This window comes from Flavobacterium sp. CAU 1735 (assembly GCF_039888695.1).
GTDB lineage: Bacteria > Bacteroidota > Bacteroidia > Flavobacteriales > Flavobacteriaceae > Flavobacterium.
On sequence record NZ_JBDQQQ010000001.1, the window covers coordinates 628668 to 744010 of the forward strand.

General features: G+C 40.8%; 82 protein-coding genes and 4 tRNA genes (2 of these 86 cut by a window edge). 61 read left to right on the top strand and 25 right to left on the bottom strand.

All coding sequences use genetic code 11. The annotated features are described in order from the left end of the window. A protein-coding gene (locus tag AAFN64_RS03050; protein ID WP_347759244.1) for a urocanate hydratase crosses the window boundary here: on the bottom strand, positions 1 to 1079 show its 5' portion. The gene continues 907 nt to the left of window position 1, outside the view; 1079 of the gene's 1986 nt are visible here — the first part of the coding sequence; it begins with the start codon at positions 1077 to 1079; its stop codon lies beyond the left edge, outside the window. Positions 1080 to 1215: 136 nt separating this feature from the next. Beyond that, complete coding sequence (locus AAFN64_RS03055; protein ID WP_300486042.1) at positions 1216 to 1392, bottom strand: DUF5522 domain-containing protein; 177 nt, start codon at positions 1390 to 1392, stop codon at positions 1216 to 1218. Between the two features lie 103 nt (positions 1393 to 1495). On the opposite strand from AAFN64_RS03055, the gene AAFN64_RS03060 reads away from it, so the two are divergent. Then, positions 1496 to 1756, top strand: a complete 261-nt coding sequence (locus tag AAFN64_RS03060) for a hypothetical protein (RefSeq protein WP_347759245.1) — start codon at positions 1496 to 1498, stop codon at positions 1754 to 1756. A 46-nt stretch (positions 1757 to 1802) separates the two neighbouring features. On the opposite strand, the gene AAFN64_RS03065 is transcribed toward AAFN64_RS03060, so the two are convergent. Both AAFN64_RS03065 and AAFN64_RS03070 read right to left on the bottom strand, forming a co-directional pair. After that, positions 1803 to 6185 carry a GEVED domain-containing protein gene (locus tag AAFN64_RS03065; RefSeq protein ID WP_347759246.1) on the bottom strand — a complete coding sequence of 1461 codons (4383 nt, stop codon included), beginning with the start codon at positions 6183 to 6185 and terminating at the stop codon, positions 1803 to 1805. A gap of 400 nt (positions 6186 to 6585) precedes the next feature. Next, entirely contained in the window at positions 6586 to 10677 is a 4092-nt protein-coding gene (locus tag AAFN64_RS03070; RefSeq protein WP_347759247.1) for a GEVED domain-containing protein, read from the bottom strand. Between the two features lie 721 nt (positions 10678 to 11398). On the opposite strand from AAFN64_RS03070, the gene AAFN64_RS03075 reads away from it, so the two are divergent. The 4 genes from AAFN64_RS03075 to hemL all read left to right on the top strand — a co-directional run bounded on the left by AAFN64_RS03075 (position 11399) and on the right by hemL (position 16444). Then, on the top strand, positions 11399 to 13294 hold the full coding sequence (locus AAFN64_RS03075; RefSeq protein ID WP_347759248.1) for a T9SS type A sorting domain-containing protein: 1896 nt from the start codon (positions 11399 to 11401) through the stop codon (positions 13292 to 13294). A gap of 72 nt (positions 13295 to 13366) precedes the next feature. After that, positions 13367 to 14299, top strand: a complete 933-nt coding sequence (locus AAFN64_RS03080; RefSeq protein ID WP_347759249.1) for a pyridoxal-phosphate dependent enzyme — start codon at positions 13367 to 13369, stop codon at positions 14297 to 14299. Continuing rightward, positions 14292 to 15158: a glucosaminidase domain-containing protein gene (locus AAFN64_RS03085; protein ID WP_300491798.1), complete on the top strand. Its 867-nt coding sequence runs from the start codon at positions 14292 to 14294 to the stop codon at positions 15156 to 15158. Before AAFN64_RS03080 ends, AAFN64_RS03085 begins: the two co-directional genes overlap by 8 nt. After that, complete coding sequence (hemL, locus tag AAFN64_RS03090; RefSeq protein ID WP_347759250.1) at positions 15158 to 16444, top strand: glutamate-1-semialdehyde 2,1-aminomutase; 1287 nt, start codon at positions 15158 to 15160, stop codon at positions 16442 to 16444. The genes AAFN64_RS03085 and hemL overlap by 1 nt, the downstream gene beginning before the upstream one ends. 48 nt (positions 16445 to 16492) lie before the next feature. On the opposite strand, the gene AAFN64_RS03095 is transcribed toward hemL, so the two are convergent. Then, the gene (locus AAFN64_RS03095; RefSeq protein WP_300491802.1) at positions 16493 to 16819 is read right to left on the bottom strand and encodes a hypothetical protein; all 327 of its coding nucleotides are present in this window, start codon (positions 16817 to 16819) and stop codon (positions 16493 to 16495) included. 75 nt (positions 16820 to 16894) lie between these two features. Further along, positions 16895 to 17329: a hypothetical protein gene (locus AAFN64_RS03100; protein ID WP_300491804.1), complete on the bottom strand. Its 435-nt coding sequence runs from the start codon at positions 17327 to 17329 to the stop codon at positions 16895 to 16897. A 168-nt stretch (positions 17330 to 17497) separates the two neighbouring features. Here AAFN64_RS03100 and AAFN64_RS03105 point away from each other — a divergent pair, with 168 nt between their 5' ends. From AAFN64_RS03105 to AAFN64_RS03120, 4 genes are all read left to right on the top strand, one after another. Beyond that, complete coding sequence (locus tag AAFN64_RS03105; protein WP_300491806.1) at positions 17498 to 17872, top strand: hypothetical protein; 375 nt, start codon at positions 17498 to 17500, stop codon at positions 17870 to 17872. A gap of 78 nt (positions 17873 to 17950) precedes the next feature. Beyond that, entirely contained in the window at positions 17951 to 18736 is a 786-nt protein-coding gene (locus AAFN64_RS03110) for an MbnP family protein (protein WP_347759251.1), read from the top strand. Between the two features lie 59 nt (positions 18737 to 18795). After that, positions 18796 to 19842: a cytochrome c peroxidase gene (locus tag AAFN64_RS03115; protein ID WP_347759252.1), complete on the top strand. Its 1047-nt coding sequence runs from the start codon at positions 18796 to 18798 to the stop codon at positions 19840 to 19842. 59 nt (positions 19843 to 19901) lie between these two features. Then, positions 19902 to 20861 (top strand): transporter, encoded by a 960-nt coding sequence (locus tag AAFN64_RS03120; protein WP_347759253.1) that lies wholly within the window; start codon positions 19902 to 19904, stop codon positions 20859 to 20861. Between the two features lie 237 nt (positions 20862 to 21098). Here AAFN64_RS03120 and AAFN64_RS03125 read toward each other — a convergent pair whose 3' ends face one another. Beyond that, on the bottom strand, positions 21099 to 21497 hold the full coding sequence (locus AAFN64_RS03125; RefSeq protein ID WP_347759254.1) for a hypothetical protein: 399 nt from the start codon (positions 21495 to 21497) through the stop codon (positions 21099 to 21101). A gap of 176 nt (positions 21498 to 21673) precedes the next feature. After that, positions 21674 to 23374 carry a lysine--tRNA ligase gene (lysS, locus tag AAFN64_RS03130; protein WP_300491816.1) on the bottom strand — a complete coding sequence of 567 codons (1701 nt, stop codon included), beginning with the start codon at positions 23372 to 23374 and terminating at the stop codon, positions 21674 to 21676. A 132-nt stretch (positions 23375 to 23506) separates the two neighbouring features. Between lysS and AAFN64_RS03135 the strand changes: the two genes are divergently transcribed. Beyond that, a complete protein-coding gene (locus tag AAFN64_RS03135; RefSeq protein ID WP_347759255.1) occupies positions 23507 to 24241 on the top strand; it encodes a hypothetical protein in 735 nt (244 codons plus the stop codon). 5 nt (positions 24242 to 24246) lie between these two features. Beyond that, complete coding sequence (gene lipB / locus AAFN64_RS03140; protein ID WP_347759256.1) at positions 24247 to 24948, top strand: lipoyl(octanoyl) transferase LipB; 702 nt, start codon at positions 24247 to 24249, stop codon at positions 24946 to 24948. Positions 24949 to 25009: 61 nt separating this feature from the next. Here the strand turns inward: lipB and AAFN64_RS03145 are convergent, their stop codons facing one another. Then, on the bottom strand, positions 25010 to 25609 hold the full coding sequence (locus tag AAFN64_RS03145) for a ribonuclease HII (RefSeq protein ID WP_300491822.1): 600 nt from the start codon (positions 25607 to 25609) through the stop codon (positions 25010 to 25012). Positions 25610 to 25807: 198 nt separating this feature from the next. Between AAFN64_RS03145 and AAFN64_RS03150 the strand changes: the two genes are divergently transcribed. From AAFN64_RS03150 to AAFN64_RS03175, 6 genes are all read left to right on the top strand, one after another. After that, complete coding sequence (locus AAFN64_RS03150) at positions 25808 to 28933, top strand: SusC/RagA family TonB-linked outer membrane protein (protein WP_347759257.1); 3126 nt, start codon at positions 25808 to 25810, stop codon at positions 28931 to 28933. 11 nt (positions 28934 to 28944) lie between these two features. Next, positions 28945 to 30549, top strand: coding sequence for a SusD/RagB family nutrient-binding outer membrane lipoprotein (locus AAFN64_RS03155; protein WP_347759258.1), 1605 nt, complete (start codon positions 28945 to 28947; stop codon positions 30547 to 30549). Positions 30550 to 30578: 29 nt separating this feature from the next. Next, positions 30579 to 31358, top strand: coding sequence for a hypothetical protein (locus AAFN64_RS03160; protein WP_347759259.1), 780 nt, complete (start codon positions 30579 to 30581; stop codon positions 31356 to 31358). A 17-nt stretch (positions 31359 to 31375) separates the two neighbouring features. Beyond that, positions 31376 to 32404 carry a hypothetical protein gene (locus tag AAFN64_RS03165; protein ID WP_347759260.1) on the top strand — a complete coding sequence of 343 codons (1029 nt, stop codon included), beginning with the start codon at positions 31376 to 31378 and terminating at the stop codon, positions 32402 to 32404. Positions 32405 to 32540: 136 nt separating this feature from the next. Beyond that, positions 32541 to 34451 carry a putative porin gene (locus AAFN64_RS03170; RefSeq protein WP_347759261.1) on the top strand — a complete coding sequence of 637 codons (1911 nt, stop codon included), beginning with the start codon at positions 32541 to 32543 and terminating at the stop codon, positions 34449 to 34451. A gap of 83 nt (positions 34452 to 34534) precedes the next feature. Further along, positions 34535 to 35896: a pyridoxal-phosphate dependent enzyme gene (locus tag AAFN64_RS03175; RefSeq protein ID WP_300491434.1), complete on the top strand. Its 1362-nt coding sequence runs from the start codon at positions 34535 to 34537 to the stop codon at positions 35894 to 35896. A 132-nt stretch (positions 35897 to 36028) separates the two neighbouring features. Here the strand turns inward: AAFN64_RS03175 and AAFN64_RS03180 are convergent, their stop codons facing one another. Beyond that, a complete protein-coding gene (locus tag AAFN64_RS03180) occupies positions 36029 to 37717 on the bottom strand; it encodes a PNGase F N-terminal domain-containing protein (protein WP_347759262.1) in 1689 nt (562 codons plus the stop codon). Between the two features lie 61 nt (positions 37718 to 37778). Here AAFN64_RS03180 and AAFN64_RS03185 point away from each other — a divergent pair, with 61 nt between their 5' ends. The 29 genes from AAFN64_RS03185 (at position 37779) to AAFN64_RS03325 (ending at position 80262) form a co-directional block, all read left to right on the top strand. Then, positions 37779 to 39050 carry a DUF2851 family protein gene (locus tag AAFN64_RS03185; RefSeq protein WP_347759263.1) on the top strand — a complete coding sequence of 424 codons (1272 nt, stop codon included), beginning with the start codon at positions 37779 to 37781 and terminating at the stop codon, positions 39048 to 39050. A 40-nt stretch (positions 39051 to 39090) separates the two neighbouring features. Beyond that, positions 39091 to 39318, top strand: coding sequence for a PspC domain-containing protein (locus tag AAFN64_RS03190; RefSeq protein WP_211089520.1), 228 nt, complete (start codon positions 39091 to 39093; stop codon positions 39316 to 39318). Positions 39319 to 39324: 6 nt separating this feature from the next. Beyond that, positions 39325 to 40206, top strand: a complete 882-nt coding sequence (locus AAFN64_RS03195; RefSeq protein WP_347759264.1) for a helix-hairpin-helix domain-containing protein — start codon at positions 39325 to 39327, stop codon at positions 40204 to 40206. Between the two features lie 16 nt (positions 40207 to 40222). Further along, on the top strand, positions 40223 to 41365 hold the full coding sequence (locus tag AAFN64_RS03200; RefSeq protein ID WP_136402303.1) for an acyl-CoA dehydrogenase family protein: 1143 nt from the start codon (positions 40223 to 40225) through the stop codon (positions 41363 to 41365). A 216-nt stretch (positions 41366 to 41581) separates the two neighbouring features. Continuing rightward, positions 41582 to 41776 (top strand): 30S ribosomal protein S21, encoded by a 195-nt coding sequence (gene rpsU / locus AAFN64_RS03205; RefSeq protein ID WP_136402304.1) that lies wholly within the window; start codon positions 41582 to 41584, stop codon positions 41774 to 41776. Positions 41777 to 41849: 73 nt separating this feature from the next. Next, positions 41850 to 42758, top strand: a complete 909-nt coding sequence (locus AAFN64_RS03210) for a tyrosine-type recombinase/integrase (RefSeq protein ID WP_347759265.1) — start codon at positions 41850 to 41852, stop codon at positions 42756 to 42758. 19 nt (positions 42759 to 42777) lie between these two features. Then, the gene (gene raiA / locus AAFN64_RS03215; RefSeq protein ID WP_136402306.1) at positions 42778 to 43080 is read left to right on the top strand and encodes a ribosome-associated translation inhibitor RaiA; all 303 of its coding nucleotides are present in this window, start codon (positions 42778 to 42780) and stop codon (positions 43078 to 43080) included. A gap of 148 nt (positions 43081 to 43228) precedes the next feature. After that, positions 43229 to 43302 (top strand) — tRNA-Thr (locus tag AAFN64_RS03220). A 29-nt stretch (positions 43303 to 43331) separates the two neighbouring features. After that, positions 43332 to 43416 (top strand) — tRNA-Tyr (locus tag AAFN64_RS03225). Between the two features lie 24 nt (positions 43417 to 43440). Beyond that, a tRNA-Thr gene (locus tag AAFN64_RS03230) sits at positions 43441 to 43512 on the top strand. A gap of 56 nt (positions 43513 to 43568) precedes the next feature. Further along, positions 43569 to 44756: an elongation factor Tu gene (tuf, locus tag AAFN64_RS03235; RefSeq protein WP_136402307.1), complete on the top strand. Its 1188-nt coding sequence runs from the start codon at positions 43569 to 43571 to the stop codon at positions 44754 to 44756. A gap of 53 nt (positions 44757 to 44809) precedes the next feature. After that, positions 44810 to 44880 (top strand) — tRNA-Trp (locus AAFN64_RS03240). 15 nt (positions 44881 to 44895) lie between these two features. Continuing rightward, positions 44896 to 45096 carry a preprotein translocase subunit SecE gene (gene secE / locus AAFN64_RS03245; RefSeq protein ID WP_136402308.1) on the top strand — a complete coding sequence of 67 codons (201 nt, stop codon included), beginning with the start codon at positions 44896 to 44898 and terminating at the stop codon, positions 45094 to 45096. A 10-nt stretch (positions 45097 to 45106) separates the two neighbouring features. Next, on the top strand, positions 45107 to 45658 hold the full coding sequence (nusG, locus tag AAFN64_RS03250; protein WP_136402309.1) for a transcription termination/antitermination protein NusG: 552 nt from the start codon (positions 45107 to 45109) through the stop codon (positions 45656 to 45658). A 64-nt stretch (positions 45659 to 45722) separates the two neighbouring features. Next, a complete protein-coding gene (gene rplK, locus AAFN64_RS03255) occupies positions 45723 to 46160 on the top strand; it encodes a 50S ribosomal protein L11 (protein WP_136402310.1) in 438 nt (145 codons plus the stop codon). Between the two features lie 18 nt (positions 46161 to 46178). Beyond that, positions 46179 to 46868, top strand: a complete 690-nt coding sequence (rplA, locus tag AAFN64_RS03260) for a 50S ribosomal protein L1 (RefSeq protein WP_347759266.1) — start codon at positions 46179 to 46181, stop codon at positions 46866 to 46868. Positions 46869 to 46890: 22 nt separating this feature from the next. After that, positions 46891 to 47391, top strand: coding sequence for a 50S ribosomal protein L10 (gene rplJ, locus AAFN64_RS03265; protein ID WP_347759267.1), 501 nt, complete (start codon positions 46891 to 46893; stop codon positions 47389 to 47391). Between the two features lie 61 nt (positions 47392 to 47452). Then, positions 47453 to 47821 carry a 50S ribosomal protein L7/L12 gene (gene rplL, locus AAFN64_RS03270; protein WP_347759268.1) on the top strand — a complete coding sequence of 123 codons (369 nt, stop codon included), beginning with the start codon at positions 47453 to 47455 and terminating at the stop codon, positions 47819 to 47821. Positions 47822 to 48080: 259 nt separating this feature from the next. Next, a complete protein-coding gene (gene rpoB, locus AAFN64_RS03275) occupies positions 48081 to 51893 on the top strand; it encodes a DNA-directed RNA polymerase subunit beta (protein WP_300492146.1) in 3813 nt (1270 codons plus the stop codon). 70 nt (positions 51894 to 51963) lie between these two features. Then, complete coding sequence (gene rpoC, locus AAFN64_RS03280; protein ID WP_300492147.1) at positions 51964 to 56262, top strand: DNA-directed RNA polymerase subunit beta'; 4299 nt, start codon at positions 51964 to 51966, stop codon at positions 56260 to 56262. A 5-nt stretch (positions 56263 to 56267) separates the two neighbouring features. Next, positions 56268 to 56576: a DUF3467 domain-containing protein gene (locus AAFN64_RS03285; RefSeq protein ID WP_136402316.1), complete on the top strand. Its 309-nt coding sequence runs from the start codon at positions 56268 to 56270 to the stop codon at positions 56574 to 56576. 332 nt (positions 56577 to 56908) lie between these two features. Next, positions 56909 to 62638 carry a T9SS type A sorting domain-containing protein gene (locus AAFN64_RS03290; protein ID WP_347759269.1) on the top strand — a complete coding sequence of 1910 codons (5730 nt, stop codon included), beginning with the start codon at positions 56909 to 56911 and terminating at the stop codon, positions 62636 to 62638. Between the two features lie 253 nt (positions 62639 to 62891). After that, entirely contained in the window at positions 62892 to 68336 is a 5445-nt protein-coding gene (locus AAFN64_RS03295) for a GEVED domain-containing protein (protein ID WP_347759270.1), read from the top strand. Between the two features lie 271 nt (positions 68337 to 68607). Beyond that, on the top strand, positions 68608 to 71844 hold the full coding sequence (locus AAFN64_RS03300) for a T9SS type A sorting domain-containing protein (protein WP_347759271.1): 3237 nt from the start codon (positions 68608 to 68610) through the stop codon (positions 71842 to 71844). Between the two features lie 196 nt (positions 71845 to 72040). Then, positions 72041 to 73684, top strand: a complete 1644-nt coding sequence (locus AAFN64_RS03305; protein ID WP_347759272.1) for a lamin tail domain-containing protein — start codon at positions 72041 to 72043, stop codon at positions 73682 to 73684. 30 nt (positions 73685 to 73714) lie between these two features. Beyond that, positions 73715 to 74788 (top strand): hypothetical protein, encoded by a 1074-nt coding sequence (locus tag AAFN64_RS03310; protein WP_347759273.1) that lies wholly within the window; start codon positions 73715 to 73717, stop codon positions 74786 to 74788. A 40-nt stretch (positions 74789 to 74828) separates the two neighbouring features. After that, on the top strand, positions 74829 to 75947 hold the full coding sequence (locus AAFN64_RS03315) for a T9SS type B sorting domain-containing protein (protein WP_347759274.1): 1119 nt from the start codon (positions 74829 to 74831) through the stop codon (positions 75945 to 75947). 239 nt (positions 75948 to 76186) lie between these two features. Beyond that, the gene (locus AAFN64_RS03320; RefSeq protein WP_347759275.1) at positions 76187 to 79978 is read left to right on the top strand and encodes a YDG domain-containing protein; all 3792 of its coding nucleotides are present in this window, start codon (positions 76187 to 76189) and stop codon (positions 79976 to 79978) included. Positions 79979 to 80037: 59 nt separating this feature from the next. Further along, positions 80038 to 80262, top strand: coding sequence for a hypothetical protein (locus AAFN64_RS03325; protein WP_300485894.1), 225 nt, complete (start codon positions 80038 to 80040; stop codon positions 80260 to 80262). Between the two features lie 31 nt (positions 80263 to 80293). On the opposite strand, the gene AAFN64_RS03330 is transcribed toward AAFN64_RS03325, so the two are convergent. Together AAFN64_RS03330 and AAFN64_RS03335 are read right to left on the bottom strand one after the other, a co-directional pair. Then, positions 80294 to 80515 carry a hypothetical protein gene (locus AAFN64_RS03330; protein WP_300485892.1) on the bottom strand — a complete coding sequence of 74 codons (222 nt, stop codon included), beginning with the start codon at positions 80513 to 80515 and terminating at the stop codon, positions 80294 to 80296. Between the two features lie 136 nt (positions 80516 to 80651). Then, positions 80652 to 82241, bottom strand: coding sequence for a peptide chain release factor 3 (locus AAFN64_RS03335; RefSeq protein WP_347759276.1), 1590 nt, complete (start codon positions 82239 to 82241; stop codon positions 80652 to 80654). A 245-nt stretch (positions 82242 to 82486) separates the two neighbouring features. On the opposite strand from AAFN64_RS03335, the gene AAFN64_RS03340 reads away from it, so the two are divergent. The 5 genes from AAFN64_RS03340 to AAFN64_RS03360 all read left to right on the top strand — a co-directional run bounded on the left by AAFN64_RS03340 (position 82487) and on the right by AAFN64_RS03360 (position 88115). After that, positions 82487 to 84454: a peptidylprolyl isomerase gene (locus AAFN64_RS03340; RefSeq protein WP_347759277.1), complete on the top strand. Its 1968-nt coding sequence runs from the start codon at positions 82487 to 82489 to the stop codon at positions 84452 to 84454. Positions 84455 to 84458: 4 nt separating this feature from the next. Further along, a complete protein-coding gene (locus tag AAFN64_RS03345) occupies positions 84459 to 85310 on the top strand; it encodes a hypothetical protein (RefSeq protein ID WP_300485888.1) in 852 nt (283 codons plus the stop codon). Then, positions 85294 to 86661: a peptidylprolyl isomerase gene (locus tag AAFN64_RS03350; protein ID WP_300485886.1), complete on the top strand. Its 1368-nt coding sequence runs from the start codon at positions 85294 to 85296 to the stop codon at positions 86659 to 86661. The genes AAFN64_RS03345 and AAFN64_RS03350 overlap by 17 nt, the downstream gene beginning before the upstream one ends. A gap of 82 nt (positions 86662 to 86743) precedes the next feature. Further along, on the top strand, positions 86744 to 87697 hold the full coding sequence (locus tag AAFN64_RS03355; RefSeq protein WP_300485884.1) for a MoxR family ATPase: 954 nt from the start codon (positions 86744 to 86746) through the stop codon (positions 87695 to 87697). Between the two features lie 52 nt (positions 87698 to 87749). Beyond that, positions 87750 to 88115 (top strand): hypothetical protein, encoded by a 366-nt coding sequence (locus AAFN64_RS03360; RefSeq protein WP_347759278.1) that lies wholly within the window; start codon positions 87750 to 87752, stop codon positions 88113 to 88115. A 74-nt stretch (positions 88116 to 88189) separates the two neighbouring features. Here AAFN64_RS03360 and AAFN64_RS03365 read toward each other — a convergent pair whose 3' ends face one another. Beyond that, positions 88190 to 89326, bottom strand: a complete 1137-nt coding sequence (locus AAFN64_RS03365; RefSeq protein ID WP_347759279.1) for a hypothetical protein — start codon at positions 89324 to 89326, stop codon at positions 88190 to 88192. A 37-nt stretch (positions 89327 to 89363) separates the two neighbouring features. Between AAFN64_RS03365 and AAFN64_RS03370 the strand changes: the two genes are divergently transcribed. Then, complete coding sequence (locus AAFN64_RS03370) at positions 89364 to 90479, top strand: acyltransferase (RefSeq protein WP_347759280.1); 1116 nt, start codon at positions 89364 to 89366, stop codon at positions 90477 to 90479. Between the two features lie 342 nt (positions 90480 to 90821). After that, entirely contained in the window at positions 90822 to 93086 is a 2265-nt protein-coding gene (locus AAFN64_RS03375; RefSeq protein ID WP_300485876.1) for an aconitate hydratase, read from the top strand. A 176-nt stretch (positions 93087 to 93262) separates the two neighbouring features. Here AAFN64_RS03375 and AAFN64_RS03380 read toward each other — a convergent pair whose 3' ends face one another. Together AAFN64_RS03380 and AAFN64_RS03385 are read right to left on the bottom strand one after the other, a co-directional pair. After that, positions 93263 to 94714: a glyceraldehyde-3-phosphate dehydrogenase gene (locus AAFN64_RS03380; protein ID WP_300485874.1), complete on the bottom strand. Its 1452-nt coding sequence runs from the start codon at positions 94712 to 94714 to the stop codon at positions 93263 to 93265. A gap of 140 nt (positions 94715 to 94854) precedes the next feature. After that, complete coding sequence (locus tag AAFN64_RS03385; protein ID WP_300485872.1) at positions 94855 to 96249, bottom strand: trypsin-like peptidase domain-containing protein; 1395 nt, start codon at positions 96247 to 96249, stop codon at positions 94855 to 94857. 202 nt (positions 96250 to 96451) lie between these two features. Here AAFN64_RS03385 and dapF point away from each other — a divergent pair, with 202 nt between their 5' ends. The 4 genes from dapF (at position 96452) to AAFN64_RS03405 (ending at position 99808) form a co-directional block, all read left to right on the top strand. After that, positions 96452 to 97234 (top strand): diaminopimelate epimerase, encoded by a 783-nt coding sequence (gene dapF / locus AAFN64_RS03390; protein ID WP_347759281.1) that lies wholly within the window; start codon positions 96452 to 96454, stop codon positions 97232 to 97234. Positions 97235 to 97237: 3 nt separating this feature from the next. After that, positions 97238 to 97768: a GNAT family N-acetyltransferase gene (locus tag AAFN64_RS03395; protein ID WP_347759282.1), complete on the top strand. Its 531-nt coding sequence runs from the start codon at positions 97238 to 97240 to the stop codon at positions 97766 to 97768. Positions 97769 to 97781: 13 nt separating this feature from the next. Beyond that, positions 97782 to 98822 carry an endolytic transglycosylase MltG gene (gene mltG, locus AAFN64_RS03400; RefSeq protein WP_347759283.1) on the top strand — a complete coding sequence of 347 codons (1041 nt, stop codon included), beginning with the start codon at positions 97782 to 97784 and terminating at the stop codon, positions 98820 to 98822. A 344-nt stretch (positions 98823 to 99166) separates the two neighbouring features. Continuing rightward, the gene (locus AAFN64_RS03405; RefSeq protein WP_211089522.1) at positions 99167 to 99808 is read left to right on the top strand and encodes a peptidoglycan-binding protein LysM; all 642 of its coding nucleotides are present in this window, start codon (positions 99167 to 99169) and stop codon (positions 99806 to 99808) included. Here the strand turns inward: AAFN64_RS03405 and AAFN64_RS03410 are convergent. From AAFN64_RS03410 to dnaA, 3 genes are read right to left on the bottom strand one after another with little or no spacing between them, the layout of a single operon-like run. Next, positions 99805 to 100530 (bottom strand): SAM-dependent methyltransferase, encoded by a 726-nt coding sequence (locus AAFN64_RS03410; protein ID WP_347759284.1) that lies wholly within the window; start codon positions 100528 to 100530, stop codon positions 99805 to 99807. The two genes, AAFN64_RS03405 and AAFN64_RS03410, sit on opposite strands and share 4 nt — an antisense overlap. Beyond that, on the bottom strand, positions 100527 to 100994 hold the full coding sequence (locus AAFN64_RS03415; RefSeq protein ID WP_300485857.1) for a low molecular weight protein-tyrosine-phosphatase: 468 nt from the start codon (positions 100992 to 100994) through the stop codon (positions 100527 to 100529). The genes AAFN64_RS03410 and AAFN64_RS03415 overlap by 4 nt, the downstream gene beginning before the upstream one ends. A gap of 3 nt (positions 100995 to 100997) precedes the next feature. After that, positions 100998 to 102425 (bottom strand): chromosomal replication initiator protein DnaA, encoded by a 1428-nt coding sequence (gene dnaA / locus AAFN64_RS03420; RefSeq protein ID WP_300485900.1) that lies wholly within the window; start codon positions 102423 to 102425, stop codon positions 100998 to 101000. 192 nt (positions 102426 to 102617) lie between these two features. Between dnaA and AAFN64_RS03425 the strand changes: the two genes are divergently transcribed. After that, the gene (locus AAFN64_RS03425; protein WP_300485855.1) at positions 102618 to 103028 is read left to right on the top strand and encodes a thioesterase family protein; all 411 of its coding nucleotides are present in this window, start codon (positions 102618 to 102620) and stop codon (positions 103026 to 103028) included. A 5-nt stretch (positions 103029 to 103033) separates the two neighbouring features. On the opposite strand, the gene AAFN64_RS03430 is transcribed toward AAFN64_RS03425, so the two are convergent. From AAFN64_RS03430 to ribD, 3 genes are read right to left on the bottom strand one after another with little or no spacing between them, the layout of a single operon-like run. Next, a complete protein-coding gene (locus AAFN64_RS03430) occupies positions 103034 to 103642 on the bottom strand; it encodes a YigZ family protein (protein ID WP_347759285.1) in 609 nt (202 codons plus the stop codon). Positions 103643 to 103651: 9 nt separating this feature from the next. Beyond that, positions 103652 to 104251: an HAD family phosphatase gene (locus AAFN64_RS03435; RefSeq protein WP_347066091.1), complete on the bottom strand. Its 600-nt coding sequence runs from the start codon at positions 104249 to 104251 to the stop codon at positions 103652 to 103654. Then, positions 104244 to 105287, bottom strand: coding sequence for a bifunctional diaminohydroxyphosphoribosylaminopyrimidine deaminase/5-amino-6-(5-phosphoribosylamino)uracil reductase RibD (gene ribD / locus AAFN64_RS03440; RefSeq protein ID WP_347759286.1), 1044 nt, complete (start codon positions 105285 to 105287; stop codon positions 104244 to 104246). The genes AAFN64_RS03435 and ribD overlap by 8 nt, the downstream gene beginning before the upstream one ends. A 137-nt stretch (positions 105288 to 105424) precedes the next feature. Between ribD and AAFN64_RS03445 the strand changes: the two genes are divergently transcribed. Then, complete coding sequence (locus AAFN64_RS03445; protein WP_347759287.1) at positions 105425 to 105910, top strand: GNAT family N-acetyltransferase; 486 nt, start codon at positions 105425 to 105427, stop codon at positions 105908 to 105910. A 1-nt stretch (position 105911) separates the two neighbouring features. After that, entirely contained in the window at positions 105912 to 106778 is an 867-nt protein-coding gene (prmC, locus tag AAFN64_RS03450; protein ID WP_347759288.1) for a peptide chain release factor N(5)-glutamine methyltransferase, read from the top strand. On the opposite strand, the gene AAFN64_RS03455 is transcribed toward prmC, so the two are convergent. Beyond that, positions 106769 to 108010, bottom strand: a complete 1242-nt coding sequence (locus AAFN64_RS03455) for an ABC transporter permease (RefSeq protein ID WP_300485898.1) — start codon at positions 108008 to 108010, stop codon at positions 106769 to 106771. The two genes, prmC and AAFN64_RS03455, sit on opposite strands and share 10 nt — an antisense overlap. Positions 108011 to 108236: 226 nt before the next feature. Between AAFN64_RS03455 and hisS the strand changes: the two genes are divergently transcribed. Then, entirely contained in the window at positions 108237 to 109604 is a 1368-nt protein-coding gene (hisS, locus tag AAFN64_RS03460; protein ID WP_347759289.1) for a histidine--tRNA ligase, read from the top strand. 96 nt (positions 109605 to 109700) lie between these two features. Here the strand turns inward: hisS and AAFN64_RS03465 are convergent, their stop codons facing one another. The 3 genes from AAFN64_RS03465 to AAFN64_RS03475 form a co-directional block, all read right to left on the bottom strand. Then, positions 109701 to 110384 (bottom strand): prolyl oligopeptidase family serine peptidase, encoded by a 684-nt coding sequence (locus tag AAFN64_RS03465; protein ID WP_347759290.1) that lies wholly within the window; start codon positions 110382 to 110384, stop codon positions 109701 to 109703. 83 nt (positions 110385 to 110467) lie between these two features. Next, positions 110468 to 114991 carry a LamG-like jellyroll fold domain-containing protein gene (locus tag AAFN64_RS03470; RefSeq protein WP_347759291.1) on the bottom strand — a complete coding sequence of 1508 codons (4524 nt, stop codon included), beginning with the start codon at positions 114989 to 114991 and terminating at the stop codon, positions 110468 to 110470. Between the two features lie 87 nt (positions 114992 to 115078). After that, positions 115079 to 115343, bottom strand: the 3' portion of a protein-coding gene (locus AAFN64_RS03475; RefSeq protein ID WP_347759292.1) for a M14 family zinc carboxypeptidase. The gene runs 3773 nt beyond the window's last position; only the last 265 of its 4038 coding nucleotides appear in the window; its start codon lies beyond the right edge, outside the window — the gene reads right to left on this strand; its stop codon occupies positions 115079 to 115081.

The window sequence follows — 115343 nt, forward strand, 5'->3', positions numbered from 1 at the left end:
TTGGCGTCTTCAAAGGAAATTCCGGCAGGGTAGTAGCCACCCGCCCACGGATTGTGTAAGGAGGTCTGATCGGAGCCTAAATCGATATAAATATTTTCGTCATAAAAACGCTCCCAAACGTCTACCACGTTCCCAAGGTAGGCAATAGAAACGACTTCTTTGTTTTGTTGTGCTTTGCGAACACGGAGGATCAGTTCATCAATGTTTTCAATCACCTCATTGATCCATCCCTGTGAATGACGGATGTGGGTGATTTTTGGATTTACTTCGGCACAAACGGTGATACATCCGGCGATATTACCGGCTTTAGGTTGCGCACCACTCATTCCGCCTAAACCGGAAGTTACAAAAACTTTACCAGCCAGGTCTTCGCCGTTTTTAGCGATTTTTCGCCCGGCATTCAATACGGTAATCGTAGTTCCGTGAACAATTCCCTGTGGACCGATATACATATAACTACCGGCTGTCATCTGACCGTATTGGGTAACACCTAAGGCATTAAAACGTTCCCAATCGTCCGGTTTGGAATAATTCGGGATCATCATACCGTTGGTTACGACCACTCTTGGTGCTTCTGCGTGCGAAGGGAATAATCCCATCGGGTGACCGGAATACATCACCAGCGTTTGTTCGTTGGTCATTTCGGCCAGGTATTTCATTGTCAAGCGGTATTGTGCCCAGTTGCTAAAAACAGCGCCATTACCACCATAGGTGATCAATTCATGCGGATGTTGTGCCACGGCATAATCCAGGTTATTCTGGATCATTAACATGATGGCTTTGGCCTGATCGGATTTACCCGGATATTCGGATAGCGGTCGGGCATACATTTTGTAATCCGGACGTAGGCGGTACATATAGATACGGCCATAGGTTTCCAACTCGTCCGAAAATTCTTTGATCAATTCGGCATGGTGTTCGGGTTCGAAATAACGCAAGGCATTTTTTAGTGCCAGTTTTTTCTCGTCGTCGGTTAATATTTCTTTACGCTTTGGCGCGTGGTTTATAGTGCTTTCGTACGGTTTTGGTTGTGGTAAAACAGAAGGAATTCCTTCTAAAATCTGTTCTTGAAACGTCATGATTGTTATGTGAATTTCGTGTATTATAAAATGATAAAAATGCGCAGGAAATTCCCGGCTATGGATAGCGGATATCCGACCTGTGGTAGGATTTGTGAATTTTGATCTTATAGCGGACTAAAATGGCATCCATTTTTTATTTTTTTATCGTTCCGGTGTTTTTGTTGAATCCATACGGACAATGGCGGCATCCGTTTTTACAGCAATAGCCTCTTTTTAAATGAAAGGCTTCGGTAAATACTTTATAGCCTTCCGGAGACAAATAATAGTCTTCTCCGGGGATTAATTTATTTTTAGTATTTTGGTTGTCCATACGGACAAATTTAGGAACTTTACCGTTAATGATCGTACTTGTATTAAAATATTTAACGCCAAAAGGGTTTCGGGGCATTACCGTTTTTCCTTTTGTGTTTGTTGTGAGGAAGGAGGATAAAAAGGACACCGTATTCCTGAATCATGAGAAAATCCATATCCGGCAACAATTGGAACTTGTAGTACTTCCTTTTTTTGTCTGGTACGGAATTGAGTTCCTGATCCGGTGGCGACAGTATGGCAATCGGCATATGGCTTATCGGCATATCTGTTTTGAACGGGAAGCTTATGCGAATGAAGTCAATCCGGATTATCTGTCGAAACGACCATTTTGGCATTTTATAAAGTATCTGAAAAACAAATAACCCCGATGATCGATCATCGGGGTTATTTGTTTTTATTCGGAGGGTATTAGAAAATCGTTTTACGATCTACAGTAGCTCCGTTTTCAAGTGTTATTTTTAAAAGGACAACACTAGATGATTTTTTTACATTTTTCAAGGCGATTTCGTTTTCACCTACATTTTTATACTCGTCAATTTTTCGTCCTAAAACATCGAATGCTGTGATGTTTTTGATTCTTTCGTTAGAAGAGCTTACGGCCAGTTCGTTTCCGCGTAATACTTTGATACCATTTTCAAGGCTAAAGTCACCGTTTCCTAATGTACCGTTGTTGAAACGTAATACAAAACGATTGTCAAACGTACCGGCAGCAGATGTGAATGAATATGGAGCCGTTCTTAAATCGTGGATCGTATTGGTAGTTTTATCTTCCAGGTAGATCGCATGCGTATCGAAAATTCCATCTAAGTGATCAATTCCGATTTGGTAGGTATTCTGAGCGCTTGCATTGAAACCTAATGGAATCTGATCGGCTTGGTTAAATGGTAACGGACGTGCCTGAATTGTAAGGTTCATATCCGGAATAGTCGAGTAGAAGGTTACACCGTTTCCACCGAAAGCCTGTCCGTCAAGACCTCTGTCAAAATCCATAGTTGCCTCTTCATCATATCCTACTAATATTTGGCTAAAAGCACCGTTTTCATTTGCTAAATTCAACCAGATACGGTGTTTTTCCGATTCACCACCGGCAACCGATTGTGTTTCCGGGTTGATTGATGTACCACCGTTTTTCATGAAATTATCATTCTTACCAGTAACACGCATACTGTTTGTAAACTTCGCATTTCCGTTGGCTAAACCTTTTACGAAGAAAGCCTGTCCGGATGCAATATACTGGGTTGGTTTGCTTCCGCCTGTTGCAGCTGTTGCTGTTGCTCCGAATTTATTTACCGTAGCATAATCAGCAGCCGTATAGTTATACGAATACGTACCATAGAACGGGCTAGGATTTGTGTTACCTATAGGGGTATTGTGCGTCCATATATAAACCGTACCATCTACTAATGTTTTGTTGGTGTTGTCTGTAAGGAAAGACACCACATCGATAGCGGATGCATATGGATTTCCGATCAAGTTCCATTGATCATCATCTACGGTTACACCACCACCTACGTTAGCATCTGTTCCGATAGCAATTGGTATTGTAACATCCCCATTGTTTGGCGTTCCTACGAAAGTAGCCGTATAGGTAGTTCTGTTGTTTGGATTAAGATCGAACGTTTGTGGCGCTCTTACGATATAACCCATTCTTGGATCCATAGCTGTAGTATTGCTTACGCTAATCCAGTTTCCGTAACCACCACCGATTGTTGGTTGCCATTTCATGTATTTGTCACCCAATGTGTTTGGTGATAACATCGCTAATGTATAGCCGGAAGCTAATGTTACCGGTGAATTCCAGTAGGTGAAATCATAACGATACATCGGTTTTGTTGTACGTCTGATGTTTACATTTCCGGAATTGGCTACATTGTCTACCTGTACGATACTGGCGTTATTATCTACGTTTAAGGTACCGTTATTTTTTACGTCAATTTTATTAACCACTTTGATTCCGTTAGTAGCCGGGATGTCTAAACGACCGTTGGTACGAACTGTTAAGGTTTTAGCCTGCGCTTCATAGTTGGTTCCATTGATGGTTGAGGAATTGCTTGTTGGTTTAATGATCACACAGTTATCACTTGTAGGAACTCCTACCGGTAACCAGTTGTTCGGATCATTCCAGTTGCCATTATTACCTTGCCATACTTTCGATTTGTTAGTTACACTCACCGGTTTAGAAGCAGTACAACCATTAGTTAACTGAACGTTAGCCGTAAAGGACCAGTTGCTTACTTCTAATTGTGCTGTAGACGGTTTGATGTATACAGTGTTTACAGCCTGATTAGTATACGGTGTTGTTCCGTTTGCATCGATATAGGCATCGATAGTTGCACCCGACCAGGTAAAGTTAGATGTTAACGGACGGTGTCCGGATAAAATAACGTCGTCGATAGCCCATCCGTCGCAAAATCCTGCCTGGTAACGGAATCTGATTTTTAAATTGCTTACGCCGATATAGTCATTCAAGTAAATAATAGTATTTACAAATCGGCTTGGAGCACCCTGACTGTTCGTGTAGCTAACCACATTGGCCCATGTTGCTCCATTATCTTTTGAAACTTGAACAGTGGCACTTTCACCATTTCCATAGTACGAGTAATACTGACGGAACGTTAAGGTCAAATCCAGGAAAGTTGAAGTATTATAAGAGTTTGTAGTCGTTAAAATAATGTCTTTTCCATTACCGGATACATCAGCAGTTGTGAATGCAAATTTATTTCCGGTAGTTCCTGTACTCGAATTGATCGCTGGTTTCCAGTTGGCCGTTGTAGTGGTATAAATACTTGTTTTTTGTTGCCATTCAGTAGTAGCAGTTGTACCAGTACCGGATTTGGTAAAAAGACCCAACCCACTACCTTCAAAATTTTCGTTAAAAAGCTCTACCAATTCGGTGCTACCTGCTGCAGAAATCTGTACAAAGTTATCATCACCACAAATTTCCGGAGAAGAAGGTGTGATAGTAACATTTGGTACCGGTTTGATTTTAGCGGTAATTGCTCTTCGAACCAACGATTCGCAAGAACCGTTTACAGCGGTAACATAATAGGTTGCCGACATCATTAGCGAAGGCGTTGTGTAGCTTGCCGATGTTGCACCTGCAATAGGAGAACCACCGATTTCGCTTGTATACCAACGATAAGAAGTAACTCCCGCTGATCCTGTTACGGTCAAGGTCACAGGGCCTTCACCACAAGATTCTACATTTGGTGCAGTAAGGATTTTCGCAGGACAATCGGCAATGACAGTAACGATGTAATCTTCGGTTTCTCCATTTGAATAACTGCCACAAGGAGAAATAACACTATTGCTGTTACCATTAGCAGAACGAATACGTAGGCGGTAGTTGCCTGGAGTTGTTCCTGCCGGGATTACAAATCCGAAAGTAGTCGATAAAATACCGGTATTCGATGCGTAAACTTCTTCTCCACTATCGGTAAAATCGTTGTTTTTGTTCCAGTCAACCCAGGCTTTGATAACTTGTCTGTCATTTCCAGGGCTTGTTAATACCACACTGATGTTAAGATCACCACCGGCAATTTGCTGTACAGCGTCCAAATTGGTGAAATCACCATATCCTGAAGTACTGTAACCTGAATTGTTGTTTACAGCATCTACAATCGCTCCGGTTGTTTTAAAACTTGAGATATAGTAACTGCTTGATGTCGATGTTGCTGTACAGTATACTAATGTTTTAGCATTTCCGGTTAAAGGAGATGTTGTTCTGTATTTTGTACCTCCTGTACAGTTTGAGTTAAAAGAGTATACAAAGAAATAATAGGTTGTATTGGCCGAAAGTCCTGTAGCGCTAAAAGTAGTATTGCCGTCGTTGTCGATTACAATATTTGTGCTACCCAGGTTTTGTCCAATAGTATAATTCGTTCCATTTGCAGGTGTTGGCGCAGTACCGGTTGTATTGGCGATCACAAGATAATTATCCGGAGCTGGTGATGCTGCGGTAAACGAACCGTTCATAGAATTAACTCCGATGCTGCTTAGCGTAAGTCCTGTAGGTTGTGCGGTAGGAGCCACACAAGCTACTACTGGAGTCCAGGTATATAAAAGGTTTGTATTTGGATATACGTTGTTACGTGTTCTTACGGTCGCACTATTTGATGTTCCGGCAGATGTATTTCCCGCCCAAGTATTGTTATTTGAAAGGGATCTGTTGTTATAATCGTTGTTGTTGGCTCCTCTTAAACCAACCTGAACATTTACATTGTTGTTGTTTGATGGGTCACAAGAACCATACGAAATGGATACAACATTCGTTGTTTCGCTTAAACGGATCTGGAAGTTAAAATCCCCCCCACGAGCGCTACGCTCAGCATTTGTCCACTGCACCACAAAAACACGGTTAGGTGCGCTTCCAATCGTTTTGTAGATAATTGCATTTCCGTTGTTTACAAGGTCAACTCCCACAGCACTTACCGCACCGGCATATCCGGTATTGGTTGATATCGGGCTAGATTCTGTATTTGTAGAAAGTGTTGTTCCGAATGTAATAAACCCGTTTGAGTTTACCGAACAGGTTGTATAGTTGGCTCCGTTAAAGTTAAATGTAAAACCAATTGGAATATTGTTTGCCGTTACATTGTCGTCCCAGTTGCTGTTAATAGCATTTGTTGCACCGGTAATAGCTGTATAATTTGATGTGCTTTCTGAAAAAGTATAGTTGCTTACCTGACTGAATCCGGTAGCGCAAACTAATAAAAGCAGTAACGAAAGTAGGTTGCTTTTTGAGTTGAATAAGTTTTCAATTTTAAAAGTAAATCGGGGGCGAATTAACATAATAAAAAATCTTTGGGGTTATTTTTACGGTGCGAAAATATGTACTAAGAAGCAGACAGAAGGTGTCTCGGAACCGAATTTCGATGAAGGTTTCCGTTTAATCGATAAAGTGCATTTTTGTCGATAAGATGCGCTTTTGTAATACAGCCTTATTTTTGATTTGTATTGTTTTTCTGATGGTTATCGATTTTTTAGATTCGGAAATTTAGACGATTTGTTTTTTGCTTTTTACAAGGTTTTTCTGTATAAAAATACATGTGAAAAAGTGTTTGGAGGAGGAGTTTGTGGTAGCGTTCCAAAAGATTATTTTGTTTGAAACAAAACGAAATAAAGTCGGTTTGTTACAAAATAAAAATCCCCTGAGTAAACAGGGGATTTGTCTTGAAATGTTGTTAAGTGTTTAGAAAATCGTTTTTCGGTCTATGGTAGCGCCGTTTTCCAATGTGATTTTTAGTAGTACCACGCTGGACGATTTTTTAACGTTTTTCAATATGATATCGTTTTCATTGGTGTTTTTGTATTCATCGATTTTACGGCCTAAAAGATCGAAAGCGGTAACATCTTTGATTTTTTCGGTAGCCGAATGTACCGCCAATTCGTTGCCGCGTAATACTTTGATGCCATTTTCAAGGCTAAATTCGCCGGTTCCCAAAGTGCTATTCGCAAAGCGCAATACAAAACGGTTGTTAAAAGTACCGGCTGCTGATGTAAAGGAATACGGTGCAGTTCGTAAATCGAAAATTACATTTAGCAGTTTGTCTTCCAGGTAAATGGCATGGGTGTTAAAAATACCATCAAGATGATCAATACCAATTTGATACGTGTTTTGCGAATCGGCATTAAACCCTAATGGGATCTGATCCTGATCGTTAAACGGTAAGGAACGCGCCTGAATAGTCAGATTCATTTCCGGGATTATCGAATAGAACGTAACGCCGTTACCACCAAATGACTGACCGTCTAAACTTCTGTCAAAACCCATAGTGGCTTGTGCGTCATAGCCAACCAATATCTGACTAAAAGCACCGGATTCGTTGGCTAAATTTAACCAGATACGATGTTGTTCCGGTTCGCCTCCGGCTACACTTTGTGTTTCCGGATTCGTTTTAGTGGAGCTGCCCGCTTTTAAAAAGCTGTTGTTCTGTAAACTCACGCGCATACTGTTTGTGAATTTAGCATTTCCATTGGCCAATCCTTTAACAAAAAAGGCTTGTCCCGAAGCGATATAACGGCTTGGCAGGCTTCCTCCTGTAGCAGCAGTCGCGGTAGCGCCGAATTTATTAACCGTTGCATAGTCGGCTGCGGTATAATTATACGAATACGTACCATAAAACGGACTTGGTGACAATGCAGATGGCGGGGTGTTATGTGTCCATAGGTATACGGTACCATCCATTAAAGCACTGTTGGACGAATCGTTCAAAAAGCTGACAATATCGATAGCGGAGGCGTATGGGTTTCCAATCAGATTCCACTGATCATCATCAACGGTTACAGCACCGCCAACATTGGCATCGGTTCCCACTGCAATCGGAATGGTGATGTCGCCATTGTTTGGAGTTCCGATAAAAGTTCCGGTATAGGTTGTTTTCGTAAGCGGATTAAGGCTGAAAGTCTGTGGTGCGCGTACAATATATCCCATTTTCGGATCCATAACCGTGCTGGAGCTTACGGTAACCCAGTTTCCGCTTCCGTTACTAATGGTTGGCTGCCATCTCATGTATTTATCGGATAGTGTATTGGGTGATAACATGCCCAATGTAAATCCGGAAGCTAAAGTTACCGGTGAATTCCAATAGGTGAAATCGTAACGGTACATCGGTTGTGTGGTGCGTTTGATGTTTACAATACCGGTATTGGTGGTGCTGTTAACCTGAACGATGCTCGCACTGGAATCAAGGTTAAAAGCTCCGTTTGTTAGCACATTAATATTGTTGACCACTTTAATCCCGTTACCGGTTGGGATATCCAATCGGCCATTTGCCTGAACGGTTAGTGTTTTGGCTTGTGCTTCGTAGTTAGAACCGTTTACAGTTGAATAATTTGTCGCAGATTTAATGATCACACAATTATCGTTTGCTGGTACACCAACCGGAAGCCAGTTGTTCGGATCGTTCCAGTTGCCGTTAATTCCCTGCCAAACTTTTGTTTTGTTGGTAACGGTTACCGGTTTGGTAGCGGTACAACCATTGGTTAATTGCACATTGGCATTAAACGACCAGTTGTTTACTTCCAATTGGGAAGCCGATGGTTTGATATACACCACATTTACCGCCTGATTGGTATAAGGTGTTGTACCATTGGCATCGATATAGGCATTGATCGTTGCTCCGGTCCATGTGAAATTGGACGTTAACGGACGGGTACCGGATAGTACTACGTCATCAACAGCCCAACCGTCACAGTAATCGGCTGCATAACGGAAACGTATTTTTAAATTCGCAACACCTACATAAGCGTTTAACGGAATGCTTTCGGATACGAATTTACTTGGATATCCTTGAGTGGAGGTGTAAGTTTTTACCGTGGTCCAGTTGGTTCCGTTATCGGTTGATACCTCAATATTAGCCGTTTCGCCATTTCCATAGTAAGAGAAATAGTGTCTGAAATTAAGTGTCAAATCGATAAAATTAGTGGTGTTCACCGAATTGGTAGTAGTCATAATCAGACTTTTACCGGTAGTATTTACATCCGATGTCGTGAAGGCAAATTTATTTCCAACCGATCCGGAGTTGATCGCCGGTTTCCAGGTGGCCGTTGTAGTGGTAAACACACTGGTTTTTTGCTGCCATTCGGTAGTGGTAGTTCCATTTCCGGATTTGGTAAAACTACCCAAACCGGTACCTTCAAAATTTTCGTTTAACAATTCGACTACTTCCGTACTACCGGCTGCCGAGATTTGTAAATAATCGGAATCACCGCATATTTCCGGAGATGCCGGTGTAATGGTGATATTTGGAACCGGTTTTATTTTTGCAATAATTGGCGTACGGGTAAGCGATTCGCAAGTGCCGTTTAAGGCTGTCACATAATAGGTTGTGGTAGCGCTTAACGATGGCGTTGTATAGGTCGCAGCGGTTGCTCCCGAAATAGGAGAGCCTCCGGTATCGGTAGTATACCAGCGATAGGACGTTACGCCCGATGATCCGGTTACTGATAAGGTTACCGGGCCTGTGCCACAAGATTCAACTGTTGGAGCACTGGTGATTTTAGCACCACAATCCGGGATTACTTTGATCAGATAGTCTTCTGTTTCGCCACTGGAAAGACTTCCGCAAGGTGTAAACGTTGAGTTTGATAAATAGGTTCGAATACGTACACGGTAATTACCGGGATTGGTTCCGGCGGGAATTACAAACCCAAATGTTGTGGAACTTACACTCACTGTAGGAGAAAAGACAGTTTCTCCGGTATCGGTGAAATCACCGTTTTTATTCCAGTCAACCCAGGCTTTTACATATTGAGTGGTACCTGCACTACCGGTTAGTATTAACGAAATATTGATATCCGATCCGGCAATTTGTTGTGCTGGAGCAAGACTGGTATAGTCACCATAACCACCGGTACTGTATCCGGAAGTATTGGAGGATTCCACAATGGCTCCCGTGATTTTATAACTGGAAATATAATACGTCGACGAAGTAGAAGCCGGCGTACAGTTGGTGTAAGTATAATCCGGCGGATACCAGGAATAAACCAGTCCGCTGTTAGGATAACTATTGCTTCGGGTTCTGTTGGTATCGGTGTTGGAGGTTCCGCTGGACGTATTGCCATACCAGGTGCTGTTTGAACTCTGTGATCTGTTATTGAAATCGGCATTGGTACGACCTCGTAATCCTACTTCGGCATTTAATGTCGTGTTGCTGCTTGGCGAACAGGTACCGTAAATGATTTGTATGATATTGGTTGTTTCGCTAAGTCGGATTTGGAAATTAAAACTTCCGGACTGAGATACGCGTCTTACATTATTCCATTGTACGATAAAAGTCCGGTTTGGAGCTGTTCCGGTAGTGGTATAGGTAATCGCATTCCCGTTGTCTTTAAGGTCCATACCTAAAGCACTGATCGCCCCGTCAAAACCGGCTCCGTTTACCGAAATCGGGTTGTATCCGGCTGCATCGCCTGCTACAGTGGTTCCAAAAGTGATAAAACCATTGGACAAAATAGAACAAGTGGTGTAATTCGTACTGTTGTAATTAAACGTAAAGCCAATAGGGATGTTAAGGGCGGCGTTATTGTCCCATGAAGTGGCAATTGCGGTCGTTCCGGATATGGACGAGTAGGTCGCGGTATTTTCCGAAAAAGTATAATAACTTACCTGTGCCTGTCCGATTTGGAAGCACAATAATAAGCCGGCTACTATTTTGAATAATTGCGTGCTTTTAACGGTAAGAGGAGTTGCGTTAAAAGCACCGGAAACTTTAAAGAAGTTGCCGGTTTTTTGGTTGTTTTTGTAGCTGTTTAACATACTTGAAAATATTAAGTGGTTCATTTTCAATACTAATTTAGCTACTAAAAAGGGGGCGATAAATGCGTTTTGACCGAATTTCGATAAAGGTTTCCGTTTAATCGATAAAGTACGTTTTTGACCTCTATTTGACTTCTTTTGTTTGTTGTAAATTGTGATTTTGTATGTTGTTTTTGTATTAATTTGTAATTAATAATGTTGAATTCGTATTGTTGTTTGTTTATTGGTGTTTTTTATGTAATATTAAAATGGATCTTTTAATAGTGTAAAAGGTTAAAATAAGGCGTGAAGAAAGGTGTAAAGGAAGCTTTATGGAAAAGAAGATATAGCGCAAAAAACAGGATATCGTGCTGTCTGTTTTTGTATAGCATAATCTTGAATAATTTGAATTGTACAAAATTGAGCAATACGAAATAGTTCTGATTCTAAATTTTTAAAAGGTATAAAGGAATAGTAAAAGAGGAGCTGAAATAATAGCCTGCGGAATAAATGGTTGTTTCTTAGAGGTTAATGGACTTTTTGTATAGAAATAAAGTTGGCTTTTTTAAAAAAAAATAATTAAATTTAACCTGCTTGTAAAAGCTATTAATACGATCGAATGCGAATAACCGATGCGTGAGATAATGATAAAATTTCTTGTTTTGGGACAATATATCCCTTTTGTGGACAATTTGTCCCTTGTGAATAGATTGTAATGTTAGATAATATACTTTTATGCATAAATAACTTAAAAAACATATTGATCATGGCTCGTAAAAAGATTTTATTTATAGTGCTTTTGGGGGGGATTTTTTTTAGTCATGCCCAGGTATATGTGAGTCCTTCCACCCATGTTTTTGTTAATAATGAAGTGCTGTTTGTAAAACAGGATGTAGCGAATAATGGGGTTATGTTCCTTCGTAGAGACGGTCAGTTGCTACAAGGTGTAGCGGGTGTTACGGCTAATAAAGGAGCTGGAACGGTTTCGGTTTATCAGGAAGGAACATGTGGTAATTACGATTATAATTATTGGTGTTCTCCGGTCGGGACGATAGTTACCGGACAGGAAGGTATTGCGGGAAATTTTAATGCCGATGCGACTAAAATTTTTTACAGACCTAATACAATTATCAATAGTGATCTGGCAACAATTTTACCTTGGGGATCTTATGATGGACAATCAAATCCGTTATCGATTTCTTCCAGATGGTTATGGAAATTCGTTAATGCTACGGCCTATTCACAATGGGTTCATGTCGGAAACGGACAGCCAATCGCTCCGGGTGAAGGGTTTACAATGAAAGGAACAGCCGGTACAGATAACACGAATGTAGATGGGATTATCAATAATCCGGGAAACCACCAACGAATTGATTTTAGAGGGCGTCCAAACGATGGTGATATCGTGATTCCATGTATGGTAGGGCAACAAACACTTACCGGAAATCCATATCCTTCGGCGATTGATTTAAGCTATTTCCTTTTGGATAATCCAGCTTGCGACGGAACTGCTCAATTCTGGGAACAGGACAAAACGGTAAACTCACATACGTTAGCCAATTATAGAGGTGGTTATGGGACATTCTCACCGGCAGCAACCTTGGCACAGGTAACAGCCGGTACAGCCGGAACCGGTATTTATACTCCGGCAATTTTTTACTCGTATGATGCGGGCGGAAATCAGGGGACGGTAACATCATCACCCGGAAATTCATATAAAAGACGTTTTTCGCCTGTCGCACAAGGATTCCTTATCACAGGAGCAAATGCAGGTGTGGTGACCATGCGGAACCAATATCGCGTTTTTGTAAGAGAAGGGGCTACTAACAATTCTCAGTTTGAAAGAAATGCAAGCTCGGCGGCACTGGCCAGTGTTAATGCTGATAATGCACCATCCTATAATCCGGTTGTGGAAGATTTGGCCTTTCCTACAGTCTTATCGGTATCAGGTATTGATTATACGAATGAGTCTGTAAGACCACAACCACAGGTTCGTATTAATACACTAATCGATAATCAGGGAGTTCGGCAAAGTGTAATCGGTTTCCATCCTGAAGCTACCGATGGTGTAGATAGAGGAATGGATGCGATTTCTTCCGATGATGGATTGCCTTCGGATATGTTTTTTGTAATTGATGATAAAGAATACGTAATCAATATGGTGGCTTTTGATGAAAACAAGCGTCTTCCGCTTGGTTTTAAAAATGGAGCACCGGCAAATTACAGGATAACGGTACAAGAGATTATTAATGCTGATACGGTACAAAATGTGTACCTGCACGATAAGGTAAACAACCAGTATTATGATATTAAAAATGGAGTTCATGAATTGAATTTGCCAGCCGGAACCAATAAAACAGATTATGAGATTACCTTTAAACGGGATAGTAACCTGGGATTAGGAGAGACGATTAAAAACAGTCTGTTGGTATATCAGGATAATTCCGGACATGCTTTGCAAATTTCCAACCCAATGGCTTTGGATTTAAAAACAGTAGTCTTATACGATGTGGTAGGAAAAGTTATCTTCGAAAAAACAAAATTGGGTAATAATACAACCTATTCGTTTCCGACGGCAAATCTTAGCGATGGTATCTATATTGTAAGGATGCTTACCTCGGATAATCAGGAAATAAGTAGAAAAATCATAATAAAAAATTAAAATTTATAGACGATATTTAAAAACAGCTCCGAATTCGGAGCTGTTTTTGTTTAAAATGATATTTTTGCAACTATGAAAAGTTACAATCAGGTATTGCCTTTTTCATTTCCGAATGGGATTTCGCTTACTGTAAAAAGAGAAGATCAGGTGCATCCCTTTTTATCCGGGAATAAATACCGGAAAATGAAGTACAATCTCGAACAGGCCCAAAAGGAAGGTTATGCAAAATTGCTGACTTTCGGCGGGGCATTTTCCAATCATATAGCAGCGGTTGCAGCGGCAGGAGCACACTTCGGATTGGAAACCATAGGAGTAATACGTGGCGAAGAACTGGAAAACGAAATAGAGGCAAATGCAACCTTACGTCTGGCGCGACAACAAGGCATGAAATTTGATTTTGTATCGCGGGAAGCTTATCGCGTTAAAGACGAGTCGGCTTTTTTAGAAAAACTGCGGGAAAAACACGGTGCTTTTTACCTATTGCCCGAAGGCGGAACCAATGCGCTGGCGGTAAAAGGGTGTGAGGAAATATTGGAAACAACCGATAAAACGCAATTTACACACATTTGCTGTGCAGTGGGAACCGGAGGAACAATCTCAGGTTTGATCAATTCCTGTGGGGAAAATCAAAAAGTAATTGGCTTTCCGGCGTTAAAAGGTTCGTTTTTATCTGATGAGATTTGTAAATTTGTAAACAACGACCGCTGGGAACTGGTAAATGACTATCATTTTGGAGGTTATGCAAAAATAAATGACGAATTGGTTCGTTTTAATAATGATTTTTATACCCAAACGGAAGTATTGTTAGATCCGGTATATACCGGTAAAATGGCCTACGGAATAGTAAATCTGATCGAAAAAGGCTATTTCCCTGACGGAGCTGCAATTTTAATGATTCACACCGGGGGATTACAAGGGATTGAAGGAATGAATAAAATATTGGCTCGGAAAAATAAGCCGTTACTTATAGAAAACAAAGTCTGTAAAAAAGAGAATAATGATTAAAAAAATTTGCCTGCTGCTAACGCTTATATTGGTTTATAGCTGCGGATCTTCGTCAAAAGTGCGAACGACACCGACGAAGATTACAACAACCAAGAAAAATACAACCGTAAAAACACACTCGGGAACCACGAGAACAAACTCCTCATCTTCGGAAAATTCCAAACCATCGGAAGTACTCGAAGCGACTTCAAAAATAAAAGTAACCACCGAAATTGTAAATGCGTATATCGGTAGGTTTAACGAAACCGCAAAAGAAAACATGCGAAACCATGGCGTTCCGGCTAGTATTACACTGGCTCAGGGGATTTTGGAATCCGGTGCCGGAGTAGGAACCTTATGTGTAAAAGCAAACAACCATTTCGGAATCAAATGCCACACCGGATGGACCGGAGATAGCGTACGCCATGACGATGATTCCGAACAGGAATGCTTTCGTAAATATAGCGACCCGGCCGAATCGTTTCGGGATCATTCACTATTCCTGACAACAAGAAGCCGTTATTCCGCCCTGTTTAAATTGCCAAAAGGCGATTATGTAGCCTGGGCAAAAGGACTGAAAAGTGCCGGATATGCCACAGATCCCAAATATCCTGAAAAACTCATCGGACTTATCGAGCGTTACGAATTGTACAAATACGATTCGGAAGTTATTGGAGGCGGTTATACAAAACCGGTGATCAAAAAAGATACGACTACGGTAAATGCCGAAGTTAGCGGTTCGACGTATAAAGTGGCGCAAGGGGATACGCTGTATTCCATTTCCAGAAAATTCAATGTAACGGTAGACGAATTGATAAAAATCAATAACCTTACCTCAAACGCAATAGCAATAGGACAAATCATAAAAGTAAAATCATAATGTTATATACAAGAAGCAGTCAGCTGTTTGCTGAAGCGTCAGAAGTGTTACCGGGCGGGGTGAATTCACCCGTTCGTGCCTTTAAATCAGTTGGAGGAACGCCAATTTTTGCCAAAGAAGCCAAAGGAGCCTATTTGTATGATGAAGACGGAAATCGTCTTATCGATTATATCAATTCCTGGGGACCAATGCTTTTAGGGCATGCCTATGAGCCGGTAGTAACGGCAGTAATTGAAAAAGCAAAAAAAGGAACCTCATTCGGAATGCCAACAGAATTGGAAACGGAAATCGCAAAACTAGCCCTTTCGATGGTGCCGGGAATCGAGAAAATCCGATTTGTAAATTCCGGTACCGAAGCCTGTATGAGTGCTGTCCGACTGGCGCGTGGTTTTACCAATCGCGATAAAATCATAAAATTTGCCGGATGTTACCACGGTCATTCCGATTCGTTCCTGATTCAGGCCGGAAGTGGAGCCATTACATTTGGAGCGCCAAACAGTCCCGGAGTAACGCAGGGAACTGCAAAAGATACTCTTTTGGCCCGTTACAACGATTTGGACAATGTGCGTTCTCTTTTTGAGGCTAATAAAAACGAAATCGCGGCCATTATTATAGAACCGGTAGCCGGAAATATGGGATGTGTGCCGCCACAGGAGGGCTTTTTAAAAGGATTGCGGACACTTTGCGACGAACATGGAGCTTTGTTGATATTTGATGAGGTAATGACCGGATTTCGTCTGTCAAAAGGTGGTGCGCAGGAACTGTTCGGAATTAAGGCTGATATCGTAACGTTTGGAAAAGTAATCGGTGGTGGTTTGCCGGTAGGTGCCTTTGCCGCACGAAATGAAATTATGAATTATCTGGCACCATTAGGACCGGTATATCAGGCGGGAACTTTGTCCGGAAATCCGTTAGCGATGGCGGCTGGTTTGGCCATGTTACAGGATATCAATACCAACGAAGGACTTTTTGAACGATTGGAGCAAAAAACGGCTTATCTGGAAAAAGGAATCCGCGAACAGTTGGAAAAAGCAGGTGTTGTATTTACGATTAACCGTGTAGGTTCGATGATTTCGGTTCATTTTGACGAAAGACCGGTAGTTGATTTTGATACGGCTAAAAATGGCGATAACGAAAGCTTTAAAAAATTCTTCCACGGATTGTTACAGGAAGGAATCTATATTGCTCCGTCGGCCTATGAAACCTGGTTTATTACAGACGCATTGACCTACGAAGATCTCGATTTTACAATTGCAGCCGTAGGAAAAGTAGCAGCGACACTTTAAAAGAAAATAGCTATAAATGAAAAACGCACCTTTAAGGTGCGTTTTTTATTATTCGGAAACCAGTCGTTTTACCAACTGCGGATTCGCGTCCAGTTTTTGAAGTTGCGCTTGTGTTAAAGGGGCACGTAAATAGTGATCCACCACTTTTACCAACTCTTTTTTTCGTCCTTCCGACAACTCCGGGCTTAGATTTTGATGTTTCATTACCAATCCTTTTTCGATCTCAACTTTTTGTGCATCAGATAGCGGGATGTATGCGGTAAGTGCCGTGATGTCGTTTTGAACTTTTTTAGCGATTTCCTTTTGACGATCCTGCGCATTGGCAGCTACCGAAAAGGAAACAATCATAAAAAATAACGCAATAAATTTTTTCATTGTCTGATAAATTGGCTGATTATAGAGCCAAAGCTAATTTATTTTACGATATATTGCTAAAAAAACAATCAAAAATTATTCAGGAGCGTTGTTTTTAAAGTTTCGGGTTCTTTTTGTGATTTTTTCCTGACGCATTTCACTCTGTTTTTCCCATTTCTCCATCTGACCGGAATTCAGGATTTTTTTCATTTCGCCTTTAAAAGCAATTTTGTCGTCCATACGTTTGTTTTGAAGCGCAAAACGTTCGTCGGCAGTCATTTCTTTGTAATTTTTTCGTACATCACCCTGTGTAGCTCGTACTTCTTCGCGTTTTTTGCTCTGATCCATTAATAGCTTTTCAACTTCTTTTTGTTGTTTGGCTGTCAGATCCAAATCTAAGGTCATTTTTTTAACCTGTAACTGTACTTGTTGTTCCGGAGCTAAACGTTCGCGACCACCTCTCGATTCTTTTTCCTGTGCAAAGCCTAACATAGTTGCGCAAAGGCAAACGGCTAAAACTAATTTTTTCATAATGCTTTTCTTTTAAAGTTGTTACGATGCTTTGACCGTGGGAATTTCAAAAGGTTTAAAATTGTACAACCTAAATAAAAGTTAAAAAAATGCCGAAATGTTGTACTTCTGTTAAAATAGAACCGGATATTTTTTGGAGTTACCACTTTTGGGGATTACCTTTGCCACGTGAAAAAAGGAATTGTAATACTCGTTTTTTTTGTCCTCTTTAAGCCGATATTGCCGGTTTTTGAGTACATGATCAATTACGAATATATTACAAAAACCCTTTGTGAAAACAAAGCCAAACCGCAAATGGCCTGTAACGGAAAATGTCACCTGATGAAAGAGTTGGCCAAAGCTTCTGAATCGGAAAAACCGTTATCTACCGATAAAAAAAATGTAAGAGCCGAAGTAGAAGTGCTCTTTTTTGAAATCCAGAAAAACTTTGATTTTAATCCTGCATCGGTAACCGAAAAAGTTGCGGAAAACTTTTCCTATACCAATCTGTACCAACACCTGAATGCGGACGGAATCTTCCATCCACCGGCATTTATTTTTTAAAATTCAACCCTTTTAAGCATTTTTTCTTTTGGCTGGAAGTCAAAAGGATTGCTATGTCGTATTTTAAAAAATAAAAAAATGAAATTCAAATTAATAAACACTGTTATAGCGGTGGCATTGGCCATTGCCTTAGGATCTTGTAGTAATGATAACGATGTGGTAAACTCCACAGAAGGAAGCGGAAGCTTAAAAATAAAATTTGACCACCGTTACGGAGATGTCGATTTTATCATGGGCGCGCCGTATACAACCTCTCAGGGTGAGACGATTAAAGTAGATAACATCAAATATATCGTAAGCAATATCGTGCTTATAAAAGAAGATGGATCGACTTATGTTTATCCAAAAAGCAAAAGCTATTTTATTATAAAAGAACAAACGCCAAGTTTATTTACGATCGAACTAACCGATGTTCCGGCTGGGAATTATAAAACCGTAAAATTCGGTATTGGTGTCGATCAGGAACAATTTAACTTAGGAGCTGCCGGTCAGGGCGATTTTCTGGCACAAGCACAATCCGAAGGCATGATGTGGTCGTGGAGTGCGGGCTATAAATTCCTGGCATTCGAAGGGAATTTCACCTCGGCTACCGTAACCGATCCGACACTTTTTAAAGTACATACGGGACAAACCGGAACCCATTATAATTATACCGAAGTGGCATTGGATATGCCGGATAAAGCATTGGTACGACCAACTATTACACCGCAAATTCACGTAATGGCCGATTTGTCTAAAATCCTGGATGGAGCCACAAAAATCAGCTTGTCCCCACAACCAAATATCATGGGTGGTGCTGTTTTGGCTTCGATTACAGCCAATGTGTCCACTATGTTTTCTGTTGATCACGTTCATAATGACTAAATAAAATCAAAAAAGCTGTTGGTGGTAACTACTGGCAGCTTTTTGAAAAACAAATCATTATGAAAAGAATCAGAACACTACTGTTCTTGTTGCTACCGTTTTTATGGAGCTGCTCGAACGATGATAGTCCTGAAGCCTATCAAAATATTCCGATCGATTTTAAAGTACCGGCCAATTTCCCGGCCTTAACCTATAATTTGCAAAACAATCCGCTAACGGAAAAAGGATTTGAATTGGGGAAAAAGTTGTTTTACGACGGTCGGTTGGCATCGGATGGATTGGTGTCCTGTGGCTTTTGCCACATTCAGGAAGATGCGTTTACGCACCACGGACATTCGTTTAGCCATGGTGTGGGCGATAATATCGGAACCCGTAATGCACCGCCGATTCAAAATCTTGCGTTTCAGCGCGCTTATATGTGGGACGGAGCAACAACACATCTGGATTTGCAGCCTTTGATTCCGCTAACCAGTGAAATTGAAATGAATGGAAATCTGGCGGAAATTGTCAGTATGATGAAAGGCGATGCGACCTATCAGAAACTATTCAGACAGGCCTTTCCTGATGGCATGATCAATTCTGAAAACATGCTTAAAGCATTGGGACAGTTTATGGTGATGCTAACATCGTCCAATTCAAAATTTGATAAATTCAGAAGAGGAGAACCCGGAGGAACGTTAACTGCCGACGAACAGGAAGGCTACGTACTTTTTACACAAAAATGTGCCGGTTGTCACGCTACGGATTTATTTACCGATGATACTTATCGCAATAACGGTTTGCCGATTAACCCGATGATCAATGATGTGGGGCGCTACCGCGTGACCGAGTTGCCACAGGATAATTACAAATTTAAAGTGCCGAGTTTGCGGAATATCGAAAAAACGGCACCTTATATGCACGATGGGCGTTTTGCCACGCTTGAAGCGGTTTTAAATCACTATTCCAACGGTGTGCTGGATTCGCCTACATTGGATCCTACTTTAAAAGCTAATGGAGCTTTAGGGATTCCGTTAACAGCGAATGAAAAAACGAAACTTGTGGCCTTTTTAAAAACACTAACGGATCATGAGTTTTTAACGGATCGCCGGTTTTCGGAATTTTAAAAACAACAAACACTTTTCTAAATTTTAAAAATAAGATTTGGATTGAAAAGAAAATAAAAATGAAAAAATATAGTCTATTAGTAGTGCTTTTTTGGAGCGTATTTACCTACGCGGCAGAAAAGGATAGCCTGGGAATAAATCCGTATCAAAACTATTTTCGTTCGCTCGAATATTTCGAAGAATGTGATGCCTGTGGTTGTTCGGCCAGTGGTGGAAGTTTGGGTTTTTCGTCGATGCTGAATACCAATTTTGTAGGGATACGCTATTTTAACCAGCGTTATAAAAGTAACGACGGATTGTTTTCGGATTCACCGTGGTATGAAGAAAATTTTAATACCATTCAGGTGTGGGGACGTATTCCGATTGTGAAAAAAGTTCAGATTTCCGTATTGGTTCCGTACCATTTTCATAATCGGGAAACCGTAACCGGCAAACAGGATATATCCGGTTTGGGCGACCTTACGGTATTGGGAATGTACACGGTGTATGAAACGGTTAAAGATAGTGCGGTGTTTTCGCATTCGGTACAATTGGGTGCCGGAGTAAAAGCGCCTACGGGAAAATATCGTGAATTTACCAATGGAAGTGTGAACCCGAGTTTTCAAGTGGGAACCGGTAGCTGGGATTATATTTTTGCGGCAGAATATGTCGTAAAAAAAGGAAATCTGGGATTAAATACTATGGGAAGTTATACGGTTAAAACGGAAAATGAAAAGCATTATCGTTTTGGAAATCAATTTAATTATGCGTCAACAGTATTCTATTTTTTAAATAGTGAGAAGTATGTATTTGTGCCGCAATTGGGCGTTGCCGGAGAAGTGTATGGGAACAATTATCAATACAAACAATTGCTGCGAAATACGGCAGGAGATATCCTTTTTGGAAAAGCGGGAATCGAGATCGGGCGGGATAAATTTTCGTTTGGTGCCAATGTGATGGTGCCGATAAATCAAAATCTTACCGGTGGCAGAGTGGAAGCACAATACCGTTGGAGTGTGAACTTAAATTATACTTTATAATTACACCTGACAGGTTTCTTAATACACCGCTGATAAACCTGTCAGGTGTTATGCATAAGTGTCGAAGATAGGTTGCTCGACGCAAGAACGGAAACTTGTTAAATATAGCAAATACAAACACCTGACAGTTTTTAAGTGAGAAAATGCTAAGACTGTCAGGTGTAGGCAACCGGATTAAAGTATAATCCGGTTTAGTGTAACAGAAACGGGCTGTCTCTTTTTTGAGGCAGCTTTTTTTTAAGGCTTATTTTGAGTAGTTGCTTTTTGCGGTTGATTTTGGAATCGTTTTTTATAAATCGCATCCCATTTGTCTTGCTGTTCCTGAGTGAGAATGGCTTTTAGATTTGTTTTCAGGGTTTTCAGACTTTCGATATATTCGGTTTTTAAAGCCTGATTTTCTTCGGGTTTGGCCGACTGAAGACGCAATTTAATATCGCCGGTTTTCCGGTTGTTTTCCGTGAGTACTTTCTCAATTTGTTGCTGTTGAGTCGCAGTTAGGTTGAGATCGGTTGCCATACGTCTGACTTCTAATTTGGCCTTTTGTTCTGCCGTCAGGGTTGGCGGTGCCTGATTGGAAGACTGTGCGTTGCTTGCCAATGATAAAAAGCTTACAATCAGGATAAAGAATGCTTTCATAATCCTATGGTTTAAGTGGTAAACTCCGTGATATGTATATTAAAAGTAAGGAATAAAAACGACAGGTGTAACGATTTTCCGTTAAGTGCGATTTTTTGCCGATAAAAAACCTGTCAGGGTTATAAATAAAAAAGGCCGACTATTTTCAGTCGGCCTTTTGATTGTATATCGAAAACTTAGGATTGTAATTCTACGACTTTACTGTCGCCGGCTACAACCACTTTGGTTAATCCGTGTTGTGCTAAAGCTTTCATGGCTTTATCCCATTTTTTACCGCTTAATCCGGCCTGATTTTTTAATTCGGCTAAATCCAGCGCATTGGCATTTTTTTCTAAGATGGCAATAATTGCTTTTTCTTCGTCTTCCAATTCGATTTGTACGGCTTTTTTCTCCGGACGCATTTGAGGGAAAAATAACACTTCCTGAATCGATGGATTGTTGGTTAAAAACATGATCAAACGGTCCATTCCGATACCTAAACCAGATGTTGGTGGCATTCCGTATTCCAATGCACGTAGGAAATCGTTGTCAATAAACATCGCTTCATCATCACCTCTTTCGGATAAGGCTAATTGCGATTCAAAACGTTCCCGCTGATCGATTGGATCGTTTAGCTCAGAATACGCATTGGCAATCTCTTTTCCGCATACCATCAATTCGAAACGCTCGGTTAATTCCGGGTTGTCGCGGTGTTCTTTGGTTAGCGGACTCATATCTTTCGGGTAATCAGTGATAAAAGTTGGTTGGATAAAATTACCCTCGCATTTTTCACCGAAAATCTCGTCGATCAATTTTCCTTTACCCATAGTGTCATCTACGGCAATTCCCATCGATTGTGCTGCAGCTCGTAATTCGGTTTCTGTTTTTCCGGTAATATCAAAGCCGGTAAAATGTTTGATGGCATCCGTCATCGAAACACGTGCATAAGGTGCTTTGAAATCAACCGTATGCTCGCCGAAAGTAGCTTTTGTAGTACCGTTCACCTGAAGGGCACAATATTCCAAAAGATTTTCGGTAAATTCCATCATCCAATTGTAGTCTTTATAGGCTACATAGATTTCCATAGCGGTAAACTCCGGGTTATGGGTTCGGTCCATTCCTTCGTTACGGAAGTTTTTGGAGAATTCATATACACCGTCGAAACCACCTACGATTAGTCTTTTCAGGTACAATTCGTTGGCAATTCGCATATATAATGGGATATCCAGGGAGTTGTGGTGTGTGATAAACGGTCTTGCGGCCGCACCACCCGGGATCGACTGTAATATTGGTGTTTCTACTTCAAAATAACCTTTGTCGTTAAAAAACGTACGCATCGCATTGAACAATTTGGTTCTTTTGATAAATACTTCTTTAACCTGCGGATTTACAACCAAATCAACATAACGCATTCGGTAACGCAATTCCGGATCGGTAAATGCGTCGAAAACATTACCATCGGCATCTACTTTTGGTAGCGGTAAAGGACGTAAGGTTTTACTTAATAGCGTGATGTTTTTGGCACGTAAGGTTTTTTCGCCTACCTGAGTGGTAAACAATTCCCCTTCGATTCCGATAAAGTCACCCAGGTCAATTAATTTTTTAAAAACTTCGTTGTAAAGTGTTTTGTCATCGTCCGGACAAATCTCGTCACGGTTAATGTATAACTGGATACGACCTTCGCTATCCTGTAATTCGGCGAAAGAAGCTTTCCCTTGTACGCGGGCAGACATCAGACGGCCGGCCACAATTACCTTCTTTCCTTCCTCAAAAGTTTCCTTGACCTGCTTCGACGTGTGGTTCACGGGAAACAAATTGGCGGGATATGGGTTTATTCCAAGTTCTTTCAACTTACCCAGTTTTTCTCTTCTGATGATTTCTTGTTCTGAAAGTTGCATAATTGTGATTTTTTTAAGTGGGCAAAGATAGACATATTTTAAAAAGGAATCAATTTCAAATTTTGAAAATGATAATAAAGGTATTGCGGATGGAAAATCGTATCTTTGAAAGCAAATTTGAAGCCTAAATTTATGAAGGAAAAAATCCGGTTCGCCTTTACTTTGGTTGTCGCGGTTATGATGACAGCCTGTAATTTTACTGAGACTATTAATTTGAATGCCGACGGAAGTGGTACGTTTTCATTGGATGTCGATGCCTCGGCTATGATGAGTATCGCGGCAGAACAAGGCGATCGGAAAATTGATTCGACTTTTACTTTAAAATCATTAATGGATGAACGAAAAGATAGTATTGCCAAATTGCCGTTGGCGGAACAACAACGTTTGAAAAAATTGGAAAGCTTTTCGGTTCGGACACATGTGGATCAAGTGGAGAAATCATTTTTGTTTACACTTTTTAGTGATTTTAAAAAACCATCGGATTTGGTTGATGCGTTGTCGGTTGTAAAAACGATGGACGATTTGAAAACGAATGGAAGTGGAGAGAAAGGCAGGTTATCGGATATGGATAAGATGACTACCGATTTAAAGTATTCGTTCGACGGGAAAAAATTTACCCGTAAGGCGGCGGTAAAAGATCCGGCTATTCAGAAACAGCTAACGGATAGCTTGGCGACGATCCGACCGATGATAGAAGCTTTTACGTATACCGTAAAATACCATTTCCCGAAAAAGATTAAATCGATTACCGCAAAAGATCCTGTTTTTAGTGACGACAGAAAAACGGTAACCTTGCAATATCCGTTTATAGATTATATAGAAAGACCCGAAGTGATGAACTTTGAGGTTGTTCTGGAGAAAAAATAATAATGATGAACAAACAGATTGTATTCCGGGATCTCGGATTAAAAGATTATAAAGAGGTTTGGGATTATCAGGAATCTTTATTTAAAGAGATTCTGGATATCAAGATCAATAATAGGAGAGAAGAAAAAGAGGATGTGACACCAAATTACTTTTTATTTGTAGAACATCCGCATGTTTATACGCTTGGTAAAAGCGGTGATTTTTCAAATCTGTTATTAAACGAAAAGCAACTTGCCGATAAGGGTGCTTCTTATTATAAGATCAACCGCGGTGGTGATATTACGTATCATGGACCGGGACAAGTGGTTGGTTATCCGATTTTGGATTTGGAGAACTTTTTTACCGATATCCATAAATACCTTCGCTTTATGGAAGAAGCTATTATTCTAACCCTTGCAGAATACGGATTACAATGCGAACGAAGCGAAGGGGAAACTGGAGTATGGCTTGGCGTAGGTACGCCGTTTGCGCGAAAAATATGTGCGATGGGAGTTCGGGCTTCGCGATGGGTAACGATGCACGGGTTTGCGTTAAATGTAAATTCCGATTTGGGTTATTTTGATAATATTATCCCATGTGGTATAAAAGACAAAGCGGTTACTTCCTTAAATGTAGAGTTGGGTGTCGCAAAAGTGGATGAGGAAGAGGTAAAGGCTAAAATTAAAAAACATTTTACGGCTTTGTTTGAAGCGGAAATTGTGAGCTAAAAAAATTAAAATATTTTATTAAGAAAAATCCTGACAAAATTTTGTCAGGATTTTTTTGTGGTTATAATTCCAGTTTTAATTGTTCCGGAAGTAAGCGAAACGATTTCCGGTGATAGGGAGTGGTTCCGTATTTTCGAATAGCTTCCCTGTGTTCGATCGTAGGGTAGCCTTTGTTTTTTTTCCAGTTGTACATGGGGTATTCTTCATGTATGCGATTCATGTATTCATCGCGATAGGTTTTGGCCAGGACTGAAGCGGCTGCAATACTAAGGTATTTGCTATCGCCTTTTACAATGCAACTGTACGGTATGTCCTGGATCGGTTTAAAACGATTGCCGTCTACGATAATATAGTTAGGTATTGGATTTAGATTGACGATGCAGGTTTGCATGGCTTTTATCGAAGCGTTCAGAATATTGATTTCGTCAATGATTTCGGGTTCGAGGTGAATTACTTTAAAACAAAGAGCCACTTCTTCGATTATGGGCTTTAGTTTTTCGCGGGTGATTTCGGATAATTTCTTGGAGTCGTTTAGTTTTTCGATGATCACATTATCGGGTAAAATCACGGCTGCAGCGGTAACAGGACCTGCTAAACAACCTCTTCCGGCTTCGTCGGTACCGGCTTCCAATGTTAACTTTGAGTAATTCTGTAACAGCATTTTTGTTTTTGGTAAATGTATAAAAAAAACACAAATATTTTGAGTAAACCGCAGTCTAATAAGGGACTTTATTTGATATAGTGTATTTTCAAATGGCTTTTTTTAACACAAATAAAATGCTATAATTCCTATATTATATTTGTTTATTTAAGAAATTATTAAGAAGTTTGCGGAATAACTAACTCAAATAAATTTAATATGAGATCGAAGTTTAAATGGATTTTTACGCTTTTACTAGCGTTTTCGATGCAGTTTTCGTTCGCACAACAGGAGAAAACTGTTACAGGTACAGTGACCGAGGGAGGTTTACCGTTACCTGGTGTTAGTGTTGTTATTAAAGGAACAACACAAGGCACACAAACTGATATGGATGGTAATTATTCCATCAAAGCCAAACAAGGACAAGTGTTAGTGTATACATTTGTTGGAATGGAGACTTCTTCTGTAACGGTAGGAGCTTCAAACAAGGTTAATGTTGCTTTGCAATCGCAGGCAAAACAATTAAACGAAGTTGTTGTTGGAGCTTTAGGTATCAAAAAGAGACAGGATGCAATCACTTCAGCTAACCAGGTTGTTAAATCGAAAGAGTTAACACAGGCAGCTTCTCCGAATGCGATTCAGTCATTAACAGGTAAAGTATCTGGTTTACAGATTAACCAGACAAACTCTGCTGTTGATGCAACTTCAAGAATCGTTATCCGTGCTCCTAAGTCAATTACACAAAACAACCAGGCGTTGGTTGTAATTGATGGAGTTATCTCTACTGCTACTGCATTACAGCAGTTGCCAACTGAGGCTATTGAGTCAGTTAATACAATTAAAGGTTCTCAAGGAGCTGCGTTGTATGGATCTGATGGTGTTAACGGGGTATTAATCGTTACAACTAAAAAAGGATCAACTCAAGGTCAGAAAATGACAATCTCTGTGAACTCATCAATTGACTTCTCTACAGTTGCTTACCTTCCGGAAAGACAAACAAGATACGGACAAGGATGGGATGGACAACACTATTCTTATGAGAATGGTACTTGGGGACCAGAATTTGATGGTTCTATCCAGCCTACAGGTTTGCCACAGGCAGACGGAAGCTTCTTAATGTTGCCTTACCGTTCTTTAGGAAGTGATAATATCAAGAAATTCTTCAAAACTGGAGTGTTAACACAAAATGGTGTTTCATTATCTTCAGGAAACGAGGATGGATACCTTTTCTTTACAGCTAACAAATTAAGAAACGAGTTTATCGTTCAGGATGACGTTTTGGATAGAACAAACTTCCAATTCAAAGCTGGTAAAAAAATCGGAAGATGGAATGTTGAGGGGAATGCTCAATATACTACACAAGAGTCTAGAACTACAAGTTCAAGTTTATACTATGATTTATTACAAACGCCAACAAACGTTCCAATCGAAATGTTTGAAAACGGAGGTAACTTACATGGATATAGCTACTATATGAGAAACCCTTACTGGGTACGTGATAACGTAAGAAATCAATCGAATGCAGACGTTTTCAACGGAATTGGAAAAATTGGTTTTGAAGTAAACAAAAACATCAATATTTCATACACTGCAGGTGTTAACCTTTCTAGTACTAAAGCGTTAAGCTATGCAAATGACTACGTAGATCCATACCGTTACGGAAATGGTAACCAGTCAACTATTTCTTCATTGTCTACATCAAACGGTTCTACAAGAAGATTGTATGCTGATTTATTGATCAACTTTGACTATGATTTAACAAAAGACCTTAACTTAAAAGTTAACATTGGTAACAACGTACAAGATGTTTATGCTACTTCAACTGGAGCATCAGGATCTCAGTTAGCAATCCCTGGATTATACAATATCTCTAACGTATCAAGCGTGCCGAATGCTACAAATTCATTCGCTAGATCAAGAAGATTTGCATTCTTTGGAAACGTTGACTTAGGTTATAAAGATTATTTATTCTTGAACTTAACAGGAAGAAATGAGTGGGTATCTTTCTTAGATAAATCTAACAACAACTTCTTCTATCCTTCTGCAGGTTTATCTTTCATTCCTACAAAAGCTTTTGAATCATTAAAAGATAACAACGTTCTTTCTTACGCTAAAATTACAGCGAGTATCGTAAAAGTTGGTAGTGCGAATGGTGTTGCTGCTTATGATATCAATAACTTATATGTTAGAAGTACAGGTTATCCATTCAATGGAATTAACTCTTATGTACCAAACTTACAGCCAACAATCGCTTACAACTCAAGAACGAATCCTTATATCAAGCCAGAGTTCTACGTTACTAAAGAGGCGAGTTTAAACTTAGGTTTCTTAAAAGATAGAATTACTTTAGATGTAGCAGGTTATTTAAGTGATAATACTGATTTGATCACAACAACAAGTGCTTCTTACGCTTCTGGTAACCCTAACTATACAACAAACATTGGTGCTACTAAAACTAAAGGTATCGAGATTGACTTAGGTATTACACCTATCAAAACTAAAGATTTCACATGGGATGCTAAATTCAGCTTCTCTAAAACGAAAACTACAGTAGAAAAAGTTGCTGACAATACAAACTCAGTAGCAATCTACTCTCCTTATGGAACTTACGGTATCTTCGCTGAAGAAGGTGAAGAATATCCAATCATCAAAGGTTTCGGATACCAAAGAGATGGAGAAGGACGTATCATCGTTGATCCAAACACTGGTAACCCACTTAAATCTACTGAGTTAATGAAGTTAGGTAAAACTACTCCAGATTACATCTTAGGTTTAAATACCTCTATTGATTTCAAAGGATTACGTTTAGCAGCTGTAATGGATTACAGAACTGGACACCAGTACTATTCAGGTACTAAAAATACATTAACTAACTTCGGTTATTTAGTTGATTCAGCTGAAAACGGAAGAGGTGGATTCATTATTCCTAACTCTTCTTACTTAGATGCTAACACTGGAACTTATGTTGCGAACAACTCTGTAGTTACAGGTGGTGGTTCTTCAATTGGAGTACAACAGTATTATGCAAACATTTATTCTAACATCGATGAGAACTACATTTTAGATGCTACTGCTTTCAAAGTACGTGAGTTATCTTTAAGCTATGCAATTCCAGCTAAAATGTTAGAAAGAACAGGTTTAACTAGCTTAAGAGTTGGTGTGAATGCGAGAAATCCATTTACAGTATTAGCTAGAGAAAACAGAGGATATGACGATCCTGAAGCATCAATTAACAATGGTAATGCTGTAGGTTTAGCTTCTGGTACTAGTAATAGTGGAGCAGGAGGAACTAACCAGTATCCAAACACTAGAACTGTTGGTTTCAGTCTTAACTTAACGTTTTAATTAAAAGAAGTATGAAAAAGTACAAAATACATTTATTTTCATTAGTAGCAGCATTAGGGTTGTCCTCATGTGACGATTACTTAGATATCAATCAGTCGCCTAATAACCCTACGTACGAAAGCGTAACGCCAAATTTAGCTTTAAGTGGAGCTATTACTCAGCCTTACCGTTCATTCAGTACACAGGCTAACGTATTGGGTAACTTATTTATGAACAGCTGGGGTGGAAACGTTAACTCGGTAACAGGTATTTATACTGTAGAGTTTGACTTAAACATTGATAACTCATTCTATTCTAGAATTTGGGAGAATTTGTTTTTAACGACTTTAGGTTTAACAAACATCCAAAACTACCCATCAGCGGATTATGATAACCACAAAGCGATCGCTAAAATTACAAAGGCGTTCTATTTCCAGTATTTAGTGGATTTATATGGAGATATTCCTTATTCTCAGGCGCACAATCCATTAAACACTACACCAGTTTATGATAACGCACAAACTGTTTATAGAGATTTAGTGGTGCAGTTAGAGGATGCAATCGAAATGATTGATAATGCTCCTGCTGGAACAAATGCAGTTGGTTTAGAAGATCCGGTATTTAAAGGAAATATGACTAACTGGAAAAAATTTGCTAACACGCTTAAATTGAGAATGTTGCTTAGAGAGTCAAATGTTGCAGCTAGTCAGGCTTATTTAGCTCAAGAGTTTGCAGAGTTAGCCGGAGCACAATTCCTTGATGTTAATGCTATTGTTAACCCGGGTTATTCAAACGCAAACAATGACAGACAGAATCCATTCTATAATACTTATGGATTTCAAATTAACGAAACCGATGCAAGACCATCTTACAGTTCTACTGTAATTACTAAAAACGCAGTTGAGTCTTTAGATGGAACGAAGTATAGTGCTAGTAATACAAGTTTAGCTTATGACGGACGTATTGGAAGATTGTTCAAAGCAAATCAAACTACTCTTATACCTAACCCTGATCCGACACCGTCACCTGGTGACCCTACACAAGTTTCTGTACCGGTTTACATTGGTGTAGTTCAAGGTATGACGGGTATTCAGGCTCCTGAAAATCTTGCAAACATCGGACCTGGTTTACTTAAGAACTCGGCTCAGGATGGTTATTTAATGACAGCTGCTGAAAGTTACTTTTTACAAGCTGAAGCGGTTCACAGAACATATCTGTCTGGTAATGCAAAAGAATTATTCGAGCAAGGTATCAGAAGTTCATTCGTATTATTAGGAGCGCCGATCTCTACTACAGATGATAACCCGCTTGTAATCAGAACGACATATAACGATTATATAACAAGAATCAACGCAAATAACATCAATAAACTTAGCTGGGATGGTACGGCTAATAAACTTGAAGCTATCATGACACAAAAATGGATCGCTTTAATGGGTATCAATGGTGTTGAGTCTTGGATCGAGTACACAAGAACTAGTTTCCCTCAGACTGATTTAGCTTTAACAGCTACTAGAACTCACAAACCTTATCGTTTGATGTACCCGAATTCTGAGTATACTGCAAATGGTAACAACGTACCAAGTCAGTCTCAAAATGATGCATTTAATAATAAAATCTTCTGGGCATTACCATAATTGGTGATAACCTCAAAATACTATTAAATATGAAAAAAATTAAATTATTATTATTGTTTGTTGCAACTGCCGCTGTGTCGGTATCGTGTGACTTAGGCGATGAGGCACCATACTTTGGTGATTCAAGAGCTATTGTTGGATTCTCTAGGACTTCTCAAAGTAATGGAATCGTAACAGACGGAACTGATAAAACAGTAAATATGGTTATCGAACTAATCGGAGGTAACCAAAGTCTACCAGCTGATAGCGATATCGCTGTTACTTACGATTTTGATGCTACTAGTAGTACTGCTACATTAGGGCATGAGTTTGATTTTGCTTCGGCTAATCATACTGCAATTATTCCTGCAGGAAGCAAATCAGTTGTAATTCCTATTACTGTTCACAGTAACAATGTTGTTGTAAACGACGATAAAACTATTGTAATTAAACTTACAGGAGCTTCTTCTTCTAGCGCAACTGTTGTAGGATCAAACTACAGCAAATTAACAATTACTTTAGTTGGTTCTTGTTTCTCTAACTTAGCAGGTAACTATACGGCAACGTATACTTCTGGGACATTCCCACTTGTAGTTACTGAGATAGGTGTAGGTTCTTACAAATCTAACCTTACACCAGGTTATACACAGTACGATATGTATTTCTCAGATCTTTGTGATACATTAACAATCACTGACTGGTATGGTAACGCAACTTATCCAATCTCTGGAACAGGTACAGTACAGCCAAATGGAGACCTAAGATGGACTAGTGTTACAATTAGTGGTATCTATGCAAACAGACAATACCTATTCAGAAAAGTGAACTAAAATAATAATAGAGAAATATGAAAAAAAATAAAAGATATTTAAGTTCAGCTTTAGCATTGTTATTTTCAGGATTAGCGTTTGTTTCCTGTAATGATAATGATCCGGACTTTGTTTACAACGAAAAACCAGCAATTTCCCCTGAATTTTCTGCCTATACGGTAAATGAAGGTGATGCGGTTACGCTTGTACTTAAAACGAGTAAAGTTTCTAACGTTCCAATGGAAGTTAAACTGGAGGTTTTAGGAAACAGCACGGCTACTTTAGGTGATGATTTTACATTGCCTGGTTTAGAAGTAGGAGCTGAAGATGGATTAGGAACGGATGGTTTTTTAGTAACTTTCCCGGCTAACACATCTACGTTTACGATTACAATTCCAACTGTCCTTGATGATGAGTATGAGCAAGATGAATTACTTGCTTTAAAACTTACAGGGGCTCACAACATGAACGGAACAATTGATCAGACTGTTAACATTACGATCAAAAACGTTGTGAAAGATGAATTAGATTTGACACTTGCTTGGGATAAAACATTCGAAGCTGGAGGTCAGACTTATTCACTTTGTGATATCGATTATGACGTAGACATCTTGGTTTTTGATACTGGTTTCAACCCTATTGGAGACGGAGCACAAACTGGTGACTGTCCAGAGCATTTAGTAATGCCTTTGGCTGATTATCCAAATGGTACTTACTTAATCGTTGGATACCTTTATGGTGATGCAGGAGTTCCTGCTGCTGGTTTACCAGAATTCAACATTCCAATCACTGTTGATTATGTAAGAGGTGGTTCTGCTACTTTACAAGCTGGTTCTTACACACAAACTTCAGGATTCTTAACTTCTAACTCACAAGGTGAGAATAGTGCTGGTGCTGGAAACGGCGATGTCACTTTGATCGCTGCTGTGAAAGTAGAAAATGGTGTGTTCACGATCTTAAATCCAAATGACAATAGCATTATTGCTCAAGGTAGATCTGCATCAAACGTTAACAAAATGGCTGCTGCTTTCAAAGCAAAAGCTGGTTTGAAAAAAAACAAAAAATAATTTTTAAATAAATATATTTTTAAAGCGCCCCAATCGGGGCGCTTTTTTTTGATAAAACGATAAATTATAGCTCATTTTACAGAATAGCTGCATTATTTGTAAATTTCTAATACCTTTGCGATTCTAATATAGAATTATGAAGCATCTTTTTATAGCGGTAGTACTGTTATGTTCTTTTGCGATGTGGGGCCAGGGGCAGGTAAAGGATTCAATAAAGCCTAAAAAATCACTTCGGGGTTCGGACAATAAAACCCATTTTGCGCCAATCGACCAATATAAAATCATTTCGTTGGATCGCGATACTACCTTTGTGGATACTTCATTAACCATCAAAAAGGATTATGAGCTAAACTACCTGCGTAAGGATATTTTCGGATTGATGCCTTTTCCAAACGAAGGGCAAACCTATAATACACTCGACTACGGTCTGACTGCCTATAACGCTTATCCGGAATTCGGATTTAAAGCAAAGACATTTAATTTTATGCGGGCCGAGGATATTAAATACTATTCGATGCCAACGCCAATGACCGAGCTTTACTATAAATCGGTGATGGAACAAGGGCAAAACCTGGACGCCTTTATTTCATTGAATACCTCTAAAAATCTGAATTTTTCTATCGGTTATAAAGGATTGCGTTCATTGGGTAAATATGTGAACCAGCTTTCGAGTACCGGTAATTTCCGATTTATAACCAGTTATCACACCACGGATAACAGGTATAATTTAAAATTCCACGTAGCCATTCAGGATATCCTGAATCATGAAAACGGTGGCGTAAAAAATCTGGATGAATTCGAAAACAGTATTCCACCTTACGACGACCGTGCGCGTCTGGATGTGTATTTTAGCGATGATACCAAATCGTCACTAGAAGGAAAGCGGGTGTTTTTTGATCATAGTTTCCGACTCAATAAAAATAATCCGAACAGTTTGGTTTTCCTGCATCGTTTTAATTACGAATATAAATTCTTCGATTATTCGCAACCAACGGCCAACGAACGTTTCGGTGATTCCTATACCAGTGCCATCAGTAATAAAACAAGATTTAACAGCCTCTATAATAAAGTAGGTGTAGCCTATTCCAACCAAAATGTTGGTGATCTGGAGTTTTATCTGGAAGACTATCGTTACAATTATTTTTATAACAGTACAGTTATGAATGATGATGCCTCGATTAGAGTACCAAACCGCTTAAATGACAAGATCAATTCGTATGGCGCACAATATACCTACTATAAAGACAAATGGAAAGGAACGCTGTTAGTATCCAATTCAATAACCGACCAGTCACTGGCAAAAATTGAAGGAACGGTACGCTATAACTGGGACACGCGTAACGTTTTTACATTGCGTTTCCAAAACATGAACAAACTTCCGGATCTGAACTACAATTTATATCAGAGTGGTTATATCTTCTATAACTGGACGAACAACTTTAAAAACGAAAAAATTAAAAACGTTGAATTCGATGCCAAAACACAATGGTTGGATGCTTCGGTAAAATATAGCATATTAGATGATCATTTGTATTTTGCCGATACGAGTACCGATCCGACTCAGGTTCTCGTTTCCCCGCAACAATACGGAAATACGATCAATTACTTTTCGGTTAAAGTGGGACGCGAATTTAAAGTGGGTAAATTTGGTTTGGACAATACCTTCCTGTACCAAAAAGTTGATCAGACAGACAAAATACTAAACGTACCGGAATTTGTGACGCGTAACACCTTATACTTTAATGATTACTATTTTTCAAAAGCCTTATACCTGCAAATGGGGGTGACGTTAAATTACTTTACAAAATATTACGCGAATACCTACAATCCGTTATTGGGCGAATTCTATATCCAACAGGAAAAAGAAATCGGAAATTTCCCAATGCTTGATTTCTTTATCAATGCCAAAATCAAACGCACGCGAATTTATTTAAAAGCAGAACATTTTAATTCCAGTTTTTCGGGCTATAAATATTATTCCGATCCGAACAACCCATATCACGATTTTATGGTGCGTTTCGGACTGGTATGGAATTTCTTTAGTTAAGGGCGCGTTAGCAACATTTTATAATACGTCAAATTGCAATATCTTTGGCGGACAAAACATACTTTTTTAGAAATTATATACTAATGAAATACGCAAAAAACATATTGGAAACCATAGGGAACACGCCTTTGGTTCAACTAAATAAAGTAACCAAAGAAGTAGACGCTTTGGTATTGGCAAAAGTAGAAACCTTTAATCCGGGTAATTCGGTAAAAGACCGTATGGCGGTTAAAATGATCGAAGATGCGGAAGCCGACGGGCGTTTAAAACCGGGTGGAACCATTATCGAAGGAACTTCCGGAAATACCGGAATGGGATTGGCTTTGGCAGCGATTGTTAAAGGTTACAAATTGATCTGTGTGATTTCGGATAAACAGTCCAAAGAGAAAATGGATATTCTTCGCGCGGTAGGGGCCAAAGTAGTGGTATGTCCTACAGACGTAGAACCAACGGATCCGCGTTCGTATTATTCGGTATCAAAACGTTTGGCCGAAGAAACACCTAATGCATGGTATGTAAATCAATACGACAACCCGTCGAATGCGATTGCACATTACGAACAAACCGGACCGGAAATCTGGGAACAAACCGAAGGGAAAATCACACATTTTGTTGTAGGTGTGGGAACCGGTGGAACCATTTCCGGAGTGGCAAAATATTTAAAAGAGAAAAACCCGAATATTAAAATCTGGGGAATCGATACCTACGGATCGGTATTTAAAAAATACCACGAAACCGGTATTTTCGATGAAAACGAAATTTACTCCTATATCACCGAAGGAATCGGTGAAGACATCCTTCCTAAAAACGTTGACTTTTCACTAATCGATGGATTTACAAAAGTAACCGATAAAGATGCCGCGGTGTATACCCGTAGAATTGCATTGGAAGAAGGAATCTTTGTAGGAAACTCTGCCGGAGCGGCTATTAAAGGACTAATCCAGTTAAAAGAGCACTTTAAACCGGAAGATGTGGTAGTAGTGTTATTCCACGATAGCGGTAGCCGATATGTTGGAAAAATGTTTAATGACGATTGGATGCGCGAAAGAGGTTTCCTTGATGAAGAAATTACAAAAGCAGAAGACCTGATCAAAGAGCATATCGACAAACCATTGGTTGTAGTACGTACAGAAGAATTAGTATCGCATGCGATTGAAAGAATGCGCAAACACAAAATTTCTCAGATTCCGGTAATCGATGTTACGGGATTTGTAGGTTCTGTAGACGAAACGGATTTATTTCAGAGTTATGTAGCCGATAAAAATGTAGCTGATAAGCCAATCCGTGAAGTAATGGGAGCTGCTTTCCCGATCGTAAAACTGGGAACTCCGATTGACGAAGTATCAAAACTGATCAATAAAGATAATCAGGCGGTTTTGGTCGATTTAGGAAATGGAAAACACCATATCATCACCAAACACGATATTATCAATTCGATAAAATAAAGAATATATACGTTACAAACCTGACAGGTTTCCAAAACCTGTCAGGTTTAAAAAAGCGTAATTTTAAAAGCATTTCAAGCCTGTCGGTTTAAAAATAAAAAGTGCCGTTTGTAATTTACAAACGGCACTTTTTTAATTTCCGATCAATACACCAGAGACATTCCAGGAACTGAAGCTGTTTCCTTCCGGTGCGCCTTGCGGAATACGAATCTGTATCGTGTGTTTACCGGCTTTCAGATCGCCCAGGTCAATCATAATCGGATTGGTTACGGTTCCCGGACACCAGTTGGAACGACTGTAATCGGATGAAGACAAGCCGTTGTTAAAATTCCCCGAAGCGGGATTAAACAAACGGTACGAACCACAATCCTGTCGCCAGGGTATAAAAGCAAAGACTTCCTGCTGATCCAGGAAAATCCGGTTCTTTTTAGGGACAAATTCATCACCGTTTTCCCAACCGCCATGACCTGTGGTTATATAGCGAAGTTGTGCATTGGGAACAGCATTGGGTAAATCGAACATAACCTCGAGGCCTTTGTCAGTATTAAACAGGGTCGCATAATCCTGTCCGGCCATTTCCATTACGTTGGTTGTATTAAACAGAGGTAAAACAAAACGATTGCCGGTAGCGGGTTTGTCTCCTGCATGAATCGTGATATCCAAACTGATTTTATGACCACCTTTATCATAATTTCCGATAAAAGTCCCAACCCATACCGTCTTATGGCTTAAGGCATTTTGTAGTTCCGAAATATCCTGACGATACGGGACGATCTCGTGCCATTTTTTATCTTTTAAGGCGATATGATTGTATTGTTTGATTCCAAACGGAGTAAAGAAACGCATCAATTCCAATAACGGACTATAATTAGTAGTGCGAACAATGCCCTGATACTGTTTTCCATTTCCGTTGTCATAAATCGGAAGAGATTTTACGCCATTTTTCAAACCGTCTAAAAAGGAATGCGGCTGATCTTCCGGAATCACAAAAACGGAACCGGTACGATCATAGGCATCACCATTGGATTGTTCCTGTAGTTCGGCAAAAATCAGACTGCCGGCAGGAATCTCCGGAAAGCTTACTTTTTTCAGAATAACGGTACCATTGGCAAAACGCAGTATACTATCATTGGATTGGGACTGATCCGAAAAATTTAGAATTTCGTCTTTAAAAACGGATATCGTGGTAAACCGACTTTTCCAAAGCAAATCGCGATACGTCAGCAAGTCGGTCGTCGGACCATTAAAGCCATGGAAAGCCATCCAACGGGGCGAGATTTTCTTTTGTTTTTCAATTGTAGTGGCGGTAATCACAAAATTATTGTTGCGCACCATTTCGAGTACCAATCCCAGCTCGGCTCCCAATACGGTAGGCGCGCCTTTTACTTTTAAGTCGGTCGTAAACCAAAGCTCGATCGTATTGGAATTAACAACGGTTTTGGCTTTTCGGCATTTGTAGCCTAATAGGGTTTTGGTTTCGGAGCTAAGCGTAAATGTTTGCTGGGATAGCGCAATACTATCGGTGGTCGCAGCATTTTTACCGTTGCCTAAAAATGCCAGTTGTGTAAAACGACGATTGTTCAGATCGATAAAAGTCTGCTCGTAAGGATAAGCGGCTTTACCCGATTGAATCCTGACACTGGACAATAATGTAGTTTGATCAGTTGTCGCAAAAACCAAAATCGGATCCTGGTTTTCGAGTACTTTTCCATTTGAACTTCTCTGATAGGTGATCTTATAATCATTGGACGGAATGACATCCAATTGGGCATATAGTATTCCAAAATGTAATACTAATACGAAGGCGAATAATTTTTTCATTTTTAGTTGGTCGAGATGCAAAGATAATTTTTTCTTAAATTAGAGATTTACTTTATACGCCATGCAGGAAATTTTTTTACACTATATCTGGCAATACCAGAAGATTACCGCATTGCCGCTAAAAACAATACAAGGGGAAGCGCTACAAGTCCTTAATCCCGGGCAATACCACAAAGAAGACGGGCCGGATTTTTTTAATGCTCGTTTAATTATCGGAAACCAACATTGGGCGGGTAATGTGGAAATTCATTTAAAATCGTCCGATTGGTACCATCACCGACACGAGATCAATAAAAAATACGACCCTGTAATTTTGCATGTGGTCTGGGAACATGATATCGCTGTTTTCCGTCCCGACGATTCCGAAATCCCGGTATTGGTACTGAAAGACTATGTTCCGGATCAATTCTTATCGGATTATTATCGATTGATAAAAGCGAAAAACTGGATTTTCTGTGAAAAAGACCTGCTCACAATCGAACCAATTTTTTGGCTAAAATGGAAAGAACGCCTTTTTTTAGAACGTTTGGAACGAAAAGTAAAACCGATTCAGATACTGTTAAAAGAAAATAAAAACGACTGGGAAGCAACCTTGTTTTGTTGTCTGGCGAAAAGCTTCGGATTAAACAGTAATAGCGAAGCTTTTTATCAGATTGCGAGAGCTGTCCCGTTTACCATTATCCGGAAAGAACGATATGTTGCAGGCAATCTCGAAGCACTGTTTTTGGGTATGGCAGCGTTATTGGACGAAGATAAGGAGGATCGGTATTTTTGTGATCGTAAACGAAAATGGAAGGAACTAATGAAAAAGTACCGGTTTCATTGGAAAGGTGGCATCCCGTTGCAATTTTATAAAGTACGACCGGATAATTTTCCAACGATTCGACTGGTACAATTGGCCGGATTGTATCAAAAACATTCGAATTTATTTGATGCTCTTATTCATTGTAATACGCTTGATGCATTTTATAAGATCTTTACTATTGAAATGCCGGAATATTGGAATACCCATTATCGGTTTGATACGGTAAGTCCCGGAAAAGAGAAAGTCAAAAAGATAAGCATAAGTTTCCGGCAATTACTTTTTATTAACGCTATTTTGCCGCTACGATTTTTATATGCCCGTTATCTCGGAAATGATTTTTCGGAAGAATTACTGGACATGGCGCGGGAAATAGCACCGGAACGGAATAGTATTACCGACCGGTTTAAACAATTGGGAATAACGATCGAAAGTGCTTTCGATAGTCAGGCGATGCTACAATTAAAAAAAGAATATTGTAATTATAAAAGATGCCTGCATTGTGATATCGGAAAAAAGCTATTGGGATAATCAACAGGAAAAACGTATTTTTGAATCAAATTAAAAACAGATGAACCTGATCACCAACATACGTCATTTTTTTGAAAAACACGGATTTGAAGTGTCGTCACGACTTGCCGACCGTTTAGGGATGCGGGCAACGAGTGTTCGGCTGTTTTTTATTTACCTGTCGTTTTTTACGGTGGGTTTGTGGTTTGGGGTCTATCTGACGCTGGCATTCTGGCTGCGCCTAAAAGATATGGTTTATACCAAACGGAGTTCCGTTTTTGACCTCTGATAAAAAATGGACAGCAACAACAAATACGGACTAAAGTATACGCGGGCGCAGCGAAGTGGTATTTTTGTATTGTTGTTGGTACTACTGGGCATACAACTTCTGATTTATTTTACCGGACAATTGCAATACACTCCTGTGACAAATCCGGAAGCCGAAAAATGGCTGTCGCAGCAAATCACAATCGACAGTCTCAAACGGGAGAATCAAGCATCCAAAATCAAACTACAGCCGTTTAATCCGAATTTTATTTCCGATTATAAAGGATACATGCTGGGAATGACGGTAGCTGAAATCGATCGGTTACAGCATTTTCGCTCTCAAAATAAATATGTCAACTCGATAGCGGAATTTCGTCAGGTTACCCAAATGGACGAAAAACGACTTGCCGAAATAGCGCCCTACTTTAAATTCCCGGATTGGGTCAATCAAAAAACACCTAAAACACAAGCGGTTTCGTATCCGATAGCAAAGCGACAGGAAAAAAAAGAATTCCGGATTGATATTAACAAAGCCACCCGCGAGGAGCTGCGAAAAATATACGGAATAGGGGAAGCCTTATCCGAACGGATTATAAAAGAAAAAGAAAAATTCGGTGCGTTTGTCAGCACAGAACAATTCCGCTATATCAGGGGATTGTCGGACGAAGTGGTCGAGCAACTGATCCGGCATTTCCCGGTACTGACTCCGCCGGAAATAACAAAGATCGATATTAATAACGCCTCGCTAAAAGAATTGGCGCAGTTTCCGTATTTCCGATACGGGATTGCAAAGCAGATGATCACCTATCGGAGTATGATTGGTCCGATAAAATCCAAAGAAGACTTAACAAAAATTAAAGAATTCCCAGTTGAAAAAGTTGATATAATTGCCTTATATTTGGATTTTTAAACAAACAAACAGCAAAATGAATTTTGAATACAATGAAACGCAAGCGATGATCGCTCAGTCGATCAGAGATTTTGCCGAACAAAACATTCGTCCTAATATTATGGAATGGGACGAAGCGCAGACTTTTCCTGTCGATTTATTCAAAAAATTAGGAGAAATGGGATTCATGGGGGTTTTAGTACCGGAAGAACTGGGTGGATCCGGTTTGGGTTACCATGAATACATTACTATTGTAGAAGAAATATCAAAAGTAGATCCTTCAATTGGTTTATCGGTAGCGGCACACAACTCGCTTTGTACCAACCATATCCTGACATTCGGAAATGAAGAGCAGAAAAAGAGATGGATTCCAAAATTAGCGACAGCCGAGTGGATTGGAGCTTGGGGACTAACTGAGCACAATACTGGTTCGGATGCGGGTGGAATGAATACCACTGCAGTTAAAGACGGTGATGAGTGGGTGATCAACGGAGCAAAAAACTTTATCACGCATGCTAAATCGGGTAATGTCGCGGTAGTAATCGTTCGTACCGGTGAAAAAGGAGATTCCAGAGGAATGACTGCTTTTGTAATCGAACACGGAACACCGGGATTCTCAAGTGGAAGAAAAGAAAACAAACTGGGAATGCGTGCCAGCGAAACGGCAGAATTGATTTTTGACAATTGTCGTATTCCGGATGCTAACCGTTTGGGAGAAGTAGGCGAAGGATTTATCCAGGCGATGAAAATTTTGGATGGCGGACGTATCTCAATTGGAGCTTTATCCTTAGGAATTGCGAAAGGAGCTTATGAAGCAGCTTTAAAATATTCGAAAGAGCGTCACCAGTTTGGAAAAGCGATCAGCGAATTCCAGGGGATTTCCTTTAAATTAGCGGATATGGCAACCGAAATTGAAGCATCGGAATTATTGCTACACAAAGCGGCGTTCCTTAAAAATAACCACAAACCGGTAACAACATTAGGAGCTATGGCTAAAATGTATGCTTCGGAAGTTTGTGTTAAGGTAGCTAATGAAGCCGTTCAGATTCACGGTGGTTATGGATATACTAAAGATTTCCCGGTTGAGAAATTCTATAGAGATTCCAAATTATGTACGATCGGAGAAGGAACCACTGAAATTCAGAAACTGGTTATCTCCAGAAATATTCTAAAAGGATAATAAATTGATCATATTGTATAAAAACCCGGTCAACAGACCGGGTTTTTTAGTACACCTGGATTACACCTGACAGGTTTTAAAAACCTGTCAGGTGTGTTTAATAACGCATATAAGGGCATTTTTAGGATGTATGTGCTTAATAAATGTTGTTTTCTGTTTTGTAATCAAAAATAAAGTTATACTTTTGCACCCATTAACGAGAGGAGGTGTTATATTATGTTGATTATACCAATTAAGGACGGAGAAAATATTGATAGAGCGTTAAAACGTTACAAAAGAAAATTCGACAAAACGGGAGTTGTTAGACAATTAAGAAGTCGTCAGGCATTCACGAAACCGTCAGTAACAAGAAGAGCTCAGATTCAAAAAGCAGCTTATATTCAGACACTAAGAGATTCTTTAGAGAATTAGTAGTTTTTGAATTTTACTATAGCCGTTAGCGGCAAAGTTTTTTAACTTTGTTGCTAACGGTTTTTTTATTTGTATGCGAACAACTTTACAGGCCTATCAGGACTATCTTCAGAAAGAGAAAAACTACTCGCGACACACATTGACGGCTTATGTGAATGATGTGCAGTTTTTTGCGGCCTTTCTGGAAGAGCAGGGTTTTGAAGTGGCGCTGGAAAAAGTAAACTACAGTCATGTTCGATCCTGGATTGTAACGTTGGTCGAATCGGGAATGGCGACACTCTCGGTAAACCGCAAAGTGTCTTCTTTAAAGTCGTTCTATCGGTTTTTATTAAAAACAAAGCAAATAGAAGTTAATCCGCTTCAAAAACATAAGGCGTTAAAAGTGGCGCGAAAGGTTCAGATTCCGTTTTCGGAAAAAGAACTGGATCGGGTTTTTGAAGAGTTAGGGGAAGATGATGGGTTTGAGGAAATCCGCAACCGTCTGATCGTGGAGCTTTTCTATACGTTGGGGTTAAGGCGTTCGGAATTAATAGGGTTAAAATGGGTGGATTATAATGCGTATTCGAAAACGTTAAAAGTTTTAGGGAAGCGCAATAAAGAGCGTTTGCTGCCCGTTTTGGATTGTACAGACAAATTAATTAATCGTTATCTTACGGAAAGAAAAAAGTTAATTTCGATAGCGGATAATGATTTGTTAATATTGAGCCAAAAAGGGAACAAAGTCAGTGAATCGTTTGTTTATCGATTAATAAATGATTACTTTAGTACTGTCTCTGAAAAGGTAAAAAAGAGTCCGCACGTTCTTAGGCATACCTTTGCGACGCATTTGCTGAACAATGGTGCCGATATAAATTCAGTTAAGGAATTGTTAGGACATGCTAGCTTGTCGTCGACCCAAATTTACACACACAGCAGTCTGGCTGAGTTAAAAAAAGTATACCGGGACGCGCATCCCAGAAGTCGTGATAATTCCGAAAATTAACCCATTAAAAGTTTTTATTATGAAAGTAAATGTTCAGGCTGTCAATTTTAATGTTGACAAAAAGCTAATTGGTTTTGTTCATGACAGATTAGGGAAATTAGAAAAGTACTACGACAAAGTTGTTTCTTCCGACGTGTTTTTGAAAGTTGAAAATACCAGCGATAAAGAGAATAAAATAGTGGAGGTAAAAATCAGTGTTCCTGGAGATGAATTTGTAGTGAAAAAACAAAGCAAAAGTTTTGAAGAGGCAGTCGACCTGTCTGCGGATTCTTTAGAGCGTTTATTATTAAAAAGAAAAGGTAGGATAAGAACACATATTTAAGCAACAGGATTCTTTTTGAGGACTTTACGAATTTGTTTCTAAAATAAATTTAAGAAGAAATAAAAAAAAGATGAAAAATGTTTTGATTAAAAAATAAATTCTATACATTTGCAGTCCGTTAGAAATAGCGGACTTTTTTATTACTGATGCCGGTGTAGCTCAGCTGGCTAGAGCAGCTGATTTGTAATCAGCAGGTCGTGGGTTCGAGTCCCTCCATCGGCTCAAAGTTTGGTAACTGTAATAAAATCGTAGGGGAGATACTCAAGCGGCCAACGAGGGCAGACTGTAAATCTGCTGACTAAGTCTTCGCAGGTTCGAATCCTGCTCTCCCCACCAGGTTCCGGAAACGGAAAAACACCAGCCGGTGTAGCTCAGGGGTAGAGTGCTTCCTTGGTAAGGAAGAGGTCACGGGTTCAATTCCCGTCATTGGCTCAAGGTTTAGAAGAATTTGAACACTAATTATATAACTAAGATTAAATTATTAAATCATGGCAAAGGAAACTTTTGATCGTTCCAAACCCCACTTGAATATTGGTACTATTGGACACGTAGATCACGGAAAAACAACTTTGACTGCTGCTATTACTAAAGTATTAGCTGATGCAGGTTTATCTGAGGCAAGAAGCTTCGATCAGATTGACAACGCTCCTGAAGAGAAAGAAAGAGGTATTACTATTAATACATCTCACGTAGAATATGCTACTGCTAACCGTCACTATGCGCACGTTGACTGTCCAGGTCACGCGGATTACGTAAAGAACATGGTTACTGGTGCTGCTCAGATGGATGGTGCTATCTTGGTAGTTGCTGCTACAGATGGTCCAATGCCACAAACTCGTGAGCACATCCTTTTAGGTCGCCAGGTAGGTGTTCCAAGAATGGTTGTTTTCATGAACAAAGTTGACATGGTTGATGATGCTGAGTTGTTAGAGCTTGTTGAAATGGAAATCAGAGATCTATTATCTTTCTATCAGTATGATGGAGATAACGGACCAGTAGTTAAAGGATCTGCTTTAGGAGCTTTGAATGGAGAGCCTAAATGGGTTGCTACTGTAATGGAATTGATGGAAGCTGTTGATAACTGGATCGAATTACCACAACGTGATGTTGATAAGCCATTCTTGATGCCGGTAGAAGACGTATTTACAATTACAGGTCGTGGAACTGTTGCTACAGGACGTATCGAAACTGGAGTTGCTAATACTGGAGATGCTGTTGAAATCATCGGTATGGGAGCTGACAAATTGACTTCTACAATTACAGGAGTTGAGATGTTCCGTAAAATCCTTGATAGAGGTGAAGCTGGAGATAACGTAGGTTTATTATTAAGAGGTATTGACAAAGCTGATATCCGTCGTGGTATGGTTATCGTTAAGCCAGGATCTGTTAAACCACACGCTAAATTCAAAGCAGAGGTTTATATCTTGAAAAAAGAAGAAGGTGGACGTCACACTCCATTCCACAATAACTACCGTCCACAGTTTTACGTACGTACAACTGACGTAACAGGTACTATCTCTTTACCAGCTGGTGTAGAAATGGTTATGCCTGGGGATAACTTGACTATCGAAGTACAATTATTAAGCCCAATCGCATTAAGCGTAGGTTTACGTTTCGCTATCCGTGAAGGTGGTAGAACAGTAGGTGCTGGTCAGGTAACTGAAATCTTAGACTAATTTCATTTTGAAATAAAAAAACCAGCAGTTCATGCTGCTGGTTTTTAACTTATACGGGTGTAGTTCAAGGGTAGAATAGCGGTCTCCAAAACCGTTGATGGGGGTTCGAATCCCTCCACCCGTGCAAAAACAGAATATGATGACAAAAGTTGTTAATTACATATCGGAAGCATTTGTGGAATTAAAATCAAATGTGACCTGGCCAGAGTGGTCTGAAGTACAACGTTTAACCATCATTGTTGCAATTTTCTCGATTTTATTCGCGTTGGCAACATGGGGAGTGGATGTTGTTTTCGCCAAAGTGCTGGGAGGATTCTTTAATTTATTAAAAAAGGCTTAATTTTTTTGATATGACTGATAATAATGTCAAAAAGTGGTATGTAGTTAGAGCGGTTAGCGGTCAGGAGAATAAAGTTAAAAACTATATCGAGACGGAAATTAACCGTCTTGGTATGAGTGATTATATTTCTCAGGTGCTTGTTCCTACAGAAAAAGTAGTACAGGTACGTGATGGTAAGAAAATAAGCAAAGATCGTGTTTATTTCCCGGGATATGTGATGATAGAAGCAAATCTTACGGGAGAAATTCCGCATATAATAAAATCAATAACAGGAGTTATTGGATTTTTAGGGGAAACAAAAGGTGGTGATGCAGTACCATTACGACAGTCGGAAGTAAACCGTATGTTAGGTAAAGTAGATGAGCTTTCTGTGAAAACCGATACCGCTGCAATTCCGTACTCAGTAGGAGAAACGGTAAAAGTAATCGACGGACCTTTCAACGGTTTCAATGGAACCGTAGAGAAAGTGAACGAAGAGAAGCGTAAACTTGAGGTAATGGTTAAGATTTTCGGAAGAAAAACACCATTGGAATTAAGCTTTATGCAAGTAGAAAAAGTATAAATTTTTGTTACATACAAACCACATCATTCGCTTCCAATGAAGATGTGCTAAATTTTTTTAAAAAATGGCAAAAGAAATTAGTAAAGTAGTTAAACTACAAGTTAAGGGAGGTGCTGCGAATCCGTCGCCACCGGTTGGACCTGCTTTGGGGGCTGCTGGGGTTAACATCATGGAGTTCTGTAAGCAGTTCAATGCTAGAACACAAGATAAACCTGGCAAAGTATTACCAGTACAAATTACTGTGTATAAAGACAAATCTTTTGAATTTGTTGTTAAAACGCCACCTGCTGCAATTCAGTTATTGGATGCTGCAAAGTTGAAGTCTGGTTCAGGTGAACCGAATCGTAAGAAAGTAGCTAGCGTTACTTGGGATCAAATTAGAGCTATTGCTGAAGACAAAATGCAAGATCTTAATGCTTTCGAAATTGAGAAAGCAATGAGTATGGTAGCAGGAACAGCTAGATCTATGGGGATAACTGTATCAGGAAACGCTCCTTTTTAATCGTAAAAAGAAAAAGACATGGCAAAATTAACAAAAAAGCAAAAAGAGGCTGCTTCAAAAATTGAGAAGAACAAATTATACAGCTTGAAAGATGCATCTGCATTGATCAAAACTGTTGCTTCTGCAAAATTTGATGAGTCTGTTGATATCGCAGTTCGTTTGGGAGTAGATCCTAGAAAAGCGAATCAAATGGTTAGAGGTGTGGTTGCGTTACCACACGGTACAGGAAAAGACGTTCGCGTTTTAGCATTAGTTACTCCGGATAAAGAAGCAGAAGCGAAAGCTGCTGGTGCTGATCACGTAGGATTAGACGACTATTTGCAAAAAATCAAAGACGGTTGGACAGATGTTGATGTAATCATCACTATGCCGGCTGTAATGGGTAAATTAGGACCATTAGGACGTATTTTAGGTCCAAGAGGTTTAATGCCAAACCCTAAAACCGGAACGGTTACTATGGACGTAGCGAAAGCTGTTCAAGAAGTGAAAGCTGGTAAAATTGACTTTAAAGTTGACAAAACTGGTATCGTTCACGCTGGAATCGGAAAAGTTTCTTTTGAGGCTGATAAAATTTCTGAGAACGCTCACGAAATTATTCAAACGTTAATCAAATTAAAACCAACTGCAGCAAAAGGTACTTATATTAAGAGTATCCACATCTCATCAACAATGAGTCCTGCTATCGCCTTAGATCCTAAAGCGGTATAATTGGTAGTTAAAAATTTTTAGTATGACTAGAGAAGAAAAATCAATCGCGATTGAAGATTTAACTGCACAGTTAGCTGGTGCTAATATTGTTTATTTAGCAGATATTTCTGGTTTAAACGCAGATACTACTTCAAACTTAAGAAGAGCTTGTTTTAAAGCTGGTATTAAATTGGAGGTTGTGAAGAATACATTGTTGGAAAAAGCAATGGAAGCTTCTGATAACAACTACGGTGAATTACCAACAGTTTTAAAAGGAAACACTTCTATTTTAATTGCAGACATCGCAAATGCTCCTGCAAAAATTATCAAAGAATTCCGTAAAAAATCGGATAAGCCTTTATTAAAAGGAGCTTACATCAACGAGGAAATCTACATTGGAGATAACCTATTAGAATCGTTAGCTTCTCTTAAATCGAAAGAAGAGGTTATCGGAGAAATCATCGGATTACTTCAGTCTCCTGCACAGAGAGTTATCTCTGCTCTTAAAAATCAATTTAAGGACGAAGAAGGAACTGAGGAATAGTATTCCAACGAACGCGCATAATAAATTATATAATTACAAATCATTTTAAAAGATAGAAAAAATGGCAGATTTGAAACAATTCGCAGAACAACTAGTTAACTTAACAGTTAAAGAAGTTAACGAATTAGCAACGATATTAAAAGACGAGTATGGAATTGAGCCAGCTGCAGCTGCTGTAGTTGTATCAGGTGGTGGTGATGCTGCTGCTGTTGAAGAGCAAACAGAATTCACTGTAGTATTGAAAGATGCTGGAGCTTCTAAATTAGCAGTAGTTAAAGCTGTTAAAGAATTAACAGGTTTAGGTCTTAAAGAAGCAAAAGATTTAGTAGACGGTGCTCCTTCAAATGTTAAAGAAGGTGTTTCTAAAGACGAGGCTGAAGGTCTTAAAAAATCTTTAGAAGAGGCTGGAGCAGTAGTTGAGCTTAAATAAGCTAAGCTTACTCTAAAAAGCTAGGTTTAGGCCTTGAGAAAAAATCTCAAAGGCCTAAACCATTTTGCGTATAATAAAATTATGGTATCTTCTAGTGTACAATAATTTGAAATGCAACCCCTTTTAATCGGTACGAAGAAAGAAAATGAAATATAACTTTCTGTTCATTTTCAGAGATGTATCGGTTTAAAAAAGAAAGTACAATTACTCTGTGTATTTACACAAAATTACTTTTTTTTAATCAAAATTTTGTCCATTGATGTTAACAAATCAGACTGAAAGATTAAATTTCGCCTCGACGAAAAACATCCCTGATTATCCGGATTTCCTAGATATTCAGGTAAAATCTTTTAAAGATTTCTTCCAATTGGAAACCAAATCTGACGAAAGAGGTAACGAAGGTCTATATAATACCTTCATGGAAAACTTCCCAATTACAGATACAAGAAATCAATTTGTATTGGAATTCCTTGATTACTTTGTTGATCCGCCACGTTATACTATTGAAGAGTGTATCGACAGAGGATTAACCTACAGTGTGCCGTTAAAAGCACGTTTAAAATTGTATTGTACCGATCCGGAACACGAAGACTTCGAAACGATAGTTCAGGATGTGTATTTAGGTACAATCCCATACATGACACCAAGCGGAACTTTCGTAATCAACGGAGCCGAGCGTGTTGTTGTTTCTCAGTTACACCGTTCACCGGGTGTGTTTTTCGGACAATCTTTCCATGCGAATGGAACAAAATTATACTCTGCCAGAGTAATTCCTTTTAAAGGATCTTGGATTGAATTTGCTACCGATATCAACAGCGTTATGTACGCCTATATCGATAGAAAGAAAAAATTACCAGTAACTACTCTTTTCCGTGCTATCGGATTTGAAAGAGATAAAGATATCTTGGAAATCTTTGACCTTGCTGAAGAAATCAAAGTTTCTAAAACCGGTCTTAAAAAATATATCGGTCGTCGTTTGGCTGCACGTGTTTTAAATACATGGCATGAAGACTTCGTAGATGAGGATACGGGAGAAGTAGTATCGATTGAGCGTAACGAAATTATCTTGGATCGTGATACGATTTTGGATAAAGACAATGTAGAGGAAATTATCGATGCCAACGTAAAAGCCATCTTGTTACACAAAGAAGATAACAACCAGGCGGATTACGCGATTATCCACAATACCTTACAAAAAGACCCTACCAACTCTGAAAAAGAAGCCGTAGAGCACATTTACCGTCAGTTGCGTAACGCAGAACCGCCTGATGAGGAAACCGCTCGTGGTATTATCGATAAATTATTCTTCTCAGATCAACGTTATAACTTAGGTGAAGTTGGTCGTTACAGAATGAATAAAAAATTAGGTTTGGATATCCCAATGGAAAAACAAGTGTTGACCAAAGAGGATATCATTACAATCGTAAAATATCTGATCGAATTGATCAACTCTAAAGCTGAGATTGATGATATCGACCACTTATCAAACCGTCGTGTACGTACCGTTGGTGAACAATTGTCGGCACAATTTGGTGTAGGTTTAGCCCGTATGGCCAGAACCATCCGCGAAAGAATGAACGTTAGAGATAACGAGGTGTTTACACCAATCGATTTGATTAATGCCAAAACATTATCATCGGTGATCAACTCTTTCTTCGGAACCAACCAGTTATCACAGTTTATGGACCAAACGAATCCATTGGCTGAGATCACACACAAAAGAAGATTGTCTGCACTTGGACCTGGAGGTCTTTCGAGAGAGAGAGCCGGTTTCGAGGTACGTGACGTTCACTATACGCACTACGGACGTTTATGTCCGATTGAAACGCCGGAGGGACCAAACATTGGTTTGATTTCATCTCTTGGAGTTTATGCGAAAGTAAATGGAATGGGATTCATCGAAACACCATACCGTAAAGTAGAAAACGGTAAAGTGAATCTGGTTGAAACACCAATCTATTTAAGCGCAGAAGAAGAAGAAGGTAAGATGATCGCGCAGGCGAATATCGAAATGGACGAGAACGGAACGATCACTGCCGACAGAGTTATTGCTCGTGAAGAAGGTGACTTCCCGGTTGTTGAGCCAAACGTTGTTCACTATACTGACGTAGCACCGAACCAGATTGCATCGATTTCAGCATCGTTAATTCCATTCTTGGAACACGATGATGCGAACCGTGCGTTGATGGGATCGAACATGATGCGACAGGCAGTTCCTTTATTACGACCAGAAGCACCAATTGTTGGTACCGGATTAGAGCGTCAGGTGGCGTCTGATTCCCGAGTATTGATTAATGCGGAAGGAAGCGGAACTGTTGAGTACGTTGATGCGAACATGATTACCATTAAATACGACAGAACCGATGCGGAAAGAGCGGTTAGCTTCGATCCGGACGAGAAAACGTATCAGTTAATTAAATTTAGAAAAACCAACCAGAGTACGTCAATCAACCTAAAACCAATCGTAAGAAAAGGAGATAGAGTTGCAAAAGGACAAGTACTTTGTGAAGGATATGCAACGCAAAACGGAGAGCTTGCTTTAGGACGTAACCTACAAGTAGCGTTCATGCCTTGGAAAGGGTATAACTTCGAGGATGCGATTGTAATTTCCGAAAAAGTAGTTCGCGACGATATCTTTACGTCAATCCACGTGGATGACTATTCATTGGAAGTGCGTGATACGAAATTGGGTAACGAAGAGTTAACCAACGATATCCCGAACGTAAGTGAGGAAGCGACTAAAGATTTGGATGAAAACGGTATGATCAGAATCGGAGCCGAGGTTAAACCTGGTGACATCCTGATCGGTAAAATCACACCAAAAGGAGAATCCGATCCAACTCCGGAAGAGAAACTTTTACGTGCAATCTTCGGTGACAAAGCGGGTGATGTAAAAGATGCTTCATTAAAAGCGTCACCATCATTACACGGTGTGGTATTAGACAAAAAATTATTCGCAAGAGCGGTAAAAGATAAACGCAAACGTTCTAAAGACAAAGACGATTTAGCACTATTGGAAACCCAATTTGAAGTGAAATTCAATGAATTGAAAGACAGATTGGTAGAAAAATTGTTCGACATCGTTAATGGAAAAACATCTCAGGGTGTAATGAACGATTTAGGTGAAGAAGTATTACCAAAAGGTAAAAAATTCTCACAGAAAATGTTGTATGCAGTTGAAGATTTCGCACACTTAACAAAAGGTCAGTGGACTACAGACGATGAAACCAATGCCATGGTGAACGACTTGATCCACAACTATAAAATTAAGTTAAACGACCTTCAGGGTGCTTTGAGAAGAGAGAAATTCACCATCACTGTTGGAGATGAATTACCATCCGGAATTTTAAAACTGGCTAAAGTTTACATCGCTAAGAAACGTAAACTGAAAGTGGGTGATAAAATGGCGGGACGTCACGGTAACAAAGGTATTGTTGCTAAGATCGTTCGTCAGGAGGATATGCCATTCCTTGAAGACGGAACACCGGTTGATATCGTATTGAATCCACTAGGGGTACCTTCCCGTATGAACATCGGTCAGATTTATGAGACCGTATTAGGATGGGCAGGACAAAAACTAGGTAAGAAATTTGCAACGCCAATTTTCGACGGAGCTTCTTTGGATGAAATCAATGCCTTAACAGACGAAGCGGGAATCCCAAGATTCGGACATACATACCTGTATGACGGAGGAACAGGAGAACGTTTCCACCAGCCGGCAACGGTAGGTATTATCTACATGTTGAAATTAGGACACATGGTTGATGATAAAATGCACGCACGTTCTATCGGTCCGTACTCATTGATTACGCAACAGCCTCTTGGAGGTAAAGCGCAATTCGGAGGTCAGCGTTTCGGAGAGATGGAGGTTTGGGCACTTGAAGCTTACGGTGCTTCCAGCACATTGAGAGAAATATTGACTGTTAAATCGGATGACGTTATTGGTAGAGCGAAAACTTACGAAGCTATCGTTAAGGGAGAAACTATGCCGGAACCAGGATTACCAGAATCATTCAATGTATTAATGCATGAATTGAAAGGTCTTGGATTAGACATCAGATTAGAAGAATAAATTTACACGGGAGTAGTCTTCGGATTACTCCCTTTTATAGCGTTTTAAATAAATCGATAGTATTCATATCATGACGAGATTAAAAGATAAAAATACCGTTAAAAGATTTAACAAAATTTCGATAGGTCTTGCTTCTCCGGAATCTATTTTGGCAGAATCAAGAGGTGAGGTTTTAAAACCGGAAACCATCAACTATCGTACCCATAAACCAGAGCGTGATGGTCTTTTCTGCGAGCGAATTTTCGGTCCGGTAAAAGACTTCGAATGTGCCTGCGGAAAATACAAAAGAATCCGTTATAAAGGAATCGTTTGTGACCGTTGTGGAGTTGAAGTTACTGAGAAAAAAGTACGTAGAGACAGAGTAGGACACATTAACCTGGTAGTGCCAATCGCACACATCTGGTATTTCCGTTCCCTTCCGAATAAAATCGGTTATATCCTTGGATTACCATCCAAAAAACTGGATATGATTATTTACTACGAAAGATACGTAGTAATTCAGCCGGGTATTGCAAAAGGACCAGACGGAGAAACATTAAAGACCCTGGATTTCTTAACGGAAGAAGAATACCTGAACATTCAGGATAGTCTTCCAATGGAAAACCAATATTTAGACGATACCGATCCGAACAAATTCATTGCTAAAATGGGTGCGGAATGTATCATGGACTTATTAGCGCGTATTGACCTGGATTCGTTATCCTACGATCTACGTCACGCGGCGAATAACGAAACGTCTAAACAACGTAAAACGGAAGCCTTAAAACGACTACAGGTAGTAGAATCGTTCCGTGAAGCGAACAACAACCGCGAAAACCGTCCGGAATGGATGATTTTAAAAGTAATCCCGGTTATCCCGCCAGAATTACGTCCGTTGGTGCCGCTTGATGGTGGACGTTTTGCAACATCCGATTTGAACGACCTTTACAGACGAGTAATCATCCGTAATAACCGTTTAAAACGATTAATGGAAATCAAAGCACCGGAAGTGATTTTGAGAAACGAAAAACGTATGCTACAGGAATCGGTAGACTCGTTATTCGATAACACCAGAAAAGCTTCTGCTGTAAAAACAGAATCAAACAGACCATTGAAATCCCTATCGGATTCCTTAAAAGGAAAACAAGGGCGTTTCCGTCAGAACTTATTAGGTAAACGTGTGGATTATTCAGCGCGTTCGGTAATTGTTGTAGGACCGGAAATGAAATTATTCGAATGTGGTCTTCCAAAAGATATGGCTGCCGAGCTGTACAAACCATTCGTTATTCGTAAGTTAATCGAAAGAGGAATCGTTAAAACGGTAAAATCAGCTAAGAAAATTATCGACAAAAAAGAGCCGGTAGTATGGGATATCCTTGAAAACGTAATTAAAGGTCACCCGGTATTACTAAACCGTGCTCCTACGTTGCACCGTTTGGGTATCCAGGCGTTCCAGCCAAAACTAATCGAAGGTAAAGCGATCCAGTTACACCCGTTAGTGTGTACGGCGTTTAATGCCGATTTCGATGGTGACCAGATGGCGGTTCACTTACCGCTTGGACCGGAGGCTATTTTGGAAGCACAATTATTAATGTTGGCTTCTCACAATATCCTTAACCCGGCGAACGGAGCTCCGATTACGGTACCTTCTCAGGACATGGTTTTGGGTCTGTATTACATGACCAAAGAACGTTTGTCTACGGAAACGCACAAAATCTTAGGAGAAGGATTAACTTTCTATTCTGCCGAAGAGGTAAACATCGCGTTAAACGAAGGAAAACTGGAATTGAATGCCCGTGTTAAAATCCGTGCAAAAGATTTTAACGAAAACGGAGAATTAGTATACAAAATCATCCAGACCACTGCCGGAAGAGTATTATTTAACGAAGTAGTACCGGAAGCAGCTGGATATATCAATGAAGTATTAACTAAGAAAAGCTTACGTGATATTATCGGTAAGATTTTAAGTGTTACCGATGTACCTACAACGGCTGCCTTCTTGGATAATATGAAAGATATGGGATACCGATTCGCTTTCAAAGGAGGATTATCCTTCTCTTTGGGAGATATCAAAATCCCGGATCAAAAACAAGATTTGATCGCCGATGCAAACAGTCAGGTTGAAGGAATTTCCATGAACTATAACATGGGTCTTATCACCAACAACGAACGTTACAATCAGGTAATTGACGTGTGGACTTCAACGAATGCATTATTAACGGAGTTAGCGATGAAAAACATTAGAGAAGACCAGCAAGGATTCAACTCGGTGTATATGATGCTTGACTCTGGGGCGAGGGGATCGAAAGAGCAGATCCGTCAGTTAACCGGTATGCGTGGATTGATGGCGAAGCCTAAAAAATCGACTGCTGGTGGTGGTGAGATTATCGAAAACCCGATCTTATCGAACTTTAAAGAAGGTCTTTCGATCTTAGAATACTTTATCTCGACGCACGGTGCCCGTAAAGGTCTTGCGGATACGGCTCTTAAAACGGCCGATGCCGGATACCTGACCAGAAGGTTACACGACGTATCTCAGGATGTAATCGTGAACTCTGTGGATTGTGGTACATTACGTGGTGTTGAAGTATCGGCGTTGAAAAAGAATGAAGAGATCGTTGAAACATTAGGAGAAAGAATCTTAGGTCGTGTAGCGTTACAGGATGTAATCAACCCGCTAACAAGCGAAGTATTGGTTGCAGCTGGTGAAGAAATCACCGAAGCTATCGTAAAAGCGATCGATGCGTCTCCAGTTGAAAAAGTAGATGTTCGTTCACCGTTAACGTGTGAAGCCGGAAAAGGAATCTGTGCTAAATGTTACGGACGTAACCTGGCTACCGGAAAAATGACTCAAAGAGGTGAAGCTGTCGGAGTAATCGCAGCGCAATCAATTGGAGAACCGGGAACACAGTTAACACTACGTACGTTCCACGTGGGAGGTACCGCAGGTAACATCTCTGAAGAATCAAGCATTATCACGAAATTCCGCGGAAGATTAGAGATCGAAGATTTAAAAACCGTTAAAGGTGAAGACAACGAAGGTAACACTACCGATATCGTAATTTCACGTTCAACCGAGTTGAAATTGATCGACGAAACAACCGGAATCGTATTGAATACACACAATATCCCTTACGGATCTAGCATCTTTGTAAAAGACGGTGATATTGTGGATAAAGGAACAACCATCTGTAAATGGGATCCATATAACGGGGTAATTATTTCTGAATTTACCGGTAAGGTAGCTTACGAAGATATCGAGCAAGGACAAACGTTCATGGTTGAAATCGATGAGCAAACCGGATTCCAGGAAAAAGTAATCTCTGAGGGAAGAAATAAAAAATTAATCCCTACTTTATTGATCTACGGAAAAGATGGTGAATTGATCCGTTCGTACAACTTACCGGTGGGTGCCCACCTTATGGTTGATGACGGTGAGAAAATTAAAGCCGGTAAAATTTTAGTAAAAATCCCACGTCGTTCGTCTAAAGCGGGTGATATCACGGGAGGTCTACCAAGAATTACCGAGTTATTAGAAGCACGTAACCCATCGAACCCGGCTGTAGTTTCTGAAATCGACGGAGTAGTATCTTTTGGAAAAATCAAAAGAGGTAACCGTGAGATCGTGGTTGAGTCGAAGTTTGGTGAGATTAAAAAATACCTTGTAAAACTTTCCAACCAGATTCTGGTTCAGGAGAACGATTACGTAAGAGCGGGTATGCCATTATCGGACGGAGCGATTACTCCGGATGATATCTTGAGAATCCAGGGACCATCTGCTGTACAACAGTACTTGGTAAATGAGATTCAGGAAGTATACCGTTTACAAGGGGTAAAAATTAACGACAAGCACTTTGAGGTTGTAATCCGTCAGATGATGCGTAAAGTACAGATTCAGGATCCGGGAGATACCCTTTTCTTAGAAGATCAGTTGGCTCACACCAGCGACTTTATCGTAGAAAACGACAAATTATACGGAATGAAAGTGGTAGAAGATGCAGGAGATTCCGATAGCCTGAAAGCAGGACAAATCGTATCGCCAAGAGAATTGAGAGACGAAAACTCAATCCTGAAACGAAACGACAGAAACCTGGTAGTAGCAAGAGACGTAGTTCCGGCAACGGCAACTCCAATTCTTCAGGGTATTACAAGAGCATCGTTACAAACGAAGTCGTTTATCTCGGCTGCATCGTTCCAGGAAACAACAAAAGTATTGAACGAAGCTGCAGTAGCTGGAAAAGTGGACGGATTGGAAGGACTAAAAGAAAACGTTATCGTAGGACACAGAATCCCTGCCGGAACCGGTATGAGAGATTACGATAACATCATCGTAGGTTCTAAAGAGGAGTTCAACGAATTAATGGCTGCTAAAGAAGAATTTAATTACTAAGCATCATGAGTGAGAATAAGCAACAAGGTCAAATCAACATTGAGTTGGACGAGCAAACGGCAGATGGAATTTATTCCAATCTGGCGATCATCAACCACTCGAATACCGAATTTGTAATTGATTATATCAATATCATGCCGGGTGTGCCAAAAGCGAAAGTAAAATCCAGAATTATACTAACGCCACAACACGCCAAGCGTTTATTGGGAGCTTTAGCCGAAAATATCAATCGGTTTGAAGCTGCTCACGGTGAAATAAAAGAAGCAGAAATGCCTTCTATTCCATTAAATTTCGGGCCAACTGGCCAAGCATAATAGAAAGCCTCTCAATTTTGAGAGGCTTTTTTTTGAGTAAAATTTACACCTGTCAGGTTTTTAAAACCTGACAGGTGTTCTTGTTTAAATTGGTTTTTATTGCAAAATGCATTGTTTTTAGATTGGCGTGATTTTAAATAATCAGGTATTATCATATTTTTATCAGAATGCAGTCACAAAAAGAACAGCTTTTTAAAACAATACAAACTTTTTATAAACGAATTGTGAAAAATAAAAATTAATAAATCTTATTTGTGATATACTTTGTATAATGTTAATGTTATTAAAAAATGTTTAAAAATTTAGTAATTTCACTTACTAAATCATTTTGTATGAATAAAAAATACTATTCATTAGGCAACGAATCCAATTCATTGTTTAATCAAAAAGGAAACCGTGATAATTCACGGCTTAAGAACATTCGACAGCAGGTCTGTTTAATGTTCTTTTTGTTTTTAGCTACGTTTGTAGGCCATGCACAGGTTACTACAAATGGGGGCTCGGGACTAAATCCTACCTATCCGTCATTAGCATCGGCTATAACGGCATTAAACGGAGCGACAATCACAAGTCCGGTAACCATTACGTTAACCGGTAATGAAACCGCACCGGCCGGAGGATATGTAATTACTGCCGAAGGTACTTCGACCAATGTAATCACCATTGCAGGAAGTACCAGTACCATTACGGCACCCACGCCACAAACATCCGGAGCGTTAAATGATGCCATCTTTAAATTGGTAGGAGCCGATTGGGTTACGATTCAGGGTTTCACCATGACAGAAAACGCAGCGAATACGACAACGGCAGCCGGGACGAACAACATGACCGAATGGGGAGTAGCATTACTTTATGCTTCTGCAACAAACGGAGCACAAAATAATACCATTCAGAACAATACGATCAGTTTAAATCGTACCTATCAGAATACATTTGGAATTTATAGTAACTCGACACACTCGGCTACAGCTGTGACTACTTCGACTACGGCTACCGGAGCAAACGGAGGAAATCACAATTTAAAAGTCTATACCAACGATATCAGTAATGTGAACATTGGAATCGTGGTAATTGGACCTACGGCCTCCGCCGACAATAACCAGGGGCTGGATATTGGAGGAACAACAACAGCCACAGGGAACAGCATCACGAATTTCGGAACAACCGGAACTTTTTCAGGTTATGCCAACGTATCGGGTTCTGTAAACGGCGTTTTAGTGCGTAATACCAAAAACTTTAATATTTCGCACAATACCATTACCAGTTCTAACGGTGGTGTAACGGTAGGAACATTGCGAGGAATCTATGTGACGGCATTTACAAATGTACCAACCGGAACTATTGTAAATGAAATCAATGCCAACACCTTTTCCCTTAGAAGTGGTTTGGCTGCTGGAGCAATATTTGGGATTTTAAACGAAGGATCAACCGTAAGTGCGACTTCGACTTTAAATATTAATAATAACGACTTCAATACTTTTGGACACACGGTAACCGCATCTGGAGCAATTACGCTTATTAGTAATGTAGCGGCAACGCTTACTACGAATATTAACGGCAATACCTTTACGAATCTTAGCGTAAATACAACCGGAAGTTTCACATTTATCACGAATAGTGTGACCCACCCGGCCAACGCCATAACCAACGTAAATAATAATACCGTTGTTACAGCATTTGCTAAAACCGGAGCAGGTGGAACCGTTTATTTTTACGATTCATTCGGAAGTACATTAAGCGGAACAGAAACCAATAGCGGAAACAATTTCTCGAACGTAACCCTAACCGGAGCGACTACTTTAGGAGGATTCCGTTCTGCCGATGGTGGAACAGCCAGTTATCCTGGGAAAACAATAACCAATAACACATTTAGTAATATTGTCACCGGAAACGCAACGATAGCCATTTTAAATGTGGGATACAGTTTAGCGGGCGGAACGAATAATGTATCCGGAAACGTGATCAGCAATATCACCGGAGCCAACTCGATTGTTGGAATTACTTCTGCAGCCGGAGATCAGAATTTCTTTAACAATACCATTTCGGGTTTAGCAACAACCGGAAGTAATACCGTGAGTGCGATAGCAATTACCGGAGGTACATTACAGAATATATATAAAAATAAAATTTACAATGTCGAAGCCAACAATGCTTCGGGAGTTGTAAACGGAATTTTAGTAAGTGGTAGTACAACGGTAAACTTGTCTAATAACATCATTGGTGATTTAAGAACGCCAATTTCCAATGCTGCGAACCCATTAGTGGGTATTAATATTACAGGTGGAACAACGGTAAATGTCAATTACAATACTGTACGATTAAATGCAACCAGTACCGGAGCATCATTTGGATCGAGTGCGATTTCCGTATCGACAACACCAACTGTGTCATTGCGCAACAACATCTTTGTAAACCAGTCAACACCTAATGGAACTGCATTGGCAGTGGCTTTCAGAAGATCGGGAACTTCATTGACAACCTATGATGCGGTATCGAATAACAACCTGTATTTTGGGCCGACATTATTTGCTGATGGAACCAATACCGATACCGTATTGGCAACCTTAAAAACCAGAATGGGTACACGTGATAGTGCTTCGATATCTGAAAATCCAACATGGACTTCTACTACAGGAACGAATGCAGGTTTCTTACATATCAATACAACGGTAGCCACTCAGATTGAAAACGGAGGAACACCGGTTGTTGGAATCACAGACGATTTCGACGGAGATGTTCGTAGTACTACTACACCGGATATTGGAGCCGATGAGTTTGCAGGAGTTCCTATGGATCTTACACCACCGGTAATTGTACATACCACTTTAGCAAACGTTTGTGCCGTTGGAACCCGAAATATCACGGCAACGATTACGGATGCCAGTGGAGTACCTACATCAGGAGCCGGACTACCGGTAGCTTACTGGAGAATTAATACCGGAGCGTATACAGCTGCCATAGCTACGAGTTTAGGGGCCGGACAATATCAGTTTGCAGTTGGAACCGGAGCGGCCATAGGTGATACGGTAAGTTATTATTTCGTAGCTCAGGATAATGCCGGTACACCAAATATCGCTGCATTACCAGCACCGGGAGCGGCTACATTTACGATTAACCCGCCAGCAGCCGGTACACCGCCAACAACACCATTCTCTTATAGTCTGACAGCACCGTTAAACGGAGTATACACAGTAGGAACAGGTGGTGCTTATCCAACAATTACGGCAGCTGTTGCCGATTATAATACACGATGTTTATCAGGACCGGTTACATTCTCTTTAACCGATGCAACCTATACCGGAGAAACCTTCCCAATCACAATCAATACCAATGCCGATGCCAGTGCTATCAATAGGCTGACAATTGTACCGGCTACGGGAGTGACACCAACGATCTCAGGATCGAATGCCACGACAATCTTTAAACTTTTTGGAGCAGATTATGTGACTTTCGACGGAAGTAATAACGGAACAACAACACGTGATTTAACGATTACTAACACCAATTCAGGAGGTGTAATCGTATGGGTTGCTTCGGTAGATGCAACTAATGGAGCAACGAATTCGATTTTCCGAAATATAAAATTCGTAGGAAATGCACCAACAACAACTGTAGCCGGTTTGGTAGTGAGTGGATCTACTTTAGGAGCCGCAGCAGAATCGCCAAATACAGGCTTTACATCGATCAATAATACCTTTAACAAAATGCAGAATGGAATCTTTGCTATTGGAAATGCTACAACTCCGGATCAGGGATTTGTAATTTCCAATAACGTATTTGGTTCGACTACTGCAGTTGATAAACTTGGATTCCGAGGTCTTGCAGTACAAAATGCACAGGCATTTGTGATTTCCGGTAACGATATCAAAGGAGTTACTACCACAACAACGAGTACTTCTTCCGGTATTTTAGTAGGAGGAGTTGCAATAAACGGAAATGTATTTAACAATAAAATTGCCGATGTTAAGAATACGAATACAACCGGATATGGTAGTAATGGTATTTATTTGAACTCCAATAGTGTGATAGCGGCCATCAACGTATATAACAACTTTATCAGCGATGTAGCGAGCTACGGATATTCAGCCGGAGGAGCCGTTGCAGATAATGGTTATGGTATTATTGTGGGTCAGGGAGCAGGATATAACATTTACCACAACACGGTAGCGATGAATAGCAACCAAACCGTAAGTGGAAGACCGGCAGCGATAAACATTACTACAGGTGTAACCTTACCGGGTGCGATCAACCTGAGAAATAATATTTTTGCCAACTCGCAAACACAAACCGGAGCGCGTTATGCGATCTATTCGGAAGCAGCCAATACCGTTTTTGCGGCAATCGATTATAACAATTATTCGACAACAGGAACCAACTTAGCCTATATTGGATCGGACAGAGCCGATTTAGCAGCATTGGTAACTGGTTTTGGTGGAAATGTGAATTCGAAAAACGTAGTACCGGTATTTACATCGACAACCGACTTACATTTGGTTCCGGCATCGAATATTTACCTGGATAACACAGGAACACCAATTGCAACGGTAACAACCGATATCGACGGCGATACACGAAGCCTGACTACTCCTGATGTGGGAGCCGATGAGTTTACTTCTCCGGTTTGTACGACAGCGGTTGGAGGAACTGCGACGGCTACGGTGAGCACAATGTGTGCTTCCGGAACAACAACGATTCAGGTAACCGGATATTCATCAGGAGAAACAACAACCTATCAGTGGCAATCGTCTTCCGATTTAGCTTTTACAGCACCGGTAAACGAAGGAACGGCTTCAGCAACGTATGCTGATTTAACAACCGGAACAATTACACAGACCACATACTACCGTTTGGTCGTAACCTGTGCAGCATTGGGATTACCGAGTTTTTCCAGCGTAGCGACAGTAACGGTAAACGTAACAGCATTACCAACAGCTACGGCACAATCGTTCTGTAGTGGTGCAACAGTAGCCAACCTTGTTGCTACGGGAACCGGAATTCAGTGGTATGATCAACCAACAGGAGGAACGGCTTTGGCCACTACAGCTGTTTTGGTATCAGGACCTTACTTTGTAACACAAACCATCGCAGGATGTGAAAGTGCCCGATTCCAGGTAGATGTTATTGTAAATGTAACAGCACTACCAACAGCTGCGGCACAATCGTTCTGTAGTGGTGCAACAGTAGCCAACCTTGTTGCTACGGGAACAGGAATTCAGTGGTACAGCCAATCAACAGGAGGAACGGCTTTAGCAACTACGGTTGTTTTGGCATCAGGACCTTACTTTGTAACACAAACCATCGCAGGATGTGAAAGTGCCCGATTACAGGTAGATGTTATTGTAAATGTAACAGCACAACCAACAGCAGTGGCGCAATCGTTCTGTAGTGGTGCAACAGTAGCCAATCTTGTTGCTACGGGAACCGGAATTCAATGGTATGCTCAACCAACAGGCGGTACTGCTTTGGCGACTACAGTTGCTTTGGCAACAGGTACCTATTATGTAACACAAACTGTTGGCGGATGTGAAAGTACACGATTAGCAGTAGCGGTTACGATCAATGTAGTAGGTGCGCCAACAGGAGCAGCCACGCAAGTTATCGCGGTAAACACACCAGCTGAAGCTACTATCGCCAGTATTGTAGTAACCGGAACCAATGTGATCTGGTATCCTACTTCGGCAGATGCTATGGCGGGAACCAATGCATTGGCAGTGGGAACTCAATTGGTAAGCGGAACAACCTACTATGCGATGCAAACCGTAGGGGGATGTACGAGTACTGCTCCATTAGCGGTAACCGTAACGGTAACTTTAGGTACATCGTCATTCGACAAAGCGGCGTTAAAATACTATCCTAACCCGGTAGCGGACATTATCACGATTAGCTACTCAGAGCCAATCAGTAATGTTACGATCTACAATATGTTAGGACAGAAAGTGATTGTTAAAAACAGTACGGAAACAATGACTACGATCGATATGAGCGACCTGGCAGCAGGAGCTTATATTGCCCATGTAAAATCGGGCGATGCGATGCAGGAGATCCGTATCATTAAGAAATAACGCGTAAATTAACGTATTCGATATGAAATCGCCCGGAGAGCAATCTCCGGGCGATTTTTTTTGAAAATATTTATAAAATAAATTGTGAAATTACGATGTGATGCAATTTGATTTTAACTTTAAAAGGTTATACTGTTAAGAAAATGAGAGGTTTTTATTTATTTCAGATTTTAAATTGTTAAAAAGCATTTGAAATCTCTTCAGTGTTATTATTTTGTTAAATTAGCTGCCTGTAAAAACTAATGACACTATTATGAAAAACTCTACTTATTTAAGTGGGTTTCGATGGCGTAATGCATTGAAACTGCACTTTAAATTGAGTTGTTTGTTACTGATGGCATTGCTGGCGGGACACCAGGCAAGTGCACAAGGAACACAAACAACGGTTTTAATTAACCCCAATGCCGAAGGCGGCTTTGAAAATGGTAGTACATTCGCCGCAAACGGATGGACTGCTGTAAATGCATCCCTTAACACCTGGAATGTAGGAACCGTTCCGGGATGGTTTACGGGTACTGGAGGTGCTTATGTTTCCAACGATTCGGGTACCACATGGGCCTATGGAAACGGAACGGCAAACCGTTCTCATTTCTACAGAGATGTTACGTTTCCCACTGGAGTATCCGTGGTAAACCTAAAATTCGACTGGAGAGGTAACGGTAACGACGGAAGCTACGACAACCTACAGGTGTATATTGTAGATACCAACGTTACTCCAACTACATCAGGGCCAACAGGTACCAATACGACTACTACCGGATGGACAAACTATACCGATGGTACTACAGGATACTATTTGTTAAGCCAGAATGGAACCGTAGCACCAACTACTACCACCAACATTACGTTTAACCTTACTGCGGCACAACGTGCTTATGTAGACGGTAAGACCAAACGTTTGGTTTTTGTATGGAAAAATGACGGATCAGGAGGAACAAATCCACCGGCTTCTGTAGATAATATTTCCTTAACCGCAACCGTACCAACGTGTTTAAAAGCATCGAACGTATTGATTTCGGCTATTACAACGACTTCAGCAACGCTTAACTGGACGGCTTCGGCATCGACTCCTAGTGGCGGATATGAATATGAAATCAGAACCAGTGGTGCTGCGGGAAGTGGTGCTACAGGACTAGCAAATAGCGGAGCGACGGCAGCAGGAGTAACTACTGCAGCGGTTACAGGATTGGCTACTTCAACGAATTTTTCAGTATATGTGCGTGCCAACTGTGGCGGAGGCGATATGAGTGACTGGACAACTGCGGCTACTTTCCGAACCGGACATTGTGTGCCTTCGTCAACATCATCTGCAACCTACATCAACAGTTTTGTAACTACAGGTGGCGCTACGAATATTTCGAATACCGCTTCCGGATATACAACCGGAGGATATCAGGATAATTATGCTACGGCAACCGTTAGTCAATATGCTACGGGATCGATCGGTTTTACAACTACCATTACAGGTGGAACTGTAGGAACTGCAATCTGGGTTGACTGGAATAACGATTTAGTATTCGATACTACCGAACGCGTATATGTTACGACAGCCTATGGAAACGGTCAGACGGGAAGTTTTGTAGTACCGGCAGGAACAGCACTTGGAGACTACAGAATGCGTGTACGTATTGACTACAACAACATTACTCCGGATCCATGTTCGAATACAAGTACAAGAACAGAAGCGGAAGATTACAAACTAACTGTAATTGCAGCACCATCATGTGTGCCACCTACAGCTGTTAGCGCTGTTGCCAACACGACTACAACGGCAACCGTAAACTGGACGGCATCGACTTCGACACCGGGAAGCGGATATGATATTTATTATGTTACAACCAACACAGCGCCAACAGCCGGATCAACACCTACAGCAACTGCAGCAGCAGGAGCAGTAACGGCATCCCTTAGCGGATTAGCGCCTTCAACAACCTATTATGTTTGGGTACGTTCAAACTGTGGATCGGGAACGTATAGTACCTGGGCTGCAGCAGGATCGTTCTACACGGGATACTGTGTACCTTCGTCAACATCATCGGCTACCTATATTAACAGTTTTGTAACCACGGGCGGTGCTACGAATATTTCGAACACTGCTTCGGGATATACCACCGGAGGGTATCAGGATAACTATGCTACGGCAGCAGTTAGTCATTACCCAACAGGAACGATCAACTTTGCCACTACAGTGACCGGAGGAACAGTTGGAACAGCGATCTGGGTTGACTGGAATAACAATTTAGTGTTCGAAACAAGCGAGCGCGTATATGCGACTACTGCTTATGGCGATGGTCAGACAGGAAGTTTTGTAGTACCGGCTGGAACAGCACTTGGAGACTACAGAATGCGTGTACGAATTGACTATAACAGTTCTACACCGGATGCATGTTCGAATGCGAATACAAGAACAGAAGCGGAAGATTACAAATTAACCGTAATTGCAGTACCATCGTGTTTACCGCCATCAGCAGTTACTGCTGTAGCAAACACAGCGGCAACAGCAACCGTAAACTGGACGGCATCAACGTCGGCACCGGCAAACGGATATGATATTTATTATGTTACGACCAACACGGCACCAACAGCCGGATCAACACCTACTGCAACTGCAGCAGCAGGAGCTGTAACAGCATCCCTTAGCGGATTAGCGCCTTCAACAACCTATTATGTTTGGGTGCGTTCAAACTGTGGTACAGGAAATACCAGTACTTGGGTAGCGGGAGGAACATTCTATACAGGATACTGTGTACCTTCGTCTACATCATCGGCGACTTATATCAATAGTTTTACCACTACAGGTGGATCGACCAACATTTCGAACACAGCTTCGGGATATACTACAGGAGGATATCAGGATAACTATGCAACAGCAACGGTTACACAATATCCAACAGGAACGATCAACTTTGCCACTACAGTGACCGGAGGAACAGTTGGAACGGCTATCTGGGTTGACTGGAATAACAATTTAGTGTTCGAAACAAGTGAGCGCGTATATGCAACTACTGCTTATGGCGATGGTCAGACAGGAAGTTTTGTAGTGCCGGCTGGAACAGCATTAGGCGACTATAGAATGCGTGTACGAATTGACTATAACAATAGTACACCGGATGCTTGTGCGAGTGCGAATACAAGAACGGAAGCAGAAGATTATAAGTTAACAGTTGTGGCAATGCCTTCATGTATGCCTCCAACAGCAGTTGCAGCTACGGCTAACACAGCCTTTACAGCAACCGTAACATGGACAGCTTCTGTATCGACACCAGCAAACGGATATGAAATTTATTATTCGGAAAACAATACAGCGCCAGGAGTAGGTGCAACACCTAATGCAACGGCTGCTGCAGGAGCAGTAACAGCGCCATTAGCAGGATTAACACCATCAACGACATACTATGTTTGGGTACGTTCTAACTGTGGATCTGGAAACACCAGTACCTGGACGACTACAGCGGTAACCTTTACAACACCATGTAATCCACCGGTAATTTCGGCTACCACGCCAGCAAGTATTTGTGGACAAGGAACAGCTACTTTAAGCGCAACTGCCAATGAAGGAAATATTAGCTGGTATGCAGCACAAACAGGAGGAGCAGCGCTTGGAACAGGAGCTTCGTTTACAACACCTGTAATCACAGCAACTACATCGTACTGGGTTGAATCCAGCAGAGTGAATGGAATTGTTGCAGTTGGACCGGTTTCACCAACCACACAGGGCGGAACAATCGGAGTACAAACAACGGCATGGGAAAACAACTTCACTGTTTTAAAAAGCACTAAATTGACTTCAGTAGATATATTCCCGGTAACATCCGGACAAACTGGAGCGATCATTGTTCGTAGTTCAACAGGAACTGTAATTGCTACCTATCCGTATACTACAAACGTAGGCGGTGGAGCAACAGCGCAAACCATTACGTTAAATCATGTTTTACAACCAGGAAACTACCAGTTGTATCCAACATTACCAACGGCTGGAGTAAGCCGTAATACAACAGGAGCCGTATATCCGTATACGTCTTCAGTAGCGAGAATCAATGGAAATGGTTATGATCCTGTTTATTTTATGGGAATGTATAACTGGAAATTCGAAGATTCTTGTACATCAGCAAGAACAGAAGTAATAGCAACTGTAACAACGCCACCGGCATTAACGTTAAGTACAGCTAGTACAGCTGTGGTTTGTAGCGGATCATCAAGTGCTGCGGTAACCGTTACAGCAGGTGCTTCAAGTTATGATACCTATACATGGACACCGGCAACCGGAGTAACCGGAGATGCAACAAACGGATGGACATTTAACCCAACAGCTACGACAACTTATACCGTAAGAGCGTCGAACTCTGTTAGCGGATGTAACATCGATGCTACAGTAGTAGTAAATATCAACCCGGCACCGGTAGTAAACGTTGCGGCAACACCGTCAACAATTTGTGAAGGAACATCGGCTGCGCTTGTTGCAACAACAACAACATCAGCGCCAGGTACCATCACATTAGGAACTGGAACAACGTTAACCAGTGAAACGGCACAACCAACAGCTTTCTGTAACCGTTGGGCACAGTACTGGAACCAAACCGTATTTACAGCGGCAGAGTTAACAGCAGCAGGATTAAAACCAGGAAACATTACTTCGATCGCTTACAGAATTACAACATTAGGAAGCGGAACGAATGTAAATAACTTCACGGTTAGAATCGGAACAACAACAAATTCCGTATTAACAGGATTTACAACAACCGGATTAAACTTAGTTTACGGACCGGCAACCTATACGCATTCCGTAGGATTAAATACCATCACTTTTACAACACCATATGTATGGGATGGAGTGTCTAACATTATTGTAGACATCAGACAGGATGGAGCGGATTCAACCAATAATGCAATTACGTATTATACGGCTACGACTGATAATACTACGGTATCGGCTACAACAAGTACAGTGTCATCGACAACAGTATTAGCAACAAGTAACCCGACGCCAAGTTTATCTAAAAACAGATTAAACGTAGTATTCGGAGGACAGGTAGCTTCAACAGGAGCAGGTGACTTAAACTGGACATGGATGCCGGGTAACTTAACCGGAAGTTCTGTAACAGTAACACCAGCTACAACGACTACATATACCGTTAGAGGAACAAATCCAACAACAGGATGTTATACGGAATCGACTGTAACAGTAAATGTTAACCCGGTACCGGCTGCACCAACAGGAAATACAACGCAGGCGATTAGTGGAAACACTCCTGCTGATGTTACGATCGAAGATATCGTAGTGACTGGAACAGCAGTGGTATGGTATGCTACCGAAGCGGATGCTTTGGCGAATATCAATCCAATCGCAGCAGGAACACAATTGGTTCAGGGAGCGACTTACTATGCTATGCAAACTGTAGGTGGATGTAGAAGTACAACGCCATTGGCAGTAACGGTAACATTAACGTTACGTTCAGCATCATTTGATATGGCAGGATTAAAATACTATCCAAACCCGGTAATCGATGTGTTTACGGTAACGTATACAAACGATATTACTTCGGTTGAGGTATTTAACCTGATTGGTCAACGTGTAATCGCGGTACAACCAAATGCTACAACAGCTTTAGTAGATATGAGTGCATTACCAACAGGAGCCTATATCATGCAGATTAAAGCAAACGGACAATCACAGTCGGTAAAAGTGATTAAAAAATAATTAATCTATTTTTAGTTATAGGGAAGGGCTGTCGTAATGACAGCCCTTTTTTATTGGACTCCGGTTAAAAAACGGATGGTTTTATGCCTCTGATAAATGCTATTTTGGAGATAACACGATGTGCTATAAAACAAACAATAAGTTAATATAATGCATATAGTGTTTTTATTTTGTTATAATGTTCTTTTTTGTTTATTAAAACGATAAGTTTTTATGATAGATGATCAATATTTGCTTACATTGGTGCTAATAAACTGTTAATATTATATTTATGAAAAAAACTACTTTATTAAGCAAATTTGGATGGCATAAAAAACCGACACAGGGTTGGAGTGCGTTTTGTTTGTTTATGCTTACCCTTTGGATGGGACAGCTACAAGCCCAAACGGTTTTAATTAACCCTACGGGAGATGGCGGTTTCGAAACAGGAACCACGCTGGCTGCCAACGGATGGACGGCTTTAGACGATACAACCAACAAATGGGCTTTGGGAACAACTCCGGGATGGTTTACCGGAAACAGAGGAGCCTTTATTTCCAATGATGGAGGAACCACGTGGAATTACAATACAACAGCTACCAGCAGATCATTTTTCTATAGAGATATTGCGTTCCCGGCCGGAGCGACAGCGGTAAACCTTACATTCGACTGGCGTGGAAACGGAAATGACGGAAATTTTGATAACCTGATGGTTTACATTATCGATACGAGTATCACACCAACCAATGCTGGGCCAACCGGAACCAATACTACCACTACAGGATGGACCGGATATACCAACGGAACAACAGGGTACTACCTGTTGCAGCGTTCGGGAACGACCAATCCGACTACAACAACAGCGGTAGCTTATGCGTTCACTACAGCACAGATGAACTATGTGGCCGGTAAAACAAAACGATTGGTATTTGTATGGAAAAATGACGCATCCGATGGAACCAATCCACCGGCATCATTAGATAATATTTCCTTGACCTCTACGGTACCGACTTGTTTTGCACCAACAGCCGTTGTGTCAAGTGCGATTACTAAAAACAGCGCTACAATTGCGTGGACAGCACCGGCAACAGCACCGGCAAACGGATACCAATATGAAGTGAGAAGTAGTGGTGCGGCAGGAAGTGGCGCAACCGGATTGGGAGCTTCAGGAACATCCGCTGCAGGAGTGGTAACACAAAACGTTACCGGACTGGCACCTTCAACAATCTATACGGTTTATGTGCGATCCAACTGTGGAAGCGGCGATTTTAGTGCGTGGGCAGCTTCTGCTACCTTTACAACCAAATGTGATTATTTTGATATAACAGGAACAACACCGGGAACGGTATGTGGAACCGGATCGGCAGCACTTGCGGCTACGGCAGCCGGCGGAACAATGAACTGGTATGCGGCACAAACCGGCGGAACAGCACTTGGAACCGGTGGAACTTTTAATACACCGGTAATTTCAACAACAACATCGTTTTGGGTAGAAACAAGTGTTCCGGGAACTACAGGTGTAGGACCGGTTTCACCAACAGCTCAAGGTGGAACAATTGGAACACAAACAATCGAGTGGGATGTAAACTTTACCGTTTTACAAAATACAAAACTGATTTCGGTTGATGTATTCCCGGTAACATCAGGACAAAACGGAGCTATTATTGTTCGTAGCTCATCAGGAACTGTAATTGCTACTTATCCATATGTAACGAACGTAGGTGGAGGAGCAACAGCACAAACGATTACGTTAAATCACACATTAACACCTGGAAGTTACCAGTTATATCCAACGTTACCATCGGGTGGAGTGAGTCGTAATACGTCCGGATCGACCTATCCGTATACGTCTGCGGCAGCAAACATTACTGGAAACGGATTCGATCAAACGTATTTTATGGGCTTCTATAACTGGAAATTCGATTTGTCATGTGCTTCACCAAGAACAGAGGTAGTAGCAACGGTTACTTCTGCGCCGGCTATCACGTTAAGTGCAAACAGTACAGCGGCAGTTTGTAGCGGATCATCAAGTAGCGCCATTACACTTGCAACAGGAGGATCAAACTACGATACCTATACCTGGTCGCCTGCAACCGGAGTAACCGGAAATGCGACAAATGGATGGACATTTAATCCAACGGCTACGACTACTTATACCGTAACAGCATCACAATCGGCTGGAAGCTGTGCTACAACAGCAACAGTGGTTGTAAACATCAACCCGAATCCGGTAGTGAATGTTGCCGCAACTCCGGCAACAATTTGTGAAGGAACGTCATCATCATTAGCAGCGACAACGCAAACGGTAGGTCCTGGAACGGTAACCGTTGGAACCGGAACGACATTAACTGGCGATACGGCACAGCCAACAGCTTTCTGTAACCGTTGGGCACAATACTGGAATCAAACGGTATTTACTGCAGCGGAGTTAACAGCAGCCGGATTAAAACCGGGGAATATTACTTCGCTTGCTTACCGAATCACAACATTAGGAAGTGGAACAAACGTAACCAACTTTACAATCCGAATTGGAACAACAACGAATTCATCGTTAACCGGATTTACAACAACCGGATTAAACTTAGTTTACGGACCAGCAACCTATACGCATGCGGTAGGATTAAACACCATCACTTTTACAACACCATATGTATGGGATGGAACATCTAATATTATTATTGATATCAGACAAGATGGAGCGGATTTAACCTATAATGCGATCACATATTATACGGCAACAGCTGATAATACTACGGCATCAGCGACAACTAGTACACCGTCATCGACAACAGTATTGGCAACAACAAACCCGACTGCGGCTTTATCTAAAAACAGATTAAACGTAGTATTCGGAGGTCAGACAAATGCAACAGGACCTGGTGACTTAAACTGGACTTGGATGCCGGGTAACTTAACCGGAAGTACTGTATCGGTATCGCCAGCTACAACAACTACGTATACCGTTAGAGGAACCAACCCAACTACGGGATGTTATACCGAATCGACGGTAACAGTAAATGTAACCGCGGCACCGGCTGCGCCAACAGGAAGTGCAACGCAGACTTTCAACGTGAATGCACCGTCGGATGCGACTGTAGCCAACCTTGTTGCAACAGGAACAGCAATAGTATGGTATGCTACCGAAGCAGATGCTATAGCAAATGTTAACCCATTGGCGTCGACTACGCAATTGGTAAACGGAGCGATTTACTATGCTATGCACACCGTTGGAGGATGTAGAAGTTTAACGCCACTAGCGGTAACAGCTACAGTAACATTAGGATCGGCTTCTTTCAACATGCCGGGATTAAAATACTATCCAAACCCGGTAGTAGATAAGTTTACAGTAACCTATACAAATGATATTACTTCGGTTGAGGTGTTTAATTTAGTTGGACAGCGCGTAATGGCAGTACAACCAAATGCAACAACTGCCTTAGTAGACATGAGTGTATTACCAACAGGAGCTTATATCCTACAGGTTAAAGCAAACGGACAATCACAATCCATAAAAGTGATTAAAAAATAATAGTTTTTTGAATAGCATGCCTAAGAGCCTCTCACTGAGAGGCTTTTTTTATGGACATAAATGATGAGTTAACAGAATGATAACCTTATGCATAGTATATGATAATGTGGTAATTAGTATCTGGTTATTAGGGTTCTATATTTTTGTATCGCTCAAATTGAATGGAGCGGAATACAATAAAAAAGAACTTATTTGAATGAAATTATTACAATTCAACATATCAGAATTATTTTCTAAACAACGTTTTTTCGGAGCATTGGTACTAATGCTGTTCGCGATCAATACGACGCAGGGACAGGCAATTTTTACTAATCCGATAAACGGGACAAATCCCAATACGGCCAATCCGTATACGGCCGGACAAACGGTAAGTCCGAACATCACCGTTTCGGGTATCGGTCGCGGATCGGGGATAACCGGAACCAACACCAACAACCGGTATAATGCTACGGGTTGGAATTCCGGAACCCTTTCGAATACCAAATATTTTGAATTTACACTGACGCCTTCGTCGGGTTACCTGATAAAATTTGCCAGTTTTGAATATACGGCACAAGCTTCCGGAACCGGTCCGGCATCCTTTTCGTTCCGATCGTCATTAGATGGCTACGGAACCAATATTGGTGCGGCAAATGCAACGGGAACAACCATTAGCTTAGCGGCAGCAGCCTATCAGAACATTACGGCTCCGATTACCTTCCGGCTTTACGCCTGGGGTGCTTCTGCAGCTGGAGGAACTTTTAGTATTAACGATTTTACCTTTAACGGAATTATAACCACAGCTTGTACACAACCTACGGTAACGAGTTTTCTGCCAACATCGGCACCGGTCAATACGCTGATTAAAATCAACGGAAATGGATTTATGAACGGATCCGGAACGTCGGCAGTTGCGTTTAACGGCGTACCGGCAACGTCTTTTACCGTTATTTCAAATACCCTTATCGAAGCAGTAGTGCCGGCGGGAAGTACCACAGGTCCGGTGAGCATTACTACAAACAGTTGTACAGGTAATTCGGCACCATTTACGGTGCTTCGATCGACTTGTACAGCCTTATATTCCGACCTGTTTATTTCAGAATTATACGATGCCGAACGTGGCGATGGCGGAATTATCGAATTGTATAACGGAACCGGAGCGACCATCAACTTGTCGCAATATGCTGTTCTGCGATACGGAACGGCCGGTGATCCTGTGCCTTCCTATACGGTAAACCTTTCCGGAAATTTAGCTTCCGGAAGCTTATACCTGATCCGAATCGGGAACGATGCACCGATTTGTACGTTTACACAGAATATCTCTTATTCAACCGGATTTAATGCCGATGACGGTTTTGAGCTGGTTAAAAACGGAAACGTAATCGATGCGGTAAATGCACCGGATAATACCGGATACACCATGATCCGTCGAAACGACGTAGTGGCTCCGAACAGTGTTTACGTACCGAGCGAATGGAATTCAACATCAACGGAAAGTTGCGACGACATTGGGATTCATAACTATACGGTATCGAATACGACTTCGATAACAACACAACCTGTACAGCGTACGATATGTGAAGGACAATCGGTGACTTTTACAGTAGCTATGAGCAATCCGGCGGGTGCGACCTATCAATGGAAATTATTAAACAGTGCCGGAAACTGGGTAAATGTGACCAATTCGGCGCCTTATTCCGGAGCAACAACAGCAGTATTAACGATATCGAATGCTCCAATCGGATTTAACGGCAACCAGTATTACTGTTTTGTGACAACACCGAGTTGTCAGGAACATTCGTATGCGGCAACCTTAAAAGTGGTCTCAAAACCAACCACAATGGGGATTTATTACAATTAAAAAAGAAAGAAACTCATCAAAAACACAATAATGAAAAAGAACTATTTTAAAACATTAATTTTCACGATAGTGATGTTGGCTACCTTAGGAACGTATGCGCAACAAACCATCTGTGTCGGCGCTATAAAGAATTATAGTGTAAATACCCCGGGTACGGGACCTGCGGGATCAACTTATGCCTGGTCGGTAACACCTGCTGCATTTGCCGGAACCATTACCGGAACACCCAATGTAAATGCGAATGCGATCACGATTAACTGGGGAACAACCCCTGCGGGAGTTTATACGCTACAGGTTATTGAAACCAATGCTTCCGGATGTCCCGGAACACCTGTAAATCTTACCATCACGATAGAAGCGGCACCAGCCAACCCGGTTGTGACCTTAGGTCAGCCAACCTGTACAGTGGCAACAGGAACCATTACGGTAACGCCACCAGCCACAGGAACCGGATATACGTATAGTATTGATGGTGTAAACTACCAGACATCAAATGTTTTCAATGGCGTTACGACAGGATCGTATAACGTAACTATTAAAAGTGCGGCAGGTTGTATTTCAGGAAGCACACCAGCTGTGATCAATGCGCAGCCGGCAGTACCATCGGCACCGGTCGCTTCGGTAACACAACAACCAACATGTACAGTGCCTACAGGAACGATAACCGTTACCGGACCAACAGGAACCGGTTATGAATATAGTGTTGACGGAACAAACTACCAGACTGGAATGCAGTTTACAGGACTTACGGCTGGAGCTACTTACAATGTTACGGTAAAAGTACCGGGTGGTTGTATTTCGGCGGCAACACCATTAACGATCGATGCACAACCGGTAGCGCCGGTAACACCTACCGTGGTGGTAACGCAACCTACTTGTTCGCAACCGATGGCTACGATCGAAGTAACTGCACCACTGGGAACCGGATTGACGTATAGCATCGATGGTGTGAATTACCAGACAAGCCCGATTTTTAATAACGTGGGACAAGGTTCGTATCCGGTAACGGTACAAAACGCCGGCGGATGTTTTTCACCGGTACAAAACGAAACCGTAAACCCGCAACCATCGGCACCAACCACATCAGCAATCATTTTCAATTAGTAAACCGATAGCGATCGGCAGATTGGAGAAAAACAACAGAATGAATCAAAAAAGAAGTCATATAATAACACGCGCTGTGAATCCGAAACTAAGAAAACTTGTTCTGAATACCTGTAGTAGTATCCTGTTTGGGATGGGGATTACGGGTTATGCCCAACAGGTCATTTGTCAGGGGACGAGTTCTTCGGTCTATAAGGTCGACGCTACCGAAAACAGCGGATTGGGAACACCGGGTTCGGTATATAGCTGGACCATTCCGAATCCGAACTTTTCCGGAGCAATAAGTTTTGCCAATCCGGCGGGTACAAACGAAATTAAAGTAAACTGGGGAAGCTCACCGGCCGGAACCTATACCATACAGGTTCAGGAAAAAGACGCGACGACAGGTTGTTTGGGACCGATGCAACAACTAACCGTGTTGCTAAAAAACGCCCCGCAACCCCATTTGGAGAATCAGGCGACTTGTGTGAATCCGGTAACCGGAAATCTGATCGCTCCGGTCGTTTTAAATCCGGGTATTCCGGCAGCTGGACATACGTTTGTGTGGACGTCAAACAACGGAACATTGCCTAATACAACACCAACCCTTTCGGTAACGCAACCGGGGACTTATACCGTAACCGTAACCGATACCGCCAGCGGTTGTCAGGGGACGACTTCGGCAACGATTAGTGTTTCATCGGCGGCAGTCGTACAGGCTATCGTAAAAGAAGCCTTCGATCTGGATCAGATCATTGTGGTTTCGGCGCAGGGATCCGGTGATTACGAATACCAGTTAAACGACGGTCCGTTTCAGGATAGTCCGGTTTTTCAGGTAAGTACTGCCGGGTATTATACCGTTCGGGTACGTGATAAAAAAGGATGTGGCGACAGTCCACTACGTGTATTGGTGTTGAATTATCCGCGTTACTTTACGCCAAACGGGGATTCGTACCATGATTACTGGAATATAAAAGATTTACCAAATCCGGAAAAGGCGAATATTACCATTTTTGATCGCTATGGAAAGTTGATCAAACAAATTTCGCCCAAAGAAAGAGGATGGGACGGGACCTATAATGGTTATCCATTACCTTCGACCGATTATTGGTTCGTATTGCATTATTATGACGAGGGTGTGCAAAAAGAATTTAAGGCGCATTTTAGTATGAAACGATAGTTTTTATTTTTGAGAGGAATAATTATGATCCTGTTGGATAACCGTTATGGTCAATCTGACAGGATTTCCTTTTTTTTAATACAAAACAATCAAAATATAAGAATATATGACGATAAAGAGTATGAAAAATGCGATGAAAAGAAATTTCAGGTGTTAATTAATATATTGGTAACATACTCATTTTCAAATTATGTAACATCTTTATATCTTTGAAGTCTCAAAAAAACAAAAATAAATTTATGAAACAAAAACTACATTGCCTATCATTAAAGTACGCCATGTTCCTAGTGGTATGCTTTATGGGGCTAAACACATGGGGACAGGTGAGTATTACTGCTTTGCCTTACACCAAATCGGACAATTTTGACACGTACAATCCAACAAGTGCAACAACTGCGACGAATACGCTTCCGACAGGTTGGTCTTTATCAGGTCCTGCATCTTATAACGGAAGAGGTACGGGTTCCGCAAATGGAGGAGGATTTTATGCTTACGGTGTAGCAACCCCAACAGCAAATTATAGTTTGGGCGCTTTACCATCGGGTAGTAATACATATACGTATACCTTGAGTTTTGTAAATAATTCAGGGTCTGCTATTACTTCATTAAAACTTTCCTGGGATTATCAGCAATGGCGTTACGGTGGTGCCAATACTTCCGGATGGGATGTTACCGGAACCGGAGCATTAGCGACTAATACGACTTTAAATGGAAAAGATTTTTCAGGGGTGGCAACCGGAACAAATGGTAGCGTTGCAACAACACCAGTAGCGGAATTCACCTTAACCGGACTGAATATCGCTGCCGGAGCATCCTTTGGAATTACTTGGGTATCGACGAATCTTGCAGGAACCGATAACGGAGTGTCGATCGATAACTTTAATATGACAGCTACAGGTGCACCACCAGTAGCACCGGTAGTTACGGGCGCTACTTTTAACGGAACGGTAGGAACGGCTTTTAGTCAGACTATTTCGGCTACAGGTAATCCAACAAGCTATGCGTTGGTAACGGGAACTTTACCAGCGGGATTGACATTAAATACCACAACAGGAGCCATTACCGGAACACCAACTGCGGTTTCTACGGCTTCGGTAACGGTAAAAGCAACCAATAATGTAGGGGATAGTGACCCGGCAACCATCAATTTTAATATTGTAAAAGGAAATCAAACGATAACATTTGCGAATGTTAACAAGCAATATGGTGACGCGGATTTTGCCTTAACGGGAACAACCAGTTCCGGATTGACGGTTACCTATACTAGCAGTAATCCGGCAGTAGCAACGATTACAGGGAATACCGTAACAATCATAGGAGCTGGAACAACCAATATTACCGCTTCTCAGGTTGGAGATGCGAATTATAATGCCGCTACTGATGTAGTGCGTACTTTAACCGTATCAAAAAGAAATGCAACTGTTACAGGAGTAACGGCAAACAATAAAGTAGCCGATGGAACTACTGCGGCAACCTTATCGGGAACACCAACACTAACAGGAGTATTGGCAGCCGATGTAGCCAACGTAATCGTAGGTGGAACACCGGTGGCAACATTTGCTTCATCAACGATAGGAAACGGAATTGCTGTAACGGTAACCGGATATACCATTTCCGGATCGGCAGCAGCCAACTATAACGTAGTGCAGCCAACTGGACTTACGGCTAATATTACAGCAATTGCTGAGCCGGTAGCAACAGCAGCAACAGCAGTAAATGCTAACGATTTTACAGCACATTGGAATGCGGTTCCACAGGCTACAGCCTACCTTTTGGATGTGAGTGAGTACGCTTCATTCTCAACTTCGGCAACTGCTAATGTTTTAGAATCATTCGAATCAGGATTAAATACAACAGGTTACGGATCCGGAACAGTAACTCTTGGAACTGGTAGCTGGAATGTAACAGCAGTGATCCGAGCGTCTGTGTCTAATGCCGTGGACGGATACGGAGCACAGTTACGAGCTAGTGATGGTAAAATGACATCACCAAGTTTTTCAAAAGTAACATCGGTAACATTCTCTGCAAAAAGAGGATCAGGAGCCAGTACTTTAAAAGTAAGTAAAATTGTAAATGGAGTAACTACTTTATTGGAATCATTCCCGTTGGATAACGTATTTGATGAATATGTTGTAAACGTTAACGAAACTGCAAGCGATGTGAAAATCGTATTTGAAAACGGAAGTGGAGTTGGTTATATCGATGAGGTAACGATTAATTATACTGCAGTAGCACCTTCGTTTGTAACTGGATATGAGGATAGAAATGTGGGTAATGTTACTTCTTATGTGGTGACCGGATTAAACCCGAATACAACCTACCACTATAGAGTTCGTGCAAAAAATGCATCGACAACATCGGCGAATTCCAACGTAATTGATGTGACTACAACTGTGACAACTGCAACCTGGAATGGAACGGCATGGTCGAATGTTACCGGACCAACTGCAACAATCGAAGCCGTTATTGCCGGAGCGTATAACACCAATGCAAACGGTGTGTTTACCGCTAAAAAACTAACGTTAAACTCAGGATCGTTCCGTTTGGTATCTGGAACAAATATTACTATTGTAAACGATGTGGTAAACAACATGACAGCTGCTGATTTCGTAATCGAAAACAACGCCAACCTAATCCAAACAAATGCAGTAGCAAATACTGGTGCCGTAACCGTACACCGAAATTCTGCACCAATCGTAAGACTTGATCATACATTATGGTCCGCACCGGTTGAAGCACAAAACCTTTTCGGTTTCTCACCAAACACCTTAACAAACCGTTTCTATACTTATCAGACAACGACTAATACCTATGTGAATACAGGTTTAACCGCTACTTCTACATTTGTACCGGGTAAAGGATTTGCAGTACGAGCGCCAAACAACTATCAGACATCTCCGGCTGCGGCTTGGGAAGGAGTTTTTGTTGGAAAACCAAATAACGGAAACGTTACATTCACATTAGAAACAACCGGAACAGGATACAACCTTGTAGGAAATCCTTACCCATCGGTTATCGACGGAACGACTTTCTTAAATAATAACGTAACGATCGACGGAACGTTATATTTCTATGCACATACATTAACGATGAACGCTCAGGGGCAATTCCCGGCGGGAACCAACTATGCTACATGGACACCGGGATCGGGAGGAGTTGCGGCTACTTTGGGAACTTCAGGAGTTCCGGCCAATGTACCAAACGGTAAAATTCAGGTAGGACAAGGATTCCTTGTAAAATCCTTACCGGCTGGCGGAAATGTAAGTTTTGCAAATACAATGCGTACGGCAGATAACAACAATCAATTCTTTAGAGGTGTAGCTGGTAGTACTACCGCAACTCCGGAAGAAATCGAAAGACACCGTATCTGGTTAAATCTGACTAACGATTCCGGAACGGCTTTTAACCAAATCTTAGTGGCGTATGCACAAGGCGCTACAGCAGGAGTGGATAGAGGATACGACGGATTGGCTTTCGGAAACACAGGAAGCAGCTTGTCTTCGAAAATTGAAGCAGCCGATTATACCATTCAGGGACGTGCGTTGCCTTTTAACGATAACGACGTGGTTGCATTAGGATTTAAAGCGGCTACTGCTGGTAACTACACGATCACCTTGTCTTCATTCGACGGATTGTTCTCTGGAAACCAGGATGTTTATTTAAAAGATAATGCAAACAATGGAACAGTACACAACCTGAAAAACGGAGCGTATACGTTTGCATCGGCAGAAGGGACTTTCGATAACCGTTTTGAGATAGTGTACAAAACTACATTGGGAACGATCGATGCTACATTGGATGCGAATGCAGTGGTAGTATACAAACAAAACGCAACATTACATATCGAAACTAAAAATACTTCAATTAAAGAGGTAGCTATTTTCGATATCAACGGACGTCTGGTATATCAAAAAGCAAAAGTAAACAACAATACATTGGTGATCACAGATCTTTCTGTAGCACAACAAGTGTTATTGGTTCAGGTTACGGCTGATGATAATAAAACGACAACAGTTAAAGTAATTTATTAAATAAAATACAAATCGGGTAGGATAAAGAGTTTGTTCTACCCGGTTTAATCCCATATATTATGAAGAAGATAGGAGTATACAGCTACATTTTTATTTTTACATTATTGGCTAATGTTGTAGCATTTGCAGAGGAGGATCCTGGAGATTTTGGAGATCCTGGAGATGATAATCCATTGGATGTTCCGGGAACACCGATTAATGGGTATTTGTTATGGATGGCATTTATCGCGATAGCTTTTGCGTTCTTTGTGATCAATAAAAGAAGAGCAGCGCTTCGTAACTAAAAATAGAAAGCCCGGTTTAACCGGGCTTTTTTTATGCGTTATTTGTTTTTCTGTATTGTTTTCGGATCAGGAAGAAAGCTAGTGTGATGGCCACAATAATCAATAGTAATGTGTACTGATCGATAGGGACTTTAGTTGGATCTGGATCCTCATCGCCCGGTGGGTCATTGGGCGATAATGCTTCCGCGAATAACGAAATATAAGAAAATAGCAAAAAGATAATCATCCATTTTTTCTGTAGCAGTGCGTTCATAAAACTTAATTAGGGAGCATAAAAATAGAAAAAATACCGACAATATGTTAAAATCTACTATTAAATTAAGTGTCTTGTAAAATAAAAAAGCGTAAACTTTTGGTTTACGCTTTTTTGCTCTGTATGATAGTCTTTTTTAGTTTAATTCTGAGGTAAAATGAAGTTTTACGGTAGGATATTTACTCTGTGTCATCTGAATTGAAAAATCAGAATCGGCCAGGAATACCAGTTGCCCGTATTTGTCTTTTGCCAGGAATTTTTGTTTGATTCGTTTAAACTCCGCAAATTCTTCGTTTTTAGTGTCTTCCGGACGTACCCAACAGGCTTTAAATGCCGGGAAGTTTTCATACGAACATTTAGCGCCATATTCGTGCTCCAGTCGGTATTGGATTACTTCATACTGAAGTGCTCCTACGGTTCCGATCACTTTACGGTTGTTCATTTCCAGTGTAAACAACTGTGCTACACCTTCGTCCATAAGTTGATCAATCCCTTTTTCAAGCTGTTTGGCTTTCATAGGATCGGCATTATTGATATATCGGAAATGCTCCGGCGAGAAGCTCGGAATTCCTTTAAAGTTCATTAATTCTCCTTCGGTTAGGGTATCGCCGATTTTAAAGTTTCCGGTATCGTGTAATCCTACAATATCACCCGGATACGAAATGTCGACAATCTCTTTCTTTTCCGCAAAAAAGGCATTTGGACTTGAGAATTTCAGGTTTTTACCCAAACGCACGTGTAAATACGGTTTGTTTCGTTCGAATACACCCGATACGATTTTGATAAATGCCAGTCGGTCGCGGTGTTTCGGGTCCATATTGGCGTGAATTTTAAACACAAATCCGGAAAATTTGTTCTCGTCCGGTTTTACATTACGCGTATCCGAATCTTTTGGTCTTGGCGATGGCGCAATCTCGATAAAACAATCCAACATTTCACGAACCCCGAAATTGTTTAAAGCCGAACCGAAAAATACCGGTTGCAGGTTTCCTTCAAGATAGGCATCGCGATCAAACGGCGGATATACTTCGTCGATAAGCTCCAGCTCCTCTCGTAATTTGTTGGCCGGTTTTTCGCCAATTATTTTTTCCAGTTCCGGACTATTGATATCCGAAAAAGCGATGGTTTCTTCTATATTTTTACGGCTGTCACCTTCAAAAAGATTGATGTTCTTTTCCCAGATATTGTAAATTCCTTTGAAATCGTATCCCATACCGATAGGGAAACTAAGCGGTGTTACTTTTAAACCCAGCTTTTTTTCCACTTCGTCCATCAGGTCAAAAGCGTCCTTACCTTCACGGTCTAATTTATTGATAAAAACGATCATCGGGATATTACGCATACGGCATACTTCCACGAGTTTTTCGGTTTGTTCCTCAACCCCTTTGGCGACGTCCACAACCACGATCACACTATCAACTGCAGTTAAAGTACGAAAGGTATCTTCTGCGAAATCTTTGTGACCTGGCGTGTCCAGGATATTGATTTTTTTGTCTTTATAATTGAATGCCAAAACGGAAGTCGCAACCGAGATTCCTCTCTGACGCTCAATTTCCATAAAATCCGAAGTTGCTCCTTTTTTGATTTTATTGCTTTTTACGGCACCCGCTTCCTGGATAGCACCACCAAATAGTAACAGTTTTTCCGTTAATGTGGTTTTTCCGGCATCCGGGTGGGAGATAATACCAAAGGTTCTTCTGCGTTGAATTTCTTTTTGAAAGCTCATTTTTAACAAAAATTAAGGACTGCAAAAGTAGCTATAATTTATGAGAACTTTTTAATCGGTTTAAAAATAAGAAGCTTACCGTGCCGACGGGCGCGATAATTTTTTGTTAATAGTAAAACGCATAGTTGTATAATGTAATTGAATTGTTATTTTTGTTGATTGCTAATCAACTAGTATAAGGGCAATCACAAAAGCGGTTGTCGATTTTTTTCGAGACTATAAATTATTTAAAATATTTTGAAAGAATGGGGTTAAAACATGTTCTGTTAGGTCTTTGTGTAGCAGCGACTGCTATGTCGTATGCACAGGATAAAACGAAAAAAGTACTTTTCAATATTGACAATCATCCTTATTATACCGACGAATTTAGTCGGGTATACAAGAAAAACCTGGATCTGGTAAAAGACGAATCGCAAAAAAACCTGGATCAGTACCTGGATTTGTTTTTGGGTTATAAACTGAAAATTCAGAAAGCGAACAAACTGGGATTGCAAAAAGAGGCCAATTATTTAGCCGAGTTAAAATCGTATCGTACTCAGTTGTCGCGAAATTACATGACCGATACGAAAGTAACCAAAGAGCTTGTTGATGAAGCCTATCAACGTTCCCTAAAAGAAATCAAAGCTTCTCATATATTGATTACGGTCGATGAAAATGCTTCGCCGGCCGATACGCTAAAAGCATATCACCAGGCTATGGATATCCGCAAAAAAGCAGTGGCAGGTGAAAATTTTGACGATTTGGCCGCTCGTTTTTCGCAGGATCCGTCTGCAAAAGATAACAAAGGTGATTTAGGTTATTTTTCGGTTTTCAGAATGGTATATCCATTTGAAACGGCAGCCTATAAAACCAAAAAAGGAGAAGTGTCCCTACCGGTTCGCACTCGATTCGGTTATCACCTGATTAAAGTAAACGATATCCGCGATAACAGAGGACAGGTTTCCGTAGCACATATTATGCTGATGAAAGCCGAGAATCCGGTTGAAGGAGAATCGGTTAAAAACAATATCGAAGACATCTATAAAAAAATCAAACAGGGCGAAAACTTCGAAAGTCTGGCGCAACAATTTTCTCAGGATCGTTCTTCTGCCGGAAAAGGCGGACATTTACAGCGTTTCGGATCGGGAGAGTTGAGTTCTGAAAAATTTGAAGACGTTGCTTTTTCACTTAAAAATGCAGGCGATATCTCCGAACCATTCCAAAGTCAGTTCGGATGGCATATTATCAAACTGATCGAAAAATACCCGGTGCGCAGTTTTGCCGATGTACAAACGGAAATGGAATCCAGAGTGCGTAAAGACGATCGTTCCAAACTGATCGATGCGTCGTTAAACGAAAAACTGGCCAAAAAATACAGCGTAGAGAAAAATCCAAAACTATATGCAAAAGCAGCCAAATTGGTAACCGACAAATTCTATGAAGAAGCATGGGAAGTACCGGCTTCCACTCCGGAATTGGAAGGTAGTCTTTTGGTGATCAATAAAGATAAAAAAGTAAGTGCGCTTGACTTTTTAGATTTTGTCAATACACAACAAAAAACAAAATGGGGTATCCGCCCGATCGGGAAAGTAGTTGACCAATTGTATGGTAAATTTATCAACAACCAGTTAATGAGCTATTACAACGACAATCTGGAAAAAGAAAATCCGGAATTTGCCAACGTAATGGACGAATACCGCGACGGATTGCTATTGTTTGATTTGATGGAAAAAGAAATCTGGAACAAAGCAAAAACCGATACCTTAGGATTAAGAGCATTCTACGAGAAAAACATTGCCAATTACCAATGGCATCCGCGAGTAGAGGCCAATGTGTTCTCTTCGACACAACAGGATGCCATCCAGCAAACCTTAAAATTCCTGAAAAAGAAAAAATCAATCGATTTTATAAAAGAGCAACTTAATAAAGACAATAAAGTGTCTATTATGGTAAAAACCGGCGTTTTTGAAGAAGGAAGCGAGGCTTTACCTAAATATTCAAAACTTAATGTAGGTGTTTCGGATGTGATCAAAGACGGAAATTACTATTTCGTAATCGACGTGCTTAAAAAAATGCCAAAAGGACCTAAGACATTTGAGGAAACCAAAGGAAAAGTAATTAACGATTACCAGCAATACCTGGAAAGCAAATGGGGGGACGAACTGAAAAAAGAGTTTACCATCAATATTGATAAAGGTGTGTTTAGCGAGGTAAAACAGGAATTGCAGCAATAAATAGATGAATAAAGCCGCCGTACTATTTTTAATAGTGTTTTCGGTTTGGTCCTGCGACTATATCCGACCGAAGCAAAAGCCAAAAGCAATTGCGAGGGTAAACGATTCCTATCTGTATGCAGACGAAATCAAAGGATTGGTTCCTGCGGGAACTTCCAAAGCGGATAGCCTGATGATTGTTAAAAATTATATCGACAGATGGGCAACGCGAACACTATTGATGGCCGCTGCGGAAGTGAATCTTAGTGATAAGGACAAAGCTTCTTTTGACGAACTGATCAAGCAATATACAACCGACCTGTATGCGGGAGCCTATATTGAACAGGTCGTAAAACAGGCTATTGATACGACGATAACAAAAGACGAATTGTTACGTTATTATCAGGCAAACAAAGAGAATTTCAAGACAACAGGAACATTAGTCCGATTAAAATATATCAATCTGACCAAAGATAATCCTAAATTTGCAGTCATCAGAAGTCGGTTCAATTCCTCCCGGAAAGAAGATAAACAAGCCTTGGAAGGGATGACCATACAGTTTAAGAGTTATGCTTTTAACGACACCGTTTGGGTCGATATGAATCAGGTGTATCGTAACCTGCCGTTTGTAAACCCGGAAAATCGGAATCGTTATATAACCGACGGGATTGCCTATGAATATCAGGACAGTCTTTCGGCCTATCTGGTAAAAGTGAATAAGGTTTTAGATCGGAATCAAACGGCGCCGTTCGAATATATAAGCCCAACAATAAAACAAATATTATTAAATAACAGAAAACTAGAATACATTAAGAAATTTGAAAAAGAGATCACTAATGATGCCATTAAAAATAAGAAATATGAAGTTTATAAATAAAAAGGCGGCTTTGATTTTCGGGTTGTCTCTGGCGTTCTTCGGAACAGCTCAGGCACAGCAAACCCCGAAAAAGAAGATTGACGGAGTGGTAGCCGTAGTTGGGGAATATGTTGTATTGGATTCGGATATCGACAAAACATTTGTCGAGTTACAGGCACAAGGGATTGACATTAAAAATATCACGCGTTGCGAAATGTTCGGGAAACTCCTGGAAGATAAATTATACGCGCATCAGGCTGTTCAGGATAGTATTGTAGTGACCGATCAGGAGGTACACGACTTTATGAACTCGCAGTTAGACCAGATGGTAGAGCAGGTAGGATCGATTGATAAAGTAGTGAAGTTCTACAACAAAAAGAATCTGGAAGAATTTAAAACGTACTTTTTTGACATCGTAAAGATGAACAAACTAACGTCGCAGATGCAACGTAAGGTTGTGGATGAAGTAGAGATCACACCGGAAGAGGTTCGTACGTTCTTTAAAGGAATTCCAAAAGAAGAATTGCCGGTTTTCGGAGCCGAAATGGAAGTAGCACAGATTGTTGTGAATCCTAAAATTTCAGACGCTGAAAAACAAAGAGTGATGAATCAGTTACGGGAAATTAAAAAAGACGTATTGGATAACGGAGCCAGTTTTTATAGTAAAGCGGTATTGTTTTCGGATGATAAAGCATCGGTTCCAACCGGAGGTTTCTATAAAATTACCCGAAAAACGCCTTTCGTAAAAGAATTTAAAGATGTAGCCTTTACGTTGGCTGAAGGAGAAATCTCCGAACCGTTTGAAACAACCTACGGTTACCATATTATCTATTTGGAGAAAATCCGTGGTCAGGAACTGGATTTAAGACATATTTTGATCATCCCGAAAGTATCGGATGAGGCGATGAAAGAAGCGAAGGAAAAAATTGAAAAAATCCGTCAGCGAATTGTAAGTGGTGAGATTTCGTTTGCCGATGCGGCGCGAGCTTCATCCGATGAAAAAGAAACCCGTAACAGCGGTGGACTTTTAGTGAATCCAAGAACATTGGAAACCCGTTTCGAATTGACTAAAATGGATCCGGCACTTTACAGCCAGGTATCCGATTTAAAAGATGGAGCGGTGTCGTTGCCATTGGTTGATGCGGATGATAAAGGAACCAAACATTATAAATTAATGACGGTTACGAATCGTTATGATGAGCATACTGCCGATTATGCTAAAGATTATCTGAAAATTAAAGAATTGGCTTTAAAGGAAAAACAAATTAAAGCCATTGCAAAATGGACGGAAGAGAAAATTAAAGAAACCTATATTAAAATCAACGGAGATTACAGAGACTGTAAATTCACAAATAACTGGTTGAAAAAATAATTTTTAAAAAATAATTAAAAGAGTTAGTTTTATGAATTTAAAGCTAACTCTTTTTTAATTTAATATATACGGATAAAATATTATGTCAGACGTTGCAGCAATTCAAAACCTGGTTCAGAAACAAAAAGCCTTAAAAGAAGAAATCGCTAAAATTATCGTGGGTCAGGAAGAAGTGGTGAACCAGATTGTATTGAGCATTTTTGCCGGAGGACATGCCTTGTTGGTAGGTGTTCCGGGATTGGCCAAAACATTAATGGTAAACACCATTTCACAGGCTTTGGGATTGGATTTTAAACGAATTCAGTTTACACCCGATTTAATGCCGTCTGATATTCTGGGAAGTGAAATTCTGGACGAATCGCGGACTTTTAAGTTTATTAAAGGACCGGTTTTTTCCAATATCATCCTGGCAGATGAGATCAACCGTACACCGCCAAAAACCCAGGCGGCGCTTTTGGAAGCGATGCAGGAAAAGGCGGTAACCATTGCCGGACATCACTATAAACTGGATTTGCCGTTTTTTGTATTGGCAACCCAAAACCCGATCGAACAGGAAGGTACCTATCCGTTACCGGAAGCACAGTTGGACCGTTTTATGTTTGCGATCAAATTAAATTACCCGACTTTTGAAGAAGAGGTACAAGTGGTAAAAAGCACTACTTCGGATGTAAATGTTCAGGTGAATCCGTTGTTTACGGCTCAGGAAATTATCGATTTTCAACATTTGATCCGTCGTATTCCGGTAGCGGATAACGTGATCGAATACGCCGTTACTTTAGTCAGTAAAACACGTCCGGATAATGCTTTGGCAACCGATTATGTAAAAAATTACCTGGATTGGGGAGCCGGACCGCGAGCCTCGCAAAACCTGATTTTGGCTGCTAAAACCAACGCAGCTTTAAACGGAAAGTTTTCGCCGGATATCGAAGATGTAAAAGCAGTGGCAACCGGAATTTTACGCCACCGTATCATTAAGAATTATAAAGCGGATGCGGAAGGAATTACAGAAGAAATGATCGTTGCGAAATTATTATAATTTTTTTTGATTTTCTGCGTTTTTGTTAGAACGAACCAAAAACTGTTGTCAAATGAAAAGTGTTGTAAAAAATTTGCCGGAATATATCCTGATGGGATTGGCGGTTTTCAGTTTTGTAGAAACCCTGATCGTAAAAGGACAAATCAATTACCTGATGGTTGTGGTACTGGCCATTATGGCGGCGCAACTGGTGTTTAAAAACCGCTATTTTGGAATTTTTATCGGACTGGTTGTGGGATTGGTGTCCTTTGGACTGTTTTTGGCGGTACTAACCGATTATCGAAAATTCCCGGAAGTGACTTCTAAAGCAATCGAATTGATAACAGTGGGAAGTTTACTGTCGTTGGCCGGAGCGATACTCGCAGCGGTAATGCTTTTTAAATACTTTAATCAGGAAGATAAAATAGCAGTGCAATAAATCAGAATATGATATAAAAAAGAGCCTTTTCAAAAGTATTGAAAAGGCTCTTTTTGTTTATGGCAGCGTTCACGTTATTTTGATGCGATTTTCTTTTCCAGTTCGCGGTCGTAGAAAAACAAAAACATACTTCCCATCATATCCTGTTCCGATGCGGAAGTGTTGTTAACATTTAAAACCAGTTCATAGTCGTGATTCCCGTACAGCCATACGCCGGTTTCGGAGTGGAATGGCTGGATTTCCTTTAGTCCGATTTTGTCTTTATAGTTGGTCACCTTACAGTTAAAAACGGTTTTGCCGGTGGTCTTGTCGTAAATGCCGATCGCGGTTGCAAACGGATGTACATGCGGCGCGGAAAAATGCAGACGCGCACTATCCGCAAGCTGTAGCTGATCGGTAATGCTGCTTCGATAGGTGGCAATACCGGTCGGAATTACCCAATGACCGGACAATTTGTTTCCGTTTTTATCTTCATACGTATGATTTTTGGTTTCCACAGGGATACATTGATTGCTTCCCGGATCCAACGGGCCTTTAAAGGGATCGTACTTGTCGAAAGGCAATTGTATAAAAACGGTTTTACTCATTAACGGTTTTATCGCATTTTGGGAAGTATCGTATTTAACGGTGATCTTGTGTTTTACCTTTTTAAAAATATCCGGGATATTCTGATTCAAAGTCTGCGACGTAACAAAAAGAAAATCATTGCCGATAATCGGAACGCCGTACCCTTCCGGAAAATCAAAACGCTCCAAACCCTGTGATAGGGAAGTAAGACGCGGATATTGTTTTCCGATACGGTCGTCTAACTGCCAATGGTTGTAATATTTTACATCGTTAATGTCAACATTCATATGACAGATATAATCATTGGATAGCGGCGCATTGGTGTTGGCGTCAAAAGCCTGTACTTCAAAGCCCTTAATCCATAATAACTTTTCGGTCTGATTCAGTTGGATATAGCGGGACGCTTTCGGGCCTTCCATCGATTTGTAGATGCCGTCGATAAGGAAAGTAGGTGATAGCATTTTGTATTCCTGTATACCATTGGTTACTGCCCAATCGCTGTCCAGCAATCCGGTAAAATGTAAAACCTGTGTTTTGACAATCGCCTTATGCCGGTTAGTGAGTTGGGAGTATATAATTCCGATCACAGCTAGAATAAAGACAATCAGGATTGTAAAATATTTATATATCTTTGATTTTTTCATAAGAAAATGCAGTATAAAACAAAAATAGATAAATAAAATGAATGCGACCACAATAACAGGAACGGAACGTATTTTCGGATTGGATGTGATGCGTGCTACGGCAATCCTAATGGTTTTGGGCGGTCATTTATTATGGATTTATCCGGATTGCCCGAGAATTTTAGGACAGCTCTTTACGCTGTTTGGGTTTTGGGGCGTGGAGTTGTTTTTTGTGTTAAGCGGCTTTCTGATCGGTGGCATTTTATACCGCCTGTTTGTAACGACCGATTTTAACCGTACTACAGTTTTCTATTTTCTACAGCGAAGATGGTTTCGAACACTGCCTAACTATTATCTGATACTGCTATTGAATTGCGGCTTGGGACTCTTGTTTGGTTTCCAGATGGAGCATGCAGGTTATTATTTTCTTTTTCTGCAAAATTTTGCGACCACCATGCCGGCCTTTTTTCCGGAATCCTGGAGTTTGTCGGTTGAGGAATTTGCCTATCTGATTGGCGCGCTGGCATTTTTTGCAGCTGCTTTGGTGTTTCCGCGGAAAAATAAATCCCGTCTTTTTTTAGCGGTGGTTTTAGGTTTGATCCTGTTATTTATAGGAGCCAAAATCGGATATTATTTCCGAACGTCCAATACGACGCTGACGCAATGGAATGTGTCGTTAAAAGCAGTTGTAATTTATAGAATAGATTCTATTTTAATCGGAGTGGCCTTTAGCTGGTTGTATACGAATTACTCGGAATTCTGGTTAAAACACAAACTGAAAATGGCTGCTTTGGGTTGTGTACTGATTGTGCTAATGTTTGTAGGAGTCGGCTTTTTTCAGATTTTAATCGAAAACTATCCGTTCTTTTGGAATGTACTCTATTTGCCCATTACCTCGCTTACATTTGCGTTATTTCTGCCGTTTTTGTCCGAATGGAGAACGGCGCCATCCTGGTTTGCAAAACCCGTTACGCTGATAAGTCTGATTTCGTATTCGATCTATCTGATTCATTATAGTCTTGTTTTACAATTGCTTAAATATTGGATCGATACGATTTCTTTACCGGATTGGCAATTGCATCTTTTTACCCTGGTTTACCTTGTGATTACTTTTTTACTAAGCTATCTGTTGTATCGTTATTATGAAAAACCGATAATGGCACTCCGAAAGTAAAATACGGATCGATTATAAAATTTTTTTTCACTTTTTTTGACGGATAAAAACACGTGTTTCGACCTGTTTATGGGCTTTTTCGGATGTCCTGATTTTGGAATTTATTAGTAAATGAGTTGTTTTTTTTAGGAATCGACAATATAAAATTAAAAAATTATGAATTTATCGCTTTTCGGGGTTATTTCTTGGAATCGTTGAAAAATATTCAGTAAAATAGAATGTTTATAAATAATAATTCTTTGAATTTAAAGAAATACTAAAAATTTTCAAATCTCATTAGGATTGATTAAATTTGTACCGCTTTAAGTAAACAAACAAATAATAACATAACTCATTCATAGTATGGCTTTTGATATAGAAATGATTAAAAAAGTGTACGGAAACATGGCTGAACGTGTGGATAAAGCACGTGAACTTGTTGGTCGTCCGCTAACATTATCTGAAAAGATTTTATATGCTCACCTTTGGGAAGGAACCCCTTCTCAGGCATTTACAAGAGGTAAAGATTATGTAGATTTTGCACCGGATCGTGTTGCTTGTCAGGATGCTACGGCACAGATGGCTTTATTGCAGTTTATGCATGCCGGAAAAAACAAAGTAGCGGTTCCAACAACGGTACACTGTGATCACCTTATTCAGGCGAAAGTAGATGCTAAAACCGATTTGGCAAGAGCAAAATCACAAAGTAGCGAAGTATTCGATTTCTTATCGTCTGTTTCAAATAAATACGGTATCGGATTCTGGAAACCGGGAGCGGGAATTATTCACCAGGTAGTATTGGAAAACTATGCTTTCCCTGGAGGTATGATGATCGGAACCGATTCACATACGGTAAATGCCGGTGGATTGGGAATGTTGGCCATCGGAGTTGGTGGAGCGGATGCGGTAGATGTAATGTCCGGAATGGCTTGGGAATTAAAATTCCCGAAATTAATCGGTGTAAAATTAACCGGTAAATTATCAGGGTGGACAGCACCAAAAGACGTAATCTTAAAAGTAGCCGGTATCCTTACTGTAAAAGGTGGAACAGGAGCTATCGTGGAATATTTCGGAGAAGGAGCGACTTCAATGTCATGTACAGGTAAAGGTACTATCTGTAACATGGGAGCTGAAATCGGAGCAACAACTTCAACTTTCGGATACGACGAATCAATGGATCGTTACCTACGTTCTACTGGACGTGCGGAAGTTGCTGATGCTGCAAACGGAATCGCAAAATATTTAACGGCTGACGAAGAAGTATACGCTAACCCGGAACAATACTTCGATCAGGTAATCGAAATCAACCTTTCGGAATTGGAGCCGCACTTAAACGGACCATTTACTCCGGATTTAGCGACGCCTATCTCTAAAATGAGAGAAGAAGCCGAGAAAAACAACTGGCCTTTAAAAGTTGAAATCGGATTGATCGGTTCTTGTACGAACTCCTCTTACGAAGATATTGCCCGTGCTGCATCTTTAGCAAAACAGGTAGCCGACAAAAAATTAAAAACAAAAGCACAATTCACAATCACACCGGGATCGGAGTTGGTTCGTTATACTATCGAGCGTGACGGATTTATCGATACTTTCGATAAAATCGGAGCTACCGTATTTGCGAATGCATGTGGACCATGTATCGGTATGTGGGATAGAGAAGGTGCTGAAAAAGAAGAAAGAAATACAATCGTTCACTCGTTTAACCGTAACTTCTCGAAACGTGCCGATGGTAACCCGAACACATTAGCGTTCGTAGGATCACCGGAATTGGTAACGGCTTTGGCTATTGCAGGTGACTTAGGATTTAACCCGTTAACGGATAAGTTAATCAACGAAGACGGAGTAGAAGTAATGCTAGACGAACCAACAGGTGACGAATTACCGAAAAAAGGTTTTGATGCTGAAGATCCTGGATATCAGGCACCGGCAGAAGACGGATCTGGAGTTCAGGTGGAAGTTGCACCAACGTCAGAGCGTTTGCAATTATTAGCGCCTTTCCAACCTTGGAACGGTGAGAATATTACCGGAGCTAAATTGTTAATCAAAGCTTTCGGAAAGTGTACAACGGATCACATTTCAATGGCGGGTCCTTGGTTACGTTTCCGTGGTCACTTGGATAATATTTCAAACAATATGTTGATTGGTGCGGTGAATGCATTCAACCAAAAAACAAACAATGTAAAAAACCAATTGACAGGAGAGTACGGAGAAGTACCGGCTGTACAACGTGCTTATAAAGCGGCTGGAGTACCTTCAATCGTTGTGGGTGACCATAACTACGGTGAAGGATCTTCACGTGAGCATGCTGCAATGGAGCCTCGTCACTTAGGAGTGAAAGCGGTATTGGTAAAATCATTTGCCCGTATCCACGAAACCAACCTTAAAAAACAAGGTATGTTGGCATTAACGTTTGCTAATGAGGCAGATTACGATAAAATCCAGGAGAATGATACTATCAACTTCGTAGATTTAAAAGAATTTGCACCAGGTAAACAATTAACGTTAGAGTTTGTTCACGCCGATGGTTCAAAAGATATCATCATGGCAAACCATACATACAACGAAGGTCAGATTGGCTGGTTTGTAGCAGGTTCTGCTTTGAATTTGATCGCTGCTGGTAAAGCATAATCAAATCATAACTATAGTAAAAGGGCTGTCTGAAAAGACGGCCCTTTTTTATGCGATTTACGCAAGTCACACCTGACAGGTTTTTAAAACCTGTCAGGTGTTGGTGAGATAAAGAAATAAAAAAAACCGCTCCGATTTAATCGGGGCGGTTTTTAAAAGCTTTGCAAAGCAAACGATTAATAGTACATATAACGTCTTACTTTGGCGATATATTTTGCCAGACGAATTACCTGGTGGCTGTATCCGTATTCGTTGTCGTACCAAACATATAATACTACGTTTTTACCATCAGCAGAAACGATTGTCGCATTACTGTCGAAAATTGACGGAGCTGAAGTTCCTACGATATCGGAAGAAACCAACTCATTGTTTAGTGAATATTTGATTTGTTCAACCAATTCACCTTCTAAAGCATATTGTTTCATGATGTCGTTAACGCCATCTTTTGAAGTTTCTTTTCCTACTTCAAGATTCAATACTACTAATGAACCATTTGGAACCGGTACACGGATCGCGTTTGAAGTCAATTTACCGGCCAATGCGGGTAGTGCTTTTGCAACGGCACTTCCGGCACCTGTTTCGGTGATTACCATGTTTAAAGCAGCTGCTCTTCCACGACGGTATTTTTTGTGCATGTTGTCAACCAGATTCTGGTCATTGGTATAGGCATGGATTGTTTCCAAATGTCCTTTTACGACTCCTAAAGTGTCTTCAACAGCTTTTAAAATTGGCGTGATTGCATTTGTAGTACACGAAGCAGCCGAATAGATTTTTACTTCATCCGGGTTGTAATCTGCGTGGTTTACGCCGTATACGATGTTTGGAACACCTTTACCTGGAGCGGTAAGCAATACTTTGTCGGCTCCTTTTGAAGTAAGGTGACGGCTTAGGGCTTCTTCGGTTGTAAAAGCACCGGTATTATCAATGATCAACGCGTCGTTGATACCGTATTGTGTATAGTCGATTTCTTCCGGAGCATTAGCCGTAATAATATGTACGGTTGTTCCGTTGATGATCAATGCATTGTTTTCAGGATCTGCGGTAACCGAACCTTCGAAATCACCGTGAACCGAATCGTAACGTAATAAAGAAGCACGTTTTTCTAATAAAACAGCATCGTTTTTATCACGGGTAACAATTGCACGTAAACGCAATTGTTGTCCTTTTCCGATTTTCGACATTAATTCACGAGCCAATAAACGTCCGATACGTCCGAAACCATATAATACCACATCTTTTGGCTGGATATCTTTGGTTTCTTTTGCGTTTTTCAGTTTGTCAACCACAAAAGCGGTAGCGTCGTTATATTTGTCGTCTTCTAAATGGTATTCGTATGTTAATTTACCGATGTCAATTCGGGAAGGAGGTAAGTCCAAAGCTTCAATAGCTCTGGCGATCTCAACAGAATCAAAAATGTTGATTGGTTTTTGAACAAATTCACCGGCATATTCATGTAAGTTGATGATGTCGCTTACATTTCGGTCGATCAATTGGTTTCTGAAAAGAACCAATTCGATAGACTTGTCATACCATAGGTCGCTAATGATTTTGATAAATTCAACGCCGGCTCTTCTTCTGTCTGCCTGAAAAGCCAACTCTTTCTCGTAAACAGCACTGTTGTTGTTCATTATAGTTAAAAAGTTAGGATTGTGTTGTTAAATAAAATTGGTGCAAAAGTATTGATTTTTACTGAATTTATTTTTGCAAAATGCAACTTTTTTAAAATTAAAAACCCTGCTAAAAAGCAGGGTTTATTTTGGGAGGATTTTTATTGGGTGATCACCTGTACTAAGGCTCCTTTTCGGGTAATCAGTTCCATTCGAACCGATTGTCCTTCGCCTTTTCGGGATAGTGCCTGCGACACCGTTTCGATGTCGGTGGCCTTTGCACCGTCTACATTCAGGATGATGCTTCCTTTCAGGTCGTTTGCGTATTTTAGCAGGTTGCCACTGGTGATGTCTTTTATTTTGACACCATAATTAATGTTAAACATTTTTTTCTCCGCCGGACCAATGTCTTCCAGTTCCAGACCGTTAAAGTCATAGTTTAGTAACTCGCGTTTGGTTAGTTCTATTTTGACATCTTTACGACTACCTTCGCGGATAATTCCGGCAATCACTACATCATTCGGACGTTTGGTGTTCACATAGGATGACATATCGGCATACGAATTAATCGGTTGATTGTCGAGTTGTACGATAATATCGCCTTTTCGCAATCCGGCTTTTTCGGCTCCCGATTTTTTAGAAACAGCGGTTACATAAAAACCCTGGGTTAGTTTTACACCAAATTCTTTAGATGCTGTGCTGTTGAGTTCGGCACCTTCTACACCCAATACGCCGCGTTGTACATTGCCATATTCCATTAAGTCCTCAACAATTTTTCGGGTGATGTTAGACGGAACGGCAAAAGAATAGCCAACATACGATCCGGTTACGGATGAAATCATGGTGTTAATTCCGATTAGTTCGCCACGGGTGTTTACCAGGGCGCCACCACTGTTACCCGGATTAACGGCAGCATCGGTTTGAATAAAAGATTGAATGCCATTATTGGCCAAATTACGGGCTTTTGCCGACACGATACCGGCGGTAACAGTCGATGTCAGGTTATACGGATTACCCACGGCCAAAACCCATTCGCCTACCTTAATATTATCGGAGTTTCCGAAAGTAGCATACGGTAGTTTTTCATCGGCATCTACTTTTAACAAGGCAATGTCCATCTTGCTATCGGTTCCAACCAGTCGGGCTTTATAGGTCTTATTGTTGTTTAAGGTTACTTCCAGATCGGTTGCATTCTGGATTACGTGATTGTTGGTTACGATATAACCGTCCTGAGTAATGATAACACCCGAACCGGTTCCAATCTGAGTCTGTTGCTGGTCACCGCGGTAACCGTAGAAAAACTCCATTAAAGGATTCGTCGGGATTTTAGATACAGAAACATTTTTCACGTGTACAACCGAATGTACGGCACTTTCGGCAGCTGCGGTAAAATCTAAATTTTCGGCAGCGCCAAGGCTAACATTTCGGGTATAGTTGGGCGCGATAGAAAGTTGGGAATCAGCAGGAGCAGATGGGTCAAAAAAGAGTTTGTAAGCTCCTAAGGTTGTAGCTCCACTTAACAGGGAGACTAAGAATAAACTTGATAATCGTTTCATATTCGCTGGCATATTTAATTATTTAACAGTAAAATTATAAACTTCAACAACTCAAAAAAAGGGTTTAACTCCCGTTTAACAATCTTTAACGTGTCATTAATATTTGTATTTTTGTTTATCCGTAACTTCGTAATAATAATAAGGAACAGGCGTTTTTAACAATACAGAATGCGCCTTAAAAAAGCCTTACTTGTCAGGACAAATGAAAATACAATTTTATAAATATCAGGGAACCGGAAATGATTTTGTGATGATCGATAACCGGCAATTAACATTCCCCAAAAATGATACCAATCTAATTAATACCTTGTGTGACAGACGATTTGGCATTGGTGCCGATGGTTTAATACTGTTGGAAAATGACGAATCGACCGATTTTCGTATGGTGTATTATAATTCCGATGGAAACGAAAGTTCGATGTGCGGAAATGGTGGCCGTTGTTTGGTTGCTTTTGCCCGTCAGTTGGGCGTTATTGACAATCAGGCGACTTTTATTGCGACCGATGGCTTGCATCATGCCACGATTGATGAAAAAGGAATTGTAGCACTGCAAATGAAAGACGTGGATACGGTCGAAGAACATTCGAATCACGTATTTCTAAACACGGGCTCGCCGCATCATGTGGAACTGGTAGATGATTTGAAGATATTTGATGTAAAAAATGAAGGCGCGCGTATCCGATACAGTGAGTTGTATGGAAAACCCGGGAGTAATGTAAACTTTGTTTCGCAACTCGGGAACGATCGTTTTGCGGTGCGAACCTACGAAAGAGGCGTGGAAGACGAAACCTTATCCTGTGGAACCGGAGTGACAGCAGTAGCCATCGCCATGAAAGCTACAGGAAAAACCGATAGTTCCGTGATCACGCTCGATGTAGAAGGTGGACAATTGGAAGTGAGTTTCCGCGAAAAAAACGGATTTTATACCGATGTTTTCCTGAAAGGTCCGGCTACATTTGTTTTTAACGGTGAAAAAAATCTATAAAACGTGATAACCTTAACCGGCACTACAATTTACCTGCGGGCACTCGAACCGGAGGATCTGGAATTTGTATATGCGATCGAAAATGATGAAAGCATCTGGGAGGTGAGTAATACCCAGACGCCCTATAGTCGTTTCCTGATCCGACAGTATCTGGAAAATGCGCAACAGGACATTTATGAGGCCAAACAACTGCGACTGGCGATCTGTCGGAAAGGAACTTTTGAAGCCATTGGACTAATCGACCTTTTTGATTTTGATCCGAAGAACCAAAGAGCTGGTGTTGGGATTGTTATAAAAAGTAGTGATGACCGAAACCGCGGAATCGGAAAAGAAGCGTTACAATTGCTTATCGACTACGCATTCAGTCAGTTACAGCTGCATCAGTTGTATGCAAATATTAGTCAGGAAAATGTAGCGAGTATCAAGCTTTTTACTACTTTTGGCTTCCAATGCATCGGGGTAAAAAAGGATTGGATGCGCACAGGGCATCAGTTTACCGATGAAGGCATGTATCAGTTAATTCATCAATCTTAAATCGTATTTTATTTTGAAAGTAAAAAAAATCATCAGCATTTTTTCGGTAGTATTGCTATTCGTTGCTTTGATTTACGGTTATGTACTGTATAACAAAGTATTTTCGGCTAATACAAAATTTTCCGAAAACGAAACATTTGTCTATGTTCCGACCGATGCGACTTATCCGCAGGTGCAAAAAATATTGGAACCTTATATTGAAAACATGGAACATTTTGACTTTGTGGCGTCCAAAAGAGGCTATGAGCAAAATGTGGTTTCCGGAAAATTCCTGTTGACAAAAGGAATGAGTAGTTTTGATATCGTGCGTTCCCTTCGTAAAAACGTACCGGTAAAAATGGCCTTTAATAACCAGGAATCACTAGGGAAACTGGTACAGCGTTTATCGAGTCAGATCGAACCGGATAGTCTTACATTGACCAATACTTTTACCGATTCGACTTTTATGGCTGAAAACGGTTTTAATAAAGAAAACATCCTGAGTATGTTCATTCCAAATACCTATGAGTTTTATTGGAATACAACCGCTACGAAGGTGCGTGATAAGATGATCAAAGAATATCGCAAATTCTGGAATGAGGAGCGTTTGCAAAAAGCCAAGGCCTTAGGGTTAACACCAATCGAAGTGTCGACTTTGGCAGCGATTGTACATAAGGAAACGGCTAAAATTGATGAGCGACCACGCGTAGCCGGAGTATACCTGAACCGTTTAAAAGTGGATATGCCATTACAAGCGGATCCGACGGTTATTTTTGCGGTAAAAAAAGAATCCAATGATTTTGATCGTGTGATCAAAAGAGTGTTGTATGAAGATCTTAAAATCAATTCTCCGTATAATACCTATATGCATACCGGTTTACCTCCGGGACCAATTGCCATGCCGGATATTAATGCGATCGATGCGGTTTTAAATGCCGAAAAGCACGATTATATCTATTTCTGTGCGAGCGTGGAGAAGTTCGGATATCACGAATTTGCGTCGACTTTAGCGCAGCATGGTGTTAATAAAAAGAAATATGTGGAGTGGTTGGCCAAACAGGGTATCAACCGATAAGTAAAAAAGCTAAAGCAAAAAAATTAAGGCCTTCTGATTTGTTCGGAAGGCCTTGTTTTTTTGGGAGTTAGCAGTATTATGTTTATTTAGTCCAAATCTTTATTCCTGCCGTAGTTGCATTGCAAAAACCATTTTTAGCTCATTTTTTTGACTTTTTGGAATGCGGCAAAATCAGGGTTCATCCATTGGGAGCCAGCGGTTTCAGGGCGTTAAGCAAGCGTTAGGTTGTTGTTAAGTTTATTTTTAGATAACTTTAACAGCTTGATTTTCAGGTTTATAAAAATTGTCTTATATTTGCAAACGGAAATTTCAAGATGGTGACAGGGCTTGAGAAATCAAAATTTATGATAAAAAAATGGACGTACTTTTTAGGATTGATACTCCTAATCACCTTAATCAGTTCGGGATTTAAAGTCTTCGAAGTAGAAAAGTTAGAAGGATTCCATATTGAGGATGATGAAGTAATCACGTATTTAGTTCCCACCGAAGAAGAAACCAGCAAAGTATTTTTTAATTTCCCATTTACCGGTAAATCATACGTAGGTTTTAAGCAGGCGATCGCTATTAAAGAATCGCTCGGATTATATAACCTGGTGAATCCGTTTGGTTATATGGGAAAATACCAGTTCGGAAAGAGCACTTTAAGAACGGTTGGTATTTATGATGTCGCTGGGTTTCTAAAAAACCCAAGAATGCAGGAAAAAGCCTTTAAAGCACTTTTAGCGCGAAATAAATGGGAGCTCCGTAAGGAAATCGACCGTTATGAAGGAAAAGTGATTAAAGGTGTGAAAATAACCGAATCAGGTATCCTTGCTGCGGCACACTTAGGTGGCGCAGGTTCGGTGAAAAGCTTTCTTAAAAGCAATGGTAATAACGGGTTTACCGATGGTTTCGGAACCTCGTTAAAAAGTTACCTTAGAAAATTCGGAGGGTATGATACCTCAAACATTGTGGCAAATCCCAATGCAAAGGTTAAAATGAATTAATTCATTTTATGAATAATAAAAATACAAGGTCGATTGTGTAAATCGGCCTTATTTTTTTTCCATTCGTTAACCGTTCGGGTTTTGATAAATTCGGTTGGTAACGTAATGTCGCAGGCGATGCACAGGTGTGTACCGGGTTGTAAAGTCTGCAGTAAATCGTCAAAAAGTTTGTTGTTTCGATAGGGTGTTTCGATAAAAAGCTGTGACTGGTTTTTGTCGGATGACAGCTTTTCGAAATTCTTCAACGCCTGTTTTTTCTCCGATTTATCAATAGGGAGGTAGCCGTTAAAGGCAAAACTCTGTCCATTCATTCCGGAAGCCATAATGGCTAGTAAAATGGAAGAAGGGCCAACAAGTGGTACCACCTGAATCCCTTTTTCATGCGCCAGTTTTACAATTGCAGCGCCGGGATCGGCTACACCGGGACAACCGGCTTCACTCATCAATCCGATATGCTGACCTTCTAAAAGTGGCTGGATAAAAGCATGGTGTTCCGAGATTTCGGTATGCTTGTTCAGTACGGAAATTTTTAATTCCGGCTGTTTTTTTTCGGGATAAACGCTTTTAATAAAACGACGGGCTGTCTTTTCGTTTTCAACGATGTAGTGATCTATAAAATCGATACTTCTTTTTATGGTTTGCGGCAAAACATCTTCCGGGTTCATTTCGCCCAGAGTCGTAGGGATGAGATACAGTTTGCCATAAGAAGTAGCCGCTTTCATAGATGATGTGTTTTTAATTTGTATGCAAGAATATCGCAGGCTTTGTCAAGTAGGTTAAAAACCTGTTCAAAACCGGTTTGTCCGCCATAATAAGGATCGGGAACCGAAATATTCTCGCCGGGATATAATTCGTTTAAGATAAGTCGGACTTTATTTTTGGAAGCTTCGTCCGGTGCCAGTCGGATAATGTCCTTATAATTGTTATTATCCATGGCGAAAATATAGTCAAAATCCTGGAAATCGACCAGCTTGAATTGTCTGGCTCGTTGATTGGAAATATCAATTCCGTGGTTTTTAGCTGTAAGAATCGAACGTTTGTCCGGATGTTCACCGGCATGCCATCCTCCGGTCCCGGCAGAATCGACCTCAAAAGCATCTGCTGGGAGTCTTTTTTTTAAGATTCCCTCAGCTAAAGGGGATCGGCAAATATTCCCCAGGCAAACCATTAGGATTTTTGTAGGCATGGGTTATAGGGATAACTTTTTGTGTATATCGTCTACGTATTTTTTAAATTGTTTGTCGGTGGCAACCAGATTGTCAACCGTTTTGCAAGCGTGTAATACGGTCGCGTGGTCTCTGTCGCCAATTTGTGATCCGATATTGGCTAAAGAAGCCTTGGTGAATTTTTTAGCAAAAAACATGGCCAATTGTCGTGCCTGAACGACGTCACGTTTTCTGGTCTTCGATTGTAATGTTTCGATATCCAACTGGAAATAGTCGGATACAACTTTTTGAATATAATCGATGGAAACTTCGCGTTTTACATTTTTTACGAATTTTTCCACAACCTGTTTGGCCAGTTCGGTCGTTACTTCCCGTTTGTTAAATGACGATTGTGCGATTAATGAAATAATGGCACCTTCGAGTTCCCGTACGTTGGTTTTGATGTTTTTGGCTACATATTCTACGATTTCGTCCGGCATTTCAACTCCGTCACGGTACAGGATGTTTTTTAGGATAGCGGTTCGGGTGTCGTAATCCGGTTGTTGGATTTCGGCCGAAAGCCCCCATTTAAAACGCGAAAGCAAACGCTGTTCGATATCCTGCATATCTACCGGTGCTTTGTCGGAAGTCAGGATTACCTGTTTGCCATTCTGGTGTAAATAGTTGAAAATATGGAAAAATACGTCTTGTGTTCCTGCTTTACCGGATAAGAATTGTACGTCATCAATGATCAATACGTCAATTAATTGGTAAAAATGGATAAAGTCGTTACGGGTGTTCTTTTTAACGGAATCAATATATTGTTGTGTAAATACTTCTGCTGAAATATATAACACGGTTTTTTCCGGATGTTTTTCTTTGATTTCAACACCAATAGCATGAGCAAGGTGTGTTTTCCCTAATCCAACACCACCAAAAAGCAATAGTGGATTAAAAGAGGTTCCTCCGGGTTTGTTGGCAACCGCCATTCCGGCAGAACGTGCCAAACGGTTGGATTCTCCTTCCAGGAAATTATCAAAGCTGTAATTGGAGTTTAACTGGGATTCGATTTTTACATTTCGGATTCCCGGGATAATAAACGGATTTTTAAGCTCCGGGTTTTTATTCTGAATCGGTACGTCAACTTCCTGTGGTTTTACCTGCGGACGGCTAACACTTGGCAATTGTTCCGTAAACGGTTGTTTGTTGCCATAAGTGTTTTCCATTTTGATTTTATAAAGTAACTTTGCGCTCGCACCAAGTTCTTTTGTCAGGGCAACTTTCAGTAATTTTACGTAATGCTCCTCCAACCATTCATAGAAAAATTTACTAGGTACCTGAATATATAATGCGTTATCAGTAAGCTCAACAGCTTTGATTGGCTCAAACCATGTTTTATATGCTTGGTCCTGGATATTGTCTTTTATGAACGATAGACAGTTATCCCATACCGATTGCGCAGTTTTATTCATATATTCGGGCATAATTAACGTTTTTTTTATGTTGAATGCAAAAAGCAAAAGTAAGACACTTTCGCTGAAATTGGAGAGACAAATATGTGGACAATTTTTCCAAAAAAAAAATATAAGTCATATTGATTTTATGAAAAAAAAATTGTAAGTACATTTAAAAATCTTTTTAAAATAAATTAACAAAAAATTAATATGAAAGAATATCAATTTCAGGTTCGTGTCCGTTATGCCGAAACGGACCAAATGGGAGTCGTTTATCACGGGAATTATGCGCAGTATTTTGAGATGGGACGCGTGGAATGGCTTAGAAATCTGGGACTTTCTTATAAATGGATGGAAGAAAACGGGATCATGCTTCCGGTGGTTTCGCTAAGTATGAATTACCGAAAACCGGCCCGTTATGACGATCTGCTAACGGTGAAAACAATCTTTAAAAGTCAGACCTCTGTGAAGATCGAATTTGACTACGAAATCTACAATGAAGGAGGGGAGTTATTAACAACCGGGAACTCCGTTTTGGTGTTTGTGGATATGAAAACGGGAAGGCCAACCCTACCTCCAGCTTATGTTACGGAAAAGTTAACCGCCTTTGTTGAAAATTAAAAAACTTATTCTTTTTCGAGAATTTCAACCTCATAAAGATTCGAAAAAATGTCGAAAATCATTTCGGCATTTTTTTTTCGCGTAGCAATCTCAATCTGACAACTCATCTCCATTTGTTGATCAATAATGTCCAGGTTTTTTTCTTTAATGACCCGCATGACTTTGTTCATGTTTTTATAATCAAAACGGATTAGGTAATGAATGTCTATCGTTTGTTCGATAATGTCTGAAACTTCCAGTGCCATTTGCGCGGCTGTTTTATAAGCAGAGATCAATCCGCCAACACCAAGTTTAACGCCACCAAAATAACGAACGACAACAACCAGTACATTGGTTACATCAAAGGACTGTATTTGTCCGTAGATAGGCATTCCGGCCGAGTTGTTGGGTTCGCCGTCGTCGTTGGCGCGAAAATAGATCTTATTGGTACCGGTTTGAAAGGCATAACACCAATGGCGCGCCGAATGATGCTGCTTTTTGAGATCCTCCAATAGGGATTTGACGTCGTCTTCCGAAGTGATCGGAAAGGCATAACCAAAAAATTTACTGTTTTTTTCTTTGTAAAGGACCGCTTCCGATGGAGCGGCCAGGGTTTTGTATGTATCTTTTTCCAATGCTAAAAATTACCAGTTTTTATCCAGCAAATCAACGACATCTTCTTTGCCTACCTGTAAGTTCCAGATGTTAAGACCTAAATTAGCGGCCACATCGGTGTTGTGCTTGTTGTCGTCTACAAAAAGGGTCCTTTTGGGGGATAATTCATGTTTGTTGATGATATAGTTGAAGATCTCGGGATCGGGCTTTCTAAGGCCGATTTCGAATGAAAAATAGACTTTTTCGAAGCATTGATAAAACTCGCGGCTAAATGTTTCTCCGACCTTGTTTTCAAACTTTTCAATATGGGTGGCGTCGGTATTGCTCAGTAGAAATAACCGGTATTTGGCCGATAATTTCTGTAAAAACTCCAGTCGGTATAAAGGGAAATCCAGCAAAATGGCATTCCAGGCATCGCGGATCTCGATCAGGCTTTTGTTGGGGATGTATTTTTGTAACCCGCCAAAAAAATCGGATTCTTTTATTTTTCCTTTTTCATAGCGTTTGTTCAGGTTGTCCAGATCTTCGTTCCAGCAAACCAGCCCGGCTTTTCGCATATGTTCGAAAGGGGCTTCTTCGGCCAGGTTGATAAAAACATTACCAAAGTCGAATATAATAGTATCAATCATGGTGTCTGAAAATTAGAAGTTCGTCGTTCATAATTTGCTGTCGGTTACTCACCGTACCTTTTATAACCGGTGCTTTTACACCTTCGTTTAGCATTATAGCGCCTTTAAAAACACGTGCTTCATCCCATAATCCGGCATCAATAAACAACTGTAATGTTTGTCGACCGCCTTCTATCAGCAACGACTGAATATCGTGCCGGTAAAGAGTAGCCATGATCGTATGGGGAAGTTTAGTATCAAAGATACAATTTTCAAAAAAAAGGGAAGCGGTATTTTGCATATTTTCAGCCTCAGTAAAGATGATGGTCTTTACAGACCCGTCTTTTACAGCAGCATTGTCTGGGATCCGTCCAGTTCTGTCTAGTACGATGCGGATCGGATCGTTACCGGACCAATCTCTTGTATTTAATTTCGGATTGTCGTCTATAACCGTTTGCGTCCCAACCAGAATGGCCTGTTCCTCGCTACGCCATTTGTGAACCAACTGACGGGAATAGGTATTCGAAATCCAAACCGGTTTTTGTTCGTCTTTATGCAAAGGTGCAATATAGCCATCCTGACTTTCGGCCCATTTCAGAATAATATACGGTCGTTTTTCCTGATGGAACGTAAAAAAGCGTTTGTTCAGTTCGTTGCAATCGTCTTCCAATATACCCACCGTAACATTTTTTCCGGCTTCCACCAGTTTTCGGATACCGTTTCCGGCGACTTTGGCAAACGGATCGACCGTACCCACTACAACATTTGGGATTTTATTATGAATGATCAAATCGCAGCACGGTGGTGTTTTTCCAAAATGGCTACACGGTTCCAGGCTTACGTAAATAGTGGCTTCCGATAATAGCGATTTGTCCTGCACCGAATTTACGGCGTTGACTTCCGCATGGGCTTCACCGGCTTTTTGATGCCAGCCTTCTCCGATAATTGTACCGTTGTGCACAATGACACTGCCTACCAGCGGATTCGGATAGGTCGTCCCCAGTCCGTTTCGGGCCAATTCGATACATCGGTTGATATAGTGTTCGTGCGTTTTCAAGAAAATGTCCTGTTGATGTTATAATTTTTTTGTAAATGTTTATGAACTGTCAGCCAAGCTGCTTACATTCGCTACGATTTGCAACAGGCAAATGTAATTCCTGTAGACTAATCTGCAAAAAATAAGTTACTCAAAAAATGAATACAATCGAAATACGAGCCATAAAAAAAAGTGATAATGCTACGGTGGCAGCACTAATCCGGAATGTTTTAGTGGAGCATGATGTCCCAAAAGTGGGGACAGCCTATGCCGATACCGCTTTGGATTGTATGTTTGAAACCTATGCGGTACCGCGTTCGGTTTATTTTGTAGCTTTGGTAAACGGAAAAATCATCGGAACGGCCGGAATTGCGCCTTTGGCAAATGGATCGGCAGCGATTTGCGAATTGCAAAAAATGTATTTCCTTCCGAAATCCAGAGGATTGGGATTGGGCGCCGCGATGATGGAAAAATGTCTCGAACAGGCAAAAGCGCTCGGATTTGCGCAATGCTATCTGGAAACGCTGCCCAATATGGAAGCCGCCCGAAAATTATACGAAAGAACCGGATTTTATTATTTGGACACACCGTTGGGAAATACGGGACACAGTTCATGTCCAATTTGGATGATCAAAGATTTATAAGATGCTGTTAAAAGAATACCGCGATTATTTTAAAACCGAATTAGTATCGATTTACGACGAACAGGAAATCGATAGTTTTTTTTATATCACGCTGGAAGCCTTTCACCAGATGAAACGCCTCGATCTGGCTTTGCAACCCGGTTTCGAACTGGATGGAATGCAATTGTTGCAATGGGAAACCGTATTACATCAGTTAAAAGAACAAAAACCGATTCAGTATATTTTTGAAGAAACCGAATTTTTCGGACTGTCGTTTTATGTCAACGAAAATGTCCTGATTCCACGGCCGGAAACAGAAGAGTTGGTCGAGTGGATTCTGAATTCGGTATCCGGATTACCCAAGGATCGGAAAATAAGAATATTGGATATCGGAACCGGAAGCGGTTGTATTGCGGTTTCACTGGCCAAAAATCTGCCGGAAGCCGAAGTATATGCAATCGATGTGTCGGAAAAAGCACTGGAAGTTGCCCGAAGAAACGCCCGACAGTTGGACGCACCGGTGACCTTCTGGCATAAAGATATTCTGGAAACAACGATTCTGCCGGAAATGTTCGATATTATTGTGTCGAATCCGCCGTATGTACGCAATCTGGAGAAACAGGAAATTTCGAAAAACGTACTGGAATTTGAACCACATCTCGCTTTGTTTGTGGAGGATCACGATCCGTTATTGTTTTACCGTAAAATAACCGAACTGGCGACAAAAAACCTGAATCGCAACGGATTCTTGTTTTTTGAAATCAACCAATATCTCGGACCGGAAATGCAAAATTTACTGGAAACCCATACGTTTGCCCAAATTGAACTCCGCAAAGATATTTACGAAAACGATCGGATGACCAAAGCCGTTTGGGGTTCTTATTCGTAGCGCAAGGCTTCTACCGGATCCAGCTGCGACGCTTTGATCGCCGGATACAATCCGGAAACGATTGCGACAATAAAGGTTGTGGCAAAAGCGGCAAAAATAGCCATCCATGGGACGACAAAGCTAAACTTGATGGCAACCGATATCAGAAAACCTACGGAAATTCCGAGTAGGATACCAACCAGTCCACCCAATTGACCGATAACAAGCGTTTCGGTAAAAAACTGCCACGCAATCGTGCTTTTTTTGGCACCGAGTGATTTACGAACACCGATTTCGCGGGTTCTTTCCGTAACCGATACCAACATGATGTTCATCAAAGCGATAGACGAACCAAAAATGGTAATCACTCCAACACCCCATGCGATATAACCTAAAAATTGCGTATTCGATAATAAAGTATTGATCAGATCATCACTGCGTTCGATTCCAAAGTTGCTTTCTTCCACCGGGTTTTGTTTGCGGATTTTACGCATGGTAATAATCGCATCGTCAACTGCCTGATCAATCATTTCTTTCTGACCGATCATAACACTTAAGTCGTAATTGATATTTGGTGTGGAAAAGAGCGAACGGGCAATCTGATTCGGGATTAGTACCCTTAAATCCTGACTGTTTCCAAAAGTGGATCCTTTTTCTTTTAATACGCCAATCACTTTAAAACGGGCGCCGCGAATGGAAATCGTTTTGTCGATTGCATTGGTGTCTTTAAAAAGTCCTTTTTCAAAATCGGAACCCAAAATGCAGACAAAGTTGTTGTTTTTGATATCAAAACCGGTGAAATTCCGTCCTTTTGTCGTTTCCAGTCCTTTGTTCGGTAGGAAGTTTTCATCGACACCCACAACGGTGATTTCCGGATCGGTTTTTTGAGATTCGTATTTTACTTCGGCTTTACTGGTTGCGGTAAACGAAAGCGAAGTGGTCGATAACGGATAATTGTATTTTTCCTGAAAAGCACGGGCTTGCGGATAACTGATAATCGGGTTGATTTTCTGATTCGGATCGTTGTTGTTGATCTGCGAAGACAAATCGTACTGACTAATGGAAAAGGTATTCGCACCCATCGAAGCGAAATCTTTTGCAATTGTATTTTCAAGGGCCGAAACCACAGTTAGGATTCCTACCAGTGCGGTGATTCCGATTGCGATAATCATTACCGTAAGGATGGTACGCAACAACTGACTTTTGATGGCACCTAAGGCGATTTTTGTATTTTCTCTGAATAGTCCGAACATCATGCTAATTTGTCACTAAAATACAGATTTTGTTACACACCATCCGTTAAAAAGTGTAAGAATACTATCCGGATCTTTAATGAGCGATAAAACAACCCGAAAAGTGTCGCTTTTTTTTAAAAAGGGAACGGAGATCATTTGAAAAAGTAAGATATTTGCAAAACACGGAAACCGGAAAGCATTTGCTGTTTTTCCGATGTTTTACAATTCAAATTTCAATTCTAAAATGGCACAGAAACCAAGTATACCGAAAGGAACCCGGGATTTTTCACCGTTAGAGGTGGCAAAACGAAATTATATATTCAGCACGATCAAATCCAATTTTGAACGATTTGGATTCCAACCGATCGAAACGCCGTCTTTTGAAAATTCTGAAACCCTTATGGGGAAATACGGCGAAGAAGGCGACCGTCTGATTTTTAAAATTCTTAATTCCGGAGATTTTCTTGCTAAAGCGAACGATGCTTTTCTGGAAACGAAAGACAGTTTAAAACTAACGGCTCAGATTTCGGAAAAAGCCCTGCGTTATGATTTGACCGTTCCGTTTGCACGTTATGTGGTACAACATCAGAATGAAATTGAATTCCCGTTTAAGCGTTATCAGATTCAACCGGTTTGGCGTGCGGATAAACCTCAGAAAGGTCGTTTCAGAGAGTTTTACCAATGTGATGCCGATGTAGTAGGATCGACTTCGCTATGGCAGGAAGTGGAATTGGTACAATTGTACGACAGTGTTTTCTCGGCTTTGGGATTGGATGGCGTAACGATTAAAATCAATAACCGTAAGATATTGTCGGGTATCGCTGAAGTGATCGGCGCGAAAGATAAATTAATCGACTTTACCGTTGCGTTGGATAAGCTGGATAAAATTGGCGAAGATGGCGTGAAAAAGGAAATGTCCGAAAAAGGGATTTCTGAGGAAGCCATCGCAAAAGTTCAGCCGTTGTTCCATTTTACCGGATCGATTTCCGAAAAGATCGAAAAATTATCCGATTTGTTAGCGACTTCCGAAGAAGGATTAAAAGGAGTGGAAGAATTGCGATTTATCTGCGAAAATGTAACGGCTTTAGGTTTGGATAAATCCGCTTTGGATCTGGATGTAACGCTGGCCCGTGGATTAAATTATTATACCGGTGCTATTTTTGAAGTATCGGCGCCTAAAACCGTAAGTATGGGATCTATTGGTGGCGGTGGTCGTTATGATGATCTTACCGGTATTTTTGGATTGAAAAATATGAGTGGTGTTGGAATTTCCTTCGGATTGGATCGGATCTATCTGGTATTGGAAGAATTAAACCTGTTCCCGGAAACGGTTACGGCAACTTCACGTGCGTTGTTCCTGAATTTTGGAGATGCGGAAGCGTTATATGCGATGCGTGCGATTGGGCAATTGCGTAAAGCGGGAATCAAAGTAGAATTGTATCCGAGTAATGCGAAGATCGGAAAGCAGTTTCAGTATGCCGATAAACGCGGTATTCCCTATGCTGTAATTGTAGGCGCAGAAGAAATTGCAAATAACGAATATGCGGTAAAAGATCTGGCGTCGGGTGAACAAAGTAAAGTAAGCCTTGAGGCGTTAAAAAATATGCTGTAATGTAAAACACCTGACAGGTTTTTGAAACCTGTCAGGTGTGACAAACTAAATTTCAAATAAAAAAGGCTGTCATATGACAGCCTTTTTTATTTGAGGTTATTTCCGAACTTGTTTTAACATCCAGTCATAAACGGCATCTTTTCGGAATATATTTTCCACATTACTGTGATTGCCGCCCGGGATAATCGTAAAAGTAACATCGGCGTCCGGTTTACAGGCTTTGATCGCTTTTACAATTTTTTTGGATTCCGATAACGGAACAATAAAATCTTTATTTCCATGCTGAACCCATAACGGAATCGTAGCCAGTTTACAAGCGTCGTTTACATTACCACCACCACAAATAGCCACGGCCGCGGTAATTTTATCGGCATATTTTCCGGCGAAATGCATGGTTCCGTATCCGCCAAGACTCATTCCGCAGACATATACGCGCGACGGATCGGTGTTGTAATTTTGTTGAACATATTCCAGTACGTTTAAAACTTTATCCGGATCCCAAGGCCCGGAAGGCAGTTGTGGCGCTACTACGATAGCCGGGATTTTTTTACCGTTTTCGATCGCTTTTAATACGCCATAACGACGTACTCTTTCAAGATTGGTTCCCGAAAGACTTCGGCCGTGTAGAAAAATGATAATCGGTGCTTTTTGATCCAGCACTTCCTGTTCCGGCAGGTTGATATAAAACGGATAATCGGTTTTATCGGTAATGGCTTGTAATTGTGCCCGTGTCAGGGTAATTGAAAAAAGGCAAAAGAGGATTATAAAATAGGTTTTCATGCGAATAGGGGATTGGAGTGCAAAGGTACTTTTTTACAATTAAAAGTGCGATAAAAAAAGGCCTCAAATGCGAGGCCTTTCTATTATTTAATGATGGTTTTCCTACTGATGGAGCCTTTATTGGTGTCGACTTTTATAATGTACGTTCCGGCGCTGACATTGCGTACCGGCAACAAAATTTCGGTCTGTTCCATAGTATTGGTACGCCATGAACTGATTTGTTGTCCTAAAACATTGTAAAGGCTTACTTGTTCGACTACAGTATCGTTCAGGTCGTTTTTAATACGAATCTGATTCGCTCCCTGGAGGTAGGCTACAGTAACATTTTCAAGTACGTTATCGGTAACCGAAAGTTTTCTCATTTCGAAACAAAGCGAGAAACGTTTTTGATTCTCACCCGCCGGAACAGCTATTTCCAATGGCGAATTATGAATGTCGTAAAAATGTCCTGTCGTGTTGTCGTAGATATAAATCGGTTGATCCGGATTGAAATTTTCCAAAGCATCGATTTCGAATTTTACAATACCCGGGTTGTCTGTTCTTACGTATAACGGGTAGAACAAATTCGAATTAAAATGACCCACACCCTGAATCACCAGTTTTTTGTCTCCTAACAGGAATAACATATCCTGTGGCAAATCGTCGTCGATTACCACACCGTCATAACCGTAATCCCATCCATCTGAAGCCTGATTGCCCATAAAAGCCAAAAGGATCTGACGATGGTTACCGGTATGTGAGGTAAAGCCCAAACGTATTTTACTGTTTGAAGTCACCGCCACCGGATCGTTGTCGTTATTGTTAAAATGATCCGAAGCCGGCATTGCCGTTGCAGTGGTATTGGTGTTACGGAACATTACGTTCGACGTGGCGGCATCTTCTTTTACAAAGGCTCTTTGGTTGTTGTCAAATACAATTGTTCCGCCCAGGAAACTCGCATGTATAAAGAAACCTTGTCCAACCGGGATATAACGCCCCGGAACACGAGAACTGGATCCCTGTCCGCTAATGCCCGGAGGCGAAACAGGAGGGGTTCCACCGGCAAGATTACGAGTGGCATAACCGCCCTGGTATTGTTGCAGTACATGTGTGGCATTGGTTGGGTAATGTTCCCAGAAATAAACGGAACCGTTTGTTGCCGCTGCATTGTCGGCAATAAACAATTCGGCATCCAAAGCAGAAGCATATGGATTTCCGCTAAGATTGATGTTGTTTGGCGATACAGTATTGGTAATACGTCCGTTGTTCGGTTTTCCAACAAAAACATAATTCTGAGTTGCCGTTCCGGCGCCACTTCCTTTTAACGTAAATCCGCTGGAAGGCGACAATATACCGGTTTCGAATATTTGTGTCCAGTTGGCATACAAATCGGAAAGATTTTGGAATTTATAAATCCAGTATCGCGCCAGGCTGATCGGTGTAGTTGGCGAACCGTCATAACCGTTTACCCAGTTGATGGCTACCGGAACCGCAGGATTGGTACCGTCTCGTAAAATACCGCTTACCGTATAATTGTTGTTGTTGGTTGTCGCATTGATTGCTCCAACCGGCGACGACCAGTAGTTGTAATTAAACTTATTGGATTGTCCCTGTTGATCGCGTTCAATCGATCCCGAACTGGTTGGATCCAAATCGGAATTAAAGGTTTGTACTAATTGGGAACGGCCTTGCAGGTCAATTTTACCGTTTAATCGTAAAAAGTGGCTTACCTCGATTTTAGAATCGTTGGTTGCAAAAACAGTATTGGCGTTTACAAAGAAGCCTAACATGGTTTTATTACCACTGGATGTTACGTCGTGAGCCGTTCGTACAATATTCCAGTCAATGGATGTCGTACCATCTACGATTGATAGTGAATACGGTAAATCCTGAGTGGTACCATTTGTCCACGTAGTGGTATTGCTCCACAAACCGGTTGCATTACTATCGTAAGGCATCGGAGCGGTTTGTGTGTTAATATCAATCTTACTTGGATTAACAAGGTTTCCTCGGTTTTTATTTAAGGAATTGTCGTTGATATGCGTTCCGATATAGGAATTCATCGAATAGTAAGCTGTTAAGCTGGACCATATTAGCGCACTGATATCATTTTTCGTCACGGTCGACGGCATGATTTTACCCAGTGTATTGGCTCCGGAACTTGCAATTTCCTGATTCATAATATAGCGGATTTCACTTATAGCAAGTCCGCGGTTCCAGATGCGCAATTCGTCGATATCACCTTTAAAGATATTGACAATACTACTTTTATTGCGGTATTCCGCACCAATGGTAAAAATACTGGTTGTAGCCGTAGGAGCCGCCATGACTCCGGTTCGATCCAATACTCCATCGATATAAAGGCTTAACGTACCGGCAGTATAGACCGCGGCTATATTATGCCAGATGTTATTCGGTAGTGTAGTGTTTGATATCAGAGAAGCACCGTTCCATTCCATACGGATTTTGTTATCGTTTTGGATAACCAGTCGGTAACCGGTTGTTCCGTTGTGTTTGGAAACGATTGTTTTGTCGGTTGTAGCATTATTTGCTCCGGTTGGACGCGCCCATGCCATGATGGTAAACGTACCGGTAAGGTCATTTTTATTGTCTACACGAACGGCATCGTCTACACCGTCAATGGTAATATGGCGAGAAAGTACTACTTCGTGCGCCACACCAAAAGCAATGTATTTCGTTCCGTCGAAATCGTATAAACATTCCTGATTGGTTCCGTTGGTGTTTAGAAAGACCATGTCGATACCGGTTGTAAAAGCAGCATCACTTGCAATGATCATCACATAAGCATCATTTCCGGAAAGTGCCGGTAAGCTGGCAAGATCGGTAGTCGCTAAAGATACTTTTACTGTCGCAACATCGCCGCCGGTTTCTACGACTTTCCATCGTTTATTGGTGATATCGGTAGTGGTTGTCACCGTCGAAGGTCCGAAAGTATAGGTCAACGGCGTTGCACTGGTAGTCATGTTCTGACCATTGCTTCCCCATACCAGGTATTTTCGGTCGGCATCAAAAGTATTGGTATTGGCCGAATTGGTTGTTAGAATATCGCCAAGTCCCATCGTAATTACGGCACCGGAATTGATACTTTTGGATTGTTTCTGATTTAACTGCGCCGCATCGTCGCGTCCGATTCCGGCAATATCATAGTTAAAACCGGTTGGCGCAATGTTCCATATTGTGGTTCCGGCGGAGTTTACATAATTCTGACTCACACCATTTGTTCCCAAGGTGATTCCATATTTTATGCCCAGATAGGATTCAATACGGTTACGCTCGGTGGCATCGTTTTTTCGTGCCGAATAGGAGATTACCTCAGCGACACGACCACCAAAACTACCGTCAAAAACCTGACTTCTTCCCAGCCAGTAACGACGGTTTGACAAGGCAAGCCATTGTGGAACACCCACTTCGGTAGTCGAAATGCTCAGCGCATTGCTGTATAATTCCTGTTTGGTCCCGCCACTGTTATGACGGCTGTTGATGATGTTTACACCTGTATACGTACCGTTAACCTGAGCGAGGCCATAACCTCTGGTGGTTACATCGGCGGGTGTCGGTTCCGGTGTGCTTCCGACACAGTAACTCACGACTTCGTTGTCGAATCGAATCGAATATTGCCCAAATCCGATACCGGTACCATCCTTATCATAAGTATTATTGCCAGACGATTGCGCACAAAATAAATCGACACTGGGCGACGTGGCAGAAAGACTGGCCGGGTTGTCATTGATCACCACAATAAACAGGTCGTGGGAGTAAAAACCGGAAGTACTTTGTAATTCGGCTCTGTTCGAAAGATACGTGTAGTTGGAAGTAGAGGTAGACGGATTGTTTCCGAACTCCACTACCGGGTTGAAATTAATATTTTTGGTCGCATTGTTACGATAAGCCGGACGAACAGTCAGCGCGGCATTACCGGCATCGATTACTTTGGCATCATTTCCTTTACCGCGATCGGTCCAGATATTCACATTGGCACCGTCGGTTCCTACCGTTGATCCATTGACCTGATCGGCGCGCAACCAGGTTTCCAGATTAGCAGTAATCCCTCCCGGACCGGTAGCAATGGTATTATTGATGGTCCCGGTGATGGTTACATAGTCGATAAAAAATTGCCGGGCAGCTCCTCCAGTTGTTGTTACGAATCGGAACTGACCTGTCGTTGAAAAAGTAGACGAAGTTGAAAAAATGGTTCCGAACAGGGCATAATAATTGGTGTTATCATTAATGTCCCGTAAAGAGCTTCCTCCTCTTTCGACCACCCTTACACTAGTCCAGGCTGCGGCGGCATTGTCGCGGTATTGGAGCGTAACTTTATCAGCGTTGTTTAAAGCATTGGATCGGACAAAAAAGCTTACGTCCACCTTGTTATAGGCCGCAATGTTGATTGCTGGCGACGTGATGGAACTTCCATTAACCGGAATCTGTACTTTCGACGTTCCGTTATAGGCATTCGTAGCCGTTATGGTTGCTCCGGTGAGCGTCCAGGTTGAGGTAACTTCGAAATTCTCCTGATGGAGCTGCGTGGTCTGTCCCGATACTAATTTAGGTAAAAGGCTGATTACCAATAGCAGCAATTGCCTTGTAATAGATTTTGTTGATCTCATAGGGGTAAGTAGTTTTGTTCATAAGTTTAGATAATTGGGGCATCTTCTTTGGTTGTTTACAGGCGCCCTTTTCAGAGCGCCATGTTGTTAAAGTACTTTTTTGAAAATTGTCTGGTTGGAAGTGGTAATCACTTTAACCAATAAAACGGCTTCGCTGGTAAATAGGTTGGTTGTAAAAGTCGCCGTACCAATTTTCGGTGACTGATAAATCAGTCTTCCTAATAAATCATATACCGATACAGTGCTTAAATCTTCTTTAGCCGATTGTACCGTTATGGCATTGTTGTTTTTGTAGATGCTGATGTGGGCATTATCGGCATCGAAATCAGGGTTGTTTAACATAGTATTTTTG

Excerpts from the sequence above, each read along its gene's own strand:
- AAFN64_RS03320 (WP_347759275.1), top strand. The coding sequence starts at position 76,187 with ATGAAACAAAAACTACATTGCCTATCATTAAAGTACGCCATGTTCCTA.
- AAFN64_RS03120 (WP_347759253.1), top strand. The coding sequence starts at position 19,902 with ATGAAAAAATATAGTCTATTAGTAGTGCTTTTTTGGAGCGTATTTACC.
- AAFN64_RS03125 (WP_347759254.1), bottom strand. The coding sequence starts at position 21,497 with ATGAAAGCATTCTTTATCCTGATTGTAAGCTTTTTATCATTGGCAAGC.
- rpsU (WP_136402304.1), top strand. The coding sequence starts at position 41,582 with ATGTTGATTATACCAATTAAGGACGGAGAAAATATTGATAGAGCGTTA.
- AAFN64_RS03305 (WP_347759272.1), top strand. The coding sequence starts at position 72,041 with ATGAAATTATTACAATTCAACATATCAGAATTATTTTCTAAACAACGT.
- AAFN64_RS03085 (WP_300491798.1), top strand. The coding sequence starts at position 14,292 with ATGATTAAAAAAATTTGCCTGCTGCTAACGCTTATATTGGTTTATAGC.
- AAFN64_RS03455 (WP_300485898.1), bottom strand. The coding sequence starts at position 108,010 with ATGTTCGGACTATTCAGAGAAAATACAAAAATCGCCTTAGGTGCCATC.
- hemL (WP_347759250.1), top strand. The coding sequence starts at position 15,158 with ATGTTATATACAAGAAGCAGTCAGCTGTTTGCTGAAGCGTCAGAAGTG.
- AAFN64_RS03180 (WP_347759262.1), bottom strand. The coding sequence starts at position 37,717 with ATGAAAAAATTATTCGCCTTCGTATTAGTATTACATTTTGGAATACTA.
- AAFN64_RS03330 (WP_300485892.1), bottom strand. The coding sequence starts at position 80,515 with ATGAACGCACTGCTACAGAAAAAATGGATGATTATCTTTTTGCTATTT.
- AAFN64_RS03350 (WP_300485886.1), top strand. The coding sequence starts at position 85,294 with ATGAAGTTTATAAATAAAAAGGCGGCTTTGATTTTCGGGTTGTCTCTG.
- AAFN64_RS03425 (WP_300485855.1), top strand. The coding sequence starts at position 102,618 with ATGAAAGAATATCAATTTCAGGTTCGTGTCCGTTATGCCGAAACGGAC.
- AAFN64_RS03365 (WP_347759279.1), bottom strand. The coding sequence starts at position 89,326 with ATGAAAAAATCAAAGATATATAAATATTTTACAATCCTGATTGTCTTT.
- AAFN64_RS03170 (WP_347759261.1), top strand. The coding sequence starts at position 32,541 with ATGAAGCATCTTTTTATAGCGGTAGTACTGTTATGTTCTTTTGCGATG.
- AAFN64_RS03355 (WP_300485884.1), top strand. The coding sequence starts at position 86,744 with ATGTCAGACGTTGCAGCAATTCAAAACCTGGTTCAGAAACAAAAAGCC.
- AAFN64_RS03315 (WP_347759274.1), top strand. The coding sequence starts at position 74,829 with ATGAATCAAAAAAGAAGTCATATAATAACACGCGCTGTGAATCCGAAA.
- AAFN64_RS03095 (WP_300491802.1), bottom strand. The coding sequence starts at position 16,819 with ATGAAAAAATTTATTGCGTTATTTTTTATGATTGTTTCCTTTTCGGTA.
- AAFN64_RS03335 (WP_347759276.1), bottom strand. The coding sequence starts at position 82,241 with ATGAGCTTTCAAAAAGAAATTCAACGCAGAAGAACCTTTGGTATTATC.
- AAFN64_RS03115 (WP_347759252.1), top strand. The coding sequence starts at position 18,796 with ATGAAAAGAATCAGAACACTACTGTTCTTGTTGCTACCGTTTTTATGG.
- AAFN64_RS03145 (WP_300491822.1), bottom strand. The coding sequence starts at position 25,609 with ATGCTGTTACAGAATTACTCAAAGTTAACATTGGAAGCCGGTACCGAC.
- AAFN64_RS03190 (WP_211089520.1), top strand. The coding sequence starts at position 39,091 with ATGAACCTGATCACCAACATACGTCATTTTTTTGAAAAACACGGATTT.
- AAFN64_RS03415 (WP_300485857.1), bottom strand. The coding sequence starts at position 100,994 with ATGCCTACAAAAATCCTAATGGTTTGCCTGGGGAATATTTGCCGATCC.
- AAFN64_RS03175 (WP_300491434.1), top strand. The coding sequence starts at position 34,535 with ATGAAATACGCAAAAAACATATTGGAAACCATAGGGAACACGCCTTTG.
- AAFN64_RS03080 (WP_347759249.1), top strand. The coding sequence starts at position 13,367 with ATGAAAAGTTACAATCAGGTATTGCCTTTTTCATTTCCGAATGGGATT.
- AAFN64_RS03465 (WP_347759290.1), bottom strand. The coding sequence starts at position 110,384 with ATGAAAACCTATTTTATAATCCTCTTTTGCCTTTTTTCAATTACCCTG.
- AAFN64_RS03210 (WP_347759265.1), top strand. The coding sequence starts at position 41,850 with ATGCGAACAACTTTACAGGCCTATCAGGACTATCTTCAGAAAGAGAAA.
- prmC (WP_347759288.1), top strand. The coding sequence starts at position 105,912 with ATGCTGTTAAAAGAATACCGCGATTATTTTAAAACCGAATTAGTATCG.
- AAFN64_RS03380 (WP_300485874.1), bottom strand. The coding sequence starts at position 94,714 with ATGAACAACAACAGTGCTGTTTACGAGAAAGAGTTGGCTTTTCAGGCA.
- AAFN64_RS03160 (WP_347759259.1), top strand. The coding sequence starts at position 30,579 with ATGAAAAAAATTAAATTATTATTATTGTTTGTTGCAACTGCCGCTGTG.
- AAFN64_RS03310 (WP_347759273.1), top strand. The coding sequence starts at position 73,715 with ATGAAAAAGAACTATTTTAAAACATTAATTTTCACGATAGTGATGTTG.
- nusG (WP_136402309.1), top strand. The coding sequence starts at position 45,107 with ATGACTGATAATAATGTCAAAAAGTGGTATGTAGTTAGAGCGGTTAGC.
- AAFN64_RS03110 (WP_347759251.1), top strand. The coding sequence starts at position 17,951 with ATGAAATTCAAATTAATAAACACTGTTATAGCGGTGGCATTGGCCATT.
- AAFN64_RS03100 (WP_300491804.1), bottom strand. The coding sequence starts at position 17,329 with ATGAAAAAATTAGTTTTAGCCGTTTGCCTTTGCGCAACTATGTTAGGC.
- AAFN64_RS03300 (WP_347759271.1), top strand. The coding sequence starts at position 68,608 with ATGAAAAAAACTACTTTATTAAGCAAATTTGGATGGCATAAAAAACCG.
- AAFN64_RS03065 (WP_347759246.1), bottom strand. The coding sequence starts at position 6,185 with ATGTTAATTCGCCCCCGATTTACTTTTAAAATTGAAAACTTATTCAAC.
- AAFN64_RS03370 (WP_347759280.1), top strand. The coding sequence starts at position 89,364 with ATGAATGCGACCACAATAACAGGAACGGAACGTATTTTCGGATTGGAT.
- rplA (WP_347759266.1), top strand. The coding sequence starts at position 46,179 with ATGGCAAAATTAACAAAAAAGCAAAAAGAGGCTGCTTCAAAAATTGAG.
- tuf (WP_136402307.1), top strand. The coding sequence starts at position 43,569 with ATGGCAAAGGAAACTTTTGATCGTTCCAAACCCCACTTGAATATTGGT.
- AAFN64_RS03055 (WP_300486042.1), bottom strand. The coding sequence starts at position 1,392 with ATGGACAACCAAAATACTAAAAATAAATTAATCCCCGGAGAAGACTAT.
- rplK (WP_136402310.1), top strand. The coding sequence starts at position 45,723 with ATGGCAAAAGAAATTAGTAAAGTAGTTAAACTACAAGTTAAGGGAGGT.
- rplJ (WP_347759267.1), top strand. The coding sequence starts at position 46,891 with ATGACTAGAGAAGAAAAATCAATCGCGATTGAAGATTTAACTGCACAG.
- AAFN64_RS03360 (WP_347759278.1), top strand. The coding sequence starts at position 87,750 with ATGAAAAGTGTTGTAAAAAATTTGCCGGAATATATCCTGATGGGATTG.
- AAFN64_RS03135 (WP_347759255.1), top strand. The coding sequence starts at position 23,507 with ATGAAGGAAAAAATCCGGTTCGCCTTTACTTTGGTTGTCGCGGTTATG.
- lysS (WP_300491816.1), bottom strand. The coding sequence starts at position 23,374 with ATGCAACTTTCAGAACAAGAAATCATCAGAAGAGAAAAACTGGGTAAG.
- AAFN64_RS03445 (WP_347759287.1), top strand. The coding sequence starts at position 105,425 with ATGAATACAATCGAAATACGAGCCATAAAAAAAAGTGATAATGCTACG.
- rpoC (WP_300492147.1), top strand. The coding sequence starts at position 51,964 with ATGACGAGATTAAAAGATAAAAATACCGTTAAAAGATTTAACAAAATT.
- AAFN64_RS03200 (WP_136402303.1), top strand. The coding sequence starts at position 40,223 with ATGAATTTTGAATACAATGAAACGCAAGCGATGATCGCTCAGTCGATC.
- AAFN64_RS03470 (WP_347759291.1), bottom strand. The coding sequence starts at position 114,991 with ATGAGATCAACAAAATCTATTACAAGGCAATTGCTGCTATTGGTAATC.
- rplL (WP_347759268.1), top strand. The coding sequence starts at position 47,453 with ATGGCAGATTTGAAACAATTCGCAGAACAACTAGTTAACTTAACAGTT.
- AAFN64_RS03325 (WP_300485894.1), top strand. The coding sequence starts at position 80,038 with ATGAAGAAGATAGGAGTATACAGCTACATTTTTATTTTTACATTATTG.
- AAFN64_RS03155 (WP_347759258.1), top strand. The coding sequence starts at position 28,945 with ATGAAAAAGTACAAAATACATTTATTTTCATTAGTAGCAGCATTAGGG.
- AAFN64_RS03295 (WP_347759270.1), top strand. The coding sequence starts at position 62,892 with ATGAAAAACTCTACTTATTTAAGTGGGTTTCGATGGCGTAATGCATTG.
- AAFN64_RS03405 (WP_211089522.1), top strand. The coding sequence starts at position 99,167 with ATGATAAAAAAATGGACGTACTTTTTAGGATTGATACTCCTAATCACC.
- secE (WP_136402308.1), top strand. The coding sequence starts at position 44,896 with ATGACAAAAGTTGTTAATTACATATCGGAAGCATTTGTGGAATTAAAA.
- hisS (WP_347759289.1), top strand. The coding sequence starts at position 108,237 with ATGGCACAGAAACCAAGTATACCGAAAGGAACCCGGGATTTTTCACCG.
- AAFN64_RS03285 (WP_136402316.1), top strand. The coding sequence starts at position 56,268 with ATGAGTGAGAATAAGCAACAAGGTCAAATCAACATTGAGTTGGACGAG.
- AAFN64_RS03290 (WP_347759269.1), top strand. The coding sequence starts at position 56,909 with ATGAATAAAAAATACTATTCATTAGGCAACGAATCCAATTCATTGTTT.
- AAFN64_RS03385 (WP_300485872.1), bottom strand. The coding sequence starts at position 96,249 with ATGAAACGATTATCAAGTTTATTCTTAGTCTCCCTGTTAAGTGGAGCT.
- AAFN64_RS03185 (WP_347759263.1), top strand. The coding sequence starts at position 37,779 with ATGCAGGAAATTTTTTTACACTATATCTGGCAATACCAGAAGATTACC.
- AAFN64_RS03410 (WP_347759284.1), bottom strand. The coding sequence starts at position 100,530 with ATGAAAGCGGCTACTTCTTATGGCAAACTGTATCTCATCCCTACGACT.
- AAFN64_RS03435 (WP_347066091.1), bottom strand. The coding sequence starts at position 104,251 with ATGATTGATACTATTATATTCGACTTTGGTAATGTTTTTATCAACCTG.
- AAFN64_RS03150 (WP_347759257.1), top strand. The coding sequence starts at position 25,808 with ATGAGATCGAAGTTTAAATGGATTTTTACGCTTTTACTAGCGTTTTCG.
- AAFN64_RS03075 (WP_347759248.1), top strand. The coding sequence starts at position 11,399 with ATGGCTCGTAAAAAGATTTTATTTATAGTGCTTTTGGGGGGGATTTTT.
- AAFN64_RS03070 (WP_347759247.1), bottom strand. The coding sequence starts at position 10,677 with ATGAACCACTTAATATTTTCAAGTATGTTAAACAGCTACAAAAACAAC.
- AAFN64_RS03165 (WP_347759260.1), top strand. The coding sequence starts at position 31,376 with ATGAAAAAAAATAAAAGATATTTAAGTTCAGCTTTAGCATTGTTATTT.
- raiA (WP_136402306.1), top strand. The coding sequence starts at position 42,778 with ATGAAAGTAAATGTTCAGGCTGTCAATTTTAATGTTGACAAAAAGCTA.
- dnaA (WP_300485900.1), bottom strand. The coding sequence starts at position 102,425 with ATGAATAAAACTGCGCAATCGGTATGGGATAACTGTCTATCGTTCATA.
- AAFN64_RS03195 (WP_347759264.1), top strand. The coding sequence starts at position 39,325 with ATGGACAGCAACAACAAATACGGACTAAAGTATACGCGGGCGCAGCGA.
- AAFN64_RS03345 (WP_300485888.1), top strand. The coding sequence starts at position 84,459 with ATGAATAAAGCCGCCGTACTATTTTTAATAGTGTTTTCGGTTTGGTCC.
- dapF (WP_347759281.1), top strand. The coding sequence starts at position 96,452 with ATGAAAATACAATTTTATAAATATCAGGGAACCGGAAATGATTTTGTG.
- lipB (WP_347759256.1), top strand. The coding sequence starts at position 24,247 with ATGAACAAACAGATTGTATTCCGGGATCTCGGATTAAAAGATTATAAA.
- AAFN64_RS03375 (WP_300485876.1), top strand. The coding sequence starts at position 90,822 with ATGGCTTTTGATATAGAAATGATTAAAAAAGTGTACGGAAACATGGCT.
- rpoB (WP_300492146.1), top strand. The coding sequence starts at position 48,081 with ATGTTAACAAATCAGACTGAAAGATTAAATTTCGCCTCGACGAAAAAC.
- AAFN64_RS03340 (WP_347759277.1), top strand. The coding sequence starts at position 82,487 with ATGGGGTTAAAACATGTTCTGTTAGGTCTTTGTGTAGCAGCGACTGCT.